Annotated in this window: 101 protein-coding genes and 2 tRNA genes (1 of these 103 running past the window's edge); 37 read left to right on the forward strand and 66 right to left on the reverse strand. The window is 32.0% G+C overall.

Annotated elements, in window-relative coordinates:
- Nucleotides 1-5 precede the first annotated feature (5 nt).
- Both Ollyesu_RS04875 and Ollyesu_RS04880 read right to left on the reverse strand, forming a co-directional pair.
- The gene (locus Ollyesu_RS04875; protein ID WP_279302677.1) at nucleotides 6-632 is read right to left on the reverse strand and encodes a hypothetical protein; all 627 of its coding nucleotides are present in this window, start codon (nucleotides 630-632) and stop codon (nucleotides 6-8) included.
- 1 nt (nucleotide 633) lies between these two features.
- Complete coding sequence (locus tag Ollyesu_RS04880; protein WP_279302678.1) at nucleotides 634-972, reverse strand: PadR family transcriptional regulator; 339 nt, start codon at nucleotides 970-972, stop codon at nucleotides 634-636.
- Nucleotides 973-1081: 109 nt separating this feature from the next.
- On the opposite strand from Ollyesu_RS04880, the gene Ollyesu_RS04885 reads away from it, so the two are divergent.
- Nucleotides 1082-2131 (forward strand): ferredoxin--NADP reductase, encoded by a 1050-nt coding sequence (locus tag Ollyesu_RS04885; RefSeq protein WP_279302679.1) that lies wholly within the window; start codon nucleotides 1082-1084, stop codon nucleotides 2129-2131.
- Nucleotides 2132-2330: 199 nt separating this feature from the next.
- Here Ollyesu_RS04885 and Ollyesu_RS04890 read toward each other — a convergent pair whose 3' ends face one another.
- Both Ollyesu_RS04890 and Ollyesu_RS04895 read right to left on the reverse strand, forming a co-directional pair.
- Complete coding sequence (locus Ollyesu_RS04890; RefSeq protein ID WP_279302680.1) at nucleotides 2331-3356, reverse strand: glycosyltransferase family 9 protein; 1026 nt, start codon at nucleotides 3354-3356, stop codon at nucleotides 2331-2333.
- An 80-nt stretch (nucleotides 3357-3436) separates the two neighbouring features.
- Nucleotides 3437-4045: a DUF4254 domain-containing protein gene (locus tag Ollyesu_RS04895; protein WP_279302681.1), complete on the reverse strand. Its 609-nt coding sequence runs from the start codon at nucleotides 4043-4045 to the stop codon at nucleotides 3437-3439.
- A 113-nt stretch (nucleotides 4046-4158) separates the two neighbouring features.
- Between Ollyesu_RS04895 and upp the strand changes: the two genes are divergently transcribed.
- Nucleotides 4159-4818, forward strand: a complete 660-nt coding sequence (gene upp / locus Ollyesu_RS04900; RefSeq protein WP_279302682.1) for a uracil phosphoribosyltransferase — start codon at nucleotides 4159-4161, stop codon at nucleotides 4816-4818.
- On the opposite strand, the gene Ollyesu_RS04905 is transcribed toward upp, so the two are convergent.
- Nucleotides 4807-5730, reverse strand: coding sequence for a DUF6427 family protein (locus Ollyesu_RS04905; protein ID WP_279302683.1), 924 nt, complete (start codon nucleotides 5728-5730; stop codon nucleotides 4807-4809). The two genes, upp and Ollyesu_RS04905, sit on opposite strands and share 12 nt — an antisense overlap.
- 38 nt (nucleotides 5731-5768) lie before the next feature.
- Here Ollyesu_RS04905 and Ollyesu_RS04910 point away from each other — a divergent pair, with 38 nt between their 5' ends.
- Nucleotides 5769-5996 (forward strand): uracil phosphoribosyltransferase, encoded by a 228-nt coding sequence (locus Ollyesu_RS04910; RefSeq protein WP_279302684.1) that lies wholly within the window; start codon nucleotides 5769-5771, stop codon nucleotides 5994-5996.
- Nucleotides 5997-5999: 3 nt separating this feature from the next.
- Here Ollyesu_RS04910 and purD read toward each other — a convergent pair whose 3' ends face one another.
- Nucleotides 6000-7271, reverse strand: a complete 1272-nt coding sequence (gene purD, locus Ollyesu_RS04915; protein ID WP_279302685.1) for a phosphoribosylamine--glycine ligase — start codon at nucleotides 7269-7271, stop codon at nucleotides 6000-6002.
- A gap of 164 nt (nucleotides 7272-7435) precedes the next feature.
- On the opposite strand from purD, the gene Ollyesu_RS04920 reads away from it, so the two are divergent.
- Nucleotides 7436-8743: a phenylacetate--CoA ligase family protein gene (locus Ollyesu_RS04920; RefSeq protein ID WP_279302686.1), complete on the forward strand. Its 1308-nt coding sequence runs from the start codon at nucleotides 7436-7438 to the stop codon at nucleotides 8741-8743.
- Here Ollyesu_RS04920 and Ollyesu_RS04925 read toward each other — a convergent pair.
- From Ollyesu_RS04925 to Ollyesu_RS05060, 28 genes are all read right to left on the reverse strand, one after another.
- Nucleotides 8727-9506 (reverse strand): glycosyltransferase family 2 protein, encoded by a 780-nt coding sequence (locus Ollyesu_RS04925; protein WP_279302687.1) that lies wholly within the window; start codon nucleotides 9504-9506, stop codon nucleotides 8727-8729. The genes Ollyesu_RS04920 and Ollyesu_RS04925 overlap by 17 nt on opposite strands.
- Before the next feature lie 3 nt (nucleotides 9507-9509).
- The gene (locus tag Ollyesu_RS04930; RefSeq protein ID WP_279302688.1) at nucleotides 9510-10919 is read right to left on the reverse strand and encodes an exopolysaccharide biosynthesis polyprenyl glycosylphosphotransferase; all 1410 of its coding nucleotides are present in this window, start codon (nucleotides 10917-10919) and stop codon (nucleotides 9510-9512) included.
- Nucleotides 10920-10925: 6 nt separating this feature from the next.
- The gene (locus tag Ollyesu_RS04935; RefSeq protein WP_279302689.1) at nucleotides 10926-11915 is read right to left on the reverse strand and encodes an SDR family oxidoreductase; all 990 of its coding nucleotides are present in this window, start codon (nucleotides 11913-11915) and stop codon (nucleotides 10926-10928) included.
- Nucleotides 11915-13213 carry a UDP-glucose/GDP-mannose dehydrogenase family protein gene (locus Ollyesu_RS04940; protein ID WP_279302690.1) on the reverse strand — a complete coding sequence of 433 codons (1299 nt, stop codon included), beginning with the start codon at nucleotides 13211-13213 and terminating at the stop codon, nucleotides 11915-11917. Before Ollyesu_RS04940 ends, Ollyesu_RS04935 begins: the two co-directional genes overlap by 1 nt.
- Nucleotides 13214-13218: 5 nt before the next feature.
- Nucleotides 13219-15180, reverse strand: coding sequence for a nucleoside-diphosphate sugar epimerase/dehydratase (locus tag Ollyesu_RS04945; protein WP_279302691.1), 1962 nt, complete (start codon nucleotides 15178-15180; stop codon nucleotides 13219-13221).
- Nucleotides 15181-15280: 100 nt separating this feature from the next.
- Nucleotides 15281-16408: a DegT/DnrJ/EryC1/StrS family aminotransferase gene (locus tag Ollyesu_RS04950; protein ID WP_279302692.1), complete on the reverse strand. Its 1128-nt coding sequence runs from the start codon at nucleotides 16406-16408 to the stop codon at nucleotides 15281-15283.
- 2 nt (nucleotides 16409-16410) lie between these two features.
- Nucleotides 16411-17004, reverse strand: coding sequence for a sugar transferase (locus Ollyesu_RS04955; RefSeq protein ID WP_279302693.1), 594 nt, complete (start codon nucleotides 17002-17004; stop codon nucleotides 16411-16413).
- Nucleotides 17001-18251, reverse strand: a complete 1251-nt coding sequence (locus tag Ollyesu_RS04960) for an O-antigen ligase family protein (RefSeq protein WP_279302694.1) — start codon at nucleotides 18249-18251, stop codon at nucleotides 17001-17003. The genes Ollyesu_RS04955 and Ollyesu_RS04960 overlap by 4 nt, the downstream gene beginning before the upstream one ends.
- Before the next feature lie 3 nt (nucleotides 18252-18254).
- Nucleotides 18255-18758, reverse strand: a complete 504-nt coding sequence (locus Ollyesu_RS04965) for a metallophosphoesterase (protein WP_279302695.1) — start codon at nucleotides 18756-18758, stop codon at nucleotides 18255-18257.
- Between the two features lie 8 nt (nucleotides 18759-18766).
- Entirely contained in the window at nucleotides 18767-19597 is an 831-nt protein-coding gene (locus tag Ollyesu_RS04970; RefSeq protein WP_279302696.1) for a LicD family protein, read from the reverse strand.
- A gap of 3 nt (nucleotides 19598-19600) precedes the next feature.
- Complete coding sequence (locus tag Ollyesu_RS04975; RefSeq protein WP_279302697.1) at nucleotides 19601-20425, reverse strand: hypothetical protein; 825 nt, start codon at nucleotides 20423-20425, stop codon at nucleotides 19601-19603.
- A 4-nt stretch (nucleotides 20426-20429) separates the two neighbouring features.
- Entirely contained in the window at nucleotides 20430-20855 is a 426-nt protein-coding gene (locus Ollyesu_RS04980; protein ID WP_279302698.1) for an adenylyltransferase/cytidyltransferase family protein, read from the reverse strand.
- A gap of 7 nt (nucleotides 20856-20862) precedes the next feature.
- Nucleotides 20863-21696, reverse strand: a complete 834-nt coding sequence (locus Ollyesu_RS04985; protein ID WP_279302699.1) for a glycosyltransferase — start codon at nucleotides 21694-21696, stop codon at nucleotides 20863-20865.
- Nucleotides 21693-22925, reverse strand: a complete 1233-nt coding sequence (locus Ollyesu_RS04990; protein WP_279302700.1) for a hypothetical protein — start codon at nucleotides 22923-22925, stop codon at nucleotides 21693-21695. The genes Ollyesu_RS04985 and Ollyesu_RS04990 overlap by 4 nt, the downstream gene beginning before the upstream one ends.
- 9 nt (nucleotides 22926-22934) lie before the next feature.
- Nucleotides 22935-24257 (reverse strand): oligosaccharide flippase family protein, encoded by a 1323-nt coding sequence (locus tag Ollyesu_RS04995; protein WP_279302701.1) that lies wholly within the window; start codon nucleotides 24255-24257, stop codon nucleotides 22935-22937.
- Nucleotides 24254-25432 carry a hypothetical protein gene (locus Ollyesu_RS05000; protein ID WP_279302702.1) on the reverse strand — a complete coding sequence of 393 codons (1179 nt, stop codon included), beginning with the start codon at nucleotides 25430-25432 and terminating at the stop codon, nucleotides 24254-24256. Before Ollyesu_RS05000 ends, Ollyesu_RS04995 begins: the two co-directional genes overlap by 4 nt.
- A gap of 3 nt (nucleotides 25433-25435) precedes the next feature.
- On the reverse strand, nucleotides 25436-26011 hold the full coding sequence (locus Ollyesu_RS05005; RefSeq protein ID WP_279302703.1) for a DNRLRE domain-containing protein: 576 nt from the start codon (nucleotides 26009-26011) through the stop codon (nucleotides 25436-25438).
- A 104-nt stretch (nucleotides 26012-26115) separates the two neighbouring features.
- The gene (locus Ollyesu_RS05010) at nucleotides 26116-26736 is read right to left on the reverse strand and encodes a DNRLRE domain-containing protein (protein ID WP_279302704.1); all 621 of its coding nucleotides are present in this window, start codon (nucleotides 26734-26736) and stop codon (nucleotides 26116-26118) included.
- An 82-nt stretch (nucleotides 26737-26818) separates the two neighbouring features.
- Nucleotides 26819-28090, reverse strand: a complete 1272-nt coding sequence (locus Ollyesu_RS05015) for a nucleotide sugar dehydrogenase (protein WP_279302705.1) — start codon at nucleotides 28088-28090, stop codon at nucleotides 26819-26821.
- A gap of 21 nt (nucleotides 28091-28111) precedes the next feature.
- On the reverse strand, nucleotides 28112-29119 hold the full coding sequence (locus Ollyesu_RS05020; RefSeq protein ID WP_279302706.1) for an SDR family oxidoreductase: 1008 nt from the start codon (nucleotides 29117-29119) through the stop codon (nucleotides 28112-28114).
- Entirely contained in the window at nucleotides 29119-29976 is an 858-nt protein-coding gene (gene rfbD, locus Ollyesu_RS05025) for a dTDP-4-dehydrorhamnose reductase (protein ID WP_279302707.1), read from the reverse strand. The genes Ollyesu_RS05020 and rfbD overlap by 1 nt, the downstream gene beginning before the upstream one ends.
- A complete protein-coding gene (gene rfbC, locus Ollyesu_RS05030) occupies nucleotides 29973-30518 on the reverse strand; it encodes a dTDP-4-dehydrorhamnose 3,5-epimerase (protein WP_279302708.1) in 546 nt (181 codons plus the stop codon). Before rfbC ends, rfbD begins: the two co-directional genes overlap by 4 nt.
- Before the next feature lies 1 nt (nucleotide 30519).
- Entirely contained in the window at nucleotides 30520-31386 is an 867-nt protein-coding gene (rfbA, locus tag Ollyesu_RS05035) for a glucose-1-phosphate thymidylyltransferase RfbA (protein WP_279302709.1), read from the reverse strand.
- The gene (gene rfbB, locus Ollyesu_RS05040; RefSeq protein WP_279302710.1) at nucleotides 31386-32402 is read right to left on the reverse strand and encodes a dTDP-glucose 4,6-dehydratase; all 1017 of its coding nucleotides are present in this window, start codon (nucleotides 32400-32402) and stop codon (nucleotides 31386-31388) included. The genes rfbA and rfbB overlap by 1 nt, the downstream gene beginning before the upstream one ends.
- Nucleotides 32392-33450 (reverse strand): hypothetical protein, encoded by a 1059-nt coding sequence (locus Ollyesu_RS05045; protein WP_279302711.1) that lies wholly within the window; start codon nucleotides 33448-33450, stop codon nucleotides 32392-32394. The genes rfbB and Ollyesu_RS05045 overlap by 11 nt, the downstream gene beginning before the upstream one ends.
- Nucleotides 33451-33463: 13 nt before the next feature.
- On the reverse strand, nucleotides 33464-35146 hold the full coding sequence (locus Ollyesu_RS05050; RefSeq protein WP_279302712.1) for a hypothetical protein: 1683 nt from the start codon (nucleotides 35144-35146) through the stop codon (nucleotides 33464-33466).
- 38 nt (nucleotides 35147-35184) lie between these two features.
- The gene (locus tag Ollyesu_RS05055; protein ID WP_279302713.1) at nucleotides 35185-36687 is read right to left on the reverse strand and encodes a GH3 auxin-responsive promoter family protein; all 1503 of its coding nucleotides are present in this window, start codon (nucleotides 36685-36687) and stop codon (nucleotides 35185-35187) included.
- Nucleotides 36687-37556 (reverse strand): M23 family metallopeptidase, encoded by an 870-nt coding sequence (locus tag Ollyesu_RS05060; protein ID WP_279303061.1) that lies wholly within the window; start codon nucleotides 37554-37556, stop codon nucleotides 36687-36689. Before Ollyesu_RS05060 ends, Ollyesu_RS05055 begins: the two co-directional genes overlap by 1 nt.
- A gap of 114 nt (nucleotides 37557-37670) precedes the next feature.
- Between Ollyesu_RS05060 and tatA the strand changes: the two genes are divergently transcribed.
- On the forward strand, nucleotides 37671-37850 hold the full coding sequence (tatA, locus tag Ollyesu_RS05065) for a twin-arginine translocase TatA/TatE family subunit (RefSeq protein ID WP_279302714.1): 180 nt from the start codon (nucleotides 37671-37673) through the stop codon (nucleotides 37848-37850).
- Between the two features lie 62 nt (nucleotides 37851-37912).
- Here tatA and Ollyesu_RS05070 read toward each other — a convergent pair whose 3' ends face one another.
- Genes Ollyesu_RS05070 through Ollyesu_RS05085 form a run of 4 tightly spaced genes read right to left on the reverse strand, consistent with a single transcriptional unit; the run spans nucleotide 37913 to nucleotide 43311 of the window.
- A complete protein-coding gene (locus Ollyesu_RS05070) occupies nucleotides 37913-38890 on the reverse strand; it encodes a DUF4837 family protein (protein ID WP_279302715.1) in 978 nt (325 codons plus the stop codon).
- 25 nt (nucleotides 38891-38915) lie between these two features.
- A complete protein-coding gene (locus tag Ollyesu_RS05075) occupies nucleotides 38916-40493 on the reverse strand; it encodes a LysM peptidoglycan-binding domain-containing protein (RefSeq protein ID WP_279302716.1) in 1578 nt (525 codons plus the stop codon).
- Between the two features lie 39 nt (nucleotides 40494-40532).
- Entirely contained in the window at nucleotides 40533-41720 is a 1188-nt protein-coding gene (locus tag Ollyesu_RS05080; RefSeq protein ID WP_279302717.1) for a phosphoglycerate kinase, read from the reverse strand.
- A 16-nt stretch (nucleotides 41721-41736) separates the two neighbouring features.
- Nucleotides 41737-43311 carry an SPOR domain-containing protein gene (locus tag Ollyesu_RS05085; RefSeq protein WP_279302718.1) on the reverse strand — a complete coding sequence of 525 codons (1575 nt, stop codon included), beginning with the start codon at nucleotides 43309-43311 and terminating at the stop codon, nucleotides 41737-41739.
- 127 nt (nucleotides 43312-43438) lie between these two features.
- Between Ollyesu_RS05085 and Ollyesu_RS05090 the strand changes: the two genes are divergently transcribed.
- Together Ollyesu_RS05090 and Ollyesu_RS05095 are read left to right on the forward strand one after the other, a co-directional pair.
- The gene (locus Ollyesu_RS05090; protein WP_279302719.1) at nucleotides 43439-44593 is read left to right on the forward strand and encodes a DNA polymerase III subunit delta'; all 1155 of its coding nucleotides are present in this window, start codon (nucleotides 43439-43441) and stop codon (nucleotides 44591-44593) included.
- Nucleotide 44594: 1 nt separating this feature from the next.
- On the forward strand, nucleotides 44595-45512 hold the full coding sequence (locus tag Ollyesu_RS05095) for a diacylglycerol kinase family lipid kinase (RefSeq protein WP_279302720.1): 918 nt from the start codon (nucleotides 44595-44597) through the stop codon (nucleotides 45510-45512).
- 9 nt (nucleotides 45513-45521) lie between these two features.
- On the opposite strand, the gene Ollyesu_RS05100 is transcribed toward Ollyesu_RS05095, so the two are convergent.
- The 6 genes from Ollyesu_RS05100 to Ollyesu_RS05125 all read right to left on the reverse strand — a co-directional run bounded on the left by Ollyesu_RS05100 (nucleotide 45522) and on the right by Ollyesu_RS05125 (nucleotide 54859).
- Nucleotides 45522-47291 (reverse strand): hypothetical protein, encoded by a 1770-nt coding sequence (locus Ollyesu_RS05100; RefSeq protein WP_279302721.1) that lies wholly within the window; start codon nucleotides 47289-47291, stop codon nucleotides 45522-45524.
- A 137-nt stretch (nucleotides 47292-47428) separates the two neighbouring features.
- On the reverse strand, nucleotides 47429-47929 hold the full coding sequence (locus Ollyesu_RS05105) for an OmpH family outer membrane protein (protein WP_279302722.1): 501 nt from the start codon (nucleotides 47927-47929) through the stop codon (nucleotides 47429-47431).
- 231 nt (nucleotides 47930-48160) lie between these two features.
- Nucleotides 48161-49021 (reverse strand): class I SAM-dependent methyltransferase, encoded by an 861-nt coding sequence (locus Ollyesu_RS05110; protein ID WP_279302723.1) that lies wholly within the window; start codon nucleotides 49019-49021, stop codon nucleotides 48161-48163.
- A gap of 46 nt (nucleotides 49022-49067) precedes the next feature.
- Nucleotides 49068-50939 (reverse strand): tRNA uridine-5-carboxymethylaminomethyl(34) synthesis enzyme MnmG, encoded by a 1872-nt coding sequence (mnmG, locus tag Ollyesu_RS05115; protein ID WP_279302724.1) that lies wholly within the window; start codon nucleotides 50937-50939, stop codon nucleotides 49068-49070.
- A 67-nt stretch (nucleotides 50940-51006) separates the two neighbouring features.
- Nucleotides 51007-51426, reverse strand: coding sequence for an rRNA maturation RNase YbeY (gene ybeY, locus Ollyesu_RS05120; RefSeq protein ID WP_279302725.1), 420 nt, complete (start codon nucleotides 51424-51426; stop codon nucleotides 51007-51009).
- Nucleotides 51419-54859: a DUF4175 family protein gene (locus Ollyesu_RS05125; RefSeq protein WP_279302726.1), complete on the reverse strand. Its 3441-nt coding sequence runs from the start codon at nucleotides 54857-54859 to the stop codon at nucleotides 51419-51421. Before Ollyesu_RS05125 ends, ybeY begins: the two co-directional genes overlap by 8 nt.
- A 255-nt stretch (nucleotides 54860-55114) precedes the next feature.
- Here Ollyesu_RS05125 and Ollyesu_RS05130 point away from each other — a divergent pair, with 255 nt between their 5' ends.
- The 3 genes from Ollyesu_RS05130 to gltX all read left to right on the forward strand — a co-directional run bounded on the left by Ollyesu_RS05130 (nucleotide 55115) and on the right by gltX (nucleotide 59928).
- Nucleotides 55115-57163 (forward strand): T9SS type A sorting domain-containing protein, encoded by a 2049-nt coding sequence (locus Ollyesu_RS05130; protein ID WP_279302727.1) that lies wholly within the window; start codon nucleotides 55115-55117, stop codon nucleotides 57161-57163.
- A 108-nt stretch (nucleotides 57164-57271) separates the two neighbouring features.
- Nucleotides 57272-58312: an alkane 1-monooxygenase gene (locus Ollyesu_RS05135; protein ID WP_279302728.1), complete on the forward strand. Its 1041-nt coding sequence runs from the start codon at nucleotides 57272-57274 to the stop codon at nucleotides 58310-58312.
- A 107-nt stretch (nucleotides 58313-58419) separates the two neighbouring features.
- On the forward strand, nucleotides 58420-59928 hold the full coding sequence (gltX, locus tag Ollyesu_RS05140) for a glutamate--tRNA ligase (RefSeq protein WP_279302729.1): 1509 nt from the start codon (nucleotides 58420-58422) through the stop codon (nucleotides 59926-59928).
- 48 nt (nucleotides 59929-59976) lie between these two features.
- Here gltX and Ollyesu_RS05145 read toward each other — a convergent pair whose 3' ends face one another.
- On the reverse strand, nucleotides 59977-60660 hold the full coding sequence (locus tag Ollyesu_RS05145) for a hypothetical protein (protein ID WP_279302730.1): 684 nt from the start codon (nucleotides 60658-60660) through the stop codon (nucleotides 59977-59979).
- 77 nt (nucleotides 60661-60737) lie between these two features.
- Between Ollyesu_RS05145 and Ollyesu_RS05150 the strand changes: the two genes are divergently transcribed.
- A complete protein-coding gene (locus Ollyesu_RS05150; protein ID WP_279302731.1) occupies nucleotides 60738-61664 on the forward strand; it encodes an SPFH domain-containing protein in 927 nt (308 codons plus the stop codon).
- 53 nt (nucleotides 61665-61717) lie between these two features.
- On the opposite strand, the gene Ollyesu_RS05155 is transcribed toward Ollyesu_RS05150, so the two are convergent.
- The 3 genes from Ollyesu_RS05155 to Ollyesu_RS05165 form a co-directional block, all read right to left on the reverse strand.
- On the reverse strand, nucleotides 61718-62878 hold the full coding sequence (locus tag Ollyesu_RS05155) for a GNAT family N-acetyltransferase (RefSeq protein ID WP_279302732.1): 1161 nt from the start codon (nucleotides 62876-62878) through the stop codon (nucleotides 61718-61720).
- A gap of 65 nt (nucleotides 62879-62943) precedes the next feature.
- Nucleotides 62944-63423, reverse strand: a complete 480-nt coding sequence (locus Ollyesu_RS05160) for a DUF1761 domain-containing protein (protein WP_279302733.1) — start codon at nucleotides 63421-63423, stop codon at nucleotides 62944-62946.
- A gap of 86 nt (nucleotides 63424-63509) precedes the next feature.
- A complete protein-coding gene (locus tag Ollyesu_RS05165; protein ID WP_279302734.1) occupies nucleotides 63510-65516 on the reverse strand; it encodes a glutamine--tRNA ligase/YqeY domain fusion protein in 2007 nt (668 codons plus the stop codon).
- Between the two features lie 145 nt (nucleotides 65517-65661).
- Between Ollyesu_RS05165 and folB the strand changes: the two genes are divergently transcribed.
- Nucleotides 65662-66033: a dihydroneopterin aldolase gene (gene folB / locus Ollyesu_RS05170; RefSeq protein WP_279302735.1), complete on the forward strand. Its 372-nt coding sequence runs from the start codon at nucleotides 65662-65664 to the stop codon at nucleotides 66031-66033.
- A gap of 40 nt (nucleotides 66034-66073) precedes the next feature.
- Nucleotides 66074-66144 (forward strand) — tRNA-Cys (locus Ollyesu_RS05175).
- 176 nt (nucleotides 66145-66320) lie between these two features.
- On the opposite strand, the gene Ollyesu_RS05180 is transcribed toward Ollyesu_RS05175, so the two are convergent.
- From Ollyesu_RS05180 to rnr, 6 genes are all read right to left on the reverse strand, one after another.
- A complete protein-coding gene (locus Ollyesu_RS05180; RefSeq protein WP_279302736.1) occupies nucleotides 66321-66671 on the reverse strand; it encodes a ribose-5-phosphate isomerase in 351 nt (116 codons plus the stop codon).
- Between the two features lie 9 nt (nucleotides 66672-66680).
- On the reverse strand, nucleotides 66681-67121 hold the full coding sequence (locus tag Ollyesu_RS05185; protein WP_279302737.1) for a hypothetical protein: 441 nt from the start codon (nucleotides 67119-67121) through the stop codon (nucleotides 66681-66683).
- Between the two features lie 95 nt (nucleotides 67122-67216).
- A complete protein-coding gene (locus tag Ollyesu_RS05190) occupies nucleotides 67217-67894 on the reverse strand; it encodes a LysE family transporter (RefSeq protein ID WP_279302738.1) in 678 nt (225 codons plus the stop codon).
- Nucleotides 67895-68020: 126 nt separating this feature from the next.
- On the reverse strand, nucleotides 68021-68701 hold the full coding sequence (locus Ollyesu_RS05195; RefSeq protein WP_279302739.1) for a DUF2807 domain-containing protein: 681 nt from the start codon (nucleotides 68699-68701) through the stop codon (nucleotides 68021-68023).
- Between the two features lie 118 nt (nucleotides 68702-68819).
- The gene (locus Ollyesu_RS05200) at nucleotides 68820-69122 is read right to left on the reverse strand and encodes a heavy metal-binding domain-containing protein (RefSeq protein ID WP_279302740.1); all 303 of its coding nucleotides are present in this window, start codon (nucleotides 69120-69122) and stop codon (nucleotides 68820-68822) included.
- A gap of 112 nt (nucleotides 69123-69234) precedes the next feature.
- Nucleotides 69235-71433, reverse strand: a complete 2199-nt coding sequence (gene rnr, locus Ollyesu_RS05205; protein ID WP_279302741.1) for a ribonuclease R — start codon at nucleotides 71431-71433, stop codon at nucleotides 69235-69237.
- A gap of 699 nt (nucleotides 71434-72132) precedes the next feature.
- Between rnr and rpiB the strand changes: the two genes are divergently transcribed.
- The 3 genes from rpiB (at nucleotide 72133) to Ollyesu_RS05220 (ending at nucleotide 74086) form a co-directional block, all read left to right on the forward strand.
- Nucleotides 72133-72567 (forward strand): ribose 5-phosphate isomerase B, encoded by a 435-nt coding sequence (gene rpiB, locus Ollyesu_RS05210; RefSeq protein ID WP_279302742.1) that lies wholly within the window; start codon nucleotides 72133-72135, stop codon nucleotides 72565-72567.
- Between the two features lie 3 nt (nucleotides 72568-72570).
- On the forward strand, nucleotides 72571-73488 hold the full coding sequence (locus tag Ollyesu_RS05215) for a cation diffusion facilitator family transporter (protein ID WP_279302743.1): 918 nt from the start codon (nucleotides 72571-72573) through the stop codon (nucleotides 73486-73488).
- A 154-nt stretch (nucleotides 73489-73642) separates the two neighbouring features.
- A complete protein-coding gene (locus Ollyesu_RS05220; RefSeq protein WP_279302744.1) occupies nucleotides 73643-74086 on the forward strand; it encodes a GNAT family N-acetyltransferase in 444 nt (147 codons plus the stop codon).
- Here the strand turns inward: Ollyesu_RS05220 and Ollyesu_RS05225 are convergent.
- Genes Ollyesu_RS05225 through Ollyesu_RS05240 form a run of 4 tightly spaced genes read right to left on the reverse strand, consistent with a single transcriptional unit; the run spans nucleotide 74083 to nucleotide 77878 of the window.
- Nucleotides 74083-74961, reverse strand: coding sequence for an OmpA family protein (locus Ollyesu_RS05225; RefSeq protein ID WP_279302745.1), 879 nt, complete (start codon nucleotides 74959-74961; stop codon nucleotides 74083-74085). The genes Ollyesu_RS05220 and Ollyesu_RS05225 overlap by 4 nt on opposite strands.
- Before the next feature lie 59 nt (nucleotides 74962-75020).
- Nucleotides 75021-76655, reverse strand: a complete 1635-nt coding sequence (locus Ollyesu_RS05230; protein ID WP_279302746.1) for a S41 family peptidase — start codon at nucleotides 76653-76655, stop codon at nucleotides 75021-75023.
- 38 nt (nucleotides 76656-76693) lie between these two features.
- Entirely contained in the window at nucleotides 76694-77059 is a 366-nt protein-coding gene (rnpA, locus tag Ollyesu_RS05235; protein WP_279302747.1) for a ribonuclease P protein component, read from the reverse strand.
- A 6-nt stretch (nucleotides 77060-77065) separates the two neighbouring features.
- Nucleotides 77066-77878: a LexA family transcriptional regulator gene (locus Ollyesu_RS05240; RefSeq protein WP_279302748.1), complete on the reverse strand. Its 813-nt coding sequence runs from the start codon at nucleotides 77876-77878 to the stop codon at nucleotides 77066-77068.
- A gap of 342 nt (nucleotides 77879-78220) precedes the next feature.
- Between Ollyesu_RS05240 and Ollyesu_RS05245 the strand changes: the two genes are divergently transcribed.
- The 8 genes from Ollyesu_RS05245 to Ollyesu_RS05280 all read left to right on the forward strand — a co-directional run bounded on the left by Ollyesu_RS05245 (nucleotide 78221) and on the right by Ollyesu_RS05280 (nucleotide 89896).
- Nucleotides 78221-81673: a hypothetical protein gene (locus Ollyesu_RS05245; RefSeq protein WP_279302749.1), complete on the forward strand. Its 3453-nt coding sequence runs from the start codon at nucleotides 78221-78223 to the stop codon at nucleotides 81671-81673.
- A 209-nt stretch (nucleotides 81674-81882) separates the two neighbouring features.
- The gene (locus Ollyesu_RS05250) at nucleotides 81883-84144 is read left to right on the forward strand and encodes a hypothetical protein (protein WP_279302750.1); all 2262 of its coding nucleotides are present in this window, start codon (nucleotides 81883-81885) and stop codon (nucleotides 84142-84144) included.
- A gap of 11 nt (nucleotides 84145-84155) precedes the next feature.
- Nucleotides 84156-84485, forward strand: a complete 330-nt coding sequence (locus tag Ollyesu_RS05255) for a hypothetical protein (RefSeq protein ID WP_279302751.1) — start codon at nucleotides 84156-84158, stop codon at nucleotides 84483-84485.
- 465 nt (nucleotides 84486-84950) lie between these two features.
- Nucleotides 84951-85385 carry a TIGR02594 family protein gene (locus Ollyesu_RS05260; protein ID WP_279302752.1) on the forward strand — a complete coding sequence of 145 codons (435 nt, stop codon included), beginning with the start codon at nucleotides 84951-84953 and terminating at the stop codon, nucleotides 85383-85385.
- Nucleotides 85386-85532: 147 nt separating this feature from the next.
- Nucleotides 85533-85961: a phage holin family protein gene (locus tag Ollyesu_RS05265; protein ID WP_279302753.1), complete on the forward strand. Its 429-nt coding sequence runs from the start codon at nucleotides 85533-85535 to the stop codon at nucleotides 85959-85961.
- A 186-nt stretch (nucleotides 85962-86147) separates the two neighbouring features.
- Nucleotides 86148-86750 (forward strand): hypothetical protein, encoded by a 603-nt coding sequence (locus tag Ollyesu_RS05270; protein ID WP_279302754.1) that lies wholly within the window; start codon nucleotides 86148-86150, stop codon nucleotides 86748-86750.
- 78 nt (nucleotides 86751-86828) lie between these two features.
- On the forward strand, nucleotides 86829-88679 hold the full coding sequence (locus tag Ollyesu_RS05275) for a CBS domain-containing protein (RefSeq protein WP_279302755.1): 1851 nt from the start codon (nucleotides 86829-86831) through the stop codon (nucleotides 88677-88679).
- Between the two features lie 5 nt (nucleotides 88680-88684).
- Complete coding sequence (locus Ollyesu_RS05280; RefSeq protein WP_279302756.1) at nucleotides 88685-89896, forward strand: succinylglutamate desuccinylase/aspartoacylase family protein; 1212 nt, start codon at nucleotides 88685-88687, stop codon at nucleotides 89894-89896.
- A gap of 30 nt (nucleotides 89897-89926) precedes the next feature.
- On the opposite strand, the gene Ollyesu_RS05285 is transcribed toward Ollyesu_RS05280, so the two are convergent.
- From Ollyesu_RS05285 to Ollyesu_RS05295, 3 genes are all read right to left on the reverse strand, one after another.
- Nucleotides 89927-91747: a M1 family metallopeptidase gene (locus Ollyesu_RS05285; protein ID WP_279302757.1), complete on the reverse strand. Its 1821-nt coding sequence runs from the start codon at nucleotides 91745-91747 to the stop codon at nucleotides 89927-89929.
- A gap of 77 nt (nucleotides 91748-91824) precedes the next feature.
- On the reverse strand, nucleotides 91825-93441 hold the full coding sequence (locus Ollyesu_RS05290) for a S8 family peptidase (protein ID WP_279302758.1): 1617 nt from the start codon (nucleotides 93439-93441) through the stop codon (nucleotides 91825-91827).
- 20 nt (nucleotides 93442-93461) lie between these two features.
- Nucleotides 93462-94325: an MBL fold metallo-hydrolase gene (locus Ollyesu_RS05295; protein ID WP_279302759.1), complete on the reverse strand. Its 864-nt coding sequence runs from the start codon at nucleotides 94323-94325 to the stop codon at nucleotides 93462-93464.
- Nucleotides 94326-94536: 211 nt separating this feature from the next.
- Between Ollyesu_RS05295 and Ollyesu_RS05300 the strand changes: the two genes are divergently transcribed.
- Complete coding sequence (locus tag Ollyesu_RS05300; RefSeq protein ID WP_279302760.1) at nucleotides 94537-96381, forward strand: sodium:proton antiporter; 1845 nt, start codon at nucleotides 94537-94539, stop codon at nucleotides 96379-96381.
- 32 nt (nucleotides 96382-96413) lie between these two features.
- Here Ollyesu_RS05300 and lepA read toward each other — a convergent pair whose 3' ends face one another.
- Nucleotides 96414-98210: a translation elongation factor 4 gene (lepA, locus tag Ollyesu_RS05305; protein WP_279302761.1), complete on the reverse strand. Its 1797-nt coding sequence runs from the start codon at nucleotides 98208-98210 to the stop codon at nucleotides 96414-96416.
- A 157-nt stretch (nucleotides 98211-98367) separates the two neighbouring features.
- Between lepA and Ollyesu_RS05310 the strand changes: the two genes are divergently transcribed.
- Complete coding sequence (locus tag Ollyesu_RS05310) at nucleotides 98368-100773, forward strand: outer membrane beta-barrel family protein (RefSeq protein ID WP_279302762.1); 2406 nt, start codon at nucleotides 98368-98370, stop codon at nucleotides 100771-100773.
- 326 nt (nucleotides 100774-101099) lie between these two features.
- Here the strand turns inward: Ollyesu_RS05310 and Ollyesu_RS05315 are convergent, their stop codons facing one another.
- Nucleotides 101100-102209, reverse strand: a complete 1110-nt coding sequence (locus tag Ollyesu_RS05315; protein WP_279302763.1) for a hypothetical protein — start codon at nucleotides 102207-102209, stop codon at nucleotides 101100-101102.
- Between the two features lie 59 nt (nucleotides 102210-102268).
- Between Ollyesu_RS05315 and Ollyesu_RS05320 the strand changes: the two genes are divergently transcribed.
- Both Ollyesu_RS05320 and Ollyesu_RS05325 read left to right on the forward strand, forming a co-directional pair.
- The gene (locus Ollyesu_RS05320) at nucleotides 102269-103495 is read left to right on the forward strand and encodes a M28 family peptidase (RefSeq protein WP_279302764.1); all 1227 of its coding nucleotides are present in this window, start codon (nucleotides 102269-102271) and stop codon (nucleotides 103493-103495) included.
- Nucleotides 103496-103570: 75 nt separating this feature from the next.
- Nucleotides 103571-103954: a DUF4345 domain-containing protein gene (locus tag Ollyesu_RS05325; RefSeq protein WP_279302765.1), complete on the forward strand. Its 384-nt coding sequence runs from the start codon at nucleotides 103571-103573 to the stop codon at nucleotides 103952-103954.
- A 69-nt stretch (nucleotides 103955-104023) separates the two neighbouring features.
- Here Ollyesu_RS05325 and Ollyesu_RS05330 read toward each other — a convergent pair whose 3' ends face one another.
- Nucleotides 104024-104479 carry a hypothetical protein gene (locus tag Ollyesu_RS05330; RefSeq protein WP_279302766.1) on the reverse strand — a complete coding sequence of 152 codons (456 nt, stop codon included), beginning with the start codon at nucleotides 104477-104479 and terminating at the stop codon, nucleotides 104024-104026.
- A 68-nt stretch (nucleotides 104480-104547) separates the two neighbouring features.
- Between Ollyesu_RS05330 and dusB the strand changes: the two genes are divergently transcribed.
- Nucleotides 104548-105543 carry a tRNA dihydrouridine synthase DusB gene (gene dusB, locus Ollyesu_RS05335; protein WP_279302767.1) on the forward strand — a complete coding sequence of 332 codons (996 nt, stop codon included), beginning with the start codon at nucleotides 104548-104550 and terminating at the stop codon, nucleotides 105541-105543.
- Here dusB and Ollyesu_RS05340 read toward each other — a convergent pair whose 3' ends face one another.
- Together Ollyesu_RS05340 and rbfA are read right to left on the reverse strand one after the other, a co-directional pair.
- Nucleotides 105544-106749, reverse strand: coding sequence for an FtsX-like permease family protein (locus tag Ollyesu_RS05340; RefSeq protein ID WP_279302768.1), 1206 nt, complete (start codon nucleotides 106747-106749; stop codon nucleotides 105544-105546). It lies immediately after the preceding gene.
- Nucleotides 106750-107145, reverse strand: coding sequence for a 30S ribosome-binding factor RbfA (gene rbfA, locus Ollyesu_RS05345; RefSeq protein ID WP_111658477.1), 396 nt, complete (start codon nucleotides 107143-107145; stop codon nucleotides 106750-106752).
- A gap of 82 nt (nucleotides 107146-107227) precedes the next feature.
- Between rbfA and mce the strand changes: the two genes are divergently transcribed.
- From mce to proC, 8 genes are all read left to right on the forward strand, one after another.
- The gene (gene mce / locus Ollyesu_RS05350) at nucleotides 107228-107629 is read left to right on the forward strand and encodes a methylmalonyl-CoA epimerase (RefSeq protein ID WP_111658877.1); all 402 of its coding nucleotides are present in this window, start codon (nucleotides 107228-107230) and stop codon (nucleotides 107627-107629) included.
- A 56-nt stretch (nucleotides 107630-107685) separates the two neighbouring features.
- A tRNA-Ile gene (locus tag Ollyesu_RS05355) sits at nucleotides 107686-107759 on the forward strand.
- A gap of 237 nt (nucleotides 107760-107996) precedes the next feature.
- Nucleotides 107997-109676, forward strand: coding sequence for a dihydroxy-acid dehydratase (gene ilvD, locus Ollyesu_RS05360; protein WP_279302769.1), 1680 nt, complete (start codon nucleotides 107997-107999; stop codon nucleotides 109674-109676).
- Between the two features lie 17 nt (nucleotides 109677-109693).
- On the forward strand, nucleotides 109694-111427 hold the full coding sequence (ilvB, locus tag Ollyesu_RS05365) for a biosynthetic-type acetolactate synthase large subunit (protein WP_279302770.1): 1734 nt from the start codon (nucleotides 109694-109696) through the stop codon (nucleotides 111425-111427).
- A gap of 1 nt (nucleotide 111428) precedes the next feature.
- Nucleotides 111429-111959 (forward strand): acetolactate synthase small subunit, encoded by a 531-nt coding sequence (gene ilvN / locus Ollyesu_RS05370; RefSeq protein WP_279302771.1) that lies wholly within the window; start codon nucleotides 111429-111431, stop codon nucleotides 111957-111959.
- Nucleotides 111960-111970: 11 nt separating this feature from the next.
- Nucleotides 111971-113473, forward strand: a complete 1503-nt coding sequence (gene ilvC, locus Ollyesu_RS05375; protein ID WP_279302772.1) for a ketol-acid reductoisomerase — start codon at nucleotides 111971-111973, stop codon at nucleotides 113471-113473.
- A gap of 108 nt (nucleotides 113474-113581) precedes the next feature.
- On the forward strand, nucleotides 113582-114850 hold the full coding sequence (gene ilvA, locus Ollyesu_RS05380) for a threonine ammonia-lyase (protein ID WP_279302773.1): 1269 nt from the start codon (nucleotides 113582-113584) through the stop codon (nucleotides 114848-114850).
- 25 nt (nucleotides 114851-114875) lie between these two features.
- Nucleotides 114876-115343: the 5' portion of a pyrroline-5-carboxylate reductase gene (proC, locus tag Ollyesu_RS05385; protein WP_279302774.1), read on the forward strand. It continues 333 nt past the right edge of the window; only the first 468 of its 801 coding nucleotides appear in the window; the start codon lies at nucleotides 114876-114878; its stop codon lies off the right edge, out of view.

The following is a 115343-nucleotide window of genomic DNA, read 5'->3' on the forward strand; positions in this document are numbered from 1 at the left end:
TCCTTTTAAAGAATCAACTTTGAATGCTTAATGATTTTAGACTTATTATCGTATACCTCAAAGTAACCTGCAACATTTGATAAAGTACCTAAAAAGAAGTACAGAAAAAACATGTATGGATTTTCAAAAATGTAGTCTTTAACTAAGCTGAAACAATATAAAAATAGTGAAGGCAATGCCATTATTGAATACAATGGTTGTGCAGCTTGAAGTTTTTTTAATGTTTTTCTGTGCTTTAAATGCGTTATATATGCGCTTATGTGAAAACAAGTCATCAATAAAAACAAAAATATACTAGCCTCTAAATAAACTTCTAGATTAATTAAGAATACCATTATTAGACCAAGAGAGATAGTAAACAAAACGTATTTAGGCTTATAAAAAAACATGGCTAATCGTTTCCTTAATTGAGCTTGATAACTCCAGTGAATTGTTTTTTGACGTTGTTTTTCAAAGTTTTTTATAAACGTTACTTTTACATCTAGATAATCTTCAAGCAATGCGTAATTGCTAGATTGTTCAAAATCTGAAGCTAGATGATCTATTAACTCTAATCTTACATCTACAAATTTTACCTTTAGATTAATAAGGTAATTATCGATTTGCTTTATTTGTTGGTTGGTTAATTTCATCTTATTCTAGATTAAATTTAGGGTTCATAAAAGTTTCCATAGTTTTGATATAGCCCTTAAGCTCTTCTAACTTACTTACCGTTTCTTTATTTCCTTTGTCAGTCAATTTATAATATTTGCGTAATCGGTTATCTACTTTTTTAACCTCAACATCCAATAACCCATCTGCTTCTAATTTGTGTAACGCTGGATATAAAGCACCTTCGGTAATGTTAAGTTCTCCCTTGGTAATAGTTTTTACCTTTTGTGTCATTTCGTAACCATACATTTTATCACTTTCATTTAAAAGCTTTAAAATAATAGTCGTTAAGCTACCTTTATATAATTTTGAATTCGCCATAAGACAAATATACATAATTTTCTTATGCATAAAAGTCTTAGGTATTAATTTTTTTATAAACTGAAGGCAAAGTGTAATAGCTTCATTATTTTTACAAAAAAATAGATTTATGTCTCAATTTCACACTCTAACTATATCTAACATTCATCGCGAAACTGATAAATGTGTCACATTGACTTTTAAAGTCCCAGAGCATTTAAAAAACGATTACAACTTTAAAGCTGGGCAATATATTACACTAAAAACTAATATAAATAGTCAAGAGGTTAGACGTGATTATTCGTTATGTTCTTCACCATCAAGCGGTAAATTAATCGTTGCAGTTAAAGAAGTTGAAAATGGAACTTTTTCAAAACACGCTAACCATAATCTAAAAGAAGGAGATACTTTAGACGTTGCAAAACCACAAGGTCGTTTTGTTTTTGAGCCTAAAAATGATGTCTCCAGAACCATTGCTGCATTTGCTGCAGGTAGTGGTATTACTCCTATTTTAAGCATCATTAAAACTGTTTTGGATGAAGAACCTAACAGCAATTTTGTGTTAGTTTACGGTAACAAAACCCTTAGGGACACCATTTTTTTAAACCAATTATTAGAGCTTCAACATCAATTTAAAGACCGACTTCATATTCAATTTTTATATAGTCAATCTCAAGAGGACAATGCCTTATTTGGTCGCATTGAAAAAAGTACTGTTAATCTTATAGTTAAAAACAGATATAAAGATGTAACCATTGATGCCTTTTATCTTTGTGGTCCAGAAGCAATGATTAATACAGTAAAAGAGGTGTTACTTGAAAATAACATAGATGAAAATAATATTTATTTTGAATTATTTACAACTTCTACACACGCAGCAACTGTAAACGTCGCTGATGGTGAAACAGAAATTACAATAACAGTTGACGACGAGACAGAAACCTTTACCATGTCTCAAAAACAAACTGTTTTAGAAGCTGCATTAAAACAAGATTTAGACGCACCATATTCTTGTCAAGGTGGTGTTTGTAGTAGTTGTATTGCAAGAATTACCGACGGGAAAGCCCTTATGAGGCAAAACAACATACTTACAGACTCAGAAGTCGCAGAAGGCTTAGTGTTAACCTGTCAAGCTCAACCAATTACACCAACAATAGTCGTTGATTATGACGATGTTTAATTAATCTTATTTCATTTCAACGAAATTATTTGCATTTTGTCGAAAGAGTTGATAAAAATTACTTTATTTTAAAGTATAAGTGATTTAAAAATTAAATTCGTAATAGATTATAACGCTAAAAATTTGTTAGTTTAAGGGATAATATTAATATATTATATTAGTTGTTAAAATCAAAAAGCCTCACAGATGTGAGGCTTTTTTAGTTTGTTAACATAGCTTTTATTTTATCAACTATTACGTTAGGCTTTATGCTACCAGCAATATCTTTATAATGTTCTGGATATGCATTACCATAGACAGATGTAGGTGTTTTATCATACACTTTTCTGTTTGGTACTAAGTGGTATGATTCTGGTTGGTTAAATGCTCCGAAACCAGCATAAGGATGTGTCACTCCCCAAATGGTTAACACTCTTAAACCAAGCATAGCAGCAATGTGAGCGTTACCAGAATCCATTGACACCATTATATCTAGATTAGATATTATATCCAACTCTTGCTTTAAATCAAACTGTCCTGCTATATTAATAACATTTTTGTTTGATAATGTTAAAGCATCTAATTGTTCTTTTTCGGTTTGACCACCAAATAAAAAAATAGTGTAATCTTCTTTTAAATTATTAATGACCTCTTTTAATAAGTGTAAAGGGTACATTTTAGATGGGTATTGTGCAAAAGGAGCAATTCCAATCCACTGTCTTTTATTAAGAATATCCACTTTAGATAAAATGGGCTCTGGTATACTTTTTTTTTCTGGAAACGTTGGATTTTGTAATTCTATTTTTAGCCCTAAAGTCTCGAAAACATCAGCATATCTTTGGTGTGTGCTTTTTAAAGATTTAAAAACTTCACCTTTAATTAATGCTCTTTTTTCTGTACGACCCTTATCAATTTGTTTAAAGGGTTTCTCTAATAAAAAAACTTTTAAAATTTTAGTTCTTAACACATTATGCAAATCTGCGACTGCATCAATATCAAGTTGTTTTAGTGTTTTAGATAATTTATATAAACCTAAAACACCTTTGTGCTTATCCTTTAAATCTATAGGAAATACAGTAACGTTTTCTAAATTTCTAAAAAAAGGCGCGAAAAAAGGACGCGTTAAAACCGTTAACTTAACCTCTGGATATTGTTCTGTTACTGCACGTAACACAGGAACCGTCATAGCAACGTCTCCCATTGCAGAGAGACGTATGACTAAGATATGTTTTGGTGTGTTTGTCAATTTTTATTGTCTTTCAATTTATTAATAAATTGAAAATCCACCTTTCATAAATAGGGAAAGGAAATTCAAAATCAATCAATTTATTTTTGCCCTCTAAGCACAGGATTAAGCTCGTCGTCGTTATACATTTTCATTTGCTTATACACTTTCATGTATTTATCTCCTTTTTCAATATCAGATAATAAGGTATCTATTGCTGTACTTAAATCCACACGCTGCTCTAATAAAATATCAAGTTTTTTTTGGCAAGCTGCTTTGTGTCCATCTGATGCGTCTTTACGTGTTGCTTCTTCTTCCATATGATACACTTTTAAAGCCAAAATAGATAGTCTGTCAATTCCCCAAGCTGGACTTTCGGTATTAATAGTTGCATCTGGTTTTGGAGTTACATCTTTATATTTATCTAAAAAATAACTATCAATATACTCTACCATATCAGTTCTGTCCTGATTTGAAGCATCAATTTGACGCTTTAATGTTAGCGCTGCAACAGGATCTATTTGTGGGTCACGGATAATATCCTCGTAATGCCATTGTACAGTATCTATCCAACATTTTCTGTACAATAGGTGCTCAATTAACTCTGTTTTTTTATCGTAGATATTAGTAAAAGGTTGATCTACTGTATTTATAATGTGATATTTTTTTATGACGTCTTGAAAAATTTTATTCGCTTTTGTAGTAAACATAGTGTGATTTTTAAGAGTGTAAAATTACATAATTTATAATGAATTTTTGTTAGCTATATTTTAACCTTTTAAATATTAGAGTAACTTTACTAAATAAAGAACTTTTTAAAATCATGCAAATTCATAATTTATCAGAAAATAATTCGATTTTAAATCAATTTATTGCAGAATTAAGAGACGTTTCTATACAAAAAGACCGAATGCGTTTTAGACGAAATATTGAACGTATAGGAGAAATTTTAGGTTACGAAATGAGCAAATCATTGACCTACAAAACTAAATCTATTACCACACCATTAGATACAATAGAAAGCCTTTTGCCTAAAAATGATGTTGTACTATGCTCTGTGTTAAGAGCTGGAGTGCCTTTACATAATGGGCTACTTAATTATTTTGATCAAGCTGAAAATGCTTTTATCTCTGCCTACAGACACCATTTAGAAAACCCTGAAACTTTTGAAATTGTAGTTGAATATTTAGCTTGTCCAGATTTAACAGGTAAAACCTTAATATTGGCTGATCCAATGTTAGCAACTGGACAATCTTTAGTAGCAACTTATAAAGCATTACAACCTTTTGGAATACCAAAGAACATACATATTATGGCTGTTATTGGTGCGGAAGCTGGTGTGGATTATTTGAAAAATAATCTACCTAATGAAGCGTCATTATGGATAGCAGCAATAGACAAAACATTAGATAGCAAAGGGTATATCGTTCCTGGTTTAGGTGACGCAGGTGATTTAGCGTTTGGAGAAAAACTACAACACTAATAATACTATTGGAATAAAAGCTAGCAAGCCTAAAAACACTTCTTTAAACCATTTTTCTTCAATGGTTTCAATATAATTAATAATGATGACTGCTAATGGAGCAAATAGAAATAAAAATTCGCTGCCATTTTTTTTAGGTGCAAATAGTACAATAATAGATGCTAAAGTACAGGCTATAAAAAGAATTTTGTAGGATGGTCTGTAGCTTCTCATTTTCTTTTTAATATCTTTTAAATAAAATAAAGAAGACCAAAGCCCAAACGACAATAACATTGTTATTACGATTATAAACTGTAAAGAATTATAATTACTAATATCTAAGTTAATAGTTGGGTCAATATGTAATGCCACAAAATAATCATCATACACAATTACTGAATAACTTATAGCTAAAATTGAAGTGGTTGCTAAACCAATACATGGAACTAAATAGTATTTTGGATTTGTTTCAGAAAACAACAATAAAGCAATAAAAACTAAAGGTAAAAATAAGATTGCCCAGAAATAAAATAGTGAAGCTATCCCTATTAAAAACCCACTGTCAAATAATTTTTTAATAATTTCTTTTTTTGACCTAATGCTAATAATTCGTCTTAATGCTAACAATACAAAACAGTTAGAAACCACAATTTTATAATCTAAAAATACTTGAGGAATAGCTAGAATAAATAATGCAAACACCAATATTTCATAATTGTTTTGTTGTGACAGAAAGTTTTTAGTGACAATAAAATTTAAAATTAAAATCGATAAAAAAACAATTAAAAAAACACCAATATTTTGTAATACACTTACACTATTATCCATGATGTCAGGATATTTAATATACAACATGACGTAGGCAATTAATGTAATACTAAAAACAATTAAAAAATTAATTGGCTTGGATTTACTAAAAATAGTTGTAATCATTAACTCTTTTTGTATTTTTGTGCTATAAATATACTACTATGAAAGATTTCTTTTACGCTATACAAGACTTATTTGTAAATATATTATTTGCACCATATGATGCTTTAAGAGCATTAGAACTGGAAAACTGGTGGGCTGCAAATTTTATGACATGGGTTTTTGCTATTATAGGTTTAGTAGCCTTTACTTATTGGATGTTACAATTAAAATCTTTTGCTGATAATAATGAAGAAGATAAGAGTATTTCTTCTCATTCTTATCTGTAGAGGTTAAAGGTCAAAACCTATATCCTTACGATAATTCATCTTATCAAAATGTAGTTTTTCTATATTTTGGTAAGATTTTTTTATGGCTTCTTTGTACGTTTCTCCATAGCTTGTAATTGCCATAACACGACCCCCAGAAGTAACTATATTACCATCTTTTTCTTGTGCTCCTGCATGAAACACTATTGAATCTTCTATAGTTTCAATGCCAGTAATTACTTTACCTTTTTCATATGCTTCAGGATAACCACCAGATACTAGCATAACTGTTGTTGCTGCACGTTGATCAATTTCAATATCAATTTTGTCTAAGGTTTGATTGGCTACTGCTGCAAACACCTCAACCAAATCGTTTTTTAATCTTGGTAAGACAACTTCGGTTTCAGGATCACCTAAACGGACGTTATACTCTATAACTTTTGGGTCATCACTTACTTTAATTAAACCAATAAACACAAATCCTTTGTAGGGTAAATTATCTTTTTGTAAACCAGCAACAGTTGGTTTTACAATTCGCTCTTCTACTTTATTTAAAAAGGCTTCATCAGCAAAAGGTACTGGAGAGATGGCTCCCATTCCACCTGTATTTAGACCTGTATCGCCTTCACCTATTCGCTTATAATCTTTAGCAGTCGGCAAAATCTTATAGTTTTTACCATCGGTTAAAACAAAACAACTCAGTTCTATTCCGTCTAAAAATTCTTCAATCACTACTTTAGTGCTGGCTTGACCAAACTTAGCATCCACTAACATGCTTTTTAATTCGGCTTTAGCTTCATTTAAATCGTCTAAAATCACAACTCCTTTTCCTGCTGCTAATCCGTCTGCTTTTAAAACATAAGGTGGATTTAATGTTTCTAAAAACTCATAACCTTTATCTACTGTTTGGGCATCAAAACTTTGGTAAGCTGCTGTTGGAATATTGTGTCTAAACAAAAACTGTTTTGCAAATTCTTTACTACCTTCTAAGGTTGCTGCAGCTTGTTGTGGGCCAATAACAGCCACGTTTTTTAGCGCTTCGTCTGCTAAGAAAAAATCATGCACACCATGTACTAAAGGGTCTTCTGGACCAACTACAACCATAGTGATGTTATTGTTTAAAACCACCTCTTTAATGGCTTTAAAATCGGTTACACTTATTGGTACATTGTTAGCAATTTGAGCGGTTCCTGAATTACCAGGAGCAACAAAAAGTGAGCTACATTTTGGGCTTTGTTTTAGTTTCCAAGCTATAGTGTGTTCTCTTCCTCCAGAACCTAATATTAAGATATTCATGCGTTGTAGTTGTTTGCACAAAAATAGTCTTTTGAATGAAAAAATGAATGTGATTCTAGTAAAAAACCTGTCATCTATTAAGTTTTTAAAACCAAAATACAGCTTACCAAAAAAAGGAAGCATTTTTCATTATTTTTGTATTACTTTCCATAAAATTTTAAAAATTGAAACTATTTGAATGGTCATTGCGCTTAAAAGGCTTTCCTATAAATGAGGCTAAAAAAACGCTGAATGTAATTGAAAAACTTACTACAGAACAATACAACAACTATTTAAGTAAGCAGTTGTTGGCAATTGTAGACTTTCATTTAAAGCACACTCCGTTTTACAAGTCCTTATGTAAAGGTATTGATACATCTAACTGGAATGATCTTCCTGTATTAAATAAATCTAGTTTACAACAACCTTTAGACAATAGATTATCAGATAAGTATACCCCAAAAACCATTTATACCAATAAAACTTCGGGATCGTCTGGGACACCTTTTGTTTTTGCTAAAGATAATTTTGCTCATGCTATGACATGGGTTACGTTTATGCAACGTTATGGCTGGTTTAATATTGATTTAAACACGTCTAAGCAGGCACGATTTTATGGTATTCCGTTAGATACAAAAGAGTATTATAAAGAACGTTTTAAAGATTGGTTGGGTAACAGATATCGCTTTTCGGTTTTTGATTTAAGTGATGATGCATTAGAAAAAGTCTTGCGTAAATTTAAACGCACTCAATTTAATTATATTAATGGTTATACCAGTGCAATTGTACAATTTGCTAAGTTTTTAGAGCGAAAAAACATCACTTTAAAAACCATATGTCCTACATTAAATGTATGTATTGTCACTTCAGAAATGTTGTTTGATGATGACAAAAAACTACTAGAACAACAATTTGGAATTCCTATTGTTAACGAATATGGCGCAGCAGAATTAGGCTTAATTGCTTTTCAGGATAAACACAATAATTGGTTGGTTAACAGTAACCATTTGTATGTCGAAATTTTGGACGATAACAACAAACCTGTACCTTATGGACAAACTGGTAAAATAGTAATAACCGATTTATACAACAGAGCACACCCTTTTATACGTTATGAACTTGGTGATTTAGGAAGTCTATCCACAAAAAGCACATTACAACATCCTGTTTTAGAGAAGTTAACTGGACGTACTAACGATTTAGTACTATTACCTTCAGGAAAAAAAGCTACTGGATTAACTTTTTATTATATAACAAAAACTGTAATGAGCAAAGAAGCCAATGTTAAAGAATTTATTATTGAGCAACTGGAAATTGATACTTTTAGAGTTAGTTATGTCGCTACTGAAACTTTAACGGAAGCCCAAAAAGAAGCTGTACAACAAGCAGTAAATACTTATTTAGAGCCTAATTTAAAACTATATTTTGAACAAGAAACAGTTTTAAATCGTCAAAAAAGCGGGAAGTTGAAACAGTTTACTTCTTATTTGTAGAAACAATCAATTTAGACTTTCTAATAAAATGCTCCCAAATAAAAAGAATCATTCTGTAAAAGGATTTTAGCGTAGAAAATCCTAACCCTTTTTTGTAAACCAAATAATTGTATTTGAGCATTTCTAGTTTATTAGAAGATATCGAATTAGTTCTCACACGATAAAACGCTAATGACTCTTGAATACCTAAAGCAGGTTTACCAGAAGTTTTTATGGCAGCAAGCCATAATAGCCAATCTTGACGTTTTCGTAGGTTAGGAGACGTTATTTTGCCTAAATTTTTAGCATTATACATGCCTGTTAGGTTACCAATGTAATTGGTTTTTAAGTATTTGTTAAAGCTTAAACTAGGTAGTGCTTTGACTAGTTTATTTAAAGGTTGTCCTACCTCATCTATCTGCTCGTAGCTGCTGAAAGACACGTCACAATTATTGGCTTGCATAAAACTAACTTGTACTTCTAGCTTATTGGGTTTCCACAAATCATCCGCATCTAAAAAAGCTATAAAATCTCCATTTGCTTCATATATTCCTTTGTTTCTTGATACTGCTGCTCCTGCATTAGTTTGATTTTTTTGAAGTTTTATGTTTGGATGTTTAGAGATAAACTCTTCAGCTATTGTAACAGTATTATCTGTTGAGCAGTCGTCTATTAAAATAAGTTCCCAATCCGTATAGGTTTGATTTAACACGCTATTTATAGTGTCCTCAATAAAGGCTTCCGAGTTAAACATTGGTGTTATTATGGAGACTAATGGTTTCACTTTTTAGTAAGCTTCTTTTTGTCCCTTAAAGACATTAATCATGGTCTGAACTATTATTTTTAAGTCTAATACTAGTGACCAATTTTCGATATAAAAGTTATCGTATTTAACACGATTTATAATGTCTTCATCATTTTTAATTTCTCCTCTATACCCTTTAATTTGAGCTAATCCGGTAACACCTGGTTTGACGTTATGTCTAAAAATAAAATTGTATTTATCTATTTTTTTAGAATAATCATCTGTATAAGATAACATGTGCGGACGTGGTCCAACTACACTCATATCGCCTTTTAATACGTTGTAAAATTGAGGAAATTCATCCAAACTTGTTTTACGCAAAAACTTTCCGATTTTGGTTACTCGCGTATCATTTTGTGTGATGTAAGTTCCTTTTTCAATTTTATTGATTTTTAGAGATCTAAACTTATAGCAGTCAAACTCTTTGTAATTAATCCCATTTCGCTTGTGTTTGTAAAATAATGGTCCTTTAGATTCTAATTTTATTAAAATAAACAGTAATGGTGTTAACCATGATAATACTAAAACAATCATTAATAAAGCAAAAACAACATCAAAAATCCGTTTTACAAAGGTGTTAAACTCGTTATTTAAAGCCACTTCTGGCATGGATAGTACTGGCAGGTAATTATAATAATCTGTTTTAAGTCGTTTAGTTAATAGCTTATTGGTTTTTGGTATAAACTTGATGTTACAATGGTTGATTTCTGCATACTTTACGTAATCATTGACTTCCTTTTCGGTCAACTCGTCAATTGCACAATAAATTTCGTCAATACTTTTATCTTGATCTAAAAAGGTAAAACTATCTGCAATATTTCCGGTAAATTTTTGATTTTCAGAATTGGCAAATATACCTTTTAATGCATATCCTAGTTCTTTTCGTTTTGTAAATAGTTGTTTTAAATCTTGTGCACCTTCTCCTTTGCCAATAATAATGACACGTCTAACATTTCCTTTTAAAAAAGAGCGATACGTCTTTAAACCATAGTAGCTTATTAATTTTATGAACCCTATAAGTAAGAATGAATATAACAGATATTTTAATGTTGTAAATGCTTGTATATCTATACTTCTAAATACACCAATAAATGCATAAACAATAATGCCAAACACTAAAAATTGCTTTATAATAAGTGAAATGATATTTATAGCTGATGTATAACGATAAACTTGGTAGAACTTTAAAAAAGATGTAGAAATCAACCATAAAACTATAGAATAAACAATATATAATAAGTGTTTATTGTTTAAAAAGGCTGAGGAAAAAAAGTAAAGATTAGCTTCGTTGAAATTGAAAAAATAAAACGCTAAAACATTAATGACAGTAATATCAATAATGATAAGAAAAGGTCTTAGTAGCCAAGAGTATCTTCCGCGTTTATACTCCATATATTATCACTTATTATAACTTGAAAAATCTTTATGCTCACTTTTATGAAGTTCTTCTTCTGTTAAGTTTTTAAAGTAGTCGAAGGTTTTTTTCATACCCTCTTCACGACCTACTTTGGGCTCCCATTGTAGTAGTTTTTTTGCTAAAGTAATATCTGGTTGACGTTGCATTGGATCGTCGACAGGTAAATCTTTATAAATAACTTTTTGTGTCGTTCCTGTAAGTTTAATGATTTCTTCAGCAAAATCTTTTATAGAGATCTCGTGTGGATTTCCAATGTTTACTGGGTTAGGGTAATCGCTTAATAACAATCTATAAATACCGTCTACTTGGTCTGTTACATAACAAAACGATCTGGTTTGACTACCGTCACCAAACACAGTTAAGTCTTCACCACGAAGCGCTTGACCCATAAACGCAGGAATAACACGACCATCATTAAGACGCATTCTTGGACCATAGGTATTAAAAATTCTAACAATACGTGTTTCTAATCCATGAAACCTATGATATGCCATAGTAATAGATTCTTGAAAACGTTTAGCCTCATCATACACACCTCTAGGTCCAATAGTATTTACGTTACCATAATAGTCTTCCGTTTGTGGATGTACTAAAGGGTCACCATACACTTCGGAGGTTGAAGCTATTAGTAATCTTGCGTTTTTTGCTTTGGCTAAACCTAATAAATTGTGTGTCCCTAAACTTCCCACTTTTAAAGTTTGAATAGGGATTTTTAAGTAATCAATAGGGCTTGCTGGTGATGCAAAATGTAATATATAATCTAAGTCACCTTCTATATTGATATAGTTAGTAACATCATGCTGAATAAATAAAAAGTTTGAATTTGAGGATAAATGTGCAATATTTTTAGAGTCTCCTGTTATAAAATTATCCATTCCTATAACAAAGTAACCTTCGTTAATAAATCGGTCACATAAATGTGATCCTAAAAATCCTGCCGCACCTGTAATTAAAACTTTTTTCTGGCTCATTATCTTCCTATTGATACGTATTTAAACCCTTCATTTTTAACATCGTTAACATCGTATAAATTACGACCATCAAAAATGGTAGTACTTGCCATTAATGATTTCATTTTAGAGAAATTTGGTGTTCTAAAAATACTCCACTCTGTAGATATGACTAGTGCATCAGCATCTTTTAAAGCGTCATACATGCTATCTGCAAATTGTATTTTATCTCCTAATTTACGTTTTACATTTGGCATTGCTTCTGGGTCAAATGCAGAAATTTTACAACCAGCTTCTAATAATGCATCTATCATATAAAGGGAAGGTGCTTCACGTATATCATCTGTTTCTGGTTTAAAAGCTAATCCCCAAATAGCAATTTTTTTACCTTGTAGATTATTATTGAAATGGTTTTCTATTTTAGGAATCAAAACCAGTTTTTGTCTAGCATTAACATTGATTACAGCATCTAGAATCTTGAAGTTGTAATTATTATCTAATCCAGACTTATGTAAAGCTTTGACATCTTTTGGGAAACATGAGCCACCATATCCAATGCCAGGAAATAGAAATCGTTTGCCTATACGAGAGTCAGTACCCATTCCTATTCTAACTTTATCGACGTCAGCACCAACTTTTTCACAAAAATTAGCTATCTCGTTCATAAAGGTGATTTTAGCTGCTAAGAAAGCATTAGAGGCGTATTTGGTTAGCTCTGCAGACTTCTCGTCCATAACAATTATAGGGTTTCCTGAGCGTACGTAAGGCTTATACAGTTTTTCCATTAACTTGGTTGCGCGCTCACTACTAGATCCTACAACAATACGTTCTGGTTTTAAAAAGTCATCTACAGCAAATCCTTCGCGCAGAAACTCTGGGTTAGAAACTACATCAAAATCTACTTTAGCATTTTTAGAAATAGCTTCTTTGACTTTATCTGACGTACCTACAGGAACTGTACTTTTATCGACAATAACTTTATAGTCTTTAATTAGCTTACCAATATTATCTGCAACACCAAGTATATATTTTAAATCTGCAGATCCGTCCTCATCTTCTGGAGTTGGTAATGCTAAAAATATAATATCGCCATGCTCTAAACCCTCTTCTAGGCTAGTGGAAAATTTAAGTCTGTTGGCTTTAATATTTCTTTCAAATAAAACATCTAAATGTGGTTCGTAAATAGGCACCACACCGTCTTGCATTTGTTTTACTTTATTTTCGTCTATATCTATACATAATACTTCGTTTCCTGTTTCTGCTAGACATGTACCAGTTACTAAGCCTACGTAACCTGTACCAATTACTGCTATTTTCATTTATCTTAAACTATCTTTTTATCAAAAATTTCAAAATCAGAATTCATGCTTAAAAACTCAGGAACTATGTCTTTCATTTTTTTAACTAATGCATTTTTTTCGTCTTCTTTTGCAAGTGCAATTAACTCGTGTATATCTTTATTAATTTCTGTATGTGTACAATTTTCTACCTTTGCAATCATAATTTTATTGTTATATGTAGGTAAGGTAGTTGACTTATCGCTAAGCAATTCTTCATATAATTTTTCTCCAGGTCTTAAACCTACTACCTTTATATCTATATCCTTATATGGAACAAATCCTGCCAAACGGATGATTTTTTTTGCTAAGTCTATAATTTTAACAGCCTCTCCCATATCAAAAATAAATATCTCTCCTCCATTACCCATTGCTCCAGCTTCTAGAACAAGTTGACAAGCTTCCGGAATAGTCATAAAATATCTTATGATATCTGGATGAGTTATTGTTAACGGTCCGCCTTCTTCTATCTGTCTTTTAAACAATGGTACAACAGACCCATTACTACCTAATACATTACCAAATCTTGTCGTAACAAATTGTGTGTTGCTTTTACTGTCTGCTAGTACTTTGTGTTGTAATGCTTGAACGTAAATTTCTGCAATACGTTTAGAAGCACCCATGACATTACTTGGATTTACCGCTTTGTCTGTAGATACCATCACAAATTTTTCAGCTTTAAAGCGATGTGATAGATCTGCTACGTTTTTTGTTCCTAAAACGTTAGCAAAAACAGCTTCAGAAGGGTGTTTTTCCATTAGCGGTACATGTTTGTAGGCTGCAGCATGATAAACAACTTGAGGTTTATGTGTTTTAAAAACCTCTTCTAACACATCCGCTTTTCTAACATCTGCAATTATAGCTTCAAAACTTATGTCTGGAAAATCATGTTTAATCTCTAACTGAATGTTGTATAGAGGTGACTCCGCTTGGTCAAGTATTAATAATTTACTTGGTTTATAATTAGCAACTTGTCTAACAATTTCGCTTCCTATAGATCCTGCTCCACCTGTAACTAAAATACATTTGTTAAAAATTTCTTTTGCAACTAATTTATTATCTAGTTTAATGGGTTCTCTTTCTAAGATGTCTTCAATTTGAATTTTTTGAATCTGATTGGACAGATTGGTATTCTTTTCTATATCAGAAATTAGTGGTGCTCTAAAAACTTTAAAATTATATTCTAAACAGTTGTCTACTATTTTAATGTTTTCTTCTTTGGTAAGTGAGCTGTCCGCAATAATCAACGCTTGCGCATTATAAATTCTTAATAATACTGCGGTTTTACGATTAAGATGAATAATTGGTAACCCTAGTATTTCTTTACTCTTATTTTTACCATCTTTGTCAATAAAGCCAAGTATTTTATAGCGTGATGGGTTCTCTGATTTTAATGCACTAGCTATAGCTATGGCATTTTCTCCTGTTCCGTAAATCAAAACATTTAGTCTTGCTTCTTCATCATTATAACGTTGATAGACTTGAAATACTTGTTTTACTAGTATTCTAAATAAAAATAGTCCGCAAAATGATACAATCGAATAAATAAATAATTGTGGAATAGAAAACAACTCCTTGCCAATAATAAACAAATAACCATAATACACAGCTAGTGCAGTGATTAAAGTCGCTATAGAGGCTAAAAAGAATTTAGCAGCATCTATAAAGGTTGAATGCCTTATCAGTCCTGCATAAGTCCTAAATAATACAAAAAACAAAATGTTTATAGTAACAATTACAATCTCCTCTGTTGAAAAGCCAAGACTAAAAAATGCTGCCTTTTGAATTTTACTTACGATTATTTTAGTAAAAAACGAAGCAATAAGGAGTATGGCTATGTCAAAACATAAAATTGCCCATCTTGGAAGATAGTTAATGTTTTTAAAATCTATTTTTTTTCTACTAGATTCTAAAACTTGAAATAAGGCTTGTTTTAGTTGTTTAAGCATTTGGGTCTTTATAAAAACAGATAGCAAATATCTTAAATTATAATGACAATATAATCAAAATTATACTTAAAGCCTTTATTTTAGGGAATTGTAATCTATTTTAGGTTAGATTTTTTACTACTGTAGCTATTCTTTCTAAATCATTATTAGATAAGTTTGAGCCACTTGGTAAGCAAAGTCCAGTTTTAAACAGCTCTTCGCTTAATCCATCTCCATAGTAAGGTTGATTACTAAAAATTGGCTGTAAATGCATTGGTTTCCAGAGCGGTCTCGTCTCTATATTTTCTCCAGTCATAGCCTCTTGAAATTGAGTAATGCTGAATGGCGCATTTTTATTAATTAAAATGCAGCTTAACCAAAAGTTTGAATAAAAATCTGATGAAGGTTCTTTTTGAACCTCTACACCATCTATGCTTTTGAATAGGTCTACATAAAACTGATTCATTTTTCGTCTAAGGTTAACATGTTTGTCTAAAACTTCCATTTGACCTCTTCCAATTCCAGCACTTATATTACTCATTCTGTAATTATATCCTATTTTAGAATGCTCATAATGTGGTGCATTGTCTCTTGCTTGTGTTGCGTAGAATATAGTTTGATTTTTATCTTTTTCTGAGTTGCAAACCATTGCTCCACCTCCAGAGGTGGTAATAATTTTATTTCCATTAAAAGATAATATGGAAAAATCGCCAAATGTCCCACATTTTTGACCTTTATAAGTTGACCCTAAAGCTTCAGCTGCATCTTCAATAATTGGAATTTGATACTTGTTGGCGACTTCTAATAGCTCGTCTATTTTAGAAGGCATGCCATATAGATGTACTATAATAATAGCTTTAGGTTTTTTACCATTATTCATTCTATCTTTAATAGCCTTTTCAAGATGCTTAGGACACATGTTCCATGTGTCAGATTCGCTATCTACAAAAACTGGGTTTGCGCCTTGATAGGTTATTGGGTTTGCAGAGCCACAAAAGGTAAATGTTTGACAAATAACCTCATCGTTTAAACCCACTCCTAACTGAACCAATGCTAAATGTATTGCAGCTGTACCAGAAGAAAGGCACGCCACATGTTTATTTTGATTTAGATAAGTTTCTAAGTCTTTTTCAAATCCTGATACATTTGGACCTAATGGTGCTATCCAATTGGTGTCAAAAGCTTCTTTAATATATGATTGTTCATTTCCTCCCATATGTGGTGAGGATAGCCATATTTTATCTTTCATCTTTAAATAAATGTTTTAATAATATATTTAATGTCCTTGAAAAAGCTATAGTTATGTATATATGCTTTATTAATTTCAACCTTTTTAGGCCATATTACTTCTCTGTTATAGATTTCTGGGTTCTCTTGGTTTGCCAAAAGGTTTTCTTCATCCTTAAAAAAAATTGATGCTGGTCCAGTAATACCTGGTTTTATGGTTAATATAATTCTATCATCGCCTTGTAGTTGATCTGCAAACCCTTGTACGTCTGGTCTAGGACCAACTAAACTCATATCGCCCAAAAACACATTGATTAATTGAGGAAGCTCGTCTATTTTTGATCTTCTCCAAAAATTACCAATTTTTGTTATTCTAGGGTCTTTTATAGTGGACACTGTGGTATTTACACCTTCAACGTTTTTCATACTTCTTAATTTGAAGACCTTGAATATTTTACCATGTTGACCCACTCTTTTTTGTTTAAAAAAACCACTTAACTTAGTGTCAAATCTAGCAATGATAGCTGCAATTATTATAATCCAACCAACCAATATTAAACCAATAGTAGATACTATAATGTCAAATAATCGCTTAATAAATTTATCAGATTTTTTCAATTTTTGATATAATTTTTTTGGTAAAAGTAACTATTTAAAAAAGCAAATAATAAGATCCCATTTAATCTAATAAGATAATTCTCTGTTAGAAAACCTAATATAAAAATGATGAGAAATGACACATACGTTAAATCTCTTTGCTTAATGCCTAAAACTAAGTTATTAAAAAGCATATACAATAAGGCCAAAAGTGCAAATATACCAGCAGAAAACATTGTAGATAAGTAAACGTTATGAGATGTATAAGATTTTAAGTATTTGTTTTGAAAATTTTTAACCTCAAAACAATAATCTGTAAGCAGGCTTTTTTCATATCCAATACCATAGCCTAATAAGGGGCTTCTCGAGATTAGCTCAACACTACATTTTTGTACTTGATACCTTACACCTAAAACTGTTTTGGCACTAAAATTACTTACATAATATTGCACTGGATGTTCAAAAATGCGTCCTAATTTGTTGTTGTTTGATACTTTAAAAAGAAGAAAAAACAATAATAGCATTGATATTAATGTAATTACTTTAAATCTCACTGTTTTAATTTTAAAAAATAAAAAGAACGGAATTATTAATAGATTTAATAAAAAAATTATTCTTGAATTAAGAATTAAAGAGAAAACTAAAAAAAAGCCTATTAAAAAAACAGCTAGTACTTTGTATTGTATTGCTTTTGGCTTAGTTATATAATTTGCCAAAAACACACATGCCAATAAATTATTTATAGCAATGTAAGTTGCATGCCAATCTTTATAATCTAAACTATTGGATATTTCAATAAAATAAGAGGTGTTAAAAAAAGCTGATGGTTGATTTATAAAATCTTGTATTAAATTAAGTTTAACAATAAAATATATAACAACTAATATATTAGAGCCAATAAAAACAATTGTCATGTACTTAATTAACCTATTTGGAATTTTAATAGCGTAGATTAAAATTATTGGCATTAACAGCAGACCTATTTGTCTTATTAAAAAATCAGCTCCTGTTGACTTTAGCGGAGAATATAAAATAGAAACCACTAATAACAAATAAAATAAACAATTGACTAATAACGGTTTACAACCTATCTTAATATAGTTTACTTTGATGTTTTTAAGATTTAAAAATATTGATGATGAAAAAAAAAGTAATGATAAAATTGATAAAATCTTGATGTTTAAAATAGGAAAAAAGGACAATAGAAATAATAGCAAGTAAGGCAGCTGTTCTATTTTTTTAATGAAATCAAGATTATAAGTCCTCATGAATTAAGGTAGATCATTAATTTTAACCAAATTTACTGCATTGGTTTTAAAGTCGTAAACAGCAAATGAAGCATCGCCTTTCCATCCCATTACTTCTCCAGGGTTAATCAACCATGTTTGGTTTATTAGTTCAATATTAGATTCGTGTGTGTGTCCGCATAGAACCAAGTCATAATCTCCAGATTTAGCCAATGCGTTTGCATAAAATGGATAGTGTGTCATTGCTATCTTTTTACTATTTAATTCTATAACAGCATATTCACTATTTAATTTAAGATTATTATATTTATTAAATGCTAGGTGTTGAATTGTAAATCGGTCTGCATCTCCATTACCAAATACGCAATACGTTAATATTCCACTGTTTCCTATAACTTTTGCAGGAATTGGAGAGCAAAAGTCTCCGCAAAAAAAGGTGTGTTCAATATTATGGTTTTTAAAATATTGAAGCGTCTTTTCTAAATTAGAAATATGATCATGTATATCTGAGTAAATTCCAATTTTCATAATACTAATTACTTTGGCATGTGTTGTTTATAAGAGTTTTCTAAATCTACAATAAATGCATGAGAAGGATACTGGTCTTTGACCTCTTGAGATGGTAATTCCATGTACTTTTTACCATATCTAATTGATAAATAGTTTTCCACGTTTGAAAAAACAGGTAATGATAATGTTTCAAACTTTACGTGCTTACCTTGACCTATTAAGCTTCGTTTAAAAGACGTACGTTTAAATGGTGCTCTTCCAAAAAAATGTCCCAAGTACTTAGTCTCTTTTTTATTTAAGCTTCTTATAAAATTAAGTAAACCTTTTTTAATAGGACCTCGTATACATACTTTAGCTAAAGATATAGCTATTTTTTTTGTTCTACTATCTGTTAAATAGCCTTTCTCTCCTAATGCTTTAGCATTAACTATTCTTGCGGCTAAATATTGCAGATATCTTAAGTTCTTATTTTCAAAAGTATTATTTAAACACATGATATCTATAAATAATCCATGGTGCATGTCTCTGCCTACAGAATCTTTTTCGATATAAGTAGTGCCATTCATTCTAATTTTACTAAAAAACAACGGAAACTCTTTTGTGTCTTCTTCTTGAAAATAATAAAGATTTGTATCTAATTTTTCCTTTACTAAAGCTTTAAATTTTGTGTAGTTTTTGTAATCCATAAAGGTGTCATAATCATCATCCCAAGGGATAAACCCTTTATGTCTCATAGCGCCAAGAGCAGTACCACCCATAAGATAATACTCAATATTGTTTTCTTTACAAAATTTGTCAAAGTAATTAGCTAAAACCAGTAGTTTAGAGTGTATTGCTTTAAGCTCTTCATCAGTCATATTCTATATTTTTTTAGCTAAAAAGTAGAATTTACTTAAAAACTTTTTAATAGTTTTATTTTTTGCTGCTAATAAAGCAACGCTTCTAATAAGTTTAAATTTTGATTTATTTGCTATGGCAGAAAGTGCATACGCTTTCCAACGATGAGGATGTGTACTGAAGATTATTTTTTTGTTTTCTACACAAATATTTTCGAATTCTTTAAGGGAATGGATATTAATATCTCCTCCATTATTAATATCATTATCTTCAACATTAACAATTATTTTAAATTGAAATCCTGCATCAGAAATATAAATATAATCTGAAGCTAAGGTTGTTGGTAATTGCACCACAATATCTAACATGTTATTAAACTCTGTTGCAATTGTTTCGTTTCTAAAAAAATCTTTATTAGAGTTCCACCCATTTCTAATCATTAATGGGTTACCATGTGGACAAAGGGTTTCTATCTTAAATCCGTGCTTTTCAAAAGCAGTAACATAATTTACAAATTCGGTTTTAGCCTTTTCAAAATCTCCATTGTTAGCATCTAAGACATCATAGTGGTAAGTGACTTCATGTCCTAAATTAGCTATTTCCTTTAAAAGCTTAACATTATTTTCTAAAAGATATCCTTGTACGTAATACGTGGCTTTAATACCATGTTCTGCCTCTATCTTAGCCATTTTTAAAGCACGCTCGACGTTAGTTTCTACATCGTGTTTAAAAATAATCCAGTTGTCTTCTTTTGTATTGTTGGACAGGATTTGATTAGCTGTAATGGTTTTTTTTATTTCAACAGCTTTTTTACAAATACTATTAAACTGCTTATATGTAAAACGCATAATACTATTTAATTTCGTCCTTTAAAATTGATCTAAGTTTGGTAGAAGATACTTTATTAGTGTAAGAGAAAAATTGAATCTTACTACCATGTTTTATAAGCTCTTTTTCAACCTCCTCAAAAAGCGGGTTTCCTTTCCAATCGTCGCCAACAAACATAATATCAAACTTATAATTATGGTAGGCTTTTATTTTATCTCTATCGTGTTGGATAACAACTTTATCTACATACTTGATAGCTTCTATGATGGCCATTCTATCTTCTAAGGACATAATTGGCTTTTTTCCTTTGTATGAAAAAACTAGCTCGTCAGGGCTAACAGCAACTATTAAATAGTCACAATGTTTTTTAGCTTGTTTTAAGATGTTTAAATGTCCAACATGGAACATGTCAAAAACTCCTGATGTGTATCCTACAATTTCTTTTTTCAATGTAATTTTATTTTGTTCTTGTGAAGGTTTTAAAAAAGTATTTTCTTAAACCGTCTGTCATTAAAACTTGTACAACAAATCTTATACTTACGTTGTATAAATATGTTGGCAAAGATATAATATCTTTAGTTAACATAAGTTTCTGAATTTTAGCTTCACTTTTAAAGTATTTAAGTCCACCACGTCGCTTATAAAAATCTTCGTTAGTTCTAACCTTTAAAAGTGTTTCTTCTAGATTATGAAACTTATAGTTTTTTAAAGCCATACGTATCCATAAGTAATAATCCTCGTTACAAAACCAATCTTTGTAGCCTCCAGCATCAAGCACATGAGTTTTTTTAAACATTACACTCATTTGGTTAAATGGACATCTATACTTCATGTATTGTTTTAAATCTGAGTCTAAAAGTGGTAGTTTTCTTTTTGATATTGTTGTTAAGGCATCATCAGAAAACTCTTCTATTGTTCCTCCCAAAATACTAACATCAGCATTAGATTTGAAAAATTTAAGTTGTAATTCAAACCTGTTTTCTAAACATACATCGTCACTGTCCATTAATGCAATATAATCATAAGTACTATTTTGTAAACCTATATTTCTTGCATATCCATGACCCATGTTTTTGTCTAGTCTATGCACAACTACATTGTCATTTTCTGCTTTAAACTTTTCCAAAATTTGGTTAGTTGTTTCTGGTATTGGCCCATCAACAACAATGATTATCTCATTAGGAACTATAGTTTGATTAACTAGACTTTGAATGGCTTGATAAAAATGATCAGGATTATCATTTTTATATACAGACATTGAAACAGAAAATTTAGGTAACTCTAAGCTCATGCTTTGTTTAGGGCTTTATAATGTAAATATTTTAACGAGATAATTGTTGCAATCCATGCATCTGGAGGTCCAACAGACCCGATAAACATAATTTTGAATAAAAATAAAATGATGATATTTTTAGCTTCTTTATCAATCTTCCAAAACTTATTAAGTACAGCGTACAAAAATACAAAAAATACAAAAACGCCAAAAAATCCAGTGTCTAAAACAAGATTTGAAATATAGCCACTAGACCTTGTTGGAATTGCTTTTGAGTTACCTTTAAATTTAAAATAATTTATTTCGCTAAAATCAACACCTGTCATTAATAAGGCGTCGACAGATGTTTTTTCCCAATGACCTATACCGCCTCCAAAAGGATGGCTAAATGTATGTAGCCAAGAGGAATAGACTGAGATTAATCTTGGACCTGCCAAATCTACCACTACCATTGTAGCATCGCCAAAGCTTTGCTGTCTTTTAATTTTTTTTATCATTTGTTCAGACCTTCCGCCACCTCCTGATATATCAATTAAAAATAACACTATTAAACCTACTGCCAAAAAACGTAACAATTTGGCTCTATAGGTTAATAATATAAATACAAAAAATACGCCTAAAGCCATTATTGACTTTATAATAATTGTTAAAAAAAACAGAAACAATATATCGCTTAAAATTCTTTTACTTTTTATAAAAGCTGTTCTAACGACAACGTAAATAAATACTAGACTTACACCAGCTCTTGCTGGTTCTGTAGCTAGTAAAGTGACCCCTCTTCTAACACGTGCCAGAGCCTCTGAGCTGGCTCTAGGAATTAAAAATTTAAAAACAGGGTCAAATATTTTTAGTAAACCCAAATACTGAAAAACACCCAGCAGTATTAAAAAGACAAATAATACTTTAACCAATTTAATAGTCTTTAATGTTGAGATTTTTGATGCTTGGTAAAAAGCGACAAAACAGATTGAGCTATTAACGTAGGCTAAAAGTGATCTGACAACTTCTGGAATTTTAATATCTGGAAAATAATAAAGCGAGAAAATAATTACATTTAAAAACAAGCTTGCTAAGACTATTATATAAAATTTGTTAATCTTTTTCTGTCTAAATATTATGTAAGAAGATAAAATTATACCCCAAGGAAAAACCTCTGCTTGTAATAAACCAAAAGTGATAGACGGGAAAAAAAAGAGTGCGACTATGACTCCTGTTACAATCTTAAAATGGCTTATTTCTTTTAACATTTAATTACTTTATAGAATGCCCTTATATCTTAAAAACAATATTAAAAAATTAAACACTATAAATAAATTTAAATGCGTCATTTTCAACTTACTGTGTTTGTTAACAATACTTGAAAAAAGAATTACTTCTACCAACATTGGAATAAAAAACAATATAGGCCATCTTTCGATATCCAATTTCAGCAAAGCTACAAATGTCACTACTATTTTAAGTATTAATACCAATGAATCTGCAAAAAACTTTTTCTTAACTATGGCTAATCCTTGTAAATAGTAAAATGATGCTGCAGACATTAACCAAATAGGTAATAGATATAAAAATGTATGTAAGTATAATTTACTGTTTTGAAATGTAAAATCTCCTAACCAAAGCTTAAATAGAAAGTCCGTTTTTACTAAAAAAAAGCTGACCATCAAACCCAAAACACTAACAAAAACTGTAAGTTTAAAATGTAAATTAGCTCTTTCGCTTACAGATAATTGATTTCCTGATATTTTAGGAAAGACCCATGATATTGAAGCTGTATGTATGGTTTTTAGCTGATTTAAAACTGAAACTCCAATAGAGTAGTAAGCAAAAATTTTAAGACCTAATAAAGAGCTTACAATCCATTTATCAATGTGTGCGCTAAAGATTAATATGGTACTAGAAAACCAAGCCCATTTACCGTAACCCAAAATTCCTTTAAAAACGGAAACACTTGCATTTTTTCTGACAAATACGGACTCATATTTATGGGTTAATTCATAAAACTGGTATAACAGATACAATCCTGCTACAATAACAGAAATCATAAAAACACTTTTAACATCTTTAAAAACAAAAACTGCAATTATTTGAGATAAATAAAGAAGCGCTTTAGATATAAAGGACTGTTTGGCTAGATGCTTAAAATCTTCATGCGATTTATGTAAAGCAAACAAAGCTTGCTCTATTTGCTTTATAAAAAATAACGGAAAGGCGAAAAGTAAGATTTTAATAATTTCGGTGACCTTAAAAAAATTTAAAAAATAATTGCTAAAAAAAACTAAATAAATAGCCCCTAATATAATTACGGATAGCAAAACAAGAAATAAAATTACCGAACTAAAGACTTTGCTTTGGAATAAATTATCGTTTTTAGATTTGCTTTCAGAAATGTACTTTATAATCGTTTCATTAATACCAAAGTTAAATATGGAAAGTGATGCAAGTACACTATTTACAAGAATCCAAAGCCCATACTTTTCTATTCCAATTTGAGAAATAAATATAGGTGTTGCTATTACTAAAAAGAAAGGCGCAAACACAACGTCTAGAGTTGCGTAAATACTATTTTTTATTGATTTCAATACGTTGTGGTTTCTTGTAAATTAATATATTTTAATGTTATAAATAATAATATCATGACATTTACGCTAGCTAATAAATTACCTGAAAAAACAGCACCTATAACAAGTGTTAATACTAAAAAGTAAGACAATTTATTTTTTCCTTTTAATATCTTAATAAACAACATTGTATAACAAATTATACCTATAAACCCAAAAAACAAAAAAGCATCAAAAACCTCCATTTCTGTTCTATGGTTATTAAAAAATGGCCAGCCAAAAATTATATTAATAATGGAGTTATTTTCTGTAACGTAAGGGTAAAACCTATCATTAAATAAAATATTTCTAAAGGATAAAAATGAGCTCCAAAACCCATCTTTTTCATAAATCTCTTTAAATAAGTAATAAAATTTTAGAAGACTTTTGCTAAATAACAATAACCCTAAAGCTGCAGACACTAAAGTTAACAACACCGCTTTTCTGTTTTTAATATTATCAGCAAATAAGTAGCAAAAAAATATAAAATTAAAAAGCAATGTTTTTTTTGTGCCAACAAGTAGTGATAGAAATAAAACAATTAAAAACAAAAAGATATTTTTATTGGTTTTATTTTTTTTAAGTTTAAAATACAGCAGATTAATTATTATAAAGTATATAAATCCTGCTTCATGATGGTATAGCAAAAAGCCTGAATAACCAAATCTTCCTCCTCTAAAATAAGATCTGAATACTTCAATTTGAAACAAATAACCTATTAGTAAAAACACAGAACTAATTACTAAAAACCAAATAACTTTGTTGACTTGGCTTTTGGTTATATCTGAACTATAATTGTTGAAAAAAAGAAGAAACAAAATAGGTGTTACACTACTTAAAAAATAATATCCATTAAATTGAATATCGTCAATCGATAAATTGTTATAATGAAAAAGCTGTGTAATAATATAGGCCAGTATTAAGCCTAAAAGAGGGAGTACATAGGTTTTATTAATACTATTAAAACCAATACTTGTTATTACAGCCAAAACAATTAACACTTTAAACACTATAACATAGTTGTAAAACAAACTAATCTGTGTGTAATGGACTATGATCTTTATTATAAAATCGTATCCAAAGAATAGGATTAACAAGTTTTCTAGAAAGAACTGTTTTAAGTTGGTGTTTTCAATAAACTTTCTAATAAAACTCATTAACTAAAAAATGTTTTGATTAAAATAAACTTTTAATTTAGGTCTGCTATCAAGGTCTTTAGTATCACTAGACAAAAAACTTATAATTCCGCTTTTGCTTTTTTCCAGGTTTGTTTTAAACATAAGTCCGTAATTACTAAACTTTTCGTCAACTAATGCTCTAATAAACTGTGTTAAATCCACTTTGTAATAGTTACGTTGTTCTTCTTTAACAATAATTTGAGCAACTACTTTAGAGTCAGTTTTAGGCTGATTAAACCAATTTACACTTGTAACATCCCAATCTTCTACAATATTTTCTATATCAATGACATATGGAGATTCAAGTTGTTCTGATTTTGAAATATATAAATATAAAAATGCAGAATCAACTATTGCTTTTTTTGGTATACTAGAACATCTTATTTTTAATAATGACCTATTTTCTTTGACCGTAGAGTCTTTAAAAGAAAAATTAGTGATTTTTAATTCCTTGTCAGATGAAAAGTTTTTAGTATCAAATTCGCTATCGATATATGTGTCTATTCCTAGCTGGCTGTTTGGTATATATACATTACTTGTTTTAATATTACATGACATTAAAAAGCATGAAAGTAAAAGCGCTAAACAATTTAAATGCTTTTTTAATAGCACTTTTTCTGTTTTGAGTTGTTTGTATATAGTTTTTATCAATTTATAAACTGTTATTCGGTGTAAAACACTTCTAATTTAGGATGCTTACTTACGTCTTTACTGTTGCTAGAATGAAACCTAAGTCCTTTATATGCATTTTTCTCGTCTTCCAACTGAATCATAAAACCATAATTTGGCTGTTTATTTTGATGCACAGCTCTTACATAATCCGTTATGTTTATCTTATAGTCTTGATTAGCGTTTGTTGGGGCTTCAACAGTTATTGTTTTATTGGTGTCAACTTCTGGTTGGTTGTTCCAAGTTACTTCATCATTTATCCAAACTTTCTTAACTGGAATCAATACAAAAGAATTGTTAGATCCAAAATGACCTGGATCAATAGCATAAAGGTGAACAAATGCTGAATCTATACTAATTTCTTCTTTTAAGGTAGCAAAACCAAATCTAAGTAATGATCTTACATCATTTTTAACAGAGTCGTTTGATGACAATGATACCATATGAATCCTGTCTAATGTAGAATAATTAGCACTAGGATTGCTTTCTGAAATTGCTGTATCTTTTCCATTTTGATCATTAGGTTGAAACACTGCTATCTTAGTTTCTTTTTTATTACATGAAACCACAACTAGTATGATTAAAACTGTACAAAAGGGCTTAAATAATTTCATAATATAATTAATTAGGTGTTAGTGTTATTTTAAATGTTATGCTTCTGGAATGTATTTTATAATTATTTAGTAACAAAATTCATTATAATCTCCCAGATATATCGTCTTTATTTAATGTTCCTTTAACATCATAGATTAATCCGTTTTTAGACTTAATATCATTAAGATTTATTTCTTTAAACTGATCATGACATACTGTATGTACAATAGCATCATAATTGTTCTTCAATGTATCTATTAATGTAATATTAAACTGTTTTTTTACTTCGTCTTTATTTGCCCAAGGATCGTATACTTCAACATCCAAATTAAAAGACTTTAATGTTTTATAAACGTCTATAGCTTTGGTGTTTCTAATATCTGGGCAATTTTCCTTAAATGTAATCCCTAACATCAATACTTTAGATTTTTTTATAGGAATATTGTTTTGTACCATAAGTTTTAAAACTTGGGTAGCAACATAGTCACCCATGCTATCATTTAAGCGCCTTCCTGCTAATACAATTTCTGGATGATAGCCAACTTCTTGTGCTTTTTGAGCTAAGTAGTAAGGGTCTACACCTATACAATGACCTCCTACTAATCCTGGCTTAAACGGTAAAAAGTTCCACTTAGTTGACGCTGCCATTAGTACTTCTTGAGTGTCTATATCTAATTTATTGAAAATTTTAGCTAATTCGTTTACAAAAGCAATATTGATATCTCGTTGTGCATTTTCAATAACCTTTGCTGCTTCAGCAACTTTTATTGATGAAGCTAAATGGGTTCCTGCAGTAATAATTGAAGCATATAGGTCATTAATTTTCACACCAATTTCCGGTGTAGATCCAGAAGTTACTTTTTTAATTTTAGTAATAGTACGTGATTTATCTCCTGGATTTATTCTTTCAGGTGAATAGCCACAGTAAAAGTCTTTATTAAATATTAACCCACTTGATTTTTCTAAAACTGGCACACACACTTCTTCTGTTACTCCAGGATATACAGTTGATTCATAGATAACTATATCATCTTTTTTTAAAATTTGGCCGATAGTATTAGATGACTCAATTAGTGGAGTTAAAATGGGTCTATTATTTTTATCTACAGGTGTTGGAACTGTAACAATAAATATATTACAATCTTTAATGTCAGATGACAGATAGGACAACGACAAACCTTTATCGTTTTGCTTATTAAGCACAGATTTAAGATTGTCCTGACTTACTTCTAATGTATTATCGATTGCTAGTTTTAATTCTTCTACTCTATTTTTATTGATATCATAACCAATAACATTATACTTTTTAGCAAACTCTACTGCCAAAGGTAAACCAACATAACCCAAACCTAAAATTGCAATATTATTTTTCATAAATTAAGTAGCGCTTTGTTGTTAATTAGCATTATTAACAAACCATTTTGTTGTTAATTGAATTGCTGAGTTAAATTTAAATTTAGGTAAATATTCTAACAGATTAGTCGCTTTACTAATATCTGCTAAAGAATGTTTGACATCTCCTTTTCTGGCTGGACCGTATAAAACCTGACTTTGAGTTTCAATATTTAAATCTAAAAGGTTTTTTTTAATATAATCCGTTAGTTGATTAAGGTTGATGTTTTCTGCACAAGCAACATTAAAAACTTGATTTATAGCGTTATGGTTATCAGTTAAAGCAGCTTTAATATTTGCTTGAACAATATTTTCGACAAAAGTGAAGTCTCTGGAGTGTTGTCCATCACCATTAATAGTTAAGGTTTCATTATTCAACATTTGACCAATAAACTTCGGGATAACAGCAGCATAGGCTCCATTTGGATCTTGTTTAGGTCCAAACACATTAAAATATCTTAACCCAATAGTTTCTAATCCATAGGTTTTATAAAACACATCTGCGTATAACTCATTTACATATTTAGTAACTGCGTATGGAGATAGTGGTTTTCCTATTTTGTCCTCCTGTTTTGGTAGTGCTTTACTATCTCCATAAGTACTAGAAGAAGCTGCATAAATGACTCGTTTTACAGTACTGTTTTCTTTAGCTGCTACTAGAATATTTAAAAAGCCTGAAATATTTGTGGTATTTGTAGCTATGGGGTTGTTTATTGATCTAGGAACAGATCCTAATGCGGCTTGGTGTAGAACGTAATCTACATCTTCCATTGCGTTTATACACGTTTTTAAATCTTCAATATTTCCTTTAATAAGTTTAATATTTGGAGAGTTTAAAAAAGGTTCTAAATTTTGTTTTTTACCTGTAGAAAAATTATCTAATACTATAATTTTTTTTGCGTTGTACTTCAATAAATATTCTACTAAATTAGAACCAATAAATCCAGCTCCTCCCGTAACTAAAAACGAAAAATTAGATAAATCTTTGGTATGATATTTATGAGTATACATTAACTATTAAGAGTATTTAATGTTGTTTTTAAGCTTAATTTCCATTCTGGTATTTCTAAATTAAAATCAGTACTAATTTTAGTTTTATCTAAAACACTATATTTTGGTCTTTTTGCTTTTGTTAAAAATGCTTCAGATGGGACAGGATTTACTTTAATGTTTGTATTTGATAGTTCAAAAATTGCTTTAGCAAAATCATACCAAGTAGCCTCTCCTGTATTACTGTAATGATAAATACCATAACATGAGTTTTTAGACTTTACTATTCTTATCAAAGCATCAGCTAAATCTAAAGCGCTTGTTGGTGTTCCCTTTTGATCATTAACGACATTTAGCTCATCTCTATCATCCGATAATTTTAGCATTGTTTTTACAAAATTAGACTTATGTTTTGAATACAACCATGAGGTTCTAATTATATAATATTGCTTCAAAATAGCCATTATTTCATTTTCTCCTTCTAATTTAGAGGCTCCATAGACACTTAACGGATTGGTCTTGTCTTTTTCGCTGTAGGGCACACTACCTTTACCATCAAAGACAAAATCTGTAGAAATATGCATTAAAGTAACCTTATACTTTTTGCATGCTTCTGCTAAGTTTTTCGCTCCTAGTGTGTTAATATTATATGCTAAATCTTTGTTGTCTTCAGCAGCATCAACTGCGGTGTAAGCAGCACAATTAATACAGTAATCTGCGTTATGTTTATTAAATACTAATTCTATCTGTTTGGGATTGGTAATATCTAATTCTTGACTATCTAAAAAGACAAAATCTAACGTTTTAATATCGTTAGATTGTTCTTTAAGGCATAGTCCTAGTTGTCCATTAGCTCCAGTTACTAGAATTTTTTTCATTTAAACAATTCTTTTACAGTTGGTAAAACTTTATCTTTTTCTGAGATTACTAGTTGGTCTTTTTTTAAAACCCAATCTATATTCAACGTTTCATCATCATAGATAATACCACCTTCTGATGCTTTGTTATACCAATTATCTACTTTGTAATTAAACACAGCAGTATCACTTAACACAATAAAACCATGTGCAAAACCACGTGGTACATACAATTGTTTTTTATTTTCTGAAGACAATTCTACACTAATATGCTTTAAAAATGTTTGTGAATGCGGTCGTATGTCTACTGCAACGTCTAATACTTTTCCCTGAGTGACTCTTACTAGTTTTGCTTGTGCATACTCACCACTTTGAAAATGTAAACCTCTTAAAACACCTTTACTAGAAAAAGATTCATTGTCTTGAATAAAATTGACATCTCCTCCTATTAATGCATCAAATTGTTTTTTGTTATAACTTTCCAGAAAATATCCCCTTTGGTCTCCAAAAACGTTTGGTTCTAGGATGTAACAATCTTTTAAAATGGTCTTTTTAGCTTCCATTTTATTCTTGGTTTACTAAACTTATTAAATGTTCTCCATATCCACTTTTTAATAGTGGTGTCGCTAAATCTACTAACTGTTGTTTTGTAATAAAACCGCTACTGTATGCCGCTTCTTCAATTGCTCCAATTTTTAATCCTTGTCGCTCTTCTATAACTTGAACAAATTGAGAAGCTTGCATTAGCGAATTAAATGTACCAGTATCCAACCATGCTGTTCCTTTATCTAATATAGAGACTTTGAGCTTGCCTTGTTTGAGGTATTCTTTATTAACATCTGTTATTTCTAGTTCGCCTCTGTGGCTTGGTTTGATGTTTTTTGCTATTTCAATGACATTATTATCATAAAAATATATTCCTGGAACCGCATAATTAGATTTTGGCTTTTCAGGTTTTTCTTCAATAGCAAGTGCTTTTCCGTTACTATCAAAATTGACTACACCATATCGCTCTGGATCCGTAACATGATAAGCATACACAATGCCTCCATCTGGATCATTATTTGACTTTAAAAGATCTGACAATCCTGTTCCATAAAAAATATTATCTCCTAAAATTAAAGCAACTTTATCCTTTCCAACAAAATCTGCTCCTATAATAAAAGCCTCTGCTAATCCATTAGGAGCCTCTTGTACTGCGTACTGAAAATTACATCCCAGATGTGCACCATCACCTAACAATTGTTTAAAAAGCGGTAAGTGCTCTGGTGTTGAGATAATTAATATTTCTCTTATACCAGCATGCATCAATGTTGATAAAGGGTAATAAATCATTGGCTTATCATAGATAGGCATTAACTGTTTACTTAACACTTTAGTTAATGGGTGAAGTCGCGTTCCGGATCCTCCTGCAAGTATAATTCCTTTCATTAGCTATTATATTTTTCTAAATACCAGTCTATTGTTTTACGTATTCCCGATTCAAAATTTTCATCAGCTTTCCATCCTAACTCATTCTCTATTTTAGTAGCATCAATTGCATATCTAAAGTCATGTCCTGGTCTATCTTTAACAAAAGTAATTTGCTCCTTATAAGATTTAGAAGATGGTTTAATTTCGTCTAAAATAGAGCAAATAGTATCTACTATGTATAAATTATTACGTTCGTTTCTCCCACCAATATTGTAGGTTTCTCCTTCTTTTCCTGTTCTATAAACTAAATCTATACCTTTACAGTGGTCTAATACATACAACCAGTCTCTAATATTCTTCCCGTCTCCATAAATTGGAATGTTTTCACCAGAAATTGCTTTTCTAATAATTGTTGGTATTAATTTTTCATTGTGTTGTTTTGGCCCATAATTGTTGGAACAGTTAGTTGTTACTACGTTCATACCGTAAGTATGAAAATAACTTCTAACAACAAAGTCTGATGCAGCTTTAGAAGCACTATAAGGGCTATTAGGAGCATAATGTGTGCTTTCGGTAAACAATCCTGTTTCGCCTAAGGTACCATAGACCTCATCTGTTGATATATGATGAAATCTATTGTGTTCACAACCTTCTTTTACTTTGAAAGGAGCGTCCATCCAATGTTTTTTGGCAACATCTATTAAATTAAATGTTCCAGTAATGTTAGTATCTATAAAAGCGCCAGGATTAGTTATAGAATTATCAACATGAGATTCTGCTGCAAAATGAATAACACCATCAAAATTATACTTTTCAAATAGATTTTCTAAAAGTTTTCTATCACAAATATCTCCTTTTACAAAGGTGTAGTTTTGATAGGTTTCAATATTTTTTAGGTTAGTTAAATCGCCTGCATAAGTTAATTTATCCAAATTAACTAAATGTGTGTTTGGATATTCCTTTAAAAAATATGGTACAAAGTTAGAGCCTATAAACCCAGCTCCTCCAGTGACCAAAATGGTTTTAGTCTTCATAATTTAAAGTAAATGTGATTACTTTTTTTGAAATAAAATATAATATCAATAACACAAACGATATAATTGGGAAAATAAACATATACCTGTCCTTCCACGTTCTTGAAACATTACCAACTTCTTGAAAGCTAGAAATTACCTCAAAAATAACGTCTTCTTGAATCTTTTTCTCCTCTAACTGTTTTAAATCGTTTCTTATACGCTGTTCTTCACGCAGTAATTCATATTCTTTCGTGTTTTGTTTATCACTTCCCGAAATAGATATATCACCAACTTTTAGACTACTTTGCTTGCTGTCTGATTCTTTTTCAATGACATCGATATATACTTTCTGAAGCTCTTTGACTTGCTTTAATTGTTCTTCTAAATTTTCTTTTTGAACAACTAACAATTCATCACGCCTTTTCATTGCTTTGTTAGAATAATTATTGACAAATGAACTTAAAATACCCTCTTCTAAATCTTTAAAAATATTTGGCTTTGAAGCGTATGCTTTGATTAAAAAATATCGACCAGAATAAACACTTCTATTTTCTATAAAGTCTTCAAATGAGTATTGTTGAGCCCTTACAGAATCTAGTTTAGATATAAAATCTTCATATTGCAATAATCTATCATTTTCTGTCTCAGGACCTGGCTCAATCTCAAAAGCTAGTATTTCATCAATAATAGCATCTTCTACTTTAAAAATAGATTTTAGTGACTGTTTGTCTTCATTTTTGATTAAGGCATTGAAGTAATCTATATTATTGACCAATTGGTATTTAGAATTAAAATAAGGTTCTACCAACATACTTGTACTATAAGTTTTTGGTTTGATTTTTTCTAATCCGTATCCGAGAATTGCTGCTAACACCAAAACACCCAATACAATTTTCCATTTTTTGAAAAGCACTTTTAAAGCGTACATTAAAGCAGAGAAAAATCTTTTTAAAATATTGTAAAAGAAATTAAGCACTTTTGTAATTGCTGCTCCAATCAAGTTAAAGAATACAATTAAATCTACTTCTTCATTATTGTTTGGCTTAGAGGGTAATTCTTTACTCATAATTGTATAATGGTTAATTAAATATTTGTTGTAAAATTTTTCTAGTTATTAAATACGTTGGTCTCACACCTGAAGTACCTAAACCTCCTGATGCTAATGTACTACCTGTCTCTAGCGGATTATCACTAGCGTAATAAGCATATCTTACTTTGACATTTGGATTAATGCTACTTCTTACTTTAGAAGCTGCTTGAATTGCTTTTTGATAATGTGCACCTTCCATTTCTAATCCAATCACATTCCATGTAGAATTGAAGAAGAATTTTAAAATATCTTTGTTTTGTAATGATGTGCCTAAAACGGTTATCATTGATCCTTCATAAATAGCAACACCTTCTCCCTCTAAATCTGCTTTACTTAATTCGTTCTTAAATGGGTAGTTGTCAGCTGTCCCTTCAAAAATATGTGCTGAAGGTATCATGATATCTCCTTTTCCTCCTTCTAAAATGCCTGCTTTACCCATTATAGAAATAGACTCAACATTAAGATGCGTTTTAGTCTTATCTTCTCTAAATGGTTTTAGTAATTCGTCTATTGTTTCGTAAGCTTGCTCACCAAAAGCATAGTCCATAACAAAAAGCACAGGTGCTTCTGTGTCTTTGTTTGGTTTTGGTAAGTTAAGGTCGGTTTTAGTCAAATCTATTTTAGAGGTATCAAAAATTTGTACATCTATATTGGTTCCTGAAGTGTCTTCAATAAAGATCATTCCCTGCTGTAACGCTTTTTGAGTCACTTTATTGCGTAGCGCTTTATTATTGCTATTACTTAGGGCTTCATATATTTTAAAAATTTCTGTTTTTGCACACTCTGCTTTAAGCGCAACAGGTGCAAAAAGAGTATTCATAACACTATGCAGATTTGCACTAATAATATGTATTGGTCGATCTAAAAGCTTATGCTTTTTTAAGGTGTCTTTTATGGTATTTGCCCATATTTCTCCATGTATATGATGTCCTAAACGCTCTCTTAAAACTGGGCTAAAGGTTACTGTTCTTTTATTGTTATTTACTACCTCATCAATAGCTAATTTACCTAACCAATATACGATATGTAGTAAACGTTCTGGTTTATTTTGTAAAGCAAATGCACCATAAACATTAGATAATTCTTTAAATGTACGTCCTAAGATATTCGCTGTATGGGTAATGGCTATTTCACGTTCTTTTTGTGTCAGTTTCTTTTTTGATAATACCGCTTTTTCGAGCTTTTGCCAATCTCTAGTTGTTGCCCCATTCTCGTCAATAATTACGCGTTTACTAATTTTATGAGATTCTACAAATAAAAACGTTAAATGGGTCAGTATATCATAAATTTCTGAACGTCCACGCGTGATTTCAATATTCATTTGCTCGTCATCAATACGATAACAATTACGACGCCTTTTGGGTGGAATTATTGCTTCAAAGTGAGAGTCTTTATATCCTTCGTCACTAGTAAGATTTATAAAACGACACTCTTCAATTCCGTGAGGAAGTCTATCGATAACATATAATAATCCTTCTAGTTCTGCTTTTTCTTCAGCAATAGACCCATAAATTTCCGGTCTTAACACTAATAATGCTTCACGAAGTGTTTCTCCAGATACTCCCATAGGTTTATAAAAGCCTCTGTTGAATAGGTGACGCATAGTAATGTACATACGTTCAATTGCATTTGAGCTTTCTTGAGCTCTCGTTCTTTCATGTTGTTTTATCATACTACTGTATTAGTCTATGTTGACTGGCAAATATAATATTATTTAAGTAAAATAAAGGGTTTTAAGGCGTCAGCAATTTTTCTGTCGTTGGATAATCTTGGTATTTTATTTTGACCGCCTAATTTTCCTATGGATTTCATATACTGCTGAAAGCCGTTTTTTTCAACTTTACTGATTTTTAAAGGTTGTAATACTTTACCTTCAATTAAATCTAAATAGTAACTATTCTGTTTTTGTAATGAATCATCAAGCTTTTGCGCTAAAGCGGAACTATTTTCTGGTTCGTTTTCAAACTCTATAAACCATTCGTGATAAGGTAATCCTGACTCTGGATTTATTTGTGGTGCTACTGTAAACTCGTTGATTCTTACATTAGAATTAATTGTTGCTTCTTTCATAGCTTGCTCGACTTCTTTACCAATAACATGCTCGCCAAATGCAGATATAAAATGTTTAATACGTCCTGAAACAATAATTCTATAAGGTTTAGTACTGGTAAACATTACTGTGTCACCAATATTGTAAGCCCATAAGCCTGCGTTTGTTGAAATAATCATTACATAATTGACACCAACCTCAACATCTTTTATGGTGAGACGTTTTGGATTATTATCAAAAAACGTATCCGCTTTTACAAACTCATAAAACATTCCAGAATCTAACTGCAGCAACATCCCTTTTTTGTTTTGCTTATCTTGAAATGCAAAAAACCCTTCGCTAGCTGGATACAACTCGATACTATCTACTTTTCTACCTATTAGGTTCTCAAATTTTGCTCGGTAAGGTTCGTAGTTAACACCTCCAAATATGAATAAGTTGAAATTTTTAAAAATGTCACCAACCTTTTTTCCTGTTTTTTGCTGTAATTTTTCAAAATACATTTGCACCCAAGATGGAATTCCAGAAATAACAGTCATGTTTTCTGGCAAGGTTTCTTCCACTATAGCGTCAACTTTAGTTTCCCAATCTTCAATACAATTGGTTTCCCAAGAAGGCATTCTGTTTTTTTGAAGGTATTTTGGTACAAAATGAGCTACAATACCAGATAATCGTCCTAATTGTATCCCATTTTGTTCTTTTAAAACTGGGCTTCCTTGTAAAAAAATCATTTTTCCATTAACAAATTTTGAGTTTCCAGTTTCATGGATATAAAGCAGAATAGCGTTTTTTGCTGCATTAACATGTGTTGGCATACTCTGTTTGGTTAACGGGATGTATTTGGCGCCAGAAGTAGTCCCAGACGTTTTAGCAAAATAGAGTGGTTTCCCTTTCCAAAGCACATCAGATTCTCCTGCTACAACACGATCCACATAGGGCTTAAGCTCTTCGTAATCTCTAATAGGAACGCGTTTTACATAGTCTTCATAGGTGTTGATGCTAATAAAATCGTGGTCTTTTCCAAACGCGGTACTTGCAGCATCACTAATTAAACTTTTAAAGACTTTATCTTGAGTTTCAATAGGGTTGTTTGCCCATTTCTGAATCTTATTATAGACACGTTTGGCAAAGGGTTTTGCTAAAACTGATTTTATTGAAAGCATTATTTAAAATCTATAAAATTAGTTGGGTTTACAGGGTAACCGTCACTCCAAAGCTCAAAATGTAAATGTGGTCCTGTACTTAATTCTCCAGTATTACCTGAGGTTGCTATGACTTCTCCTGCTTTAACTAAATCTCCTTGCGTTTTATTTAGTGAGGCATTATGTTTATAAACTGAGATTAGCCCATAACTGTGTTCTAATATTATTACGTGTCCTGTTTGAGCTGTCCATTCTGCAAAAATAACTGTTCCGTCTGCTGTGGCTTTTATTGGTGTGTCTTTTGCCAACACAATATCCACTGCGTAATGTTTTGTTTTGCTATCGTAATTTTCACTAATGGTTCCATTAGCTGGTGGAAATAATACAAAATTTGCTCTAGAGGTGGCGGTTTCAAATAAGCTATACTTGTCTTCTTTATCTACTTTTTCTCTAAGCAACGAGTCTTCTTTTATTGGATCTAAATCTACTTGACTAGCTTCTAGTTTTGCAGCTTGAATAATGGAGTCTTTATTAAAGTTAACTGTGCTGACCTCTCCTTGTAGGACTTGTTTTATTGAGGCAAAATACTTTTCATTTAAATCAATAACACGCTGTAATGAATCGGTTTTAAAACTTAGCTGAACTGCTTTTTTCTTTAACGATGTGGACGAATAGCCAGGAATGTATTCTTTTAAAGGAGTAAAGGCAATTAAAATTGTAGTGAATACAATTAAAAGTATTGCAGATAGCGATCCTAAAACAAAGACATTTAATCTTGATAAATTAAGTGACAACCGCTCTTCAAAAGTATCTTGATTTAAAATGACTAAACGATACCTATGCAGTAGTTTCTTCTTGATTTTTTTAGATTTTTTTTCAGGTTTTGCCATATTAAAAACAAAAGTAAATAAATTAAGTTTTACATTTAAAGGATATGCTAAAGTTAGCATTTAAACGTTATTATTAAAGTTTAATTATTAACTTTGTGGTCTAAATTTTAAGTTATGATTTCAGCAAGTATATTTTTAGCAATTGGACCTTGGCAAATTGCTGTAGTAGTGGTTTTAGTATTACTACTTTTTGGAGGGAAAAAAATCCCAGAATTAATGCGAGGATTAGGTAGCGGAATAAAAGAGTTTAAAGACGCTAGTAAAGAAGACGATAAAAAAGAGGACACTAAGTAATTAGTTGTTTAATAAATAATTAAAAACCCAATGTGATGCATTGGGTTTTTTTGTGGATTATTTTATTTAATCTTTAGTGATTTAATAATAGATTCTAGCTCAAAGACATAATCGCGTTTGCTTACAGAAGGCGCAAAAGTAAACCCTTCTATAACAATGTAACGATTGTTAATTTTGTCTTCTACCATATAGTTTAAAAAGGGTCCAGCATTAAAGGTGTCTTTTATGTCCCAAGTGCTTCTAACTTCATAGGCTGGTTTGTTGTCTATAATAGTATTGAATAAAAAAGGTGTATAGGCTTCTTCTGTTTTCATGTAAGAGCCTTCAATTGGTCCAGGTATATACTTTTTACCTATACTATCTCTAATCTTAATAACTTGTTGTATAATATCGCCTTCTTTATCTATAGCATCTAATGGAATTTGATATACCATAAAATTATTAGTTCCAGTAGTTAAGTTTTTTCTAACCCAAAAAAAGTTTTTATCTTCTTCAGCAATTCTGTAAACTGAAGGAAATTTAAGAGTTATTCCTAATTTTTTTTCGATGTTATTATTAACATGAAGAGATTTGTTTGTAAGCGCTTGACGCGCTTCAAGTTCTTGGTTTTTAAAGGTCTCTATTATTTTTTCTTTATTTGTTTTTAAGGTTTCAACGATTTGATTGTTGTCCTTTCCTCTTACTACAATAACTTTTTGTGGTCTTGCAAACACATCTGTTCCAATTTTTAGTCCTACATCATCGCCAATTTCTATTTTTAAAACCGTTCTGTTTTTTGCTGCAAAACCAGAGAAGACTTTAGGTGGGATTTGATTAATGTCAAACATAGGTTCGTCCTGAGGTAATCCAGGTACTGTTGTTGTTAACACGTCTCTTATAGCATTCCCAACCTCTCCATTCCAAAGGTCATTGTTTACAACAACGCTAACATTGTAAAGATTACCCGATGATTTTGGAACTATACGTTGATCTGTTTTTTTACTTTCTTCACAGGATAAGATTGTGCTTACTAATACAATTATTACAGCTAGTTTTTTCATTTTTATAAAAAGTTTAAGTGACTATTTACCCTTTAGAGATAATTAACTTCATTCCAGGTTTTAACTTAGTACCACTAATATCGTTCCAATCTTTAATATTTTGAACAGAAACTCCAGTAAATTTTTGAGAGATGCTCCATAAGCTATCACCTTGTTGTACTATATAGGTTTCACCTTTTGTAGGTTTAGTACTTTTTTTTGTTGAAGCTATTGGCTTCTTTACAGCCACTCCGTTTCTTGGATAAATAGTTAGACGTTGCCCAATTTTTAAATTATTACTGCGTAATCCGTTCCATTGCTTGATTTGACTTACTCTAACGCCATATTTTCTGGCAATTTTTCCTAAATAATCACCTTGTTTAACGGTGTATCGCGTTTTGGTGTCTGCGTTAAAAAATTGTGGTAGTGGCTTTTCACGCTTTTCAAATTCTGCTTTAGCATGAGCATACAATTGGTCTTCGTTATTTACAAACGCACCAATAATAGCTCTTGGTAAACGTAACGTGTAGTTTTTTCCTTCAATAAAAGGAATGATATCTAATTTGTACGCAGGATTTAAAAACTGAAGTGTTTCAATCTCAACACCTGTAAACTCTGACACTTGATCTAAGGTAATCATTTGTTTCACATGGATCGTGTCAGTTTCTATTAAATGAAACTCTGGTCTGTGTTGCACAAAACCATGTTCTTTTGCATATTCAAAAATATACATCGTTGCTAAAAAAGCTGGCACATAGCCTGCAGTTTCACGAGGTAGGTTTTGGCGAATATTCCAATAGTTTTGGTAACCTCCAGAACGTCTAATAGCTTTGCTAACGTTTCCTGGTCCAGAGTTATATGCTGCTAAAGCTAAGTCCCAATCACCAAAAAGTTTGTACAATCTTGATAAATAGGTTGCAGCTGCTTTAGTAGATTTAATTGGGTCACTACGCTCATCAACATAACTGCTAACATCCAATCCGTATTGTTTACCTGTGGCAAACATAAATTGCCACAAACCAGTTGCACCAACTCTTGAACGAGCACGTGGCTTTAATGCGGATTCTACAATTGCAAGATATTTCATTTCTAAAGGAATGTCTTGATTATCTAACTCTCGTTCAAACATTGGGAAGTAATAATTACTTAGTCCCATGAGGCGCTCAAAAGATTGATGGCGATTCTTTAAAAAAGATTTGATAACACTTTCTAATGCAGGATTATATTCTACGTTAAATGGTGTTTTTGCGTTCAAACGCGCTAACCTTGCTTTTAATGTATCTGTAGTTAGCTCTGGGTAATACACTGCATTGTACTTTAAATCTGCAACATCTCTATAAATAGTGTCAAAAAGGGTTGTGCTATACAACTCATCCAGCCATTTTTTATCGATGTTTGATGCAAATGCATCGTCTTGTAGTACTTTAGGTAATTCTACCGATTGTAGTGCTTCTATTGATTTTTTAAAATAGGCTTGACCATCAATAATTGTATCAATAACATAATCTTCTCCTGCTATTAGTTGGTCTTGAGTTAATCGCGTATTAGAATTCTCTTGAGTATAGCCAAAAAAACTTACTGATAACAATATAATTAAAACGATTTGTGTTTTTACTTGCTGCATTTATCTGTTATTTATTGTATAACGTTAAAGAGCTTAAAATTATTCTAAAATGGCTGCAATACCAGGTAATGTTTTACCTTCTAGGCTTTCTAGCATGGCACCACCACCAGTACTGACGTAGCTTACTTTGTTTTCAAAACCAAACTGTTTTACTGCTGCAACAGAGTCTCCACCACCAACTAATGAAAACGCACCTTTTTTGGTTGCTTCTGCAATAGAATTACCTAGCTCTATGGTTCCGTTTGCGAAGCTTTCCATTTCAAATACGCCTAATGGACCATTCCAGAGAATGGTTTTACATTGCATCACTACATCATGGAATATTGCTTTAGATTTTGGTCCAGCATCTAATCCTTGCCAACCGTCTGGAATTTTTGTTACATCCATGACTTGTGTATCTGCATCGTTGCTAAAAGCATTAGCTGCTAATACATCTACTGGTAAGTGTATCTGGACATTTTTAGCTTTGGCTTGTTTCAAAATATCTAAAGCCAAGTCCATTTTATCGTCTTCACAAATAGAGTCTCCAACACTTCCTCCTTGCGCTTTTATGAAGGTAAATGTCATTCCACCACCTATAATTAGATGGTCTACTTTGTCTAATATATTTTCAATAATTGTAATTTTTGAAGATACTTTTGCACCTCCAAGCACAGCCAACACTGGTTTTTCACCAGTCTTCATTACTTTATCAATACTTTTTATTTCTTGCTCCAATAAATGTCCAAAGCATTTTTTTTCTGGAAAAAACTGAGCAATTATTGTTGTTGAGGCATGTGCCCTATGTGCAGTACCAAATGCATCGTTAACGTAAATGTCTCCAAGTTTAGCTAGTTTTTCAGCGAAAGCGGTATCTCCTTTTGTTTCTTCGTCGTAAAAACGAAGGTTTTCTAAAATCAAGATTTTACCAGGTTCTAAATTGGAAGCTGCTTCTTCAGCTTCAGATCCAATACAATCCGAAACAAATTGAGTTTCTACACCAATAATATCTTCAACTTTATTAACGATGTGTTTAAGCGAAAACTCCTCTTGCATACCTTTTGGTCTTCCTAAGTGCGACATTAAAATACAGCTTCCTCCATCTTCTAAAACTTTTATAATGGTTGGTTTTGCAGCTTGTATCCTAGTTACGTCTGTAACATTAAAATCTGCATCTAATGGAACGTTAAAATCTACGCGTATTAAAGCTTTTTTGTCTTTAAAATTAAAATCGTTAAGTGTCTTCATTAATAAAATTATGTGTTTAGTCAAGGTTGGCTTTTAAAACCCAAGTATCTCTATATCTGTAATTTGTTTTTAAATCTTCCATTAATTTAAAAGCGTCTTCTGGTGTGTCGCTTCGTAATAAATACACATAATTCCAGTTGTTTTTTGGGTTTATAAACGCATTAGCTTCATACCCTTTTTTTATAAGACTAGACGTCCATTTCCCTGCTCTTGCTGGCTCTGCAAAAACACCAGTGACAACATAATAACCACCTTCAATTCCTGCAATTGCAGTAGACTTTTTGTTTTTCAAGTAGTTAAACGCACTAGAATTTAATCCTCTTTTGAAGTAGCGATAAGGTTTGCGCTTTTCTTTGGTGTCGTAGCTTGGTACAGTTTCTGGTTGAGCTCTTACTATTTCTGGAGCCACATTAGCGCTTTGACTGGCTTGTGGGTTGTTTTCTTGAACGATGTCATCAAAATAAGTTTGCGCAATTTCTGTTTGAAACGCAGTAAAATAAAGATAAAAACGGTCTGATTGTGTTTTTAGGCGCAAAGTAGTTTCGCTTGTGCTATTACTAATAATTGCGTTGTTATAGTTTGGTATGTCTAGTTTGGCAATGTCAAACCCTAATGTGTTTTCGCTATTTGGTAGTCGGTCTCTGTTTTTAATACTGTTATTGGTAATCGAGCTATTAAAAAAGTTTTGCTGAAAACGCGCTCCATTACTAAGTGATTGGAAGCTACCATCACGTTGTTTAATAATTGCAAATTCGTCTCCTTCTAAAGCAGCATCACCTTCTATTGCAGATAAAACAACTGATGTTTTTACATCGCCTTTTTCTACTGATTTAAAGTTTTTAAAGTTTAAATCTAATGGCTCTTCTTTATTTACTAAAGCAAAACCATGGTAGGTTGATATGTACTTTGGGTTATCTGTTGGTGATTGATACACCACATATAACATCCATCCTGCAGCACTTCCGCCAGATAAATAACCTTGTGTTGCTTTTACATTTGCAACCACATAGTTTCCTGATTTTGTTTCTGCGTCCTTTAATAATTGTGTAACATCTGCATAACATACATAAGGAGAGTTGATAGCATGTGTAACGTTTGTAGAGCCATCATATATGACTTGACCAGTAATGTCTTGATAGTCTTGGTTGGGTAATTGAAATTTAATTTGGTTTATAACAGGAGAGCGTTCTCCGTTACCTCTATAATCATAATTTCCTTTTTGTTCTTTACGTGTACCTTTTTCGTAAGCGTATGTAGCAGTCCAATATAATCCTGCGTAGGCAATTTTTTTAAAATCTGATGGTAAGGTTAGTGTCGCTTGACTAGAGCAAAATGTTTCTTTGTCGCTATCAATGTCTACATAGCGCATTTTAGTATCGTCATTATTAACTAACGTATTATTAAAGGCGTCTTTATCGTCTTCACTTAAAATATTATTGCCTATTACTGCAACATCACCAAAAATATAAAACTCATTTTGGGACTCAAAAGCAACTCCATCTCCAAAAGCATTTGCTTTTAGCTCTGTGTCTTGGGCATTAACGTGGCTAATACAAATTAAGAAAAAAAGTAAACCTAATAATCTTTTCATTTTAAAAAATTAAAACTGTTTATAATCTCCAAATATATACAAATACTGCGATACTTTAAATTTGTAACACTAAAATCAATCTTTAAATAAAATAGTTTATAATTGTCAGGAAAACTATATTTGTGCTATGCTTTTTAGTGATATTTTAGGTCTAAATCATATAAAAAAACACTTGACAACAAGTGCAGACAATGGTCGTATACCTCATGCGCAACTATTTGTTGGTCCTGAAGGATCCGGAACGTTACCTGTAGCTATTGCTTATGCACAATACATCTTATGTAAAAACACTAGCGGTGAAAATATAGGCGAAAACGAATCTTGTAATGTAAAGTTTAATAATTTCACGCATCCTGATTTACATTTCGCATTTCCCGTAACCTCAACAGGTAAGGTAAAAAAACATCCTGTATCATCTCATTTTTTAGAAGAATGGAGGCAGCTTTTAAAAGAACAACCATATGGTAACTTGTTTGATTGGTACCGCTTATTAGGCGTAGACAACAAACAAGGTCAAATTGGTGTTGATGAAGCATTAGATATTGTAAAGGCTTTAAGTTTGAAGTCTTATGAAGGCGGTTACAAAGTAATGTTGATTTGGATGGCTGAAAAAATGAATACGCAAGCAGCCAATAAACTACTTAAGCTAATTGAAGAACCGCCTAACAAAACTGTTTTTATACTTATTGCAGAAGAGGAAGAACAAATATTAAGCACGATTAGATCGCGTTGTCAGATACTACATTTTCCACCTTTAGCTGAAGACGATATTAAAAACGGAATTATTAAACAGTTTAATCTAAATGAAGCTACAGCCACAAAAATTGCACATCAATCTGATGGAAATTATAATAAGGCTTGCGATTTAGTCTATCATGACAGTGAAGACGACCAATTTGAACAATGGTTTATCTTCTGGATTAGAGCTGCTTTTAAAGCAAAAGGAAATAAAGCTGCAATACACGATTTAATTGGTTGGAGTGAAGATATTGCTAAAACAGGTCGTGAAACACAAAAGCAATTTTTAAATTTTTGTTTAGACTTTTTTAGACAAGCCATGCTTTTAAATTATGGTGCTGAAGACTTGGTGTACTTTGAAACTAAAAGTAAGAATTTTGATTTGGCTAAGTTTGCTCCTTTTGTGCACAACAACAATATTTTAGATATTTCAAACGAATTAAATGACGCTATTTACCACATAGAACGAAACGGAAACTCTAAAATTATTCTTACCGACTTATCCATTAAATTAACACGATTATTACACGCTAAACAAGATTAACTTGACTGCTAAGACATCTTTTTTTGTAATTATCAATCCTGTTTCCGGAAATGGAAAAGGAAAAACAATTTGGCAATATATTAAACCTAAACTTAATCAACGTTACACGATTCAGTTTGCCTACAGCGAGTATTCAAAACATGAAATTGAAATAACCAAAGCTGCCATAAAAAACGGCTTTAAGCATTTTATAATTATTGGTGGAGACGGTACTTTAAACAACTTTATCAATGGTGTTTTCGGTCAAAAAGATATTGCTAGCAGTGCTATTACATTTGGAGTCATTCCTGTTGGCACAGGAAATGATTGGGTAAAAACTTATAACATCCCAAAAAATATTAATAAAGCACTTCAAATCATTATAAATGGACATACCAACACTCAAGATGTTGGATGTATAAGTTATTCAAATAACCTTTTACCTAACTCCTATTTTATAAATTTAGCAGGTGTTGGCTACGACGGATTAGTTGTAAATCTTGTTAAAGATAATAGGTCTTACGGAAAGTTCACATATGTTTTAGGAGCCATAAAAGGGTTGTCTAATGTTAAACTTTTTGATGTTACTATAACTAAAAATAAAGACGTTTTACAATACACTAATTGTTTTATGATTCAAATAGGCTTATGTAAATATACAGGTTCTAGTATGCGGCTTACTAAGCAACCAGACCCTAAAGACGGTTTGTTTGACATCACTGTTGCTGTAAATTTAACTAAATGGGATGTTATTAGAAATCTGCTTAAACTATTTAATGGTCAAATTGTAAACCATAAAAAAGTAAAAACGTTTAAAACAAAGCGTCTAATTTTAAATTTTGAAGATCCTAAACCATTCATTCAAGCTGATGGAGAACAATTAGCAACAGACAATATCGAGGTGACTATTTTACCAAATACCATCCGTTTTTATTGTTAAAATAGTGACTTAATATTCTGTCATATTGACTTTAAATACCCAGTTTTCTTTAAAAGGCTCTTTAACTATCAATGTTTTGTGTTGCATATAAGCGTCATAAAAGTTTTCTGTATGAAATACATAAACATAATACAACTCTTTATTATCATCAATTAAAATATCACTATTAAATCCTAGATTTTTTAGCTGATTTTGCCAAGCTATAGCGTTTTTTGCTTCAGAAAAAAACTTATTAATGACATAATACCCTTTTTTAACACCATCAATCTGTGCTGCATTTTTTTCTAATAGTAGCTTAAACGCTTGTGTTTCCAATGGTTTATCCTCTAGTTTTAGTGCTTTTACGTATGTAGAAGAACTAATATACACCTCTCCTTCTGCTAAGGCTTGTTTTTGAGCAGGTGATGCTATTACTTCTGAAGAAATGGGATTAACGTCTTCTTTTACTGGCAGTACTTCAATCACCTCTGGTTGTTTTAATGTAATTGTCGTAGTGTTTATCTCTTGTTTAGAAGTTTTTTCAATGGGTTTCGTTTCTATAGTTACAACACTAGTCGTTTTTGGTTTAGGTAACGGTTCTGGCCTGATTTCTTTTAAAACAATAGGCTCTACTTTTGGTTTTTGAGACGCCATAACTACAGCATTAGTAGGTAGATTATTTTCTATTTCTTCAAAAAAAGTTTCGCTTATTTCTGTTTGAAAAGCAGTAAAAAACAAGTAAAATCGGTCTTGTTTAGTGTTAAAAAACAACTCTACTTCGTCTGTATTATTAACAATTACAGCTTCATCGTTATTAGGTAAGGTTAATGATGCTATATCAAACCCTAAGGTATTATTGCTACTTGGATTTCGTTTTAGATTTGCTTTTTTTGATGATGAGATTTGACTACTAAAAAAGTTTTTTTCGTCTCTATCTTTTGTTCTTAAACGCCATGCTTTTTTTAGCTTTGGATTAGCAATTACACACTCGTCTTCTGTTATGTCAGAATCCCCTTCTAAAGCAGCTATGGTTAAATCTGTGGTTGTAGCTCCTGTTTCTGGTGTTTTAAAATTATCTAGGTTAATTTCTACAGGTTCATTCCCAACATGAACAAAACCATTAAATGTAGTAATGTACTTAGGCTTCTCAGTTGGTGCTTCATAAACAATGTACAACATCCAACCTGCTGCACTTCCTCCTGATACAAAACCTTCTGTAGCATTGATATTTGCAACTGTATATTCACCATTTGTTGTTTTTGCTTCTTGTAATTGTTTGGTTACATCTGCAAAGCACACGTATGGAGCATTTAAGGCAAAAGAGGGTTGTGTTGCACCATCAAAAAGGACATTTCCTTTAATGTTTTGATAGTTTTCTCCAGGTAATTTTAATTTAATTTTATTAATTAACGTTCTGTTTCTTTGTCTTTTACCTTGAAAATAAAATTGAGAGTTTTCCTCTCGTCGTGACCCTTTAATATAACTGTATGTTGCCGACCAATATAATACAGCGTAGGCTATTTTTTTTTGATTATCAGGTAGTTGAAGGGTTGCAGAACTTGAGGAAAAAGTAGAATCGTCTTGATCTACATCTACGTAAACCATGTCAATATCATCATTAGTTAACTTAATATTGTTATAAGGTTTGATAGCATCCTTACTTAAGATGTTATTTCCTATAGTAACTGCATCACCATAAATATAAAACGCTTTTTGTGTTTTAAAAGGTACAGCTTCTTGTGCAGTGTTTGTAAAAATAAAAGAAAAGAAGATAGCACAAAGCCACAACAAGCTTTTCATAGTTTGTTTTGTATATAATTAATAGCGCTTTAAATATAACTATTTATAAGAAAATCACTGATATATAAACTATTATATACAAAAAAAAGGCGATTAACTGCTATTAATCGCCTTTTTTGAAAATGAATTTTTATTTTTTATTTGCTGTAAGCAGCATCTATTGCGTCTTTAATTTGTTGAGAAATATCATTTTCTTCTTTACTATACATCACGCTTGGAGACGCATCAACGGTACCTAAAATATAGTCGTAGCCATTAGTTTTTCCATAATTATGTACAAACTTTTTAACTTTAGATATTAACGTATCAATCTCTACTTGATATTCTTTTTGAAAACCTTGCTGCTCCATTTGCCAAGCTTGTTGTAAACCTTGTGCTTTTTGGTTTAACAGTTGTAACTCTGACTCTTGTTTGTTTTTAGAAAGCGATGCTACTTTTTGATATTCGGATTGAAATACCTGACGAAAGCTATCTACTTTTCTTTTAAATACTGAATCTTTGATAGTATATTTTGCTTCAATATCTAATTTTTCTTTAATCTCATTAATTAATACACCGTTGTCTACGTAAGCAATTTTTTGTTTTTGACAAGATGTTAAAACTAAAGCTACTAATATTAATCCTATTAACTTTTTCATATTTTATCTGTTTTCTGAATTTGGGCAAATGTAAATAATTATACAAATTGAAAATTACTTTTTTAAGAATTTTAATTACAATAAGAAATATTTATAGAAAATATAGTGTTCAATAAGAAATACTGATTAAAAACAGCTTCAAATAAAAGGTTTTAAGCTTGTTTTAAAAATTTTAAAGGGAAATTATAGATTAACCCGCTAAAATCCTTTTTAAAGTTGTTTAAATAGATTTTAGGTGTTTTTAATAACATATATCAAGGATGAATATTCACCAGTGGTCTTAGCTTTTAAGTTTGACTTCAAACCAATCCAAAAAGCCCTAAAGATATTCATAGTCCCAGTTTTATATTTTTCTGAAAGTAAGCTTACATAATAAGAATCAAAAACCATTGGTTTGGTATTAACAATCTTCATATTAAAACTTGAAAATAATTTTGAAATTGATTCTTGATTAAAATGCCATAAATGTCTTGGCACATCATAAGCTGCCCAAAACTGTTTGTAATAATTAGCATCATAGCTTTTATAATTAGGTACAGCTATTACTAGTGCTCCTTTAGTTTTTAGTAAAGATTTTAACTGTGTAATTTGTTCTTCTAAATTTGGAATGTGCTCTAATACATGCCAAAGCGTTATAACATCAAAACTATGTTTTGTAAAAGAGTTTAAGTAATCTGAATTAAAAACGGAGTTATTCGTTTTTATATTTGCAATTTTTCTAGCCTCTTCATTAGGTTCAATTCCTGAAACCGTCCAATTATTACGTTGAGCGATTTTTAAAAAATCTCCTGTTCCGCATCCAAAATCTAATACGTTTTGTTCTTCTTGTTTTAACGAGTTGATTAATTTTAATTTCTTTTTTAAAGAAATCTGCCTGATTTTATGATATACTTTTTCAAACAAATTGCGCTTAGCATCTGTATGCGAAATGTAATCTTCTGTTTTATAGTAGTCAGGTAATTTATCAATTGCTGGTTTTGGAGTGGTTTCTAAAAAACCATACGTTTTATTTTCAATTAATTGAAAAGCCTCTCCAGAGACTGAATAATCTTTTATTTTAAAAGGTGTGATTTGTTCTGCTTTTTTGCTCATTAAAAACAAACGTTCCACGTGGAACGCTTTAATTTTTTGTTTAAAATTATCTTCCCATATAAACCAATAATACAGAAATATCTGCTGGAGACACACCACTAATTCTTGATGCTTGAGATATAGTTACGGGTTGTATTTTTTTAAGTTTTTCTCTTGCTTCTAAACTCATAGATTGCAATTTTGAATAATCAAAATTAGCTGGAATTTTTATGTTTTCAAGTCGTGTTAACTTGTCTGCGTTATTCTTTTCTTTTTCGATATAACCCGAATATTTAACTTGGATCTCAGTCTGCTCAATTATCTCGTTATCTAAATTATGCTCCTCTATATATTTTGAAACAGACTTTACTTGCTTCATATCTTCTATATCAATATTAGGTCTAGAAAACATTTTAAACATCTTATCCTGTTGTCTTATTGCTGCAGAATTTTTAGCTTCTAAAACTGGGTTTATTTCATCTGGCGTAACACTAGTCTGTTTAAAAAACTGAACAAATTGCTCTGCTGCTTCATGTTTTTCTTCCATCCTTTTTAAGCGTTTTTCTGAAGCTAAGCCTAAATCATATCCTTTAGGAGTCAATCTGATATCTGCATTATCTTGACGTAATAATGTTCTGTATTCTGCTCTAGACGTAAACATACGATAAGGCTCTTCTGTACCTTTTGTAATTAGGTCGTCCACTAAAACACCTATATAAGCTTCATCTCGCTGAAGGATAAAGGGATCGCGTTCTTGCACTTTTAAGGCAGCATTTATACCAGCCATTAAACCTTGTGAAGCTGCTTCTTCATATCCAGTAGTTCCGTTTATTTGACCAGCAAAAAACAATCCATCTACTAACTTAGTTTCTAGTGTATGTTTTAATTGAGTAGGTGGAAAATAATCATACTCTATTGCATAACCAGGTCTAAAAAACTTGACATTTTCAAAACCTACTACAGATCGTAATGCATTAAATTGGACGTCTTCAGGTAATGATGTAGAAAACCCATTAATGTAATATTCAACTGTATTCCACCCTTCAGGTTCTACAAATAGTTGATGTCTATCTTTGTCTGCAAATCGGTTAATTTTATCTTCAATAGATGGGCAATATCTTGGGCCTAAACTTTTAATACGACCATTAAACATTGGCGAACGATCAAAACCTTCACGAAGTAAATCATGAACCTTTTCACTTGTATAAGACATGTGACAGGATCTTTGATTTATCAAAGGTTTTGTAATGTCTAAATAAGAGAATTTTTCAGGGTTTTTATCACCTGGTTGCTCAATCATTTTTGAAAAATCTAACGATCTTCCATCTACTCGTGGAGGAGTTCCTGTTTTCATTCTTCCTGATTCAAAACCTAAATCAACTAATTGTTCTGTTATTCCGGTTGCCGCTTTTTCACCTGCTCTTCCTCCACCAAAATTTTTATCTCCAATGTGTATTAACCCGTTTAAAAATGTTCCGTTTGTTAATACAACTGTTTTAGCTTTTACAGTTACACCTAACGATGTTTTTACTCCTGTAACTTTTCCTTGTTCTACAATTAAACCAGATACCATTTCTTGGTAAAAGTCTAAGTTTTCAGTTTGTTCTAAAAGCAAGCGCCAGTCTTCTGCAAAACGCATTCTGTCACTTTGCACTCTTGGACTCCACATTGCAGGTCCTTTAGACTTGTTTAACATTTTAAACTGAATAGCAGATGTGTCACTTACAATTCCAGAATAACCACCTAGCGCGTCAATCTCTCGTACAATTTGGCCTTTTGCAATTCCACCCATTGCTGGATTACATGACATTTGCGCTATGTTTTGCAAATTCATGGTAATTAGCAATGTTTTGCTTCCCATATTTGCTGCTGCTGCTGCTGCTTCGCTTCCAGCATGACCAGCACCAACTACTATGACATCATAAACTTCGTTAAACATAATTATTATTGTTCCACGTGGAACCTTTTTAATTTATTTTTTATTTAGCGCGCAAATATACAACAAACTATAACATTTTACTTAAGACAAGTAATGCTTCGTTTTCTTTATTACGCATAATTTTTTTGTCTGTATCTGTTTTATCTTTATAACCACAATAATGCAAAATACCATGAATAATCACACGATGTAATTCAGTTTCAAAATCAACTTTAAAATCTTTTGCATTATCCTCTACGCGTTCTACAGATATAAATATATCGCCTTGTAATCTTTTTCCTACTGAGTAATCAAAACTAATAATATCTGTTAGCGTATCATGTTGTAAAAATTCTAGGTTTAATTTATGTAAGTATGTATCATTACAAAACACATAATTTATTTCATCTTCTTGGCAGTTTTCATTTTTTATAATGGCAGATATCCAAGTAACTATCTTATCTTCATTTGAAAGTTTAAAGTCGGTTTCGTAATTAAAACTAATCATCTTTTTGTTTAAAATACTTTTGTGCTTTTTCCTTGTAAGTTTGTTGCAAAGGTAAGGTTTGCTTATTCAATATTTCAGTAGTGTTAAAATATTGTTTGGCTTTATCAACTTGATTGATTGTTGTGTTTTTAAACTCTTGTTTATTAGTATCAGATTGTCGTTTTTGTTCTTGTCCTTGTTGCAAAACTGCATTTTCGAGTTTGAGTAGTTGATGTTGTATGTTCATCATTTTAGTTAGCGTTTCATTAGTAAATCCTTTATTGATTAAATCTAACTCTACCTCTTCCATGTCTTTTAGAAGTTGTTTAGCATCTCCGTTTTCACCTAAACCTTCTTTATCTAAACGTTCTTCTAAAGCTTGTCTTAAAAGCTGTTGTTCTTGATAAATTTTAAATAATTCACCATTAATATCTTCGTTATAACCATCTTCTCCTTCTTGTTCACCTCCTTGACCTTCTCCGTTCTCTCCACCTTTGTTACCTTTATTTCCTTTTTTACCCTGCTCTCCTTCTTTGTCTCCTTCTTTGTCGCCAGGCTTGTTGCCTTTATCACTGCCTTCCATTTCACCCTCTTTACCTTCTTTTCCTTCCTTACCTTCTTTACCTTTCTTCATAGCATCTTCCATCTTCTTAGCTAATTCTTCTTGGGTTATTATAATATCTGGAAGAGGCATGCCTCCTTCTCCTTGTCCTGGAGATGGCATACCCATTTGCATTTGCATGTTATCTAATGCTCCGCTCAAAAAGTCGGCTAAATTATTTGCAGACGTTAATGCGTACTGTTGAGAGGATACCCCTTGATACAGCATGTTTTCTGATAATTGTTCTAAAGATTTGTCAATGTTAAAATATACTTCGTTAATTTCTCTATTGATGTTCTCTGAAAACATTGGTTGACGTAATGAAATAGCAAATAAGCTATCGTCTACATGTTCAAAATGAGTGCGAAGTTCTTTTTGTTTTTTTAGATAGGATGCGTATTCGTTATGATTAATTTCGATGCTTTTAAATTGATTTATTAACGATTCTTCATCAAAAGAAAACACCACTAAATTATCCAAAATTTGACGTAACATCTCTATATCTTCGGATAACTGCTGCTGCGCTGAAGCACCCATTTGCATTTGCATTTTCATGCTCATGTTTTTCATTTTTTGGGCTGCACTTTTCTGCTTTTGTTTTGCAGATTGTTGTTTCTCTTTCTTTTCTTGTTGGTCTTGGCTTTCTTGCTTTTCTTGAAGCTTTTCGCTTGCTTCTTGTTGGTCTTCTTTAATGTTTTCCTCGTTGTTTTTATCTCGAGGGACTTCCATTGGTTTTTTTAGTTCTTGATTATCTTTTTCAAGATCCTCTAACTGTTTTTGAATGTCTTCAAACTTTTTGTTAATCTCATCCTGTTTGTCTTTAGTGTTTTCTTCATCTTTAGAATTAGCTAATTTATTTTGATCCTCTGCTAATTTTTCAAGCTCGTCACCAATTTTTTCCATTTTTTTGGTCACATAATAGCGTTTTGTTAGTTCTAATAACTGTTCTAAACTTCGTTTCTGACTTTTAGCCTTTTTAGCTAAATTATCTAGCTTTTCAGAAAATTCTTCTTTACTAAATTTGTCTTTTAGCTTTTCTAATTCTTCTAGAAGTTTTTCGTCTTTTTTAAGCTGTTCTTCGTTGTCTTTTAAACGCTCTTTTAAATCTTCTTTAAATCGATCCTCTTCTTTTTTGTCTTTTTGAAATTCGTTTAAATTATCCTTTAACTTCTTATTAAATTGCTTAATCATCTGCTCTTGTTGCTTCTGACGCTTTAAGAAGTTTTCAAATTTCTTTTTATCATTAAAATTAAGTTCTGACTTTTCTTTTTGTGTTTTAGACAATTCTTGAAGCTCTTTTTGTTGCTTGTCAAACTTTTCTAAAGATTTATTTAAATCCTGAATAGTTTGGTTTTGCTCTTGTAATTGTTTTTGCTCGTCTTCGTCTTGTGTGCGCTTTCTGTAGTTATACACTACACTTTTTGTGCTTTTGTTTTTATTAACAGCATCGTTATCAAATACCTGAAAATACAAGTCGTACGACACGCCTTCTTCAATAGTTAAATTATTTGGAAACGCGCTAATAAACTCATCAAAATTAGATTTGGAAATGGGTATATTTTGTACTTTCTTTTCAGTTTCATTACCGCTAGGGTAATAGACCAACTGTAATTTGCTTAATCCATAATCATCACTAACTTGTCCTTTAAAATACAAGGATTGTTGATCCAAACTATCTGTTTTAGCTTCCATTTTAAGTTCTGGATATTGATCCTTAATTACTGAAATGCTATACGCTAAATTCTCATAGTGCTTTAAGTTTTTATTGCTTGTGCTTATGTTGTAATCAAAATTGTTGTAAATATTTTTAGAAGCTTCAAAAACACTTAGTTTATCTGTAGAAAAGGTTAATGTGTCTTTGCTAATTAAATCTACAGCATCTGTAGATTTTGTGTTTAATTGCCATGTTACTCTTGTACCTTGCGGTACTACAGCATTCCCAACACCTTTTAACACTTCATTTCGCTTATTAGTGTAATTTGGATAGTTTAATATCATATTGAAGCTTAACAAAGTAGGTACCTCAACCACTTTTAATGTGTAGGGTTTAGAGGTGATACCATTAGCAGATAAGTTAAATGTTAAGTCTTGTTTTGGTTGCTCAAAAACATATTCAAAATGTCCTGTTTCGCGCTGTTGTAGATAGTAGGTTTCGTTATTAAAGGTGATTTGTGCATCTTCAGGAATCACCTTGCCTTGTGTAGAGACTAATAGTCTAAATTCTTTGTTTTCAACCGTTTTTAAATTGTCATTTAGCACAAAAAACTGAAAAGGTGCAGGTGGCTCATAAGCAGTTTGATAATTAACAACACGCTCATAACTATCACTAAACCAATTAAATGTTCCTGAAATAATAGAAATTAAAAGTATAGCAATAGGAATGGCTGCATATTTTAAATACTTGGTATTTTGCTTAAAGTTGACCGCACTTTTAAACGGAATCGGACTTAGTTCTTCTGATTTTTGATCGATGCTTGCTAAAAGTAACTCAGACGTGTTATTCTCCTCTTTTAACTGGAGAACATTCAATAATTTATCGTTGACTTCAGGAAAGTGGTTTCCAATTATAGCGGATGCTTGTTTATAATTAATCCCTTTTTGTAACCTAAATAATTTTGCAATTGGTAAGGCAATAAACTTAATAAATAGGGCTAATTCTACAGTAATAAATAGCCAAAACAAAATAGTTCTTGCTGTTGAATTTAACCATAAAAAATGCTCGACCAACAGTGTGAATATAAAATATAATAACCCAATACTAAAAAACAAGATAGCGCCTTTTATCAACTCATTAGTATAATATTTTCTAATAAACTGCTCTAATTTGGACTGTATGGTGTTGAAGTTATTCAAGTATTTGCTATTTAACTTACTAAAATACTGTTTTATTTTTTCTATCTCTGTTAAAGCTCTGCAAAAACCTACAAAAGAGTAAAAAATCAATGAATTACAAAATTACCAATCATCAATCCAAGTTGCTTGTTTATAAGTTAAAACTGTTCAGTCACAAATTTATATTTTTATAAGTAGCTGATAATCAGTATATTTAATAGTAAATGGCGGAAGCCGAAAAGCCAAAACAGAGTAGGCTAATTAATACTATTAATCATGAAAAAAAATCAACTAATTTATTATTTGGCATTTATAATGTCAATAATGACAATGCAAGCACAAACTGCTTTTTGTGAGCAGTTTGATCAACATGCAACAACCAGCCTAATGGGTTTAGGATGTCCAGGAGTACCAGTAAACAATGTTTTAAATAATTGGGGAACAATCAACACCTCCATAAAATATGAAGATGTTGGTAGCCAAAACGGACCAGGAGACGTGTTTTTATTTATGGATGACGGTTCCTGCGGTAATGGTGCCAGTTGGATCTACAATTCTACAGACTATTCTGGAGATTGGACACAAATGGTACAAGGAGATGGATGTTTTTGTTATGACTTTAAAACATTTCATATTGCAACAGGTACCTTAAGCGGTAATTCTTTACGAATCTACAATGGTACAGATCCCGCTAATTCTACTTTAATTGCAACTTTTGTGCTTAATGTACCTATAAACTCTAGCTTAGGTTGGGTAAGGATTTGTGCGCCAATAGACTTTAGTGATTCAGCAGGTAATTTACCTAGTAATCCTGATGGACAATGGACCATTAATACAGGCTTAGCATCTGATTGGGATACATTAATTTCTGGAGTTAATGGAATAGCTTATTTAGTAGATGTTGCTGGTGGAGATGAAAAATTTGGAATAGACAATATCTGTATAAGTGAAGTTTGCGATAGCACCTTGATTCCAGATCCAGAACCAACAAATGATGGTGCTTATTGTTGTGAAGTAAATGATGGAACCCAAAATACAAACTTGGTACAAAATGGTAATTTTGAATTTGGTGACACGTTATTTTCTAGTAGTTATACACAATCTGCTGCTACTTATCCTGGAGAGTATGATGTCGTTAACTCAGCATCTAATTTTAATGCTAACATAACAGATCATTCCTATTGCCAAAGCGCTACAGATTACCAGTATAATGATATGTTCTTGGTTGTTAATGGAAAAACCCAACAACCTAGTGGTGCAACAAGTGTTATATGGGAACAAAACATCAACATTCAACCTGATAAAAATTATAAATTGTGTGCTAATTTTAAAAATATGCCACAATGTACTTTTGATATCTTACCAGAAATTCAGATAGAAATCAATGGTATACTTTATGGTTGGGAAATTATTAACGCAGACCCATCTGACTCATGCGATTGGATTGAGTTAACAGAATGTTTTGTAGGTGATAGTGATCAGGCTAATATTAAAATTCATTTAAAAGAAGACGGTAATGGAGATGGTAACGATTTGGCTATAGATGATATTTCTGTTCAAGAAAAACTAGATCAAAACCTAAGTATTACAGTTCAACATCAAGGAAACCCTCAACTAATAACTGGATCTATTAATACCATAGCCAATACAGATGATACCATTGTAATTGGAGACGAATGTTCAGAAATAAACAACGGTTACCAATATTATTGGTTTGTGTATGAATTAACTACTTATCCATTTAATGCACCAATAGACTTTATTAATATGGCGCCAAACTCTTGGTCATGGTCAAGTAATTTAGGTGGATTTAGTACACAATTACCACCAGCAACATCAACAAATCCGGTTTGGAGTCTTACGACTAGTTTTCCAAATTACTATTTTGAAAATAATAAACTATATATTATTGGTATGTATGTTCCATCATGTTGTGACAGTTGTTATGATGAAGCTTGGACCTATCAACTAACCTTAAATGGTGGAAGGTATGATGCAAGTAACGCATATACGGGAAGTGTGTTTACTCAAGAAGTAAGAGAGCACTTAAAGTCTTTGTTTAGAGAATTTGGTCAAGATGTCCCATTGAATAATAATGAGGGTTCAATGTATATTTACCCAAACCCAAGTAATGACATCATTACAATACATTATGAAAACAACATAAAATCTTATGAGATTTATGATACATTGGGTAAAAGAATTTTATCTAAGGTTACAGATGTAAAGCAAATAGACGTTTCTAAGCTTCAAAGTAATATGTATTTTATAAATGTTGAAACGGAAGACGGAAAAAAACAAACCTTAAAATTCATAAAAAAATAAATAATATAATTTTTATTAAACCCTTCAATTTAATTATTGAAGGGTTTTTTTATTGAATAAATATTATAAATTGTAAACCTATTTAATGACAACAAACCCTTGGTCTGTATGAAAGATTTAAAATATTTAGCAGCTTATTCAATTCCACTAATAGCTTGTATAGGTTTATACTTTAAAGGGGTGTTTTCGTTTTTAACACCAATCTATGCTTTTGTTATCATCCCAATATTAGAACTATTATTACCTGTAGAAACGTCCAATTTAGAGGAAGAGGAAGTAAAAAATAAACTCCGTAAAACTATTTTTGATTGGCTACTTTATTTAAACTTACCTTTAGTCTTTGGACTGTTAGTTTGGAGCTTTTTTATAGTGAATAATCAAACTCTAGAAACTTATGAATTTATAGGTTTAGTGGTCTCTGTTGGTATTGTATTAGGTACTAACGGAATTAACGTCGCACACGAGCTTGGTCACAGACAAACCACAAACGAACGCTTTATTGGTAAAGCATTGCTCCTACCAAGTTTTTACATGCATTTTTATATCGAACATAATTTTGGGCATCATTTACACGCAGCAACACCAGAAGATCCTGCTACCGCAAGATACAATCAAAGCGTGTATTCGTTTTGGTTAACCTCAACCATTAGACAATATATTAGCGCTTGGAAAATTCAAAAAAAATTACTGAAAAATAATAATCAACATTTCTTTTCTATAAAAAATGACATGTTGTGGTATACTTTATTACAGCTGTTATATTTAGTTATTGTATTTTTTGTTTTTAGTAAAACGGTATTGTTATTTGCTGTTTTAGCTGGAATTACTGGCTTTATTATGTTAGAAACCGTCAATTACATTGAACATTACGGATTAATTAGACATAAAACCAAATCTGGGCGATATGAGCGTGTCCGAGAGATGCACTCTTGGAACTCCAACCACGTCGTTGGACGTATTGTTTTGTATGAATTAACTAGACATAGCGATCATCATTATAAATCCTCAAAAAAGTATCAAATTTTAGATTGTCATGATGAGAGTCCACAAATGCCTTTTGGCTACCCAACCTCTATGGTCTTGTCGTTGTGTCCACCTTTATGGTTTAAAATTATGAATAAACGTGTGCCTAAGGAGATGGTTATTTGAAGACTAAATTAAAAAATAGAAGATTTTTATTATTCTCATCTCTTTGTTCTCTTTTCTTTGCTCTTTACTATACTCTATTCTATCTTTGCTACCACAAAACATAAAACATGTCAAAACCAATCAGAGTGCGTTTTGCACCAAGTCCAACAGGACCATTACATATAGGAGGTGTGCGTACAGCACTTTTTAACTATTTATTTGCTAAAAAACATAACGGAACGTTTGTATTGCGTATTGAAGATACAGATCAAAACCGCTACGTTGAAGGTGCAGAACAGTATATTATTGATGCTTTAAATTGGTGTGCTATTCCTTTTGATGAAGGACCAAACAAGAATGAAACCTTTGGTCCTTACAGACAAAGTGAGCGTAAACATTTATATAAACAATATGCTGACCAACTAGTCGCTAGCGGAAATGCTTATTATGCATTTGACACCTCAGAAGAGCTTGATTTTCACAGAACAGATCACGAATCTAAAGGCAAAACCTTTATCTATAATTGGCATAACCGTTTAAAACTAAGCAACTCGTTATCGCTTACAGAAGAAGAGGTGCAATCTAAATTAGATGCTGGAGAGGACTATGTAATACGTTTTAAAAGTCCTCAAGATCAAACATTACATCTTAAAGATATTATTAGAGGAGACATTAGCATTGACACCAATGTTTTAGATGATAAAGTATTGTTTAAATCAGATGGAATGCCAACTTACCATTTAGCTAATATTGTCGATGACCATTTAATGGAAATCTCGCATGTTATTCGTGGTGAAGAGTGGTTGCCAAGTTTAGCACTACACTACCAACTTTATGATGCTTTTGGTTGGGATAAACCAGAATTTGCACACTTACCACTTATCTTAAAACCAACAGGAAAAGGAAAATTAAGTAAACGAGATGGTGATAAATTAGGGTTTCCTGTGTTTCCTTTAGAGTGGGATCCAGAATTTGGTGACATTGCCAAAGGATACAGAGAAGAAGGTTATTTTGCAGAAGCAGTCGTTAACTTTTTAGCCTTTTTAGGGTGGAATCCAGGAACAGAACAAGAAATATTTAGTCTAGATAAATTGGTTGCTGCTTTTGATTTAAATCGCGTTAATAAAGCTGGAGCACGTTTTGATCCAGATAAAATTAAGTGGTTTAATCATCATTATATGCAAGAGCAAAGCAATGAAGCTTTGGCAGAAGCGTTTCAAAAAAACTATTCTAAGTTAAAAGATATTGACATTAATTATATTGCTTTGGTGGTTGGATTAATTAAAGAACGTGCGACGTTTGTCAATGATTTTTGGGATTTAAGCCATTACTTTTTTGTGGCTCCGGAAACTTATAACGAAAAAGCCTCTAAAAAAGCATTTAAAGACGATACTAAGTCCTTAATGACAGAATTACTCTCCATTGTGTCAAACATCAACAATTTTGAGGTAGAGACGTTACAAACAGAGATTAAGGGTTGGATTACTAAAAATGAGATTGGTTTTGGTAAAGTAATGATGCCTTTACGTTTAGCTTTAGTTGGTGCGCTACAAGGACCAGATGTTTTTGACATCATGTTTATGATTGGTAAAAACGAAAGCATAAAGCGTATTGAAAAACTTATTGAAACGATATAAAACCAAAAAAGCGAGCTAAATAGCTCGCTTTTTTTATAGTATCGTCTTTTAGAAAGTAATCATTGCTGAAAACGCTAACATACTTTGGTTTCCTTTAAACTGTCTATTTAACGTTTGGTTAAAATCAGAATCGTTAAAAGCACCCAAAATATTTGTAAATCCATAGATATATTGTGCTTTTACCTTAAAATGTCCTAAACCTAAAGTAGCTCCTACTGCTCCATTAACATTAAAGTTGTTTAATTCTTTAACGTCCTTTGCTAAAACGGTGTCTAAGTCAGTGATTATAAAATCTTCTTGATTGTCGTTACTTAATTCTAGATCACTATTATACTGGACCATTGGACCAAAATCAATAGTAAAATGAGGGGTTCTAAAAGGTTTAGCATGCCATAAAAAAGCGACTTGTACTGCAAAAACTTTATACTCAACTGGCTCAAAGTTTGAGGATATAGTGGAAGCTAATCCGTTTAAACTCATTGTGTTTTCAGATAATTGCATTCCGTAGCTTATGTTATACCACTTTTGTGGTATATCAACAGTTGCAGACATATGGCCTATCCAACCATCCCCTTTTTGGGTTTCAAAATTATCTGTTAAGATATCAAACTGAGTAATTCCTCCACCTATTGCAAATCCGTTTTGGATATTGTAATTTCCTTTCTGAGAAAAGTTTTTTGTAACAAAACCTAGTGTTAATACTACTAATAATATGAATTGAAATTTTTTCATTTTAAATTAAGGGAGTTTTGAGCAAATATAACTTAATTTAGTAATCATAATAGTATAACCATTAAAAACCGTATTTCATGAACAATGTTGCATTAATCCCATTTATAGTCTTAGGCTTGATTATTTTAATTTCAGCCTTTTTTGTAGTCAAACAACAAACAGCTGCTATTATAGAACGTTTTGGAAAGTACCATAGTATAAGACAGTCTGGATTACATCTAAAAATTCCTTTAATCGATAAAATTGCTGGTCGATTAAGTCTTAAAATTCAGCAATTAGATGTTATCATCGAAACCAAAACTTTGGATGATGTATTTGTGCGTCTTAAAGTATCTGTACAATATCGTGTAATTAGCCAAAAAGTGTATGATGCGTTTTATAAATTAGACTATCCACATGAGCAAATTACAAGTTACGTCTTTGATGTAGTACGTGCAGAAGTACCAAAAATGAAATTAGATGATGTCTTTGTTAGAAAAGATGACATTGCAATTGCAGTAAAATCTGAGCTTAATGACGCGATGTTAGATTACGGCTTTGATATTATTAAAACTTTAGTAACAGATATTGATCCTGATGCACAAGTAAAAGCTGCAATGAACAGAATTAATGCTGCAGACAGAGAGAAAACCGCTGCGCAATATGAAGGTGATGCTGCACGTATTTTAATTGTAGAAAAAGCAAAAGCTGAAGCTGAAAGTAAACGTTTACAAGGTCAAGGTATTGCTGATCAAAGACGAGAAATTGCTAGAGGTCTTGAAGAGTCTGTAGATGTATTAAATCGTGTAGGAATAAATAGTCAAGAAGCGTCTGCTTTAATTGTAGTAACACAACACTACGATACGTTACAAGCAATTGGTAGCGAAACCAATACTAACTTAATTTTATTACCAAATTCGCCACAAGCAGGAAGTAATATGTTAAATGATATGGTGGCTAGTTTTACAGCTAGTAACCAAATTGGTGAAGCCATGAAAAATGCTAAAAAGAATAAAGGTGAATAACCATCTTTAACAGAATTTAAAATAAAAACCCTTAAGATATACTTAAGGGTTTTTTATGATTTAAAAGGATGTCTTTCCTCCCATTGTTTTATAGGATTTAAAGTTTTAACAATAAATTTTAAAGCGGTATTTGCTATAAAATTATTAGTGTGTTTCATGTAAATGTGCATGGTGTGTGGTTTAGCTCCAACAGAGCTTTTTATTTCCATCGCTGTTCTGGCATACACAATTTTTTTAAAATTATTTTCAACACCAAATCTTAACATATCATATAACATGTTTAAATACAACTGATGTTGGTGTTGTAGTTCCGGTTGATGCCCTAAAAAGTAAGTTTCTAGTGTTTGATTATTCACAATAAGCGTGTAAAATCCTACCAACTCCTTATTTAGGTAATATCCATATAGTTTAAATTGGTTTTTTAACTCTTTTTTTAAGTTAAAAAAATGTCTGTCGTGCAACACAAACGAGTTAACTTTTGCGTTATCAGACACGCACTTATATAATCTGTATAATTGTTTTGAAGCTACATCAATAGCATCTAAATCCAATTCTTTTTTTGAAATCTGTATTGCTTTTTTTAAGGCTGTTTTATAACGTCGTTTATATTTCTTTTCTAACGCTAAAATATAATTATCAATAGTGTTCCATGTTTCGGGAATATCCAACATCATATTAGGTTGCACTTGGACTTTATACAAGTGGTTTTTGGAGAAAAGTGTTTCGTGCTGATGGATATTATCTGTTTCAAAATAATCTTTAAATCCAACAATTCTGATATTCTTTTTGTGGTCTTTTTTAATCTGAATAGTAAGTAAATCTATAGCTTTAAATACAGTGTCTAAAAACGTGGATTGTGATATAGTTTCTGGATTAAAAAACAAGCCATGTTGTCCTGTATGCATTAAATTACCAACAATTAACGCATTACCTCTTACTATTTTAGCAATGATTGCTTTTCCGAAGCGTTTTAAAGCGTTATCTGATGTTTTTCTAAAGACATCTTCAATATACATCTCGACACGTTGGATAATAGCAATTCCAGCCAATACTTCATCTCTAAAAATAGCGACATAATTGGTATGTATGTTTTTTGGACACGATTGTTCAAGCGCTTTTAAAAATGGCGTTTTTAAAAACACATCATTAGTCGGTAAACTATCCCAAGATTTAGGAAGGTTGTTTACTGATTTATAAATTTTAAAATCTATCAAAAGTGCAAAGAAAAAGACTGAAAGTTACCCTATCAGTCTTTATGTTGTTTAGAACGTTACAAAAATTAAACCCAACCTGCTATGATGCTTCCCATAATAGCTAAGGTTACAATCCAGTAACCTGCATTGATAAAAATGTATTTCCAGCTTTTACGCTCAAATAATGCATTTATAGCAATAATAGGTAACACAAAAAATACTCCTGCCATCCCACCATGTAAAGCTCCATGTTTAAATGATCTATATTTTCCACTCCATTCTGCCATAAACGCTTTAGTAGTTTCTCCGTCCATTTGTCCTTCAGTCATACCATAAACACCTGTTTCATGTATCACTAAAAACATAGTAAAAAATGATAATAACACTGATAATAAAATAGACACACCAAAGATAACAGCCATATTACCGCCTTTCATTTTGTCTTCTGTCATTTCTGCTTCACGCATCCATGCAATTCCAAAAAGTTTTGGATTATACCATAAAAACCCTAAGATAATAGGTACAATTGCTGCCACCAAAATGGCATAAATATTAAATCCTTCCATAATTAAAAATTTTAGTTAGTAATTTTTAAATGTACAAAAAAACCGCTAAGGTTGTATTTAGCGGTTTGATAATAAGTGTAATATGCTTATGCAATTGCTTTAGCTTCTGCAACTAATAATTGGTTTTTATCTTCTAAAGCTTTATTTATAAAGTCATTTATAGCTTCGTTTTTATCTAATCCGTTTTCTAATAATACACCTAGAGTTATCATCGTGATAATACGCGTACCTGTTTTTTTAACAGAGGTGTTAAACAAGGGTTCCAAGTCTTTATAATCGACATCTTTAGCTAATACTTGTATTTCGGCTTTAGCTTTAGCTTGTTGGTCCTCTTTCATCCTATCATACTTTTTACCATAGGATTTGATTTGCTCTATTGCTGGTCGATTATTTTGTGGTTTTTGCTGATTTTGATTGTTGGTTTGTGCTTTCGGTTTTTGTTTAGCCCAACTATCACGTAATCCAACGGTTTTATTAAAGACTAAAGCGTCTTTTTTAGAGTCATTATCTACATTAAAATACCCTAAGCGTTGAAACTGAAACTGCTCTCCTACTTTAGCATCTGCTAAACTTGGCTCGACAAACGCTTTAATGAGTTTTAATGAGTTTGGATTAATAAACTCCATAAAGTCTTTGTCCTCGTGACTATCTGGTGCTTCATCTAAAAACAACCTATCATACTCTCTAACCTCAGCTTTTATAGCGTGTTTGATACTTACCCAATGTAATGTTCCTTTAATACGACGTTCTGTGTCTTCAGAATAGGTACAATGGACTTCGGTAATGTTTCCATTACTATCTTTTACTACGCTTTCAGCTTTAATAATATAGGCGTTTTTAAGCCTTACTTCTCCACCTAGTTTCAACCTAAAAAACTTACTGCTAGCTTCTTCTTTAAAGTCTGCTTTTTCAATATATAATTCTCTAGAAAAAGGTACTTTTCTAAATCCAGCAGATGCATCTTCTGGATTATTTTCGGCTTCTAACCACTCTTCTTTATCTTCAGGATAATTAGTAATAACTATCTTTAAAGGATCTAAAACTGCCATAACACGAGGTGCTTTTTTGTTTAAATCCTCTCTTATACAAAACTCTAAAAGCGCAACATCAATAATGTTGTCTCGTTTTGCAACACCAGCTGTTTCTACAAATTTTCTAATTGCAGCAGGTGTATACCCACGACGTCGTAAACCAGAAATGGTTGGCATACGTGGATCGTCCCAACCATTGACAATACCATCTTCTACTAGCTTAAGTAGCTTACGCTTACTCATAATAGTATAACTGAGGTTTAAACGTGCAAATTCGCGTTGTTTAGGAAGCATTGGATACTTGTTCTTAGCATAAGTATATACTTGCTCTTTAAACCAATCGTAAAGTTCTCTGTGAGGCTTAAATTCTAATGAGCATAAACTATGCGATATTTGCTCTATATAATCGCTTTCACCATGTGTCCAATCGTACATTGGATACACACACCAATCGTTACCAGTTCTGTGGTGGTGCTTTTTTAGTACACGATACATAATCGGATCACGCATTAACATATTTGGATGTTGCATGTCGATTTTTGCACGTAAAATATGTTCGCCTTCTTCAAACTCACCATTTTTCATTCTCATGAATAAATCTAAGTTTTCCTCTACGCTTCTATTACGATACGGTCCATCAACTCCTGGTTGTGTTGGTGTCCCTTTTTGCTCTGCCATAGCTTCTGAAGATTGCGAATCTACATAAGCTTTTCCATCCTTTATCATATTTACAGCCCAATCAAACAAAATTTGAAAGTAGTCTGACGAGTATAACTCGTTAGCCCATTTGTAACCTAACCAAGCAATATCTTCTTTGATAGCATCTACATATTCCTGCTCTTCTTTAGCTGGATTGGTATCATCAAAACGTAGGTTTACAGGCGCATTATACTTTTCTCCTAAACCAAAACTAATCCCAATAGCTTTAGTATGACCAATGTGTAAGTACCCATTTGGTTCTGGTGGGAAACGAAAACGCAGCTTACTTTGGTCTAAACCATTAGCTAAATCTTCTTCTATAATTTGCTCTAAAAAATTGAGTGATTTTTTATCTTCAGACATACATCTATATTTTATTGATTTTTGCTATTAATCAATACTTTTAATTGGATGTAAAATTAGTTATTTTTAGTTGAAATGAATTCGACTTAGATTTAAAAATTAAATACAGATGATTTTTAGGTATTTTTGCTGAAATTATGTTGTGATGGGAATTATAAAAGTTGAAAATATACGAGTTTACGCGTATCATGGTTGTTTAAAAGAAGAAACTAAAATTGGTAGCGATTACAAGGTTGATTTAAAAGTCACTGCCGATTTACAAAAAAGTGCCTCTTCAGATCAACTAGCAGATACTGTAGACTATGTGTTTTTAAATAGAGTAGTGGTTGAAGAAATGGCAAAACCAAGTGCACTTTTAGAACATGTTGCCAAACGTATTTTAAACCGAATATTTAAAGAAGACCAATTAATTACTGTGGCAACAGTTGCGGTAAGCAAGATCAATCCTCCTATTGGTGGTGATGTACAAATGGTTACCATAGAATTAACTGAAAAAAGAAAAGTAGGTACGAAGTAGTGTAAAAAGCTAAATATTTTTATATTTGCTCCTCAATAATGGCGTCGTGGCCGAGTGGCTAGGCAGAGGTCTGCAAAACCTTGTACAGCGGTTCGAATCCGCTCGACGCCTCTAAGAAACCTTCAACGAAAGCTGAAGGTTTTTTTATTTATAAATTTTAAGAAAATTTAAAGTAAGATAAGTACAGCGATTCGACAGTTTTATTCGACGCCTCTAAGAAACCTTCAACGAAAGTTGGAGGTTTTTTTATTTGTAAATATTTAGATTTCTTACTACGTAGGAATTTATTAATTAAACCAAACCGCATAACGTTGTCGTCTTAACTCTAACGCTAAAGCTTCTTCCATTTTTAAAGCGTCTGCTCTAGTTGCTATTGGACCAATATGATTGTATAAACTTGGTCTTAGATAACTACCATACTTCTGGACAATGTTTGACGATAGTTTATGTCCTTTTTTATTCCTGTAGCCTGTTTTGTGTTGTAAAAAACGCTCTTTTGGTGTTTTACTGGTCATACCAACATATAAACACTCTAACACACCATTAAATTGTGGGTTTGCAGCTCTAAATCTAGCATGCTCTGTATATACTTTTTTCTTGAGTTCTACAACGTAAATATGGTATTGCGTTTTTGGCATATTACTGTGTTATTCTCTAACAAAATAATCAATAATAACCAGTATAGCTATACTAATTAACCCAATAGTAAACAATAATGATCCGTATGGCCAATGCTGAATTTTAAATAGTATACCTAAACCTACACATCCAATACTAAATGCTGCTACAACATAATACATATATTGAAAACCAAAACTAATCTTAAATTTTCTATCAGTGATATACACAGTACCTTCATTAACAAACCACCAACCAAATAATAATGCTAATAGGATATTAAAAACTAAAGGTGGTAGATATAAGTGAAAAATTTTTGTACCATAAATTAAACACCATAAAATTACAATTGCTAGCTTAACATAGTCCATACTATTCTTCTGCGCTTTTAGAAAAAAACGGATAGGATAAAATATCAAAATTCCGACTATTGCACTACTAATTAATACATTAGAGTAAGGCCAATGCATGATTTTAAATAGCGCGCCAATCAATAAAATCGAAAGACAAATACGAAGTATTAAACTGAATTTTTTAGACTGAGAATTATCCAAATATATAAGAGTTATAAAGGATTAATTTGCTCTAATTTTTCTTTAAGTTTTTCTTTTTCTTCAGGGAAAAATCCTTGAACTAATAATAGAAGACCAAACCCTAAAATTACTAATGCAATAATCTTTTTAGTTTTAAAAATAAGTCTAGGTGTTAATTTATTTTTAAGACGTTTTGCAATAGCTATCTTTACTAAATCTGTTAAAGTATAAGCAATTAACATGGTACTTATAAACACAATAACACCATTTTCTGAGGTCGTTATAGTGTTAGCTAATACTATAAAACCTAACCAACCTAATAACACACCTATGTTAATAAAATTAAGTAGAAATCCTTTAAGGAAGAGTTTTCCGTAACCTTTTCTAATTTCTATTTTATGATATTCTCTAACTATAGATCTAAAGGAACGCGATGTTTTTATAAAAGTAATAATACCATATATAACTAATAAAACACCTCCGAAAATTACAAAATTGGGATCTTTTTCTATTTTACCAACTAGTTTTTCTGTACTAAAATAAGCGATAGTAATAAATAAAATATCTGCCAAAATAACACCTGCATCAAAAATTAGTGCGCTTCTTGCACCTTTAGTAGCACTAGTTTCTAATAAAACGAAAAAAACAGGTCCTACGGTAAAAGATAATAGTATACCTAATGGAATTGCTTTAAGAATATCGTCTAACATGAATTATTTACATACGTGAATTACAAAGTAAAGAAAATATTTATTTAACACGTAAGTAGATAGTATATAAAATAAAAAAGCTTCAAAATAAATTTGAAGCTTTAAATCGTTTTTTTGATATAGTATTTATTGATTTTCTTTTATTTCTATACGTCCACCAAAGGTTTGTTTTTTATTTACTGTTTCTGGATTTCCATAAATATAAATATCTCCTCCAGCTGTAATACGTGCATCCACTGTATTACTTGCTTTAACCTCAGCTTCACCTGCTGCTCTAATTTTAACAGTCGTATTTTTGGTTTCAAACGCACGACCTTCATAAATACCTCCTGTATTAAGTGTAATATTTTGGGTGTTAGCTTTTCCTCTAGTTTCTATTATTCCGCCAGAAACAGCTCTTATATTAACTGTATCGACATCTAAACCTACTATAATTGAAGCACCTTCTTGTGCACGCAACTCTATAGTATCTTGCTCAATTAACTCGTTACCCACAATTATTGAACCCTCATTAGCATCAATAGTCTTTAAGTCTGTATAATGTACAGCTACAAATGTTTTGGTACCATCAAAACTACGATCTAGTTTCATACGTACTTTTAAAGTGTTGTTTTTTATAATAATTTCAACATCATCAACATCTTCACCTGTAATCATCACTTTATTTTCATCTGACTTAACAAGACTTACTTTAATTAAATCAAAGACTTTAACTTTATTAAAATCACCTACGTTTTTATTTTTTGGATTTTGAGCGACTAAAATAGTGGTGGTTAAAAATAATACTGCAACTAATAAATGTTTCATTGTAAAAGAGGTTTGTGTTGTAGTAAAGAGGATTCTTTTTTTGATTTGTTACAGTTTTATTATTTCTCGATACTATTTTCTGGTTTTTAAGCAGAAAATCACTCGAACTAACATTGGTTTATTTATCTGTTGCAACACTAACAGCTGTTCCTGTTACTGAAACGTAAAAATAAGAGCCTTGTACAGTTTCAATATCTACAGAAATACCAACAACTGCATTTGCATTTAAATTACTTGCATTAGTTTGTAGCTCTTGAAACGCATGTTCTTTAGCATCATCTATTACTGCTTTGGTAATGTCTTTATTTTTCTCTGTTTTAAAAGAAAATTTTGTTTTCATCTCAAAAGAAGTTCCTGTTATAATACCTTTATATTCAATTATTCTAAAGCCTTCTATTGAGTTTGTAGTTGTAAGTATCATGTTATTTTGTTTTATTTTATTAGTTGAAAATTTTTATAAATTGTTACAATTGTAATAGTAATCGATACAATTCTCCTTAGTTAAATTACTAGAACTAACTGGACTGTAATAACTATTCTTCGTGTTTCCCTATTAATTCAAAATCCAGATGACGCTTGACTAAATCTGCTTGTTTTACTTTAACAACAACCTCATCACCAAGCTGGTACATATTTTTTGTTTCGCGTCCTATTAAAGCAAATTGATCTTGATCAAAGTCATAATGATCATCTTTTATATCTCTAATTCTAACCATTCCTTCGCATTTATTAGAAATAATCTCAACATAAATTCCCCAATCAGTAACACCAGAAATAACACCAACAAATTCTTCGTCTTGATGGTCTTGCATAAATTTGATTTGCATGTATTTAATCGAGTCACGTTCTGCTTTAGTAGCTAGATATTCCATGTTAGAAGAGTGTTTACATTTTTCTTCATACACCTCTGCATTGGCAGATTTTTCTTTATCTAAATAGCGTTGTAATAAACGATGCGCCATCACATCTGGATAACGTCTAATTGGTGATGTGAAGTGACTATAATAATCAAACGCTAAACCGTAATGTCCAATATTATCTGTTGTGTATTCTGCTTTAGACATCGTACGAATTGCTAATGTATCAACCAGATTTTGCTCTTTTTGACCTTGTACATCTGATAATAATTTATTTAAAGAAGCAGCAATATTATCTCGACTTTTAAAATTTAATTTATGTCCAAATCTGGCTACAACACCTTGTAAGGCTGCAAGTTTACTTTCGTCTGGTTCGTCATGTACACGATAGACAAACGTTTTTGGTGGCTTCATTTTAGAGACAAACTCGGATACTTTTTTGTTGGCAAGAAGCATAAATTCTTCAATTAACTTATTAGCATCTTTACTGGTTTTAAAATGAACACCTACTGGATTAGCCTCTTCATCTAAAGAGAATTTTACTTCTACTTTATCAAAACTTATCGCTCCATTACGCATGCGTTTACTACGCATTTTCTTAGCTAATTCATCTAATTTTAAAACAGCATCTGCTATGTTTTGATCAGTTTTATAAGGTTTACCTGTTAACGATACCTCTTGAGGAATCTCATTAGTACCAGACTCTATAATAGCTTGAGCTTCTTCATAAGCAAATCTAGCATCACTATATGTAACTGTACGACCAAACCATTGGTCTTTAATTTCGGCTTTATCATTTATTTTAAATACTGCAGAGAAGGTATATTTTTCTTCATGTGGTCGTAACGAGCATGCTCCATTAGAGAGTATTTCTGGTAACATAGGTACCACACGATCTACTAAATATACTGAGGTTGCGCGCTCATACGCTTCATCATCTAAAACAGTTCCTTCTTTTAAATAGTGTGATACGTCTGCAATATGGATACCTATTTCATATAAGCCATTATCTAAAACTTCAAATGATAAGGCATCATCAAAATCTTTAGCATCTTTTGGATCTATGGTAAAGGTTAAATCTTTACGCATGTCGCGACGTTTTGCAATTTCTTCTGCTTTAATATCTAAATCTATAGTATTTGCATAGTCTTCTACTTCTTTTGGAAATTCGTATGGTAAACCGTATTCTGCTAGTATAGCGTGTATTTCGGTATTATGTTCTCCAGCTTTACCTAAAACTTTAATCACTTTTCCATTTGGTGAATCGGCTTTTTCTGGCCAATCTTCCATAGTAACTACTACTTTGTCGCCATCTTCAGCTTTTAATGTTTTATTAATTGGTACAAAAATATCTGTTTGCATTTTATTACCATCAACCACTACAAAAGCAAAATTTTTGTTTTTATGTATTTGGATAATACCAACATATTCGGTTTTTGCACGTTTGATAATATTAGTTATTTCTCCTTCTAACTTACCACGTTTTCTACGTTTATACACATATACTTCAACTTCGTCACCATTTAATGCTTTATTAACATTGTTAGATGCTATATAAATATCATCTTCAAACGCATCACAAATAACATAACCGTTACCACGTTGTGCAGCATCAAAAATACCTGTGTGATACTCGGTATTTAGAATAGCTTTAAACTTACCACGATCAACTTGTTCAATTTCTTCTTTTGAAGCAAGTTTAGCAAGTGTTTTTATAATTTGGTTTCTGCTACTAGCATCATTAACACCAAGTTTAGCAGCTATTTGTTTATAATTAAAGGATTGGTTTCTATCTTTTTTTAAAATACTTAGAATAGTATTTGTTAGGTTGGAAATCTTATTATGAGATGGTTTCCTTTTTTTCTTTTTTGTCATTTAAATTGTAATCTATTGAATTTCTAAAGTTAACTGAAATTCTGTTATTTTCTAACTTAATATAGGAGGAGAGAAGGTATTAAGTTTATGCAAAGCTACGCTTTTAATATTAAATCAAAATTAAAGTATCATTAACTTTAAATTTTAGACTTATTCACATTTATATTATATATCATTTATTTCTTTTAAAAAATTTGAAAAATAATGATGATGATTATTGCTTGTTAATAGCGGTATAACTTTTTATTATTTTACTTTGAATTAATAGTTAGACTGTTCTATTAACATCTTATTAGTTAGTTAAATCTCTTATTTTAAAGCATATTAAGTATGCTGTTAACAATTGTTAATAATAGCTATTAACGGTATAATTTTAATAAGTAATTTAAAAATTACTGTGTATTAAACTCTTTTTTATGCTTATAAATGACTAAAAAGTAAAGACTAACTTTTTTGGTAGTTAATAATTAATTTTAGTTTGTAAAAAAGAAACTATAATCCTAATAAAAGTTTTAAAAAAGAATAAGAAGATATTAACAAGTAATGAATATTTAAACCAAGAGAAGTTAACAATCTACAGAAGCACTTTAATTTTAAAACTAAAAACAAAATTAATTTTTATGAATAAGTTACCTTGTATTAGTTATTAATACTTGTAAGCAATTATTAACTTTGAAGTCTAAACAACACACTACTACAATGAAAATAGCAATAGGAAACGATCACGCAGGTACAGACTATAAATTTGCAATCGTTAAACATTTAGAAGCCAAAGGAATTACTGTTACTAACTACGGAACAAACGAAAACAGTAGTGTAGATTACCCAGATTTTGTACATCCAGTAGCTACAGATGTAGAAAACAAAGCTGTAGATTACGGAATCTTAATATGTGGTAGCGCTAATGGTGTTGCTATGACAGCAAATAAACATCAAAAAGTAAGAGCTGGTGTATGTTGGACTAAAGAGATTACCGAATTAACCAGACAACATAATAACGCTAATATTATTTGTATACCAGCACGTTATACAGCTGTACAACAAGCAATAGCAATGGTTGATGTGTTTTTAGAGACTACTTTCGAAGGAGGACGTCATCAAAATCGTGTGGATAAAATACCTTTAAGCTGTTAGACAATGGGTCATTCGCACTCACATAACCACTCTCATGATCATGGAGATTTAAAAGGTCGTAATCTTTTAATTTCTATCTTTTTAAATATACTTATTACTGTTGCTCAAGTAATAGGTGGAATACTTTCTGGTAGTTTAGCCTTATTAAGTGATGCTTTACATAATTTTAGTGATGTCTTATCTTTAATAGTAAGTTATGTTGCAGACAGATTATCTAAACGAAAAGCTTCTTTAAATAAAACCTTTGGCTATAAACGTGCCGAAATACTTGCAGCTTTTATCAATGCAGCAACTTTAATAATTGTTGCAGTATTATTAATTATTGAAGCTATAGAGCGTTTTCAAAACCCACAAGATATTGAGAGTAATTTAGTAATCTGGTTATCTTTAATCGCTATTTTAGGTAATGGCTTTAGTGTGTTACTTCTTAAAAAAGACAGCAAATCTAACATGAATATGCGCAGCGCTTACCTACACTTATTAACAGATATGATGGCAAGCGTTGCAGTATTTATAGGTGGATTACTAATGAAGTACTACCAAATTTATTGGGTAGATAGTGCCTTAACTTTAGCAATAGCATTATACTTAATTTATATGGGCTTTGATTTGTTAAAAGCCTCCACTAAAGTATTGATGTTGTTTACTCCAGACGAGATACCTGTAGATGAGATTGTAAAAGAGATTAACGCTTTCGCGGAAATTAAAAACGTTCATCACATACATGTGTGGCAATTAAATGAAGATGAAATACATTTTGAAGCACATATCGATTTTGAAAACGATATAACTTTATCAGAGTTTGATAGTATTTTACATAAGGTTGAAGACTTATTATATGATAAATTTGAAATTAATCACGTTAATATCCAACCAGAGTATGATAAGGATGATGCTAAGGATGTGATTGTTCAAGACTAATAATTACTTTGAAAAAGCAGGAATCTCTTGAATTAAAGAGATACGTCACTTCGAGTGAAATTCTTTTTTAAGAATTTTGTATCGAGAAGATTTAAAAGGTTCTCGATACAATTCTCCTACGTCGAATCACTCGAACTGACGAAATAATATATATATGCTAAATATTATAGTAAAAACCTTTCAAGAATTTACAACACAAGAGTTGTACGACCTACTTCAACTACGTAGTGAAGTATTTGTAGTCGAGCAAAATTGTGTCTATCAAGATATTGATAATAAAGATCAAAACGCATTACACGTAATTGGTTTTAAAGACAACAAAGTTGTGGCTTACACACGACTTTTTAAACCAGGTGATTATTTTGAATTAGCAAGTATTGGTCGAGTAGTGGTTGCAAAAAATGAAAGACACCACAAATATGGTTATGATATTATGAAAGCGTCTATTGACGCTATAAAAACATATTATAACGAAACTAAAATTAAAATTTCAGCACAATGTTACCTGAAAAGCTTCTATAATAATTTAGGTTTTTTTGAAGTAGGAGAGCAGTATCTTGAAGACGGAATCCCTCATGTGGCGATGATTAAAAATTAATCTTCTTTACCAACATAAGTCACTAAAATCTCGACACGTCTATCAAATTTTGGGTCTCCACCAAGTGGGAATTTACGACGCATACCAACATATTTCATACGTTTTTTATCCACACCTTTTTTAGCTAAATAATCATAAATATATTTAGCTCGTGCAACAGATAAGTTTCGTTTTTTTGTCTTTTTATCAATTGCATCGCGACTCATTTGTGTACAACACACATGACCTTGAATGGTAAAATAAATATTCTTTTTGTCTACTAATAACTTTGCTAAATTTTCTAATGTTTTTTTAGACTCTGGAGTAACATAACTATAACTGGTTTTAAAATATATTTTATCTAAAATAATTTTATCCCCTTTTTTTATAGTGCCTTTAGCAATGTCTTCAGTGGTAACTTTTTTCTTCTCTTTAGGTTCGTCTTTTTTTATTTCAGTAACCTCAACCGGTTTTTTCTCTGGTTTTTTTTCTTCTGTTTTAGGGGTAACTATAATTTCTACTTTACGGTTTAATCCTCTTATTTTATGGACTTCTTCTTCGTTTAATACCTTTAATAATATTTCACCTTTACCATTGACGTTGGTAATTAAACTTTCATCAATTCCGTAACCAGAAAATAACTCTTTAATAGTGTTAGCTCTATTCTGAGATAACTCTAAATTATAGTCGTTAGAACCACGATCGTCACAAAATCCATAAATAGATATTTTTTGAATAGGAATGGTATCTAAGCTAGAAATAAACAATAGAATTCTGTTTTCCTCTGTTAAAGGGACGTCATATTCGTCTGTGTTAAAATATACATCATGAGTTAATTCGTTTTGCGAAAAAACCATAGATGTACTAAGTAATATGAAAAGTAATAGATGTTTCATAACTTTAAACTAACATTAAATATACCAAAAATAAAATTTGTTAATTTTTTTCTGATATTTTAGTTTAAATATCTGTTGTATTTTGAAGGATTTGAGAGTATTTCAGTAGCTGTTTTAATAGCCTCATTATTGGTTTTGTAATACTCATATAAACCTTCTCTGTAGACATAACGCTTAACAATTTCTTCAGTTAATAAATTTATTAATTGCTTTTTGTTATCCTCGACTGCTTTAGCTTTAGAGTTATCTAAATTAGTAATTAATGTTTTGTAATCTCTATTGATATCATCATCAAGGTTTTCGGTTTTAGAGACTTCTAACGCTTTTTTGAAGGCTTTTTCAGTTTCGGTTTCAAATTCGAAACCTGTTGTGTTTAAGTAGTTTTTAAACGCATTAAAATCTGAATCTGATAGTTTAAAAGTAGAAATATCATCAACTTTATTAGAGTAATAATATTTAGTCGCATAGTCAAATATACTTTGACTGTTTAGAATAGCATCTGTAATAGCTGTGTTTTTAGTAACCTCAACCGCTTCGTCTGGAAAGACTCCACCACCATCAAATACTTTTCTTCCATTTTTGGTTTTAAACGCGTTATAATTTTCTTGCTTTACTCGTACTGCATTTCCATTTTCATCTCTATTCCAATAATCTAACGCTTGGATGCATCGTCCAGAAGGCGTGTAATATCTAGAAATAGTTACTTTAAGCTGTGTACCATAGGTTAGTTTTTTAGGACGTTGTACCAATCCTTTACCAAAACTTCTAGAACCCACAACAACAGCACGATCTATGTCTTGAAGTGTACCTGCAACAATTTCTGAAGCGGAAGCGCTACGACCATTAATTAAAACTACTACAGGAATCTCTGTATCGACAGGTTCTTTTTTTGTGTAATAGGTTTTATTGTATTTTTTTACTTTGGATTTTGTGGTTACTACCAATTGACCCTTAGGCACAAAAAGATTAACCACATTTACAGCTTCGTTTAATAATCCTCCGGGATTACTTCTTAAATCCAAAATAATTTGTTTAGCACCTTGGGCTTTTAAATCTTTTAATGCATAACCTGTCTGCAGTGACGCTTTGGTATTAAACTTTTGAAGGACGATGTATCCCGTTTTATCGTCAATCATAGAAAAATGTGGCACAGCGTCAATCTCTATTTCAGATCTTGTAACTGTTGCTGTATTGGTTTTTCCTTGACGTTTGTAAGTCACTTTTAAAGCAGAATTTGGCGCACCTTTTAACAAGTTAGACGCATCACCATCATATCCAGAAACAGTTACTCCATCTACAGCAATAATCTCATCTCCAGCTTTTAATCCAGCTTTATCAGCAGGATACCCTTTATAAGGTTCAACAACTACAAGCTTGTCTTTTAAGGTTCTAATACGTGCTCCAACACCAGTATAATCTCCTGTACGACGTATACGTTCTGCTTCAACATCTTGCTCGTTGTAAAATTTAGTATATGGATCTAAATCGTTTAACATGTTTTTAATGGCATTATCCATTAAATCTGCAGGATTAGTTTCGTCCACATAGTTCATATTCAGCTCTTTAAAAAGCGTAGTAAATATCTCTATTTGTTTAGCAATTTCAAAAAAATCGTTCTTAAAAGCGGTTCCTGTAAATAGGATAGTGACAGCAAATATTGGAATTAAAATGCGTCGTTTTAGTAAGTGTTTCATTTGTAATATGTGTTTCTTGAAAGTCTTAAAAAAGTAATTTAAGACTTTACAATTTGGTCTTTAAATTTAGATAGTAGTGTCTTTATTTTAGCATCAACTAGCTTAAAATCTGGCATGTCTTTACTAATATATAAAATCATAAGCGTACAATGGTCAATATTATTGTCTATTAACATAGTTTTATTTAGTCGGTAACCCTCTCTAAGCAATCTTTTTATGCGATTTCTATCCACCGCTTTTTTAAAATAACGTTTACTAACAGACACACCAACTTTTAGAGCATCATCATTTTTTAAATAGACCATCCGCAAAGGATATGCCGAAATGGATTGACCCTCTGCAAACAATTGCTCAATTGCTTTTTGGCTTTTAAGCTTGTCGTGTTTGTTAAACGTGAAGCGCATGAAGATTTAATTATTTAAAACCTTATTTTTTAATCGTTCTTGAAGCTCTACTAATTTACTTTCAAGGTCATGCAATCTGTCGTAAACATCTATTGGTTCTGGCATTTGCTTAGAGGCAAACATAGTCACATACCAAATTTCCATGATATCTTCTGCGTCTATGGTGTATGTTGGATAGTTACCATCTTTGTTATCGCTTTTTAAAATGAGTTTACCACGCTCTTCAATACGGTTAATCACACGTTTTAAAACAATACCATCGTTTTTACTAACAATAACATAAACACGACCATCTTTAACATCGTTTAAATCTTCGACATACTTTCCAAAAACTAAATCACCATCAAAAAAAGTACGCACCATAGAGTTGCCTTGCACTTCAAAACATCTAAAGGTCCCATTGTTTAATTGTGGCATATTAAAAGAGGGTAAGGTTTCGATAAACTCACTATCTCCATAACCATCTAAATAACCAGCTCTAGCTTTTACAGGAACGTAAACAACGTTTTCTTCATTCTCTTGATTAACAGAAATCACTTGAGGGACTCCAGAATATGTTTGAATCTGTGCTACATCCTGCTTTAGCATCACCTCACTTTTACCAAATAAATAGTCTGGATTAATATTAAATTCTTCAATAATAGCACTTAATACATCATAACCAGGTTTTGTTTTTTTACGCGTACCATCCTCTTGTGGGCGACCATTAACAATACTATCTATAGTGGTTCCTGTAACACCTATACGTTTAGAAAACGCATAATTATTAAGCTTAAAATGGTTAATTATTGCTGTAATTTTTTCATCTATTTGTTTCATAGCCTAAAAAATAAAGAGGTTAACACTTTTTACAAAATTTATTGTAAAATGTTTGTTTTAATTTGTAAAATGTTGTATTTTTGTCTCGTTAATGAACTGCTAATATACAAAATTATCTAAAAATCAAACATTTGTATAAATATTAATTAACAAATTATAGATTTTTAAAAGTTATTTTCTTTAAAAATTAAATATTAGCTCAACCATTCAACAAAATGTTAGAATGACTCAAATTTTTATGTCTTAAGTAATTAAGGCTTGATTAAGGTAAACCTGTTAGAAAAGCGAAACGATAACAGCGTTCTTAATTGAACCAATATTAATTAAATAAACATTAAAAAAATGAGTACAAAAATTAAACAGAATCTATTTAGATTCGTCACTTTACGTAACCCACAATTAATTGATGAAAAACAAAACCATAAGGGATTTGTGTTTCATCCAGACGAAAATTCAAGTCTTTTTTTTCAAGCTATTGATGGTGTAAAAGAAGATGAAAAAAATCAAGTTTTAGAAAGTGTTAGTAGAGAATTTAACGGTTTTAAAACCAGAAAAGAGGTTAAAGAGATTAACCAAAAATTATATGTTTTCTCTTCTTGGTTAATGCGTAACAAAAACCACTTAACGTTTCAGTCTATTAAAGAAAATGCTAATGGTGTTTTACCATTAAACAAAGAAAAAAAAGAAGATCTTTTAATTTGGGATAATTTAATAAACCAAACCATTACCAAGCAATCTGTATATGTTAGAGAGGCATTAATACAGGTGTTAATAGCTAATCAGTTTTTAAACGCGTTCATCAAATTTTCTGAAGGGTTAGAAGGCGATATTGTCTTTACAGAAGATCAAGACCAAGACTTTGTAAGACGCGCTAATGCTAGTGTTGTATTATCTAAAGCATTATTTACAAGTGCTACAGTTACAGAAGCACCAAAAACAGTTTCTTCAGCAGCTTTAAAAAGCTTAGAAAACACTAATGATGTCGCTATTGCTAAATATCAAAACGGTAATTATAAAGTGTTAATTGAAGCGTTAAAACCAATAGAAGTTAAATACAACAAAGAACAACAAAAAGCTTACAAAACTGCTTTAAATGAGCATAATAAGGTTGTAGAGCAATTAATAGCAGAAGCAGAGCCAGTTATTACAGAGGAAACAGATCCTAAAACAGGAGAAACAGTTAGGGTAACCACTTATCCTGATTTGAAACTTCCAAAATTCGAGTTTAGTAAAGTAGAAGCTATAACAACAAGTTATTTAGAAGGTAAATTATCGGATACGTCTTTGTTACTTTTTAATACAGAGCAGTTAGATGTTTATGACTCTTTTGAAGAAGTAAACCAAGCCTTAAAAGCTAAGATAAAAGCAAATAATCAAATTATTTTTAGTAAATCCTCTAAGCAGTCAAAACAAGTAAAAATAGGAGGTGTAGTAACACAAATTAATAGTAAAGTTCCTCTATTAGACTATAATATTCCGCCTTTAATGGAATTACATCCTAGTGGTTCGGTAAGTACGTTTATGGTGTTTTATAATGTGGTAGAACCAGCACAAATTGCTAGTATTAACTACACTATAAACTTCCCAGACGGAACAACAGATACAGACACAGGATTTAGTATTGTGCCAACATCAAATAATATGGTAAGGCTTTTCCCTAACGGAACAACGTATCCTTCTGGAGTAGAAAATTATACCATTACTGGAGAGATTACATTACAATCTGGCGAAAAATACAGCTTTACACAAGTTGTAAACTTAAAGTCTAGATTTAACATGGGCAACTTCCAATTGGTGGGTTCAGGCACTCAAACCTCAGATGATAATCGTATTTACGGAGTCACTAATTTAGGTATTGCAGATTTTAGACGTGTCGAGCAAGAAGTGTGTTGTTATGTACCTGGAGAAGTGTCGCATATAGAAAATGTGATGGCTCGAGAATATAAAGAGCGTGCAACAAGAAGCCTAACAAGTTCTGAAATTACAACAGAACGTACAGACGAAAAAGAGAGAGAAAACTTAACAGATACCACGACTACAGATCGTAACGAAATGCAAAGCGAAGTCGCTTCTGTCCTTAACGAAGACCAAGCACAAGCTTATGGCGCAAGTGCTTCTGTACATGGAGGAACTGGAGATTGGGGATTCAATGCTGGAGGTTATGCAGATTTCTCATCATCAAACTCAACTTCAAATTCTAATAGTCAAGCGTTAACACACGCACAAGAAATTACAGAGCGTGCAATGGAGCGTATTGTGTCTAAAACACAAACCAAACGTACGTCGCGAATTTTAAAAGAGTTTGAAGAAAACAACAAACATGGTTTTGATAATACAAAAGGAGCAGAACATGTTACTGGAGTATATCGTTGGGTTGATAAGATTTATAAAAATAAATTAATCAATTACGGTAAGCGTTTAATGTATGAGTTTGCAATACCAGAGCCAGCACGGTTTTTAAAAGACGCCATTTGGAAAAATATAGAGAATGACCAAGAGGTCGATTCAGTTATAGTTTTACCAGAGCAGCCAATCCATCCAAGTGATTTAGGTGTAGGGATTTCAAGCTCTTCAGATTTAACCGAAGATAATTATCAATTTTATGCATCAGAATATAATGCTGAGGTTGATGCTCCTCCACTTACAACTCAAACCATTGGTTGGGAGCATGCCTTTTCTGTTCAAGACAAAAGTAGTATGGCAAGAAGTAACTCTACATCATTAGATATACCTAAAGGTTACTATACAACTAAATGGGGTTTTGCCCAAACTGGGAAGCAATACAGTAGCGCAAATTGGGGAATATCAGTAGGAAATGATCATCATGTAGGTGTTGCACACTTTGAAAAACAAATTGAAAGAGATATAGATTCATTTACTGAAAAACTTCCAATATCAATTTATACAGATAGATATTGGGGAGGAACAGTAACCGTTACTGTTAACCTAGAACGTTCTGACGAACTACTTCAACAATGGAAAAACGAAACCTATAATGCAATTATAAATGCATATAACGACCGTTTAAGAGAGTACAACGATGCTATGGTAGCCAACGAAGTACAACCAACAGACGATAAGTATAAGTTAACGTTTAACCCATTACACAACCGTAGCTTAGAGAAAAAAGAAATTAAGCGAATTGCTACAGAATTATTGATAGAGCAATCTAAAGTCTCTAAAAATAATTACAATAGCGATGAGGTTGCTAAAGTTTCTAAAAACGAAATGTTTGAAAACCATGCAGCAACTGTTAAATTCTTTGAGCAAGCATTTGATTGGGAGATTATGGCATACACATTCTATCCATACTTTTACGCAGATGAAAGCGATTGGAAAGACCTGTTCCAGCAGCAAGATGCAGCAGATCCATTGTTTCAAGCCTTTTTACAATCTGGTATGGCAAGAACCGTTGTGCCTGTTAGACCAGGATTTGAAGACGCAGTAAATTGGTACATGACAACTGGCGAGATCTGGAACGGACAAGGACTAGTGGTTGATCAAGATGACGATTTATACGTGTCTATTGCAGAAGAAATGCAAACTATAGAAGGTGAGGTAGAAGGTACTTGGGAGACACGTCTACCAACAAACCTAACAGTACTTCAAGCAGGATCTATAGGTCTTAATGTAGAGGGCTTACCATGTAATACAGATTGTAACGACTTTAGGTTGTTTGATTCTGATGGTGAAGAAATCTTGGATGAGAATAACCAGTCTTTTACTAACCCAATAGAGCAAACCAATGCACTATTAGGTGTAACAGAACCAGAAACCACTACTGAAACTAGATAATGTTTAGTGTTGTCCTTTTTTAAGGACTAGCAATTAATCCGCCTTACCTGTCATTACGAGGAGAGCAACGACGCGGTAATCTCATAATAGATATTATCAGTAAAAGCTAACCTCAATTATTTCTCTTAGGTTAATAATCCTAAGAGAAACCAGGTAAGGTGTGTTTAATTGTAAACTAAACTAATGTTTAACAATTAAAAACAAAAACAATGAGTAATACATTTCAATTTGCAGAACGGTTGGGATTTGAACCGCCTTTTGAGTTTTCAGATAGTACGATTAAAAGTATTTATAGAACAGGAGTAATTAAGTGGGATGTTTTAATAAAAGCCCTTAATGGAGACCCTTTTACTTTGAGACCTTTTTTTGGAGGACAAGAGTCTAACGTTTCAATAAGCAATAAAAGCTTAGAAGACTATCTATTATTTAGCTCAAAAAACAGACTTAAAAATATTTTTATTAATGACAGTGTAGATAAAGCCTATAAATCTGGAGAAAAAGAATATTTTTTTAAAACATTAATTTCTTCTCAATCTAATAAAATAATTAATAAGAAAAATGCTGGATATAGCTATAATATAGCTTTAGAAAATAATAGTTTTCAAAGATATCGTGTGCTTTTTCCTTTTAATGGAAGAAAAACTGAAGATACTTTACCAGATAGATATGCAATTAGTATAGAAACTGATAATTATGACGAGTTAGATGTTTTATTAAAAGACCTAAAGTTAAAATATAGTGATAAGAAAAAAGAAGAAATAAAAAAATCGTTCAATTCTTATTTTAAAGGAGCTAATGGACATCCTAATATAATAGATGGAATATATAGATTAGCTCCAAAATTTGTTATTGAAAGTAGAGGAATAGAACAATTAACAAACGATTTGTTTCTTCTCCTATCTATTCCTGTAGATGAAAACGGAACTAACGAAGAATTTGTCGTTTTGGAGATAATAAAAGCGTTATTAAAAATAACAAAAACAAATGATGAGTTTTTAGAACTTTTTCTCAAATATTTTAACGATGAACATTCTCTATTAAGTCTAATAACATTTAGACTAGATGGGCAGAATTTTAAAGAGTTTGTAACTATTATGCATAATGCTTGGAAAGACTCAAGCTATGCAGAAATAGATCCTTTAGAAAACAAGAAAGTTAAAATTACAGAAAAAAGCCCTCCTCTATTAAGTTATAATTCCAAGAATGTTATAGGGTTTCATACAGACAATGCTCAAATTAATTGGAAAAAGTCTATTAATGAGGTTGATATAGATTTAACCCTAGGTACTGGCTTGTTTGAAACCATACACTTAAAAAATTCATATAAGAGAGAAATAAAAGACACTTTTAATTACAAGTATCACCCATTTTCTCCTATTGTTATAGTAAATGCAGATAATTCGGAATTTATTTTTGAGGATAATACTCAAAAAGATCTTGGTTTTACAAAAATGCCAGTCTTTGTACTTTGCGCAGAAGACGAAACCGCTTTTTGGAAAAACGTTATAACAGCAACAGAATATGCGGTAGATATTGCAACAACATTTTCTGGAGTAGGTAATATTTTAAAAGTTGGTAGATTAGCTAAAATATTAAAAGCAGGTCACAAACTTATAGGCAAAACTAAAACAGCCACAAAAGCCATAAAAATAACAAAAACAGTTGCAGGAATAGTAGAGGTAACAAGTGGTGTTGGTAATGCTTTATTAAAATTGGCAGGAAAAAACGACACGCCTTTTGGCAGGGCAATAACTAAGTATTTATTTTATTTAGAAATGCTATCTTTAAGCGGAGAATTATCTGTAGCGCTACATGTAGCCTTAAAGAAAAGTGCAAATGACATTATTGGCTCGTCAAAAAACAGAGCAAAACTAAAAACAGAGCTAGATGGTATAAAAATTGATGATGGTAATGTAACTAGAAAATTATCTGATACAGAAATTGATGAGGTTGTTGAGCATTTAGAGGAAACTGCAGGAATGACTTTAAGAATAAGTAAGGCAAAGAATGCAGATGAATTTCTTGAAAGCGCAAAAAGATTATCTAAATTAAAGCCAGAAGAGGCATTAGGCAATTTGGGTGAAGCACTGCAGCATTTTAACCACTTTGTAAAAGACGGTAAAGTAGTAAGGGTTTCTATGGATAATTGTGTTAATGTCGTTGAACAAGTAGAACATTTTTTAAGGACAGGAAAAATTATAAAGGCACTACCTTCTGAAGCTCAAGCCATTTCTAAACTAGAAAATATATTTGGAGATATATTTTTAACATATAAATTACCTTCGCTTAAAAAAGTTATGAAAGAAGGAGACCGAGGAATTATTTATGGAGATAGAGGTTTTCCAAAGACAGGCCATGTTTTTAATGTTATAAAAAAAGATGGAGAATTATTTTATGTAGATGGACAAAATGGATTAAAAGCAAATCTTCAAGATGGTTTCACATCTTTTAAATATTTAAAAACAAATTAAATTATACTATTATGTTAACAGAACAAGAATTATTAGAAATAGCAAATAAATATATCTCTTATAAAAATGAGAAATCTGAAATTGAATTTATGATATTGGATGAGTTTACTTTAAAAAAGTCATACGGTTATATATTCTTTTATACAAGTAAGAAGTATTACGAAACAAAAGACTTTAAGTATGCTATTGCAGGAAATGGTCCATTTTTAGTAGAAAACAAAGAAGGCTTGGTTTATAAATTTGGTACAGCACGAGATACAGAGTATTATATCAAAGAATACGAAGCTGGAACATGGGTTCCTGCTTCAGATGGTATTTGGAGGTCAGATAATGAGCAATAAATATTTAAAAAGAGAAAGCTTTTCTCCAATCAGCGCTCGTCTGTGACGAGTGACGATAACAGTAAGCAAAACAACCAAAAGCTACAGTGTAATAACTGTAGCTTTTGTATTTTAGGCATTCTACGTATTTAAAACAAATTACAAAATTTAACATATTTATTGTGTAAAATGTTTGCTATTTGTTTGTAATATGTTTATATTTGTATTCGCTTTTCTAACAACGTTTACCGTTTGTTACATTCAATTCGTGTTAAGTAGAAATCCAAAAACCTAGGTTAATCCTATTCTGGTTAAGAATCATCCCGAAACGTCGGGACTAAAGTAATCTTTGGTCGAGATTTAGTCTGCTTAAAATAAAAAATTACACATATGTGTAAAACTTATCAAATACTAGCTTCGCGTTAATTTTAAAAAGCTTCCGTTTGATATAACAATTTCATATTAACTTTTTTAAAACTTAAAGCTATGAGCATAATAAGCAAAGCGCTGTCTGAGTATGGCGTAAAAGAAGTGATAGGTGCAAAAGACAACCAACGTATTATAAAATACTTTGATCAAATAGGTTTTAATGGCTCAAAGCTTAAAGACGAGACTGCTTGGTGCAGTGCGTTTGCAAATTGGGTAGCCAAAACAGCAGGTTATGAGTATTCTGGCAAATTAACCGCTAGAAGCTGGCTAACAGTTGGAGAATCTACAAATCAACCAAGTGTTGGAGATATTGTGGTGTTGTGGAGAGAAAACCCAAAAAGCTGGAAAGGTCACGTTGGTTTTTTTGTTAAACAAACCAAGTCTTATGTATATATCCTAGGAGGCAATCAACGCAACATGGTGTGCATAAAAGCCTATCCTAAAAGTCGTGTGTTAGACTATAAAAAACTCAAAAAAATAAATAGTAACTAGAGGTAATCATTATCGTTTAGACTTTGTCACGCTGAGATAGCCTGTGCTGAGCGCAGTCGAAGTATCGAAGCGTAATCTTAAAATGTTATAAACACAATTTAATAAATCTATTATGATAAAAGTTACCTCATAAAAACAACAAATAACATGGACAAAATCGTTAAATACATTTTTTGGTTATTAACGTTATTGTCTCCTGTAAATGGTGTCATGGTCACTATGGTATTTTTAATTGTGGTCGATTTTATTACAGGATCTTACGCCTCATTAAAAAATCATGTGCCTATAAGAAGTTCTAGAATTGGTCATACCATTTCAAAGTTTTTTATATACAACCTGGTCATATTAGCAGCATTCTTTTTAGAAAAACACATCGTTAACGAAGTGCCTTTTTTAAAGATTATTGCAGGTTTTATAGCCATAACCGAAATAAAATCCATTCTGGAAAACTTTAATAACATCTATGGTGTAAACCCTTTTAAAGCCTTAATCAACTTGATTAAGTTAACACCTTTAAAAGAAACCTTAGAGTCACTTACAGAAGACAAAAACGCGTCTAAAGACGCTAAAAAGTAATCTTCTTGTCATTTCTGCGACAGCAGGAATCTAAACCATTTTTAAAAGCCTAATTCCTTCCTGCTAACAACAGGAAGCAGGCTTTTATTTTCAAAAAAACAATACATAACGTCACTTCGAGTGATTTCGAGGTACTAGAAATTGTATCGAGAAGCCACAAAAATTGATCATAAAACACACAAAACAATGATAAACTTTTCAATAAAAACAGAGCGCTTACTCTTGCTAGTGATACTAGCATTAGTCATCAGTAATTTATTTTTAAAACAATGCAGCAGTTTTAAAACGCAAGAGCAGCCAACAGTAACCATAACAAAAGACACCATTTGGCAAACCAAAGTTGATACGTTTAAAGTACAAACGGTAAAATATAAATCCGTTTACGTTAATACAAAAGACACCTCACAAGTTTTAGATACTATTCCAGAAAACGAAAGCGCGTCGCTTTTTGAAGAGGCTAGAGCGTATCAAGATACGCTAAGCAATGACGATATTGATATCTACAGCTATAACCTTTTGCAAGGTAACTTATTAGACAGTCAACTGTCTTACAAACTAAAAGTACCAAGAGAAATTACGGTTACCAAAACCATAGAGCATCCTAAAACCTATAGAAGTGGTCTATATATGTTTAGCGAAGTTGGTGGAAACCCACAAACCCTTGACAACCTTAGTTTAGGCTTACAATACAACCGTAAAGGAAAATGGTTTGCAAGCTACAGAGTTAATTTAAGCCAAATACAAAACCCAACACATAATGTAGGTGTTGGTGTAAGGGTGTTTAAATAAGCTTACTCCCAACTATGACTAAAGTCATATTTTAAAACCAAAGTTTCCCATAACTTTAATACTATTAAACACTTGATTATGGGAAACTTAAACGTTACAATACTTACTAAGAAAAAAGATAAAGCCAATTATATCCATCAACTCTCTAAAGATCTAGAAGCATTAGAGATTATGATTAAAAACAACATGATTGAAAAAGCACCTTTGCGCATTGGCGCAGAACAAGAATTTTGTTTGGTTGACAACACCTTTTTACCTCAAAACAATGCGTTAGACGTTTTAAAAGATATTAATGACGACCATTTTACCACAGAGATTGGTAATTATAACCTAGAGATTAATCTAGATCCGTTTCAGCTTAAAGACAATTGCTTTTCCAAGCTCCATAATCAATTAACAACCTTACTAGAAAAAGCTAAAGCATCAGCTGAAAAATGGGATACCAAAATAGCCTTAACAGGCATTTTACCAACCCTATCGCTTAAGCATATTGGTATAGAAAACATGACACCAATTCAGCGTTATCATGTGTTAAACGAAGCAGTAAAAGCATCTAGAAAACAAGATTTTAATATTCATATAAAAGGGGTTGACGAGCTTAATTTACTTCACGATTCGGTAATGCTAGAAGGTTGCAACACCAGTTTTCAAGCGCATTTACAAATTCATCCAGACGATTTTATAGCAAGCTATAATTGGTCTCAAGCAATTGCAGGACCAGTGTTAAGCGTGTGTGCAAATTCACCTTTACTATTCGGTAAAGAACTATGGAGCGAAACCCGAATTGCACTTTTTACCCAAAGTGTGGATACTAGAGCAAATTCGTTTTTACTAAACGAAAAACAATCCAGAGTAAGCTTTGGTAACCAATGGGAAACTGGAACAGTGACTGATATTTATAGAGATAATATTTCTAGATTTAGAAGTTTAGTGACTTCAGAATTTGAAAAAGATAGTGTCGAGATGCTCGAAAATGGAGCCATTCCAAAACTAAAAGCCTTAAACCTTCATAATGGAACTGTTTACAGATGGAATCGTGTATGTTATGGTGTTGGAGGCGGAAAACCACATCTTCGTATAGAAAACAGATACATTCCCTCAGGACCAACCACAACAGACGAGATTGCTAATATGATGTTTTGGGTTGGGATTATGGTTGGCAGACCAAAAGCGTACGATACCATCCATCAAACTATGGATTTTAAAGACGCTAAAACCAATTTTTTTGCAGCAGCACGTTATGGAATGCAAACCCAATTTAAATGGGACAACAAAACCGTGTCTAGCAAAGATTTAATTTTAGATGTATTACTACCTATGGCTTACAGAGGATTATACAGTGTTGGCATTGCTCCAAAAGATGTCGAAAAATATCTAACCGTAATAGAAAACCGAGTGAATAATCATAACGGATCCGATTGGGTGATTAAAAGCTACCGCAATCTGTTAACCAACAAAAAACCAAACGAAGCTTTGCAAGTCTTAACCGCAAATATGTATTTAAAGCAAGAGCACGACTATCCTGTATCCTCTTGGGAAGTTTTAGATAGCAATGCAACCACGACGTTTCAGATTCCTAAAAAGGTACGTCACGTGATGAGTACAGATATATTTACTGTAGATAAAAAAGATAGTTTAGAATTGGTTATTAATATCATGCAATGGAAAAACATCCACCATATGCCAGTAATAAATAACAATAAAGAATTGGTAGGATTATTAAGTTGGAACGATGTAAAAAACCACATAAAAGATATAGAAGAAAGTACTAAATGTGTGCAAAACTATATGAAAACCGACTTGATTACCATAACAGATGATAAATCATTAGATGAGGCGAAAGCCTTATTAAAAACACATGATATTAATTGTCTTCCTGTTGTTAAAGGCAATCATTTGGTTGGTATAATCACGTCTAAAGACCTATAGTCTGTATGATAGAAGTATACAGTAAAGCCCTACATAAAAAGAGGATGGTTGACCGAATCATCTATCAAAGCCAACCCATAAAACAAGGACCAACATTGGTGTTTTTTGCAGGCATACATGGTAACGAAACAGCAGGTGTTTTTGCATTGAAAGACACGCTTAATGATACTAATCTTCAAGGTTTAAAAGGAACTATTTATGCCATTTCTGGGAATTTAAAAGCGTTGAATATAAACCAGCGTTTTTTAGATGAAGATTTAAATAGAGTTTGGACTAAACCACAACTGGAAGCGCTTCAGCTTAAGATTAATTACAATGCAGAGGAGGAAGAACAGCAGCAACTCCTTCAACTATTAGAAAACATTATTTGTCAACATTCTGGACCATTTTACTTTATAGACTTACACACCACATCTAGCAAAACTTTACCCTTTATAACCATAAACGATGCATTAATCAACCGAAAATTTTCCAAGCAATTTCCAGTACCTATTGTATTAGGTATTGAAGAATATCTTAATGGACCATTACTAAGTTATATCAATCAATTAGGCTATGTCTCTTTAGGTTTTGAATCTGGTCAACATAACGATAAAGATGCGGTTTTAAATGCAATAGCTTTTATTAAATTAAGCTTAGTGTTTTCTGGTATTTTAAAGCAAGAAAATATACCAGATTTTGATAAACAATTCGGTCAGTTAGTCAGTCAATCTAAAGGCATTTCAGATGTTTTTGAAGTCGTGTGTTTACATCATATTAAAAAAGATGAGGCTTTTACAATGAAACCTAACTTTACAAGTTTTCAGCCTATCAAAAAAGGCACAGTATTAGCCACCTCTAATAATCAAAGTGTTATTTCAAAACATAATGCCAGACTATTTATGCCTTTATATCAAGCGCAAGGCGAAGAAGGTTTTTTTATTATTAAAACCATACAACCGTTTTTTCTAAAATTATCAGCAGTACTACGTCACTTAAAAATAGATGGTGTATTGGTGTTACTTCCTGGCGTGACTTGGCAAGATAAAAGCAAAGAGGTTTTAAAAGTGAATTTAAAAATTGCTAAGTTTTTAGCTACCTCCATTTTTCATTTACTTGGTTATAGAAGTAAAAAAATAAGTGACAATTATCTGTTGCTTTATAATCGAGAACGTGTTTCAAAAACGGAGAGTTATAAAAACGAAACATGGTATAAAAAAACCTCATCGAAAAGATGAGGTTTTTAATTTCATTTTAAAATAAAATAACTATAACGTATTATTCGTTTTATCGATATCTGCCATACGTTGTTTAGGGTCTATTGTAATAGACTTTATCATGCTTTTTGGCTTACTAATACTAAAACTATAGGTTGGATATGCCCAAGCCCAATCGTTTAAAATTTTAGTTGCAGCTGCTACTGGCTTTTCGCCACGCATCATTTGTAACGGAATATAATATTGCTCTGTGGTTCCGTCTGTAAATTCAACTTCTATATCTAAAGGCATTGGCATTAATCCTTTACGCTCTAAATTAACCGTTGTGATGCTATTATTTTCTTCTGTTGAGGTTACAGCATAATCAATAGTATTTGTTGTCATCGTCCAATCGGTTAAATACCAATCTAACTCTAAACCAGATACTTTTTCTGCTACACGCATAAAGTCGTTAGGTGTTGGGTGTTTAAAAGCCCAATCGTTATAATATTGTTTTAAGGTTTGCTTTAAGTTGTCTTCACCAATTACATAGCCTAATTGCGATAAAAATACAGAACCCTTGTTATAAGCAGCAATACCATAGGCTAAATTAGTTTCAAAACGGTCTGCATGTGTCGTTTGTGGTTTTTCTTTACCAGATTTTACTAAATAGTAGTAACCACCATAACCTCCAGCAGCAGGATTTTCTTTATTCGTTTTCATCACATAGTCCATAGCATAATCACTAATGTAGCTTGTAAACCCTTCGTCCATCCACTCGTGTTTAGCTTCGTTAGTTGCTAATAAAAACTGAAACCACGTGTGTGCCAACTCATGCGCTGTAACACCCAATAAACTTCCAAAGCTTCGTTTTCCGGTAATTAGTGTACACATCGCATACTCCATTCCACCATCACCACCTTGAATAACTGAATATTGATCGTATGGATATTTGCCAATGTTTTCAGAAAAATATTGCATCAACTCAACCGTTTTTGGTTGTAAATTTTTCCAATGCTCTAAGTTTTCAGCAGGCAAATCATTCTTATAATAAAAATGAAGCAATGGACCGTTTGGAACTTGCATGGTGTCGTGAATATAATTTGGATCTGCAGCCCAAGTAAAATCGTGTACTTTTGGAGCTTTAAAGCGTAATGTTTTTTTATTTCCGTTTACTACTGCATCACCTTGTTGGTAGCCAGTACCACCAACTACATAATTTTTATCAATGGTTAAAGCCACTTCAAAATCTCCCCAAACACCATGAAACTCGCGTCCAATGTATGGGTCAGCATGCCAACCTTCAAAATCATATTCTGCTAATTTAGGATACCATTGTGTCATGGATAAAGCAACACCTTCTGCATTATCACGTCCAGAACGACGGATTTGTTTAGGGACCTGCGCATCAAAATCCATAGTAAAGGTCACACTTTCTCCTGGTTGGATGGGCTTAGCTAAATCCACCTCTAAAACAGTTCCAACAGTATCATGATTTAAAGCTTTTCCATTTTGCTTTAAGCTATTGACTTTAATATAACCAATCTCGTTTGGTTCCAGTTTACTAATACGGTCGCCAACACGTCTGTCTGGATCTTCAATAGATCGAGAACGTACATCCATCTCGCTACCTGGTTGAAACGCGTTAAAGTATAAATGATAATAGACTCTGTCTAACACATCTGGCGAGTTATTGGTATAGACCAACGTTTGTTTTCCTTTATATTGATAGGTGTTTACATCCATATCAATATCCATTTTATAATCTACTTGCTGTTGCCAATAGGTAGATTTAGATTCCGTTTTACTTTCTGGAGCAGAAGCAACTTGTTTAGTCGACTTACACGCAACTAGAACACTAAAAACAGAAGCTAAAAGAAGAAGTTTTTTCATTTTTAAATTTATTTTAAGGTTGAAATAAAAAAGCCTCAACTAAAATAGGGTTGAGGCTTGTTTAATTATAAAATCATTTATTTTGACATTTGAGATGCCATAACTAATGCGTTATATGCATTTACAATTTTTGCTGATTGACTTAAATTAGCAAATGGCTGAACGTTTCCAGCATCACCACCAACTACAACCTGAGTTGGAATAGCTAAACCAGAGTCCATAATAATTTGCTTTACTTGTGAAGCTTTTAGCTTTGGGTACTGCGACCAAACTAAAGCAGCAACACCAGCTACTGCAGGAGCAGCCATACTAGTTCCTCCCTTTGTGTCATATTCATTTTCTGGAGTGGTAGAATATACTTTTGCTCCAGGTGCAAATACGTCCACATTTTTCTTACCGTAGTTAGAAAATCCAGCAACAATTTTTGTTCCGTAGCTTGGCGCTAAAGCACCAACACGAATGTAAGTATCACTAACCTCTACAAAATTAACATTGTCGTCTGGGAAGTTAGGTTTTGTGTCTACATCCTTACTATCGTTTCCAGCAGCATGTACAAAAATAACACCCTTATCGCTAGCGTATTTAATAGCATCTCTTACCCATTCTGGATGTGTAGAAAAGCTTTTACCAAAACTACCATTTATGATTTTTGCCCCATTATCTACAGCGTATCTAATAGCCTTTGCAACGTCTTTGTCATACTCGTCACCATTTGGAACTGCACGAATAGCCATAATTTTTACATTATTAGCCACACCATTAGCACCTAAACCATTATTGCGTTCTGCTGCAATAATACCAGCTACGTGTGTACCATGACTTTCAGATTTTTTAACTGGCATCACGTTATTGTTTCCGTAACCTGGTTTATCGTTAAAATCGTCTGGATTATCTCCAGTTGTACGTCCTTTAAAGTCTTTGTTTAAGTTATAATTTACTTGATCTGTATAATACTCTACACCACCTTTAATTTGCTCGATTGCCTCTTCCATAGAGGTGATTCCGTTAGCATAAATAAACTTAGCAGTTCCTACAGCTGTAGCCAATTCGGATCCTTCAGTTGGTGTTAACGCATTAACTTCAGCAGGTGTATAATCTGCTTTATTAAAATGTGCTTTTAATGTATTATGTGCACTATTAACTTGTGTAAAAATCTGATCGTATTGTTGCTTTCCACCCATTGCTTTTTGGTAATCCTGCTCTAATTGTGCAACAGCTTCAGCATATCTTGGCATACTAGCGTCTCCACTTGCAGCAATTCGTGTCATCTCTAACTGCTCGTCATAGGCATCACCTAGAAAGTTCCATCCATGGATATCATCTACATAGCCATTACCATCATCATCTTTTCCGTTTCCAGCAATTTCTTTTGGGTTAGTCCAAATTACACCATCTAAATCTTCATGGGTAATATCTATTCCAGAATCGATAACTGCAACAATAATTTGCTGTCCTTTGTTACCTTTAATAATTTCGGCGTAAGCCTTATCAACACTCATTCCAGGAATGGTGTCTTTTACTAAGTCTAAATGTCCCCAATTTTGTGCTTCTGTTTCTGTTAGAGGAGATTCTTTAATAGGTGTGTTGTCAATGTTTTCAATAGGAGTTGATAATATTGGTGCACCACCACCACAACTTGATAGTACTAAAGCTGCAAAAGCAGATAATACAATTGGTCTATAATTAATCTTCATTGTTTGTATTGTGTTTGAGTTTATGAATTAAAAATATCGTGACAAGTAAAAGTGTCTTTTAATCGTACACCTTTCTCTGTATGTTGCACAGTGATAATCTCATGATGAGCATCATGTTCCAAAAATAAGTAATAATTGTTATCTGCTGCTAAATTGAGGAATTTTTCTTTTTCGTCTAAGGTTAATAAAGGTCTTGTATCATAACCCATAACAAACGGAATTGGAAGGTGTCCAACGGTTGGCAACAAATCTGCCATAAAACAAATGATTTTATCGTTGTAATGTATCATAGGAATCATTTGCTTGTCCGTATGTCCATTAGCGAAAAAAATATCAAAGCCTAATTGAGAGGTCTTTAAAATATCGCCATGTGGAAGTTTGGTAAATTGTAGTTGACCAGACTCCTCCATTGGTAAAATGTTTTCCTTTAAAAACGAAGCTACTTCACGTCGGTTAGGTTGTGTTGCCCATTTCCAATGGTCTTGATTGCTCCAAAACTGTGCGTTTTTAAAAGCAGGTTCTAAAAGCGTTCTGTCTTTGTTATATTGAATACTACCACCACAATGGTCAAAATGAAGATGCGTCATAAATACATCTGTAACATCATCTTTAGAAAATCCTGCGGTTTTAAGTGATTTTTCAATCGAGTCATCTCCATACAAATGGTAGTAACCATAAAACTTATCGCTTTGTTTGTTACCCATTCCTGTATCGATTAATGTTAGACGATTTCCGTCTTCAATTAACAAACAACGTGCAGCAATATCTATCATATTATTACTATCTGCAGGATTGGTTCTGCTCCATAATGATTTTGGGACTACACCAAACATGGCGCCTCCATCTAATTTAAAATGTCCTGCTTGAATAGGGTAAAGTGTCATTGAATATAGTTGCGTGTTTAAAGACCTTGCAAATTACTAAATAATGTCATAAGGCAAGTTACTTTAGCATTTTATTAATACTAAACTTAGTAACGTTTCTAATTAAAAAGGTGCTTTTTTATCAGACAATTACATTATAGATTAATTAAAAAATTTTCAAATTGCTCGAAAAATTTGAAAGAATTAGTAATTTCACAAAAACTAAAAGTGTATGTTAGAATTAGCAGGAATTATTATTTTAGGAATATTAGCACAATGGGTAGCTTGGAAATTTAAAATTCCAGCCATTTTGCCTTTAATACTAATTGGATTATTGGTAGGTCCTATTGCAGCAGAGTTTTTAAGTGAAGATCGTACCAAATGGATAGAGCCAATTTGGAATGGAGAGGAGGGTTTATTTCCTGGCGAAAGCTTATTTTATTTTGTGTCATTAGCCATAAGTATCATTTTATTTGAAGGTGGTTTAACCCTAAAAATGAGTGAAATTAAAAATGTAGGACCTGTTATTACTAAGTTAATATCTCTTGGTTCACTAGTCACTTTTTTTGGAGCTGGTATTGCTGCACATTATATTTTTAATTTAAGTTGGGAGATTTCATTTTTATTTTCTGGTCTAATCATTGTAACTGGACCGACAGTAATTACACCAATTTTAAGAAATATTCCACTAAAAAAAGATGTGTCTGCAGTCCTTAAATGGGAAGGTATTTTAATAGACCCTATAGGTGCTTTAGTCGCAGTACTAGTGTTTGAATTTATTAGTGTTGATGCTGGTGGAGAATTCACAAAAACAGCCCTAATAGAATTTGGAAAAATTGTCTTATTCGGAGCTACTTTCGGATTTACTTTTGCACACGCTATGAATTTTATTATCAATAAAAAATGGGTGCCTCATTACCTTTTAAATGTGTTTGCGTTAGCTGCTGTGCTTGGTGTATTTGTATTGTCAGATGCATTTGCGCACGAATCTGGTTTACTAGCTGTAGTTGTTATGGGAATGGTTTTAGGAAACTCTAAATCGGCTTATTTAAAAGAACTATTGTACTTTAAAGAGTCCCTTAGTGTGTTATTAATTTCAATATTATTTATTCTTTTAGCTGCCAATATTAACTTTAGTGAGCTATTATTAATTTATAATTGGAAAACCGCAGCCTTATTTGCCTCAGTTGTATTCTTAATCAGACCATTAGGTGTATTTCTAAGTACAATTGGATCTAAATTAAAGTTAAAAGAAAAATTGTTTATTAGTTGGGTTGGACCAAGAGGTATTGTAGCTGCAGGTATTGCATCTCTTTTTGGATTAAAATTAGCAAGCAAAGGTGTGCCAGGAGCAGAGTATATCACACCATTAGTATTTGTAATTGTATTAGGAACAGTCCTGTTAAATGCGACAACCGCAAGACTATTTGCAAAATTAGTAGGTGTCTTTTTAAAACAATCTAACGGAATTTTAATTATTGGTGCCTCAAAAGTATCGCGATTAATTGGACATTATTTAGTGTCTAACGGAAGACATGTCGTGCTTATTGACAGTAACCAAAACAATATTAATAAGGCTAAAGAGTTAGGTTTAGAAGCTTTAAACACAAACATTTATTCTGATAATCTATTAGACGATATCGAGCTTAACGATGTTGGTTACTTAATGGCGCTTACAGGTAACACAGACATTAACAAATATGCCATTAGTAAATTTTCAAAACAATTTGGAGAGAATGGCTCATTTAGATTAGTGTCTTCTGAAGAAATGCGTGATGAAACCAAATCCCCTCTTGAAGGACTATTTTCTCACACAGATGACTATAATACTTTATCTGATGTAACTAGAAGTTTTCCAAGTATTCAAGAAATAGAAATTATAGACAAAGCTCATTTAGACGACTTGATTAAAATTACAAATGAAGACAAAGATATAGTGCCTTTATTTATTAAAGATGATGAAGGAGAGTTACATATTATTCCGTCTAACAACACGGAAATTCAAGATGTAGAAGAAGGTTATGCGTTAGTGTATTTAGGTAAACCTTTGGATGTTGAACATGTAGAAACGGTATAAAAAAAGCGTTGAAATTTTCAACGCTTTTTTTATTAATCATTTAGCTTTAAAACAGCCATAAACGCTTGTTGTGGTATTTCTACATTACCAACTTGTCTCATACGTTTTTTACCTTTTTTCTGCTTTTCTAATAGCTTACGTTTACGCGATATATCTCCACCATAACATTTAGCAGTTACATCTTTACGTAAGGCTTTTACGGTTTCTCTTGCTATAATTTTTGCACCAATTGCCGCTTGAATTGGAATATCAAATTGCTGACGCGGAATTAACTCTTTTAACTTCTCACACATCTTTTTACCAATGTTATGGGCATTATCGGCATGTATTAACGCAGACAATGCATCCACAGGTTGTGCGTTTAATAAAACATCTAAACGCACTAATTTTGAGACTTTCATGCCTATTGGATGGTAGTCAAACGACGCATATCCTTTAGACACGGTTTTTAATCTGTCATAAAAATCAAAAACAATTTCTGCTAAAGGCATTTCAAACGTTAACTCAACACGTTCTGGTGTTAAGTAGGTTTGATTGGTAATCATACCACGTTTTTCAATACACAAGCTCATCACATTACCCACAAAGTCTGATTTAGTAATAATTGTAGCCTTTATAAAAGGTTCTTCCACGCGATTGACTGTAGAAGGATCTGGTAAGTCACTTGGGTTATTAACAATAAAAGCATCGTCAGGATTTTTATTGGTAAAAGCATGATAGGATACGTTAGGTACAGTTGTAATTACGGTCATATCAAACTCTCTTTCAAGACGCTCTTGAATAATTTCCATGTGTAACATCCCTAAAAATCCACATCTAAAACCAAAACCTAAAGCTGCCGAGCTTTCTGGCTGAAAGACCAAAGAGGCATCGTTAAGTTGTAGCTTTTCCATACTGTTTCTTAACTCTTCATAATCCTCTGTATCTACAGGATATATTCCTGCAAAAACCATTGGTTTAACGTCTTCAAATCCTTCGACAATATTGGTTGTTGGATTTTCAAAATCTGTTATGGTATCTCCTACTTTTACTTCTTTTGCAGTTTTAATTCCTGTAATTAAATAGCCTACATCGCCAGTTTTTACACTTTGCTTAGCGACTTGCGTTAACTTTAATGTTCCAACTTCATCTGCATGATAATCTTTATTGGTTGCAACAAATTTAATGTGTTGCCCTTTTTTGATTTCACCATTAAAGACTCTAAAATAGGTTTCAATTCCTCTAAAGGTATTATAAACCGAATCAAAAATCAATGCCTGTAATGGTGCGTTTGGATCTCCTTTTGGTGCAGGAATACGCTCAATAATAGCTTTTAAAATATCTTCTGCGCCAAATCCTGTTTTTCCACTAGCATGAATCACTTCACTTGGATCACAGCCTAATAAATCAACGATATCATCGGTTACTTCTTCTGGATTTGCACTTGGTAAATCTACTTTATTTAATACAGGAATGATTTCTAAATCATTTTCAAGCGCTAAGTATAAGTTAGATATGGTTTGCGCTTGAATGCTCTGTGCAGCATCTACAATTAGTAAAGCACCTTCGCAAGCAGCAATTGATCTAGATACTTCGTATGAAAAATCTACGTGTCCAGGTGTATCAATTAAATTTAAGATATAATCTTCACCTTCATAAATATAATCCATTTGGATAGCATGCGACTTGATAGTAATACCACGTTCGCGCTCTAAATCCATGTTATCTAAAAGTTGATTTTGCTTTTCACGAGCTGTTACAGATCCTGTAGTATCCAATAAGCGGTCTGCAAGCGTGCTTTTTCCGTGATCAATATGTGCAATAATGCAAAAGTTTCTTATGTTCTTCATAGTCAAATCTCTTCATAAATAAAGATGCTGCAAATATAAAGTATTTATTGGGCTTTTTTTCTTTTTTATTAGGAATTGAAACATCACTAAATTTATGGTTTTATCCACAACAAAAAGTGTAAAACTATTGCTATATTGCACACCCAAGTTATCATTAATGAAGCAATTTTTCTACTTATTTTTTCTATGTACTTATACTTTAAGTTTTGGTCAAGACTTAACAGTTTCTGGAAAAATTGTAGATGGAAATAATCAACCTGTTGCCTTTACCAATATTGTATTATACAAGTTAACTCCAGAAGGTATTTCTATTACAAAAGGAGTGTCCTCTAATGAAGATGGATCATTTATTTTTGATGAATTATACACTGGTAAATACCGAATTACAGCAAGCTACATAGGATACAAAACAGTAGACCAAGAGTTTAATTTGGATAAAAATACCAATCTCACGTTAGTACTTATTGAAAACAGTGAAAACTTAGATGAGGTATTAATTACTGCCAAAAAACCAACATTAAAAAAAGAAGTAGACCGACTAATTTTTAATGTTGCTAACACTTCTCTAAGCGAAGGAAGCATGCTTGATGTATTACGCAGCACACCTGGTGTTTTAATTCTGGGAGATGTTATTTCGGTTAAAAACAGCTCGCCAACCGTATTTATTAATGACAGAAAAGTACAATTATCTGCTACCGAGTTAAATCAATTGCTATCAAATTCTTCAGCAAATAGTATTCAAAAAATTGAAGTGATTACCAATCCACCTGCTAAATATGATGCAGATAGCGGTGTCGTATTAAATATTGTGATGAGTAAAAACCTGATAACAGGTTACAGAGGTACGGTTTTTAGCAATTATACACAAGGTGTTTTTCCTAGATATAATGCTGGAATAAGCCAGTTTTATAAAACAAAAAAAATAAACGTTAATCTTAATTATAGCTATAATCATAGTAAAATTAATAGAGATAATGACGAAGAAATTAATTATCTAAATAATAGTCTTATATCAGAGCGATGGACCACAGATATAAACAGAAATACAACCTCTAAAACCCACAATGCTAACCTTAATTTTGACTATTTTATTAATGATAATAACACCTTAAGCCTATCATCAACTATATTGTACTTACCTTATTTTGACTATCTCACAAAAGGAGCAACCAATGTAGACGACCTGCAAGGTCCAGATGATTACCGTTTTAATGCCACTAACTATTCGCAAGACGATAAATATAATTTAGGAACGGATTTAGATTACAAGCTCATTTTTAAAAATGGAGCTAAACTGTTAATAAATACCCATTTTACCAAGTACGATTATAACAGAAAGCAACATGTTAATTCTGATTATTTTTTCCCAATTAGCTCCTCAAATTTTAGTACCGCATTTAATACAAAAAATAATCAAACCACAGATATTTTAACTTCACAATTAGATTACGAAGTAGCAACTAGTGAAACCGCCAATGTGTTGTTTGGTGTTAAAACTTCTAATGTTAACACAGATAGTGATATTACGCAGTTTGACATCAATCAAACCACAGGAAATCAAACTCTAAACACAGCAAATACTAACGCTTTTAATTATAACGAATCCATTTTTGCAAGTTACCTTAGCTACAATAAAAGTTGGGATAAGTGGCGTTTTTCGGGTGGATTAAGAGCAGAATACACAGATATTGAAGGACAGTCACCAACTACAAACCTTAATACAAAGCAAGATTATCTAGAATGGTTTCCAACTATTAACTTAAGTTGGCAAGCGTTTGATAATACTAGTTTATATACTAACTATAAACGAATTATTGAACGTCCAAATTATCAAGATTTGAATCCGTTTAATTTCTTTTTAAACGACAACACAATAGTGACAGGAAATCCCAATTTACAACCGTCATTTACCAATCATTTTGTTATAGGTACAGAAATAAATCAGCGCTACACCATTGAAGCTTATTATAAAGATATCTCCAACCAAATAAACGAGCTGCCTTTACAAGACAACATAAATAATGTGCTAATATATTCTCCTACTAACATTGGAAGCACTATAGAATTTGGGTTTGACTTTATCACTTATTTTGACATGTTAGAGAACTGGTCTGTTTATTTTGTAACCTCGTTTTACAATATAGAAGATGAAGCCTTTTTTAATAATCAATTAATTAAACTAGATCAGTGGAGCAACTATTCTGTATTAAGTAATGATTTTTCGTTTTTAAAAGATAATAGCTTGACAGCCAACTTCACGCTAACTTATGTTAGTAAAAACCAACAAGGCTTTCAAATTGTCGATACACGTTTGATTTCTGATTTATCATTTAGTAAAAAAGTATTTAAAAAGAAAGGAACCATATCCTTAGCATTTGCTGATTTATTTAATCAGCAAGACTTTGCAGTACGCTCAAAATACGCAAATCAAAACAGCCGAAACTTTACCAACTTGGACAACCGTTATGTCAAATTAGGCTTTAGCTATAAGTTTGGAAACACTACTTTAGAAACTAACGAGCGTACTAAAGAACTAAAAGAGCGTGAACGTTTGGAAGACTAATTAATTTGTAGGCAGGTATTTAGATTTTTTTTATTTAAATTAAAACAACAGTTTCTTTTTTAAGTATTTAGTTGTGAAATAACTTAACACAAATCCCAAAACAACAATTAATATTAAATGAATAAGTGATCCATCAGGATGACCATTTGAAACTTTATTCATATAAAGTAAATCAACCCATAATGGAATTTCATGAGTGTGATAATAACAATAATCTTTAGGTAATAAAAAAGGAGAAATAATTTGGAAGTCAACGTAACCTATAATGAAAACATAGAGTATTCCTATTAATATTGTTATTAGTATAAACTTCATTTTAGATTGAACTAATCCACCCACTCAGCAATAAACAAATTAGTATCACGTCCACCACCATTATTACGGTTTGAAGAAAACGCTAGCTTTTTACCATCGTTAGAAAACACCGGAAAGGCATCAAATGTTTCACTATGTGTGACGCGTTCTAAATTTTTACCATCAATATCGATTAAGTATAAATTAAACGGAAAACCACGTTCTGCCTCAAAGTTAGACGAGAATAATATTTTTTCTCCAGAAGGATGAAAAAACGGACTCCAATTAGCATTACCTAAATCGGTTAACTGACGTAAATCACTACCATTTGCATTACAAATGTAAAGCTCCATATCTGTAGGTTCTACTAAACCTTCAGCTAATAAATCTTTGTATTCTTTAATCTCTTGTTCTGTTTTTGGACGAGACGAACGGAAGATTATTTTTGTTCCGTCAGGCGAGAAAAAAGCACCTCCATCATAACCTAATTCATCTGTAATTTGCTTGACATCTGTACCATCTAGATTCATTGTGTATAATTCTAAATCACCACTTCTGGTTGAGGTAAACACAATCTTATCACCTTTTGGCGAGACTGTTGGTTCTGCATCATAACCAGGTTCATTGGTTAATTGTTTAACTATATTTCCCTCTAAATCGGCTACAAAAATGTCAAAGGTATCATAAACTGGCCAAATGTATTTTCCGTTTTTACGTAAAGGTGTGTCTGGACAGTTTACGTCACCTAAATGCGTCGAAGCATAAATAATATGTTTGTTATCTGGTAAAAAGTAAGAGCAGGTTGTACGACCTTTTCCTGTACTAATCATTGGAGGCATGTTGTCTTTAAACGTCTCGTCTGCATTCATTAAAAACATTTGGTCACAGCTTACATTCCATTTGTCATAATTAGATTGAAACACAATTTGCTTGTCATCAAAACTCCAATACGCTTCTGCGTTATCACCACCAAATGTCACTTGACGTAAACTTTTAAAGTGTTTTTCTTCAGGATAAATTAATGGATTATCTGTTGTTTTTATCTCTGTTTTAGAGTCGTCTTTAGAGTTGGTTTGTTTGTCTTCTTTACAAGAAAAAAACAAAACAGTAATTAGTAGTAATCCGAAAAATTTAGTCTTCATAATAACTTTAATAAATGGCTTTATTTGCCTAATTTTATACAAAATTAATACTTCTTAATATGAAATACCTAAAACTCCTAGCTTTTTTAATCGTTTTTACGTCTTGTAAAAAAGAAGTTTTAAAAGACATTACCATTCAAGAGGACGTAGAATTTTTAGCAGATGATGCGTTAGAAGGTCGTCAAACAGGTACAGAAGGCGAGCAAAAAGCTGCAAACTATATTGCAGACCGCTTTAAAAGCTTAGGTTTACAACCCAAAGGGACAGAGGGTTATTTTCAGAGGTTTTCTTTTAAACCAAAAACAGATCCACATCAAGAAGTAAACTACACAGTTAAAGATGGTGATAGCACGATTACTGCAACAAATGTTATTGGGTTTATAGACAATAAAGCAGAACACACGGTTATTATTGGAGCACATTACGACCATCTAGGCTATGGCGCAGAAGGGAGTTTGTATAGAGGCGACAGTACACAAATCCACAATGGAGCAGATGATAATGCAAGTGGTGTAGCTGTGCTTTTAAACTTAGCTAAAAAGCTACAGGATAAAAATATTAATAACAACTATTTATTCATCACTTTTTCAGGTGAAGAAATGGGTTTACTAGGCTCTAATTACTACACTAAAAACCCAACAATAAGTAACGATAAAGCCAATTATATGATTAATATGGATATGGTTGGTCGTTTAAAAGCCGATAGCACTTTGGCAGTTTATGGTGTTGGAACTTCTCCAATATTTAAACAGACCTTAAAAGCGCACAATAACCGTTTTAAATTAGTACAAAAGGAATCTGGTGTTGGACCAAGTGATCACACTAGTTTTTATAATGTAGATATTCCAGTATTACACTTTTTTACAGGACAGCATGAAGATTATCATAAGCCAACAGACGATACAGAGCGTTTACATTTTAATGGAATGCAAGTGATTTCTAATTACATTTTTAATATAATAACAGACCTTGATAATAACGGAAAATTACCGTTTAGAAAAACAAAAAACGAAAGCGAAGATGCACCAAGGTTTAAGGTTGTTTTAGGTGTAATACCAGATTATATGTTTGATGGAAAAGGCATGCGAATTGATGGAATTAGTGAAGATAAATCAGCACAAAAAGCAGGATTACAAAAAGGCGATATTGTAGTAAAATTAGGTGATGTTGAAGTCACAGATATGATGTCCTATATGATGGCTTTATCTACTTTTGAAAAAGGACAATCCACAAAAGTCGTTGTAAAACGAGGTGATGATTTGGTTGAGGCTGATATTACGTTTTAAAATCAAAAACTATATAAAGTCAATTAAAAATTCACTTGTCTTGCTGAGCTTGTCGAAGCATCATTAAAACCTAAAATGAAAATAACAAACAATGACATCATCAACAAAATACATTTAGTAATCTCTGTATGTATAGTAGTGCCAGTGTCTTTGGTTTATGGTTTTAACCCAAGCTCTCAGTTCGATATTCATTTAAACACTATAGACGAGCATAATTTTTTTAAAGCCATTATGGGTTTATATTTAGGGGTTTCTGTGTTATGGGTGTTAGGAATTTTTAAAGCTAATTATCTTAAAATAGCATTAATCACCAATATGATTTTTATGCTAGGCTTAGGTTTTGGAAGACTATTAAGCTTAGTGTTAGATGGAGTACCTACTTTTGGTTATAAATTTGGAACTTTTGCTGAATTATTTTTAGGTTTTTATGGGCTTTGGGTAATTAATAAAAAGGAATAAATTATTTAGGTTCAAAAGAATTAATTATTAGCATCGCTTCATTAATATATTTATCAAATAGGTCTTCTCTCATTTGAAATAATATGTAATCAAGTCTTGTGTTTTTTGTATAAAAAACTCAATTCTTTTATATTTTCCTTTAACAGATTTGTAGGTTATTTCCGATTCTATTTTATATATGTATTTTGAATCATCTGGCATCAATAAAAGCTTATATTCTTTATGCAGCTCTACATTTCTTAGAGTACTACCATGTGCTTTTAAGGTACTATCTATACCAGTAAATTTTTCAGCATAAATTTCATTTAAAGTAACAGAAATATGATTTAATTCATCTCTGTTATTTAACTTTCTTATAGCTTTTGGCGTTAAATAAAAATGTCCGAAACTTCCAAACTCCACCCACGAATTAGGATATTGAATATTAAAATGATTATTACTTATAGTTTTTAACTTAAACCCGCTTTTTTGTGTGTTACACCCAAAAACTATTAATAAAGTTATAACGGTAAAAATTTTCTTCATAAACACTAAAATATATCTTTCGTTAACAATTACCTAAAAAACCTTAATTTTGCATCAAAATTGTTTTCGTGGTAAAAATTGGTAACATAGAACTTCCAGATTTCCCATTGTTGTTAGCACCAATGGAAGATGTTAGTGACCCTCCTTTTCGCGCATTGTGTAAAGAGCAAGGTGCTGATGTGGTTTATACCGAGTTTGTGTCTAGTGAAGGCCTAATCCGTAACGCTGCTAAAAGCGTGATGAAGCTTGATATTTACGAAAAAGAACGACCTGTAGGAATCCAAATTTTTGGAGCTAATATGGATAGTATGTTACAAACCATAGATATTGTAGCAGAGTCTAAGCCAGATATTATCGATATCAATTTTGGGTGTCCAGTAAAAAAAGTAGTAAGCAAAGGCGCAGGTGCAGGCATCTTAAAGGATGTGTGTTTAATGGAAAAATTGACTGCCGAAATGGTTAAACGTACAGACATACCTGTGACTGTAAAAACCAGATTAGGTTGGGATCATGATTCAATTAGAATTGTTGAGGTGGCTGAACGTTTACAAGACGTAGGTATTAAATCTATTGCCATACATGGTCGTACTAGAGCACAAATGTATAAAGGTGAAGCCGATTGGAAGCCAATTGCTGCTGTAAAAAACAACCCAAGAATGCATATTCCTGTATTTGGAAATGGAGATGTAGATACCCCAGAAAAAGCTATGTTAATGCGTGACGAATATGGTTTAGATGGCGCTATGATTGGTCGTGCAACCATTGGTAATCCTTGGTTTTTTAAGCAAGTCAAACACTTTTTTGAAACAGGTGAGCATTACAGACCAATTACCATGCAAGAGCGAGTAGAAGCTGCTAGAAGGCACTTACAAATGTCCATAGACTGGAAAGGCGAAATTCTTGGTGTGTTTGAAACCAGAAGACACTATACCAACTACTTTAAGGGTATTCCTCATTTTAAAGAACACCGAATGAAAATGGTCACTAGTGATGCGTCAGTAGATGTTTTTGCTGCTTTTGATGAGGTACTAGAAAAGTTTGGCGATTTTCAGTTTACAGAGTAATTAACTCGTTTTCACTAAATCACGACTAATTCTTGACGCTGCAATTTTGGAAGCAATAACACCCAAAATACTAATTGTAACCATTACAATCACAAAATTTTTAAAATGAATAGCAACTGGGTAAGGCAAGCTTGGTGTAATCATTATTAAGCCAAAACTAGACTGTAATTGGATGATAATATAACCAACAATTAATCCGACAAAACCTCCAATAAACGTCATTAAAACACCTTGGTAAAAAAAGATATTTCTAATGTCTTTAACCGTTGCTCCTATATTAAAAAGGGTGTTTAAGGTTTTCTTTTTATCTAAAATCATCATGACTATGGAGCCTATAACATTAAATAGCGCAATGATTAACACTAATGTAAAGATGAGATACACTGCAAGGTTTTCAGTGTTTAACATCTTATAAATGGCATCGTTTAGCTGATCTTTATTTTTTACAATTATAGTATCTCCTAAAATAGATTTAATATCCTCTTTTACTTGGTCTTCGTCTGCATTTACAGCTAGTTTAAATTCTAAATTTGTCACTTGGTTAAGTTCGTAATTTAGTAATGCTCTAGCAGTTTCAATGGATGTAAAAATGTATTTATTATTCAGTTCCTCGTTTATGTCATAAATACCAACATTAACGGTATTTACTTGATTTAATGCTTGGCTTTGAGAACTAATCTGACCTTTTCCAGGTTTAGGCACAGATAGTGTCACTGTTTTACCATAATCATTAATAAATACAGACAATCGGTTAGAGATTCCCCAGCCTACCACAATCTGTGGTGTGTCTGGATATAACCAGTTTCCATAGGGTATCACAGAATCTATTGCTGTTATCTTATTATAATTTTGGTCAACACCTTTAATGTATGCTGGATGATTATTACCATCTGAAGAGGCTATAACACGTTCTTCAATTATTTTTGAAAAATTAGCAACACCTTCAATATTTAGTAATTGTTTTTCTTGATTTTTATCTAAAATAAATGATTTTCCAATGGTAGTTTCGGCTTTTAAATCAGGATCAATAATACTAGAAAATTCTAAGGTAAAATCCCGTAAACCTGCAAAACCAGAGAGCACAATAAACAAAGAAGCTGCTCCTAAAATAATGCCTACAATAGCAATGATAGTAATAAAGTTAATAGCATTATTACTGCTTTTACTGCGTATGTAACGTTTTGCTATGTATAACGGAAAGTTCAATTATCCCTTTTTTCGGTTATCTAGTAAATCAGGATTCTTAATTGGGTTGTCCTCACCTTTAAGCGATTTTTCGATATTATCAATGTGTTCTAAGCTATCATCCACATAAAATTCTAAAACAGGCATCCTGCGTAATTGATTTCTGGTGCGTTGTGCCAACTCATGTCTAATCATTGGCTTGTTAGCTTTGATGCCTTCTAAAAGTTCTTTAGCTTTTTCGTTTGGAAAAATACTTAAGTATACTTTAGCATCTGTTAAATCTGCGGTCACTCTAACTTTAGAAACCGATATTATTATACCTCGCATTCCACCCTGAGTAGCAGCACCTTGAAGGATATCTACTAAATCACGTTGTAAAACCGAAGCTATTTTTTTTTGTCTTTGACTTTCTTCCATAGTGCAAAAATAGTTGTTATTACAAGAATATATTACTTTTAAGGCATATTTAAGCAATTATTGTACCTTAAAATACGTAAAAATGAAAAAAATTGAGCATATAGGAATTGCAGTTAAAGATTTAGAAGCTTCAAATACGCTTTTCGCGAAGCTTTTTGGAAAAGCACATTATAAAACCGAAACAGTAAAAAGTGAAGGCGTAAACACTTCTTTTTTTAAAGTAGGACCTAATAAAATAGAATTATTAGAGGCCACAAAACCAGATAGTCCTATCGCTAAGTTTATTGAAAAAAAAGGAGAAGGCATCCACCATATTGCATTTGATGTTGCCAATATTGAAAAAGAAATTAAGCGTTTAAAAAAAGAAGGCTTCATTGTGTTAAACGAAACCCCTAAAAAAGGAGCTGACAATAAGTTAGTAGCTTTTTTACATCCAAAATCGTCTAACGGAGTGTTAATTGAGCTATGTCAAGAGATTAAGTAATTAAAAAAAGGTTTGCAGTATTTTAAAAATAGTAGTAATATTGCACTCCAATTTCGGGTCCTATAACTCAGTTGGTTAGAGTATCTGACTCATAATCAGAAAGTCCCTGGTTCGAGCCCAGGTGGGACCACCTTTAAAACCGATTCATTCATTTGAATCGGTTTTTTTGTTCTATCAAGCTTTCTAATAAATATATTTTCAATTAAAAATTTGCTTTGGGTATCATAAGAAAATATACTTAAAACACTGTTAATCAGTAGTTTGATGTGTATTTCAATCCTATGACTTTAATCTCAATTTCTTCTACTACACAACAAGAAAAGGTCAAACCTTTAATTTAGTTTTTTTAAAAAGAAGAAGACCGTAAATGAGTCCATTAAACAAACACAGTCGCAGACTAACACAAGACCAATCCCAACCAGCATCACAAGCCATGCTTTATGCAGTAGGCTTAACAGATGAAGACATGCAGAAAGCTCAAGTAGGTATTGCAAGCACAGGTTACGATGGTAACCCTTGTAACATGCACTTAAATGGGTTGGCTGGCGAAGTTAAAATAGAATGTAAAATAGCAGGTTTAGTAGGTTTAGGGTTTAATACTATTGGTGTTTCCGATGGAATTTCGATGGGAACTTCTGGTATGAATTATTCTCTAGCATCCAGAGATATTATTGCAGATTCTATTGAAACTGTAATGAATGCACAAAGTTATGACGCTTTAATTTCTGTAGTGGGTTGTGACAAAAATATGCCAGGAGCAGTCATCGCAATGTTGCGTTTAAATCGTCCATCAATTATGATGTATGGAGGGACAATCGCATCAGGAAACTATAAAGGAAAAAAATTAAATATCGTATCCGCTTTTGAAGCTTTAGGACAAAAAGTTGCTGGAGAAATTGATGAAGCAGAATACAGAGAAATCATTAAACGTGCCATTCCAGGAGCTGGAGCATGTGGTGGTATGTACACTGCAAATACTATGGCTTCTGCAATAGAATGTATGGGTTTTGCATTACCTTATAATTCATCTATTCCAGCTGAAAATCCTAATAAATTATCAGAAGCAGAACGCACAGCATTAGCAATTAAAAACTTATTAGAGCTAGATTTAAAACCGCTAGATATTATTTCTAAAAAGTCTTTAGAAAATGCAATCGCAATTGTTAATGCATTAGGTGGTTCAACCAATGCGGTTTTACACTTTTTAGCAATTGCACATGCAGCAGATATAGACTTTACTTTAGAAGATTTTCAACGTGTAAGTGACAGAACGCCTTTAATAGCAGATTTAAAACCTTCTGGTAAATATTTAATGGAAGATGTTCATAGTGTTGGTGGTACACCAGCAATTATGAAATATTTATTAGATAATGGCTATTTGCATGGTGATTGTTTAACCGTTACAGGAAAGACTTTAGCAGAAAATTTAGCAGATGTAAAACCTATGGAATTTGAAGACCAAGATGTTATTTACCCTAAAGATAAAGCATTAAAAACCTCTGGAAACATTCAAATTATCTACGGAAACTTAGCAACAGAAGGCGCAGTAGCAAAAATATCAGGAAATGAAGGATTACTATTTGAAGGCAAAGCAGTGGTTTATGATGGTGAGCAAGCAGCCAATACAGGTATTTCTAATGGCGAAGTAGAAAAAGGAGATGTCGTTGTCATTAGATATGTTGGACCAAAAGGAGGTCCAGGTATGCCAGAAATGCTAAAACCAACCTCATTAATTATGGGAGCAGGTTTAGGTAAATCAGTTGCATTAATTACAGACGGTCGGTTTTCTGGAGGAACTCACGGATTTGTAGTGGGTCACATCACACCAGAAGCACAATCAGGCGGAACTATAGCTTTAATAAAAACAGGAGATAAAATCAGAATCAGTGCAGAGGACAACTCCATTAATGTTTTACTTTCTGAAGAAGAACTTGCAGAACGACAAGCAAAATGGCAAGCACCACCATTAAAACACAACAAAGGAATTTTATACAAATACGCAAAATCTGTAGCATCAGCATCAAAAGGATGTGTTACTGATTTATAATGTGAAAAACAGAGAATATGGAAACAAAAACCATAAAACAAACACAAAAATCTTCACAACAAACAGAACGTATTTCTGGAAGTGAAGCCATCATAAAATGCTTATTAGCAGAAGGTGTTGATATCCTTTATGGATATCCAGGAGGAGCTATTATGCCAGTTTATGACGAATTATATAAGTACCAAGATAAAATCCATCACGTGTTAACTCGTCATGAGCAAGGAGCAACACATTCTGCACAAGGCTATGCTCGTATTTCCGGTAAAGTTGGTGTTGCTATTGCAACCTCAGGTCCAGGAGCAACAAACTTAATAACAGGAATTGCAGATGCACAAATAGATAGTACACCAATGGTGTGTATTACTGGTCAAGTAGCTTCGCATTTATTAGGTAGTGATGCCTTTCAGGAAACAGATATTGTTGGTATTTCTACGCCAGTTACTAAATGGAATTGTCAAATTACAAAAGCTTCAGAAATCCCAGAAGTGTTCGCTAAAGCATTTTACATTGCTAAAAGTGGTCGACCAGGACCTGTGTTAATAGACATTACTAAAGATGCTCAGTTTGAAGAGTTTGATTTTAAGTACGAAAAATGTACAGGAATTAGAAGCTATAAGCCTGTTCCAGACACAGATGAAAGCACATTAAAAGCTGCTGCAGATTTAATTAATAATGCAAAAAAACCATTAGTTGTTTGGGGACAAGGTGTCATTTTAGGCGAAGCCGAAGCCGAATTTAAAGCAGTCATTGAAAAAGCAGGTTTACCGTCTGCTTGGACTATTTTAGGTGCTTCAGCAATACCATCAACTCATCCTTTAAATGTTGGAATGGTTGGTATGCATGGTAATTATGCGCCAAATGTGTTGACTAACCAATGTGATGTGTTAATAGCAATAGGAATGCGTTTTGATGATCGTGTAACAGGTAATTTAGCCACATACGCTAAACAAGCTAAAGTCATCCATTTTGAAATCGATCCAGCAGAAGTAAATAAAAACGTAAAAGCAGACATTGCAATCCTAGGAAACTCTAAAGAAACCTTAAAAGCCATTCTATCATTATTGAATAAAAACTCACATAGCGATTGGCATCAAAAATTCAAGGATTTATATAAAATTGAATACGATAAAGTCATCAAAAATGATTTACACCCAACCAAAGAAGGCTTAACCATGGGTGAGGTTTTAAAAGAAATTAACACACAAACCAAAGGTGAAGCAGCAATTGTAAGTGATGTTGGTCAACACCAAATGATAGCTTGTCGCTATGCCGATTTCAATATAAGCAAAAGTAATATTACCTCAGGTGGATTAGGAACCATGGGATTTGCGTTACCAGCAGCAATTGGTGCAAAAATGGCAGCTCCAGAGCGTGAAGTTGTGGCTATTATAGGAGATGGTGGTTACCAAATGACTATTCAAGAATTAGGTACTATTTTTCAGCAAAAAGCAGGAGTAAAAATCGTTGTTTTAAACAACGAGTTTTTAGGTATGGTTAGGCAGTGGCAACAGCTATTTTTTGATAAACGCTACGCCTCAACCGAAATGATAAATCCAGATTTTGTAGCAATTGCAAAAGGATATCATATCGATGCAAATACAGTATCGAAAAGAGAAGATTTAAAAGCAGCAGTTAAGGAAATGATTGATAGTGAAGGTCCTTATTTTTTAGAAGTGAGAGTAGAAAAAGAAGATAACGTATTTCCTATGATACCAACAGGTGCAAGTGTTTCAGACATAAGATTAGAATAATATGGAAGCAGAAAAAAACATATATACCGTTTCAGTTTACACCGAAAATAATATTGGATTATTAAACCGTATTTCGGCAATTTTCCAGCGAAGACATATCAACATTGAAAGTTTAAATACTTCAGCATCAGAAATTGAAGGAGTTTCAAAATTTACAATTGTAGTTGAAATTACTGAAGACCAAATGAAAAAAATTATTGGTCAAATAGAAAAGCAAGTCGAGGTTATAAAGGCGTATTTTCATAAGGATGAAGACACTATTTACCAAGAATCATGCATTTTTAAAATGAAATCTGACTTATTATTTGAAGAACGTCAAATTCAAAATATAATAAAAGAAAGCAATGCAAGGATTGTAACTGTAAATCGTGACTTTTTCGTCATTGAAAAATCAGGGCGTAAAGAAGAAATTGAGCTGTTATATAGAGAATTAAGTGTATTTGGAATCCTGCAATTTACCAGATCTGGTCGTATTGCAGTGACTAAAGACGCAATGGAAATATCAAAAATGCTTTTAGCATTCAACAATTAAAAAACAAGGCAATGTCAAATTACTTTAACACATTATCATTAAGAAACCAATTAGAACAATTAGGAAAATGCAGATTTATGGATGCTTCAGAATTTGAAGATGGTGTAAATGCATTAAAAGGAAAAAAAATAGTAATTGTAGGTTGTGGTGCACAAGGTTTAAACCAAGGTTTAAACATGAGAGATTCTGGTTTAGATATTTCTTATGCATTACGTCAAGTTGCAATTGATGAGCAACGCGAGTCTTATAAAAATGCAACAAGCAACGGGTTTACAGTTGGGACTTACCAAGAGTTAATTCCTGCAGCAGATTTGGTATTAAACTTAACACCAGATAAACAACACACCAATGTAGTAAAAGCAGTGATGCCTTTAATGAAAAAAGGCGCAACTCTAAGCTATTCTCACGGATTTAACATCGTGGAAGAAGGTACACAAATCCGTAAAGATTTAACCGTTATTATGGTGGCACCAAAATGTCCTGGTACAGAAGTGCGTGAAGAATACAAGCGTGGTTTTGGTGTGCCAACATTAATTGCAGTACACCCAGAAAACGATCCAGAACATAAAGGTTGGGCACAAGCTAAAGCGTATGCTGCAGCAACAGGTGGTCACAGAGCAGGTGTTTTAGAATCGTCTTTTATTGCTGAGGTAAAATCTGATTTAATGGGAGAGCAAACCATTTTATGTGGTTTGTTACAAACAGGAGCCATCTTATCGTTTGATAAAATGGTAGAAGAAGGTATTGAACCTAGATATGCTGGAAAGTTAATCCAATTTGGTTGGGAAACCATTACAGAAGCTTTAAAGCATGGTGGAATTACAAACATGATGGATCGTTTATCGAATCCAGCAAAAATAAAAGCATACCAATTATCTGAAGAATTAAAAGATATTATGCGTCCTTTATTCGAAAAGCATATGGATGATATCATTTCGGGTCACTTTTCAAAAACTATGATGGAAGATTGGGCAAATGATGATGTAAACTTGTTAAAATGGAGAGCTGCAACTGGCGAAACTGCTTTTGAAAAAACAGCATTAACCACAGATCATATTTCTGAACAGGACTATTTTGATCATGGAACATTGTTAGTAGCTTTTGTGAAATCTGGAGTAGAATTAGCTTACGAAACTATGGTAAGTGCAGGAATTATTGAAGACTCTGCTTATTATGAATCGCTTCACGAATTACCATTAATTGCAAATACCATTGCAAGAAAAAAATTATTTGAAATGAACAGAGTTATCTCTGATACTGCAGAATATGGTTGTTATCTATTTGATCATGCTTGCAAACCATTATTAATAGACTTTATGAAAACGGTTAAAACAGATATTATTGGTAAACCATTTTCAACAACAAACGGAGTAGATAATGTAGAGCTAATTGCTGTAAACGATGCGATTAGAAATCACCCAATCGAAGCAGTTGGAAAACGATTAAGAGCAGCAATGACTGCAATGAAAATTATAAAATCTGATGTAAAAACAGAAGATTCAGTGTTAGCTTAATTTTAATTAATGTCACCTCGAGCGCAGTCGAGAGGTTATTTAGGTCTCGACTGCACTCGACCAGACAGATAGAATTAAAAAAGATTCCCATTTTATTGGGAACTGAAGATGGAAGAAACCAAAACCACATACAGACCAGAGCTTAGAGCTATAGAAGCTGCAGCAGAAAAGTTAAAAGGAATAGCATCTGTAACACCTTTAACAAAAAATGTAAGGTATTCTAAGCAGTTTCAAGCCAATATTTATTTTAAAAGAGAAGATTTACAAGATGTACGCTCTTATAAAATTCGTGGTGCTTATAATAAAATTTCGTCATTGACTCCAACTCAAATTGAAAACGAAATTGTATGTGCAAGTGCAGGAAATCATGCACAAGGATTTGCATTGTCTTGTAAATTATTAAAAATAAAAGGCACCATTTTCATGCCTTCACCAACGCCAAATCAAAAGATTGATCAGGTAAAAATGTTTGGTGAAGAATATATAGATGTCGTTTTGGTAGGTGATACTTATGATGATGCTTATGAAGCAGCTATACAACAATGTGAGGACTTAAATAAAACATTCATTCATCCTTTTAACGATGAAAAAGTTATTGAAGGACAAGCTACAGTTGGTTTAGAAATTATTGACCAATTACAAGAACATCCAATACATTATGTGTTTGTGCCTGTCGGTGGAGGTGGACTTGCTGCAGGATTATCCTCTGTGTTTAAACTGTTATCACCTCAAACAAAAATAATTAGTGTAGAGCCAAAAGGCGCTCCTGCGATGTTAAATTCTATTAGAAACAATAAAAATATTACATTAAAATCTATAGATAACTTTGTAGATGGAGCAGCTGTTAAACGTGTTGGAGATTTAAACTTTGCCATTTGTAAAGAGACCTTACACCGTGTGGTTACTGTAGATGAAGGCAAAATTTGCCAAGCCATTTTAGATTTATATAATAAAGATGCCATTATTGTAGAGCCTGCAGGTGCTTTAAGTCTTTGTGGATTAGATTTGTTTACTGAAGAAATAAAAGGCAAAAACGTCGTATGTGTGATTAGTGGAAGCAATAACGATATTACACGCACTGCCGAAATTAAAGAACGAGCACTACTATATTCTAATCTAAAACATTATTTTATCGTAAAATTTCCGCAACGTGCTGGAGCTTTAAGAGATTTTGTAGTAGATATTTTAGGTCCAACCGATGATATCACACATTTTGAATACACCAAAAAAGCAAATCGGGACAATGATGTTGCTGTAGTTGGTTTAGAGTTAAAATCTCCAGACGATTTAGAGCCATTAATAACCAAAATGAAACTTCATAATTTTTATGGTGATTATTTAAATGATAAGCCAGATTTATTTCAATTTCTGGTGTAAATTTGAACTAACAAAATTTGTATCTATGAGAATTGCTATAATTGGTGTTGGAAATTTAGGATTATCCATTGCAAAAGGGTTATTGGTTAATAATATGATTTCATCATTATATTTAACTAAACGCCATATTAACGAATTAGAAGGTTTTAAAGCAAATAAAAAAGTAGTGATTACTAGTGATAACGGAATGGCAATCCAGAATTCTGATATTATAATTTTTGCAGTTCAGCCCAATCACTTAGCAGCAGTACTTAGAAAAAACAAACAATTTATAACTCCAAAACACACACTAATTTCTACAATTACAGGGTTTTCGATTCAGAAAATTGAGGACGTTATCGGAAATCAAAATTCAGTAATTCGGGCGATGCCAAATACAGCAATAGCTGTTGGTAAATCTATGACATGTATCTGTAGTAATGAAAAAGCTATATTAAAGCTAAACATAACCAGAAAAATATTTGATACCTTAGGTACAACACTAGTTATTCCA

The organism is Olleya sp. YS, from assembly GCF_029760915.1.
Taxonomy (GTDB): Bacteria; Bacteroidota; Bacteroidia; order Flavobacteriales; family Flavobacteriaceae; genus Olleya.

Bases quoted from the DNA above. Each gene is read 5' to 3' on its own strand.
- Ollyesu_RS05180 (WP_279302736.1), bottom strand. From the start codon at position 66,671: ATGCCAAAAACGCAATACCATATTTACGTTGTAGAACTCAAGAAAAAA.
- Ollyesu_RS05100 (WP_279302721.1), bottom strand. From the start codon at position 47,291: ATGAAAAGCTTGTTGTGGCTTTGTGCTATCTTCTTTTCTTTTATTTTT.
- Ollyesu_RS05110 (WP_279302723.1), bottom strand. From the start codon at position 49,021: ATGAGCAAAAAAGCAGAACAAATCACACCTTTTAAAATAAAAGATTAT.
- Ollyesu_RS05020 (WP_279302706.1), bottom strand. From the start codon at position 29,119: ATGTATACTCATAAATATCATACCAAAGATTTATCTAATTTTTCGTTT.
- Ollyesu_RS05290 (WP_279302758.1), bottom strand. From the start codon at position 93,441: ATGAAGATTAATTATAGACCAATTGTATTATCTGCTTTTGCAGCTTTA.
- Ollyesu_RS05185 (WP_279302737.1), bottom strand. From the start codon at position 67,121: ATGCATTGGCCTTACTCTAATGTATTAATTAGTAGTGCAATAGTCGGA.
- Ollyesu_RS04960 (WP_279302694.1), bottom strand. From the start codon at position 18,251: ATGAGGACTTATAATCTTGATTTCATTAAAAAAATAGAACAGCTGCCT.
- Ollyesu_RS05280 (WP_279302756.1), top strand. From the start codon at position 88,685: ATGATAGAAGTATACAGTAAAGCCCTACATAAAAAGAGGATGGTTGAC.
- Ollyesu_RS05085 (WP_279302718.1), bottom strand. From the start codon at position 43,311: ATGAAAAGATTATTAGGTTTACTTTTTTTCTTAATTTGTATTAGCCAC.
- Ollyesu_RS05315 (WP_279302763.1), bottom strand. From the start codon at position 102,209: ATGAAGACTAAATTTTTCGGATTACTACTAATTACTGTTTTGTTTTTT.
- Ollyesu_RS05005 (WP_279302703.1), bottom strand. From the start codon at position 26,011: ATGTCATGTAATATTAAAACAAGTAATGTATATATACCAAACAGCCAG.
- Ollyesu_RS05090 (WP_279302719.1), top strand. From the start codon at position 43,439: ATGCTTTTTAGTGATATTTTAGGTCTAAATCATATAAAAAAACACTTG.
- Ollyesu_RS05285 (WP_279302757.1), bottom strand. From the start codon at position 91,747: ATGAAAAAACTTCTTCTTTTAGCTTCTGTTTTTAGTGTTCTAGTTGCG.
- Ollyesu_RS05010 (WP_279302704.1), bottom strand. From the start codon at position 26,736: ATGAAATTATTTAAGCCCTTTTGTACAGTTTTAATCATACTAGTTGTG.
- Ollyesu_RS04910 (WP_279302684.1), top strand. From the start codon at position 5,769: ATGAAAGATTTCTTTTACGCTATACAAGACTTATTTGTAAATATATTA.
- Ollyesu_RS05325 (WP_279302765.1), top strand. From the start codon at position 103,571: ATGAAAATAACAAACAATGACATCATCAACAAAATACATTTAGTAATC.
- Ollyesu_RS05275 (WP_279302755.1), top strand. From the start codon at position 86,829: ATGGGAAACTTAAACGTTACAATACTTACTAAGAAAAAAGATAAAGCC.
- mnmG (WP_279302724.1), bottom strand. From the start codon at position 50,939: ATGTTTAACGAAGTTTATGATGTCATAGTAGTTGGTGCTGGTCATGCT.
- Ollyesu_RS05160 (WP_279302733.1), bottom strand. From the start codon at position 63,423: ATGGAAGGATTTAATATTTATGCCATTTTGGTGGCAGCAATTGTACCT.
- upp (WP_279302682.1), top strand. From the start codon at position 4,159: ATGCAAATTCATAATTTATCAGAAAATAATTCGATTTTAAATCAATTT.
- Ollyesu_RS04945 (WP_279302691.1), bottom strand. From the start codon at position 15,180: ATGCTTAAACAACTAAAACAAGCCTTATTTCAAGTTTTAGAATCTAGT.
- Ollyesu_RS05070 (WP_279302715.1), bottom strand. From the start codon at position 38,890: ATGAAAAAACTAGCTGTAATAATTGTATTAGTAAGCACAATCTTATCC.
- Ollyesu_RS05215 (WP_279302743.1), top strand. From the start codon at position 72,571: ATGGGTCATTCGCACTCACATAACCACTCTCATGATCATGGAGATTTA.
- Ollyesu_RS05015 (WP_279302705.1), bottom strand. From the start codon at position 28,090: ATGAAAAATAATATTGCAATTTTAGGTTTGGGTTATGTTGGTTTACCT.
- Ollyesu_RS05200 (WP_279302740.1), bottom strand. From the start codon at position 69,122: ATGATACTTACAACTACAAACTCAATAGAAGGCTTTAGAATAATTGAA.
- Ollyesu_RS04950 (WP_279302692.1), bottom strand. From the start codon at position 16,408: ATGAAAGATAAAATATGGCTATCCTCACCACATATGGGAGGAAATGAA.
- Ollyesu_RS05265 (WP_279302753.1), top strand. From the start codon at position 85,533: ATGGACAAAATCGTTAAATACATTTTTTGGTTATTAACGTTATTGTCT.
- Ollyesu_RS04930 (WP_279302688.1), bottom strand. From the start codon at position 10,919: ATGGAGTATAAACGCGGAAGATACTCTTGGCTACTAAGACCTTTTCTT.
- Ollyesu_RS05260 (WP_279302752.1), top strand. From the start codon at position 84,951: ATGAGCATAATAAGCAAAGCGCTGTCTGAGTATGGCGTAAAAGAAGTG.
- Ollyesu_RS05190 (WP_279302738.1), bottom strand. From the start codon at position 67,894: ATGTTAGACGATATTCTTAAAGCAATTCCATTAGGTATACTATTATCT.
- Ollyesu_RS04985 (WP_279302699.1), bottom strand. From the start codon at position 21,696: ATGAGCTTAGAGTTACCTAAATTTTCTGTTTCAATGTCTGTATATAAA.
- rbfA (WP_111658477.1), bottom strand. From the start codon at position 107,145: ATGGAAGAAAGTCAAAGACAAAAAAAAATAGCTTCGGTTTTACAACGT.
- Ollyesu_RS05130 (WP_279302727.1), top strand. From the start codon at position 55,115: ATGAAAAAAAATCAACTAATTTATTATTTGGCATTTATAATGTCAATA.
- ilvD (WP_279302769.1), top strand. From the start codon at position 107,997: ATGAGTCCATTAAACAAACACAGTCGCAGACTAACACAAGACCAATCC.
- Ollyesu_RS05060 (WP_279303061.1), bottom strand. From the start codon at position 37,556: ATGGCAAAACCTGAAAAAAAATCTAAAAAAATCAAGAAGAAACTACTG.
- Ollyesu_RS05220 (WP_279302744.1), top strand. From the start codon at position 73,643: ATGCTAAATATTATAGTAAAAACCTTTCAAGAATTTACAACACAAGAG.
- Ollyesu_RS04905 (WP_279302683.1), bottom strand. From the start codon at position 5,730: ATGATTACAACTATTTTTAGTAAATCCAAGCCAATTAATTTTTTAATT.
- Ollyesu_RS05135 (WP_279302728.1), top strand. From the start codon at position 57,272: ATGAAAGATTTAAAATATTTAGCAGCTTATTCAATTCCACTAATAGCT.
- Ollyesu_RS04895 (WP_279302681.1), bottom strand. From the start codon at position 4,045: ATGTTTACTACAAAAGCGAATAAAATTTTTCAAGACGTCATAAAAAAA.
- Ollyesu_RS05075 (WP_279302716.1), bottom strand. From the start codon at position 40,493: ATGCAGCAAGTAAAAACACAAATCGTTTTAATTATATTGTTATCAGTA.
- Ollyesu_RS04970 (WP_279302696.1), bottom strand. From the start codon at position 19,597: ATGACTGATGAAGAGCTTAAAGCAATACACTCTAAACTACTGGTTTTA.
- Ollyesu_RS04880 (WP_279302678.1), bottom strand. From the start codon at position 972: ATGGCGAATTCAAAATTATATAAAGGTAGCTTAACGACTATTATTTTA.
- Ollyesu_RS05165 (WP_279302734.1), bottom strand. From the start codon at position 65,516: ATGTCTGAAGATAAAAAATCACTCAATTTTTTAGAGCAAATTATAGAA.
- rfbC (WP_279302708.1), bottom strand. From the start codon at position 30,518: ATGGAAGCTAAAAAGACCATTTTAAAAGATTGTTACATCCTAGAACCA.
- Ollyesu_RS05150 (WP_279302731.1), top strand. From the start codon at position 60,738: ATGAACAATGTTGCATTAATCCCATTTATAGTCTTAGGCTTGATTATT.
- Ollyesu_RS04940 (WP_279302690.1), bottom strand. From the start codon at position 13,213: ATGAAAATAGCAGTAATTGGTACAGGTTACGTAGGCTTAGTAACTGGT.
- Ollyesu_RS05000 (WP_279302702.1), bottom strand. From the start codon at position 25,432: ATGAGTTTTATTAGAAAGTTTATTGAAAACACCAACTTAAAACAGTTC.
- rpiB (WP_279302742.1), top strand. From the start codon at position 72,133: ATGAAAATAGCAATAGGAAACGATCACGCAGGTACAGACTATAAATTT.
- Ollyesu_RS05250 (WP_279302750.1), top strand. From the start codon at position 81,883: ATGAGTAATACATTTCAATTTGCAGAACGGTTGGGATTTGAACCGCCT.
- Ollyesu_RS05045 (WP_279302711.1), bottom strand. From the start codon at position 33,450: ATGAGTAAAGAATTACCCTCTAAGCCAAACAATAATGAAGAAGTAGAT.
- Ollyesu_RS04965 (WP_279302695.1), bottom strand. From the start codon at position 18,758: ATGAAAATTGGAATTTACTCAGATATACATGATCATATTTCTAATTTA.
- mce (WP_111658877.1), top strand. From the start codon at position 107,228: ATGAAAAAAATTGAGCATATAGGAATTGCAGTTAAAGATTTAGAAGCT.
- Ollyesu_RS05225 (WP_279302745.1), bottom strand. From the start codon at position 74,961: ATGAAACATCTATTACTTTTCATATTACTTAGTACATCTATGGTTTTT.
- Ollyesu_RS04975 (WP_279302697.1), bottom strand. From the start codon at position 20,425: ATGCGTTTTACATATAAGCAGTTTAATAGTATTTGTAAAAAAGCTGTT.
- Ollyesu_RS05300 (WP_279302760.1), top strand. From the start codon at position 94,537: ATGTTAGAATTAGCAGGAATTATTATTTTAGGAATATTAGCACAATGG.
- Ollyesu_RS04990 (WP_279302700.1), bottom strand. From the start codon at position 22,925: ATGTTAAAAGAAATAAGCCATTTTAAGATTGTAACAGGAGTCATAGTC.
- Ollyesu_RS04875 (WP_279302677.1), bottom strand. From the start codon at position 632: ATGAAATTAACCAACCAACAAATAAAGCAAATCGATAATTACCTTATT.
- rnpA (WP_279302747.1), bottom strand. From the start codon at position 77,059: ATGCGCTTCACGTTTAACAAACACGACAAGCTTAAAAGCCAAAAAGCA.
- purD (WP_279302685.1), bottom strand. From the start codon at position 7,271: ATGAATATCTTAATATTAGGTTCTGGAGGAAGAGAACACACTATAGCT.
- Ollyesu_RS05270 (WP_279302754.1), top strand. From the start codon at position 86,148: ATGATAAACTTTTCAATAAAAACAGAGCGCTTACTCTTGCTAGTGATA.
- ilvB (WP_279302770.1), top strand. From the start codon at position 109,694: ATGGAAACAAAAACCATAAAACAAACACAAAAATCTTCACAACAAACA.
- ilvN (WP_279302771.1), top strand. From the start codon at position 111,429: ATGGAAGCAGAAAAAAACATATATACCGTTTCAGTTTACACCGAAAAT.
- Ollyesu_RS05330 (WP_279302766.1), bottom strand. From the start codon at position 104,479: ATGAAGAAAATTTTTACCGTTATAACTTTATTAATAGTTTTTGGGTGT.
- Ollyesu_RS05195 (WP_279302739.1), bottom strand. From the start codon at position 68,701: ATGAAACATTTATTAGTTGCAGTATTATTTTTAACCACCACTATTTTA.
- rfbD (WP_279302707.1), bottom strand. From the start codon at position 29,976: ATGAAAAAAATTCTAGTAACTGGAGCTAATGGACAACTAGGACTATGC.
- ilvA (WP_279302773.1), top strand. From the start codon at position 113,582: ATGGAAGAAACCAAAACCACATACAGACCAGAGCTTAGAGCTATAGAA.
- tatA (WP_279302714.1), top strand. From the start codon at position 37,671: ATGATTTCAGCAAGTATATTTTTAGCAATTGGACCTTGGCAAATTGCT.
- Ollyesu_RS04935 (WP_279302689.1), bottom strand. From the start codon at position 11,915: ATGAGCCAGAAAAAAGTTTTAATTACAGGTGCGGCAGGATTTTTAGGA.
- gltX (WP_279302729.1), top strand. From the start codon at position 58,420: ATGTCAAAACCAATCAGAGTGCGTTTTGCACCAAGTCCAACAGGACCA.
- Ollyesu_RS05240 (WP_279302748.1), bottom strand. From the start codon at position 77,878: ATGAAACAAATAGATGAAAAAATTACAGCAATAATTAACCATTTTAAG.
- Ollyesu_RS05245 (WP_279302749.1), top strand. From the start codon at position 78,221: ATGAGTACAAAAATTAAACAGAATCTATTTAGATTCGTCACTTTACGT.
- Ollyesu_RS05230 (WP_279302746.1), bottom strand. From the start codon at position 76,655: ATGAAACACTTACTAAAACGACGCATTTTAATTCCAATATTTGCTGTC.
- rnr (WP_279302741.1), bottom strand. From the start codon at position 71,433: ATGACAAAAAAGAAAAAAAGGAAACCATCTCATAATAAGATTTCCAAC.
- Ollyesu_RS05320 (WP_279302764.1), top strand. From the start codon at position 102,269: ATGAAATACCTAAAACTCCTAGCTTTTTTAATCGTTTTTACGTCTTGT.
- Ollyesu_RS05295 (WP_279302759.1), bottom strand. From the start codon at position 94,325: ATGACACTTTACCCTATTCAAGCAGGACATTTTAAATTAGATGGAGGC.
- ybeY (WP_279302725.1), bottom strand. From the start codon at position 51,426: ATGATTAGTTTTAATTACGAAACCGACTTTAAACTTTCAAATGAAGAT.
- Ollyesu_RS05145 (WP_279302730.1), bottom strand. From the start codon at position 60,660: ATGAAAAAATTTCAATTCATATTATTAGTAGTATTAACACTAGGTTTT.
- Ollyesu_RS05310 (WP_279302762.1), top strand. From the start codon at position 98,368: ATGAAGCAATTTTTCTACTTATTTTTTCTATGTACTTATACTTTAAGT.
- folB (WP_279302735.1), top strand. From the start codon at position 65,662: ATGGGAATTATAAAAGTTGAAAATATACGAGTTTACGCGTATCATGGT.
- Ollyesu_RS05055 (WP_279302713.1), bottom strand. From the start codon at position 36,687: ATGCTTTCAATAAAATCAGTTTTAGCAAAACCCTTTGCCAAACGTGTC.
- Ollyesu_RS05080 (WP_279302717.1), bottom strand. From the start codon at position 41,720: ATGAAGACACTTAACGATTTTAATTTTAAAGACAAAAAAGCTTTAATA.
- rfbA (WP_279302709.1), bottom strand. From the start codon at position 31,386: ATGAAAGGAATTATACTTGCAGGAGGATCCGGAACGCGACTTCACCCA.
- Ollyesu_RS04885 (WP_279302679.1), top strand. From the start codon at position 1,082: ATGTCTCAATTTCACACTCTAACTATATCTAACATTCATCGCGAAACT.
- ilvC (WP_279302772.1), top strand. From the start codon at position 111,971: ATGTCAAATTACTTTAACACATTATCATTAAGAAACCAATTAGAACAA.
- rfbB (WP_279302710.1), bottom strand. From the start codon at position 32,402: ATGAAGACTAAAACCATTTTGGTCACTGGAGGAGCTGGGTTTATAGGC.
- lepA (WP_279302761.1), bottom strand. From the start codon at position 98,210: ATGAAGAACATAAGAAACTTTTGCATTATTGCACATATTGATCACGGA.
- Ollyesu_RS05050 (WP_279302712.1), bottom strand. From the start codon at position 35,146: ATGATAAAACAACATGAAAGAACGAGAGCTCAAGAAAGCTCAAATGCA.
- Ollyesu_RS05255 (WP_279302751.1), top strand. From the start codon at position 84,156: ATGTTAACAGAACAAGAATTATTAGAAATAGCAAATAAATATATCTCT.
- Ollyesu_RS05105 (WP_279302722.1), bottom strand. From the start codon at position 47,929: ATGAAAAAGTTAATAGGATTAATATTAGTAGCTTTAGTTTTAACATCT.